The 115343-nt window shown below is 58.0% G+C and carries 107 protein-coding genes, 3 tRNA genes, 1 rRNA gene and 1 pseudogene (1 of these 112 running past the window's edge); 57 read left to right on the top strand and 55 right to left on the bottom strand.

Annotated features, from left to right (window positions below):
* From lptB to GHN92_RS00530, 6 genes are all read left to right on the top strand, one after another.
* A protein-coding gene (lptB, locus tag GHN92_RS00555) for an LPS export ABC transporter ATP-binding protein (protein WP_095001140.1) crosses the window boundary here: on the top strand, window positions 1–541 show its 3' portion. It extends 185 nt beyond the left edge of the window; only the last 541 of its 726 coding nucleotides appear in the window; its start codon lies off the left edge, out of view; the stop codon is at window positions 539–541.
* Between the two features lie 235 nt (window positions 542–776).
* Window positions 777–2270: an RNA polymerase factor sigma-54 gene (locus GHN92_RS00550; RefSeq protein ID WP_095001139.1), complete on the top strand. Its 1494-nt coding sequence runs from the start codon at window positions 777–779 to the stop codon at window positions 2268–2270.
* Between the two features lie 75 nt (window positions 2271–2345).
* On the top strand, window positions 2346–2654 hold the full coding sequence (hpf, locus tag GHN92_RS00545; RefSeq protein WP_016781796.1) for a ribosome hibernation-promoting factor, HPF/YfiA family: 309 nt from the start codon (window positions 2346–2348) through the stop codon (window positions 2652–2654).
* Window positions 2655–2666: 12 nt separating this feature from the next.
* Complete coding sequence (gene ptsN, locus GHN92_RS00540; protein ID WP_095001138.1) at window positions 2667–3131, top strand: PTS IIA-like nitrogen regulatory protein PtsN; 465 nt, start codon at window positions 2667–2669, stop codon at window positions 3129–3131.
* Window positions 3132–3133: 2 nt separating this feature from the next.
* Entirely contained in the window at window positions 3134–3991 is an 858-nt protein-coding gene (rapZ, locus tag GHN92_RS00535) for an RNase adapter RapZ (protein WP_019825031.1), read from the top strand.
* Window positions 3992–4006: 15 nt separating this feature from the next.
* A complete protein-coding gene (locus GHN92_RS00530) occupies window positions 4007–4279 on the top strand; it encodes an HPr family phosphocarrier protein (RefSeq protein WP_095001137.1) in 273 nt (90 codons plus the stop codon).
* Between the two features lie 133 nt (window positions 4280–4412).
* Here the strand turns inward: GHN92_RS00530 and GHN92_RS00525 are convergent, their stop codons facing one another.
* The 6 genes from GHN92_RS00525 to pmbA all read right to left on the bottom strand — a co-directional run bounded on the left by GHN92_RS00525 (window position 4413) and on the right by pmbA (window position 9674).
* Entirely contained in the window at window positions 4413–5306 is an 894-nt protein-coding gene (locus tag GHN92_RS00525) for a ZIP family metal transporter (protein ID WP_095001136.1), read from the bottom strand.
* A gap of 26 nt (window positions 5307–5332) precedes the next feature.
* The gene (locus GHN92_RS00520) at window positions 5333–5944 is read right to left on the bottom strand and encodes a superoxide dismutase (RefSeq protein WP_095001135.1); all 612 of its coding nucleotides are present in this window, start codon (window positions 5942–5944) and stop codon (window positions 5333–5335) included.
* Entirely contained in the window at window positions 5945–6394 is a 450-nt protein-coding gene (locus GHN92_RS00515; RefSeq protein WP_095001134.1) for a hypothetical protein, read from the bottom strand.
* 27 nt (window positions 6395–6421) lie between these two features.
* The gene (locus tag GHN92_RS00510; protein WP_095018241.1) at window positions 6422–7798 is read right to left on the bottom strand and encodes an aspartate ammonia-lyase; all 1377 of its coding nucleotides are present in this window, start codon (window positions 7796–7798) and stop codon (window positions 6422–6424) included.
* Window positions 7791–8186, bottom strand: a complete 396-nt coding sequence (locus GHN92_RS00505) for a FagA protein (protein ID WP_095001132.1) — start codon at window positions 8184–8186, stop codon at window positions 7791–7793. Before GHN92_RS00505 ends, GHN92_RS00510 begins: the two co-directional genes overlap by 8 nt.
* Window positions 8187–8327: 141 nt before the next feature.
* A complete protein-coding gene (pmbA, locus tag GHN92_RS00500; RefSeq protein ID WP_095018242.1) occupies window positions 8328–9674 on the bottom strand; it encodes a metalloprotease PmbA in 1347 nt (448 codons plus the stop codon).
* 107 nt (window positions 9675–9781) lie between these two features.
* Here pmbA and yjgA point away from each other — a divergent pair, with 107 nt between their 5' ends.
* Complete coding sequence (gene yjgA, locus GHN92_RS00495) at window positions 9782–10303, top strand: ribosome biogenesis factor YjgA (RefSeq protein ID WP_016781786.1); 522 nt, start codon at window positions 9782–9784, stop codon at window positions 10301–10303.
* Window positions 10304–10350: 47 nt separating this feature from the next.
* Here the strand turns inward: yjgA and tldD are convergent, their stop codons facing one another.
* The 8 genes from tldD to mreB form a co-directional block, all read right to left on the bottom strand.
* The gene (tldD, locus tag GHN92_RS00490) at window positions 10351–11793 is read right to left on the bottom strand and encodes a metalloprotease TldD (RefSeq protein WP_016781785.1); all 1443 of its coding nucleotides are present in this window, start codon (window positions 11791–11793) and stop codon (window positions 10351–10353) included.
* A 155-nt stretch (window positions 11794–11948) separates the two neighbouring features.
* Window positions 11949–12776 carry a carbon-nitrogen hydrolase family protein gene (locus GHN92_RS00485; protein ID WP_095001129.1) on the bottom strand — a complete coding sequence of 276 codons (828 nt, stop codon included), beginning with the start codon at window positions 12774–12776 and terminating at the stop codon, window positions 11949–11951.
* A gap of 9 nt (window positions 12777–12785) precedes the next feature.
* Complete coding sequence (locus GHN92_RS00480) at window positions 12786–16598, bottom strand: YhdP family protein (protein WP_133144313.1); 3813 nt, start codon at window positions 16596–16598, stop codon at window positions 12786–12788.
* Between the two features lie 75 nt (window positions 16599–16673).
* On the bottom strand, window positions 16674–18131 hold the full coding sequence (gene rng / locus GHN92_RS00475) for a ribonuclease G (protein WP_095001127.1): 1458 nt from the start codon (window positions 18129–18131) through the stop codon (window positions 16674–16676).
* A gap of 56 nt (window positions 18132–18187) precedes the next feature.
* On the bottom strand, window positions 18188–18793 hold the full coding sequence (locus GHN92_RS00470; protein ID WP_153379143.1) for a nucleoside triphosphate pyrophosphatase: 606 nt from the start codon (window positions 18791–18793) through the stop codon (window positions 18188–18190).
* Window positions 18794–18844: 51 nt separating this feature from the next.
* On the bottom strand, window positions 18845–19333 hold the full coding sequence (gene mreD / locus GHN92_RS00465) for a rod shape-determining protein MreD (protein WP_095001125.1): 489 nt from the start codon (window positions 19331–19333) through the stop codon (window positions 18845–18847).
* Window positions 19334–20404 carry a rod shape-determining protein MreC gene (mreC, locus tag GHN92_RS00460; protein WP_095001124.1) on the bottom strand — a complete coding sequence of 357 codons (1071 nt, stop codon included), beginning with the start codon at window positions 20402–20404 and terminating at the stop codon, window positions 19334–19336.
* Window positions 20405–20547: 143 nt separating this feature from the next.
* Window positions 20548–21585: a rod shape-determining protein MreB gene (gene mreB, locus GHN92_RS00455; protein ID WP_002555108.1), complete on the bottom strand. Its 1038-nt coding sequence runs from the start codon at window positions 21583–21585 to the stop codon at window positions 20548–20550.
* A 210-nt stretch (window positions 21586–21795) separates the two neighbouring features.
* Between mreB and gatC the strand changes: the two genes are divergently transcribed.
* From gatC to GHN92_RS00425, 6 genes are all read left to right on the top strand, one after another.
* Entirely contained in the window at window positions 21796–22083 is a 288-nt protein-coding gene (gene gatC / locus GHN92_RS00450; protein WP_016781778.1) for an Asp-tRNA(Asn)/Glu-tRNA(Gln) amidotransferase subunit GatC, read from the top strand.
* Window positions 22084–22098: 15 nt separating this feature from the next.
* Window positions 22099–23550 carry an Asp-tRNA(Asn)/Glu-tRNA(Gln) amidotransferase subunit GatA gene (gene gatA / locus GHN92_RS00445; RefSeq protein ID WP_095001123.1) on the top strand — a complete coding sequence of 484 codons (1452 nt, stop codon included), beginning with the start codon at window positions 22099–22101 and terminating at the stop codon, window positions 23548–23550.
* 10 nt (window positions 23551–23560) lie between these two features.
* The gene (gene gatB, locus GHN92_RS00440; protein ID WP_095018246.1) at window positions 23561–25006 is read left to right on the top strand and encodes an Asp-tRNA(Asn)/Glu-tRNA(Gln) amidotransferase subunit GatB; all 1446 of its coding nucleotides are present in this window, start codon (window positions 23561–23563) and stop codon (window positions 25004–25006) included.
* Window positions 25007–25083: 77 nt separating this feature from the next.
* Window positions 25084–25455, top strand: coding sequence for a septal ring lytic transglycosylase RlpA family protein (locus tag GHN92_RS00435; RefSeq protein WP_095018247.1), 372 nt, complete (start codon window positions 25084–25086; stop codon window positions 25453–25455).
* A gap of 47 nt (window positions 25456–25502) precedes the next feature.
* A complete protein-coding gene (locus tag GHN92_RS00430; protein WP_095018248.1) occupies window positions 25503–26543 on the top strand; it encodes a calcium/sodium antiporter in 1041 nt (346 codons plus the stop codon).
* A gap of 137 nt (window positions 26544–26680) precedes the next feature.
* Window positions 26681–28153 (top strand): PhoPQ-activated pathogenicity-related family protein, encoded by a 1473-nt coding sequence (locus GHN92_RS00425; protein WP_133144315.1) that lies wholly within the window; start codon window positions 26681–26683, stop codon window positions 28151–28153.
* 2 nt (window positions 28154–28155) lie between these two features.
* On the opposite strand, the gene GHN92_RS00420 is transcribed toward GHN92_RS00425, so the two are convergent.
* Both GHN92_RS00420 and GHN92_RS00415 read right to left on the bottom strand, forming a co-directional pair.
* A complete protein-coding gene (locus GHN92_RS00420; protein ID WP_095023081.1) occupies window positions 28156–29097 on the bottom strand; it encodes an AEC family transporter in 942 nt (313 codons plus the stop codon).
* A gap of 64 nt (window positions 29098–29161) precedes the next feature.
* A complete protein-coding gene (locus GHN92_RS00415; protein WP_095018249.1) occupies window positions 29162–29719 on the bottom strand; it encodes a hypoxanthine-guanine phosphoribosyltransferase in 558 nt (185 codons plus the stop codon).
* A 164-nt stretch (window positions 29720–29883) separates the two neighbouring features.
* On the opposite strand from GHN92_RS00415, the gene upp reads away from it, so the two are divergent.
* A complete protein-coding gene (upp, locus tag GHN92_RS00410) occupies window positions 29884–30522 on the top strand; it encodes a uracil phosphoribosyltransferase (RefSeq protein ID WP_095001117.1) in 639 nt (212 codons plus the stop codon).
* Window position 30523: 1 nt separating this feature from the next.
* Window positions 30524–31801, top strand: a complete 1278-nt coding sequence (locus GHN92_RS00405; protein WP_095001116.1) for a uracil-xanthine permease family protein — start codon at window positions 30524–30526, stop codon at window positions 31799–31801.
* 106 nt (window positions 31802–31907) lie between these two features.
* On the opposite strand, the gene hemH is transcribed toward GHN92_RS00405, so the two are convergent.
* Window positions 31908–32933, bottom strand: coding sequence for a ferrochelatase (gene hemH / locus GHN92_RS00400; protein WP_095001115.1), 1026 nt, complete (start codon window positions 32931–32933; stop codon window positions 31908–31910).
* Window positions 32934–32946: 13 nt separating this feature from the next.
* Complete coding sequence (locus GHN92_RS00395) at window positions 32947–33849, bottom strand: TIGR01777 family oxidoreductase (RefSeq protein ID WP_095001114.1); 903 nt, start codon at window positions 33847–33849, stop codon at window positions 32947–32949.
* A gap of 192 nt (window positions 33850–34041) precedes the next feature.
* Between GHN92_RS00395 and GHN92_RS00390 the strand changes: the two genes are divergently transcribed.
* The 10 genes from GHN92_RS00390 to GHN92_RS00345 all read left to right on the top strand — a co-directional run bounded on the left by GHN92_RS00390 (window position 34042) and on the right by GHN92_RS00345 (window position 43671).
* Entirely contained in the window at window positions 34042–35028 is a 987-nt protein-coding gene (locus GHN92_RS00390) for an NAD(P)/FAD-dependent oxidoreductase (protein ID WP_095001113.1), read from the top strand.
* A gap of 172 nt (window positions 35029–35200) precedes the next feature.
* Complete coding sequence (locus tag GHN92_RS00385) at window positions 35201–36169, top strand: DUF523 and DUF1722 domain-containing protein (RefSeq protein WP_095001112.1); 969 nt, start codon at window positions 35201–35203, stop codon at window positions 36167–36169.
* A gap of 2 nt (window positions 36170–36171) precedes the next feature.
* Entirely contained in the window at window positions 36172–37110 is a 939-nt protein-coding gene (locus tag GHN92_RS00380; RefSeq protein WP_095001111.1) for a MerR family transcriptional regulator, read from the top strand.
* A gap of 8 nt (window positions 37111–37118) precedes the next feature.
* The gene (gene phrB / locus GHN92_RS00375; protein WP_095018250.1) at window positions 37119–38564 is read left to right on the top strand and encodes a deoxyribodipyrimidine photo-lyase; all 1446 of its coding nucleotides are present in this window, start codon (window positions 37119–37121) and stop codon (window positions 38562–38564) included.
* The gene (locus GHN92_RS00370) at window positions 38557–39327 is read left to right on the top strand and encodes an SDR family oxidoreductase (protein ID WP_095018251.1); all 771 of its coding nucleotides are present in this window, start codon (window positions 38557–38559) and stop codon (window positions 39325–39327) included. The genes phrB and GHN92_RS00370 overlap by 8 nt, the downstream gene beginning before the upstream one ends.
* Window positions 39324–40571 carry an NAD(P)/FAD-dependent oxidoreductase gene (locus tag GHN92_RS00365; protein ID WP_095001108.1) on the top strand — a complete coding sequence of 416 codons (1248 nt, stop codon included), beginning with the start codon at window positions 39324–39326 and terminating at the stop codon, window positions 40569–40571. The genes GHN92_RS00370 and GHN92_RS00365 overlap by 4 nt, the downstream gene beginning before the upstream one ends.
* On the top strand, window positions 40568–41368 hold the full coding sequence (locus GHN92_RS00360; RefSeq protein WP_095020519.1) for a DUF1365 domain-containing protein: 801 nt from the start codon (window positions 40568–40570) through the stop codon (window positions 41366–41368). The genes GHN92_RS00365 and GHN92_RS00360 overlap by 4 nt, the downstream gene beginning before the upstream one ends.
* Window positions 41355–42626: a cyclopropane-fatty-acyl-phospholipid synthase family protein gene (locus GHN92_RS00355; protein ID WP_133144316.1), complete on the top strand. Its 1272-nt coding sequence runs from the start codon at window positions 41355–41357 to the stop codon at window positions 42624–42626. Before GHN92_RS00360 ends, GHN92_RS00355 begins: the two co-directional genes overlap by 14 nt.
* Window positions 42619–43125: a DUF2878 domain-containing protein gene (locus GHN92_RS00350; protein ID WP_133144317.1), complete on the top strand. Its 507-nt coding sequence runs from the start codon at window positions 42619–42621 to the stop codon at window positions 43123–43125. The genes GHN92_RS00355 and GHN92_RS00350 overlap by 8 nt, the downstream gene beginning before the upstream one ends.
* A 240-nt stretch (window positions 43126–43365) precedes the next feature.
* Window positions 43366–43671 (top strand): YkgJ family cysteine cluster protein, encoded by a 306-nt coding sequence (locus GHN92_RS00345; protein WP_095001104.1) that lies wholly within the window; start codon window positions 43366–43368, stop codon window positions 43669–43671.
* Window positions 43672–43681: 10 nt separating this feature from the next.
* On the opposite strand, the gene GHN92_RS00340 is transcribed toward GHN92_RS00345, so the two are convergent.
* The 6 genes from GHN92_RS00340 to hemA form a co-directional block, all read right to left on the bottom strand.
* The gene (locus tag GHN92_RS00340; RefSeq protein WP_095001103.1) at window positions 43682–44200 is read right to left on the bottom strand and encodes an acyloxyacyl hydrolase; all 519 of its coding nucleotides are present in this window, start codon (window positions 44198–44200) and stop codon (window positions 43682–43684) included.
* Between the two features lie 82 nt (window positions 44201–44282).
* A complete protein-coding gene (murI, locus tag GHN92_RS00335; protein ID WP_095018255.1) occupies window positions 44283–45074 on the bottom strand; it encodes a glutamate racemase in 792 nt (263 codons plus the stop codon).
* The gene (locus GHN92_RS00330; protein ID WP_133144318.1) at window positions 45067–45822 is read right to left on the bottom strand and encodes a molybdopterin-synthase adenylyltransferase MoeB; all 756 of its coding nucleotides are present in this window, start codon (window positions 45820–45822) and stop codon (window positions 45067–45069) included. Before GHN92_RS00330 ends, murI begins: the two co-directional genes overlap by 8 nt.
* Entirely contained in the window at window positions 45816–46646 is an 831-nt protein-coding gene (gene prmC / locus GHN92_RS00325; protein WP_095003172.1) for a peptide chain release factor N(5)-glutamine methyltransferase, read from the bottom strand. The genes GHN92_RS00330 and prmC overlap by 7 nt, the downstream gene beginning before the upstream one ends.
* Window positions 46647–47729 carry a peptide chain release factor 1 gene (prfA, locus tag GHN92_RS00320; protein ID WP_095003173.1) on the bottom strand — a complete coding sequence of 361 codons (1083 nt, stop codon included), beginning with the start codon at window positions 47727–47729 and terminating at the stop codon, window positions 46647–46649.
* A gap of 2 nt (window positions 47730–47731) precedes the next feature.
* Window positions 47732–49015 (bottom strand): glutamyl-tRNA reductase, encoded by a 1284-nt coding sequence (hemA, locus tag GHN92_RS00315; protein WP_095003174.1) that lies wholly within the window; start codon window positions 49013–49015, stop codon window positions 47732–47734.
* 201 nt (window positions 49016–49216) lie between these two features.
* On the opposite strand from hemA, the gene GHN92_RS00310 reads away from it, so the two are divergent.
* From GHN92_RS00310 to hrpT, 18 genes are all read left to right on the top strand, one after another.
* A complete protein-coding gene (locus GHN92_RS00310; RefSeq protein ID WP_153379140.1) occupies window positions 49217–50941 on the top strand; it encodes a tetratricopeptide repeat protein in 1725 nt (574 codons plus the stop codon).
* A 3-nt stretch (window positions 50942–50944) separates the two neighbouring features.
* Window positions 50945–51571, top strand: a complete 627-nt coding sequence (gene lolB, locus GHN92_RS00305) for a lipoprotein insertase outer membrane protein LolB (protein WP_095023089.1) — start codon at window positions 50945–50947, stop codon at window positions 51569–51571.
* 1 nt (window position 51572) lies between these two features.
* Window positions 51573–52433 carry a 4-(cytidine 5'-diphospho)-2-C-methyl-D-erythritol kinase gene (gene ispE / locus GHN92_RS00300; protein ID WP_371926134.1) on the top strand — a complete coding sequence of 287 codons (861 nt, stop codon included), beginning with the start codon at window positions 51573–51575 and terminating at the stop codon, window positions 52431–52433.
* A 37-nt stretch (window positions 52434–52470) separates the two neighbouring features.
* Window positions 52471–52545, top strand: a tRNA-Gln gene (locus tag GHN92_RS00295).
* 45 nt (window positions 52546–52590) lie between these two features.
* Window positions 52591–53532 carry a ribose-phosphate pyrophosphokinase gene (locus tag GHN92_RS00290; RefSeq protein WP_019825119.1) on the top strand — a complete coding sequence of 314 codons (942 nt, stop codon included), beginning with the start codon at window positions 52591–52593 and terminating at the stop codon, window positions 53530–53532.
* A gap of 139 nt (window positions 53533–53671) precedes the next feature.
* A complete protein-coding gene (locus tag GHN92_RS00285) occupies window positions 53672–54259 on the top strand; it encodes a 50S ribosomal protein L25/general stress protein Ctc (RefSeq protein WP_095003177.1) in 588 nt (195 codons plus the stop codon).
* Between the two features lie 166 nt (window positions 54260–54425).
* Window positions 54426–55010, top strand: a complete 585-nt coding sequence (pth, locus tag GHN92_RS00280; protein WP_016781749.1) for an aminoacyl-tRNA hydrolase — start codon at window positions 54426–54428, stop codon at window positions 55008–55010.
* 23 nt (window positions 55011–55033) lie between these two features.
* On the top strand, window positions 55034–56134 hold the full coding sequence (ychF, locus tag GHN92_RS00275) for a redox-regulated ATPase YchF (RefSeq protein WP_086798695.1): 1101 nt from the start codon (window positions 55034–55036) through the stop codon (window positions 56132–56134).
* Window positions 56135–56258: 124 nt separating this feature from the next.
* Window positions 56259–57323, top strand: a complete 1065-nt coding sequence (locus GHN92_RS00270; protein WP_095024936.1) for an aromatic acid exporter family protein — start codon at window positions 56259–56261, stop codon at window positions 57321–57323.
* Between the two features lie 250 nt (window positions 57324–57573).
* Window positions 57574–58491, top strand: a complete 918-nt coding sequence (locus tag GHN92_RS00265) for a sigma 54-interacting transcriptional regulator (RefSeq protein WP_133144320.1) — start codon at window positions 57574–57576, stop codon at window positions 58489–58491.
* A 296-nt stretch (window positions 58492–58787) separates the two neighbouring features.
* Window positions 58788–59015, top strand: a complete 228-nt coding sequence (locus tag GHN92_RS00260) for a hypothetical protein (protein ID WP_095023092.1) — start codon at window positions 58788–58790, stop codon at window positions 59013–59015.
* 97 nt (window positions 59016–59112) lie between these two features.
* Entirely contained in the window at window positions 59113–59481 is a 369-nt protein-coding gene (locus GHN92_RS00255) for an EscI/YscI/HrpB family type III secretion system inner rod protein (protein ID WP_133144321.1), read from the top strand.
* Between the two features lie 8 nt (window positions 59482–59489).
* Window positions 59490–60245 (top strand): type III secretion system inner membrane ring lipoprotein SctJ, encoded by a 756-nt coding sequence (sctJ, locus tag GHN92_RS00250; RefSeq protein WP_095019656.1) that lies wholly within the window; start codon window positions 59490–59492, stop codon window positions 60243–60245.
* Window positions 60242–60787, top strand: a complete 546-nt coding sequence (locus GHN92_RS00245) for a type III secretion protein (RefSeq protein WP_133144322.1) — start codon at window positions 60242–60244, stop codon at window positions 60785–60787. The genes sctJ and GHN92_RS00245 overlap by 4 nt, the downstream gene beginning before the upstream one ends.
* On the top strand, window positions 60765–61379 hold the full coding sequence (sctL, locus tag GHN92_RS00240) for a type III secretion system stator protein SctL (protein ID WP_153379138.1): 615 nt from the start codon (window positions 60765–60767) through the stop codon (window positions 61377–61379). Before GHN92_RS00245 ends, sctL begins: the two co-directional genes overlap by 23 nt.
* 21 nt (window positions 61380–61400) lie before the next feature.
* Entirely contained in the window at window positions 61401–61619 is a 219-nt protein-coding gene (locus GHN92_RS00235; RefSeq protein WP_095019658.1) for a type III secretion protein HrpF, read from the top strand.
* A 35-nt stretch (window positions 61620–61654) separates the two neighbouring features.
* A complete protein-coding gene (sctC, locus tag GHN92_RS00230; RefSeq protein ID WP_256666361.1) occupies window positions 61655–63640 on the top strand; it encodes a type III secretion system outer membrane ring subunit SctC in 1986 nt (661 codons plus the stop codon).
* Entirely contained in the window at window positions 63637–63840 is a 204-nt protein-coding gene (gene hrpT, locus GHN92_RS24095) for an HrpT family type III secretion system protein (protein WP_133144324.1), read from the top strand. Before sctC ends, hrpT begins: the two co-directional genes overlap by 4 nt.
* A 132-nt stretch (window positions 63841–63972) precedes the next feature.
* Here the strand turns inward: hrpT and GHN92_RS00225 are convergent, their stop codons facing one another.
* The 12 genes and pseudogenes from GHN92_RS00225 to sctW all read right to left on the bottom strand — a co-directional run bounded on the left by GHN92_RS00225 (window position 63973) and on the right by sctW (window position 78398).
* Window positions 63973–68292, bottom strand: coding sequence for an AvrE-family type 3 secretion system effector (locus tag GHN92_RS00225; RefSeq protein ID WP_240043173.1), 4320 nt, complete (start codon window positions 68290–68292; stop codon window positions 63973–63975).
* Window positions 68293–68360: 68 nt separating this feature from the next.
* A complete protein-coding gene (gene sctU, locus GHN92_RS00220) occupies window positions 68361–69458 on the bottom strand; it encodes a type III secretion system export apparatus subunit SctU (protein WP_095039419.1) in 1098 nt (365 codons plus the stop codon).
* On the bottom strand, window positions 69455–70252 hold the full coding sequence (sctT, locus tag GHN92_RS00215; RefSeq protein WP_095021228.1) for a type III secretion system export apparatus subunit SctT: 798 nt from the start codon (window positions 70250–70252) through the stop codon (window positions 69455–69457). Before sctT ends, sctU begins: the two co-directional genes overlap by 4 nt.
* A 12-nt stretch (window positions 70253–70264) precedes the next feature.
* The gene (gene sctS, locus GHN92_RS00210) at window positions 70265–70525 is read right to left on the bottom strand and encodes a type III secretion system export apparatus subunit SctS (RefSeq protein ID WP_095003190.1); all 261 of its coding nucleotides are present in this window, start codon (window positions 70523–70525) and stop codon (window positions 70265–70267) included.
* A gap of 7 nt (window positions 70526–70532) precedes the next feature.
* Window positions 70533–71186 (bottom strand): type III secretion system export apparatus subunit SctR, encoded by a 654-nt coding sequence (gene sctR / locus GHN92_RS00205; RefSeq protein WP_095003191.1) that lies wholly within the window; start codon window positions 71184–71186, stop codon window positions 70533–70535.
* Complete coding sequence (locus tag GHN92_RS00200; RefSeq protein ID WP_133144325.1) at window positions 71183–72172, bottom strand: FliM/FliN family flagellar motor switch protein; 990 nt, start codon at window positions 72170–72172, stop codon at window positions 71183–71185. Before GHN92_RS00200 ends, sctR begins: the two co-directional genes overlap by 4 nt.
* A complete protein-coding gene (locus GHN92_RS00195) occupies window positions 72172–72558 on the bottom strand; it encodes a type III secretion system HrpP C-terminal domain-containing protein (protein ID WP_178102576.1) in 387 nt (128 codons plus the stop codon). The genes GHN92_RS00200 and GHN92_RS00195 overlap by 1 nt, the downstream gene beginning before the upstream one ends.
* Window positions 72537–72983: a YscO family type III secretion system apparatus protein gene (locus tag GHN92_RS00190; protein ID WP_095019664.1), complete on the bottom strand. Its 447-nt coding sequence runs from the start codon at window positions 72981–72983 to the stop codon at window positions 72537–72539. Before GHN92_RS00190 ends, GHN92_RS00195 begins: the two co-directional genes overlap by 22 nt.
* Window positions 72970–74327: pseudogene (locus GHN92_RS00185) on the bottom strand (FliI/YscN family ATPase). Before GHN92_RS00185 ends, GHN92_RS00190 begins: the two are co-directional and overlap by 14 nt.
* Window positions 74324–75241: an FHA domain-containing protein gene (locus GHN92_RS00180; protein WP_372239726.1), complete on the bottom strand. Its 918-nt coding sequence runs from the start codon at window positions 75239–75241 to the stop codon at window positions 74324–74326. Before GHN92_RS00180 ends, GHN92_RS00185 begins: the two are co-directional and overlap by 4 nt.
* A gap of 35 nt (window positions 75242–75276) precedes the next feature.
* Window positions 75277–77370: a type III secretion system export apparatus subunit SctV gene (sctV, locus tag GHN92_RS00175; RefSeq protein ID WP_095024943.1), complete on the bottom strand. Its 2094-nt coding sequence runs from the start codon at window positions 77368–77370 to the stop codon at window positions 75277–75279.
* A complete protein-coding gene (gene sctW, locus GHN92_RS00170) occupies window positions 77367–78398 on the bottom strand; it encodes a type III secretion system gatekeeper subunit SctW (RefSeq protein WP_095019667.1) in 1032 nt (343 codons plus the stop codon). Before sctW ends, sctV begins: the two co-directional genes overlap by 4 nt.
* Window positions 78399–78728: 330 nt before the next feature.
* Here sctW and GHN92_RS00165 point away from each other — a divergent pair, with 330 nt between their 5' ends.
* The gene (locus GHN92_RS00165) at window positions 78729–79253 is read left to right on the top strand and encodes an RNA polymerase sigma factor (RefSeq protein WP_095019668.1); all 525 of its coding nucleotides are present in this window, start codon (window positions 78729–78731) and stop codon (window positions 79251–79253) included.
* 80 nt (window positions 79254–79333) lie between these two features.
* Here GHN92_RS00165 and GHN92_RS00160 read toward each other — a convergent pair whose 3' ends face one another.
* Window positions 79334–80551 carry an MFS transporter gene (locus GHN92_RS00160; RefSeq protein WP_095003198.1) on the bottom strand — a complete coding sequence of 406 codons (1218 nt, stop codon included), beginning with the start codon at window positions 80549–80551 and terminating at the stop codon, window positions 79334–79336.
* 172 nt (window positions 80552–80723) lie between these two features.
* Between GHN92_RS00160 and GHN92_RS00155 the strand changes: the two genes are divergently transcribed.
* Both GHN92_RS00155 and GHN92_RS00150 read left to right on the top strand, forming a co-directional pair.
* Window positions 80724–80800: transfer RNA gene (locus GHN92_RS00155), tRNA-Met, on the top strand.
* Between the two features lie 351 nt (window positions 80801–81151).
* Window positions 81152–82516 (top strand): glycosyltransferase family 39 protein, encoded by a 1365-nt coding sequence (locus tag GHN92_RS00150; RefSeq protein ID WP_133144326.1) that lies wholly within the window; start codon window positions 81152–81154, stop codon window positions 82514–82516.
* 75 nt (window positions 82517–82591) lie between these two features.
* Here the strand turns inward: GHN92_RS00150 and GHN92_RS00145 are convergent, their stop codons facing one another.
* From GHN92_RS00145 to GHN92_RS00130, 4 genes are all read right to left on the bottom strand, one after another.
* Window positions 82592–82936, bottom strand: a complete 345-nt coding sequence (locus GHN92_RS00145; protein WP_095019690.1) for a cupin — start codon at window positions 82934–82936, stop codon at window positions 82592–82594.
* Between the two features lie 156 nt (window positions 82937–83092).
* Window positions 83093–83168, bottom strand: a tRNA-Phe gene (locus GHN92_RS00140).
* Between the two features lie 99 nt (window positions 83169–83267).
* Window positions 83268–84668, bottom strand: a complete 1401-nt coding sequence (locus GHN92_RS00135) for an FAD-binding oxidoreductase (RefSeq protein WP_095019670.1) — start codon at window positions 84666–84668, stop codon at window positions 83268–83270.
* Between the two features lie 102 nt (window positions 84669–84770).
* On the bottom strand, window positions 84771–88025 hold the full coding sequence (locus GHN92_RS00130; protein ID WP_153379134.1) for a hybrid sensor histidine kinase/response regulator: 3255 nt from the start codon (window positions 88023–88025) through the stop codon (window positions 84771–84773).
* A 281-nt stretch (window positions 88026–88306) separates the two neighbouring features.
* Here GHN92_RS00130 and GHN92_RS00125 point away from each other — a divergent pair, with 281 nt between their 5' ends.
* The 6 genes from GHN92_RS00125 to GHN92_RS00100 all read left to right on the top strand — a co-directional run bounded on the left by GHN92_RS00125 (window position 88307) and on the right by GHN92_RS00100 (window position 94275).
* The gene (locus GHN92_RS00125) at window positions 88307–88888 is read left to right on the top strand and encodes a fimbrial protein (protein WP_095019672.1); all 582 of its coding nucleotides are present in this window, start codon (window positions 88307–88309) and stop codon (window positions 88886–88888) included.
* Between the two features lie 75 nt (window positions 88889–88963).
* Window positions 88964–89662 (top strand): molecular chaperone, encoded by a 699-nt coding sequence (locus GHN92_RS00120; RefSeq protein WP_095019673.1) that lies wholly within the window; start codon window positions 88964–88966, stop codon window positions 89660–89662.
* A 35-nt stretch (window positions 89663–89697) separates the two neighbouring features.
* On the top strand, window positions 89698–92319 hold the full coding sequence (locus GHN92_RS00115) for a fimbria/pilus outer membrane usher protein (protein ID WP_133144328.1): 2622 nt from the start codon (window positions 89698–89700) through the stop codon (window positions 92317–92319).
* Window positions 92312–93238 (top strand): fimbrial protein, encoded by a 927-nt coding sequence (locus GHN92_RS00110; protein ID WP_095021237.1) that lies wholly within the window; start codon window positions 92312–92314, stop codon window positions 93236–93238. Before GHN92_RS00115 ends, GHN92_RS00110 begins: the two co-directional genes overlap by 8 nt.
* Window positions 93239–93257: 19 nt before the next feature.
* Entirely contained in the window at window positions 93258–93749 is a 492-nt protein-coding gene (locus GHN92_RS00105; protein ID WP_095019676.1) for a fimbrial protein, read from the top strand.
* 7 nt (window positions 93750–93756) lie between these two features.
* Window positions 93757–94275, top strand: a complete 519-nt coding sequence (locus tag GHN92_RS00100) for a fimbrial protein (RefSeq protein WP_232527630.1) — start codon at window positions 93757–93759, stop codon at window positions 94273–94275.
* A gap of 9 nt (window positions 94276–94284) precedes the next feature.
* On the opposite strand, the gene GHN92_RS00095 is transcribed toward GHN92_RS00100, so the two are convergent.
* The 7 genes from GHN92_RS00095 to GHN92_RS24320 all read right to left on the bottom strand — a co-directional run bounded on the left by GHN92_RS00095 (window position 94285) and on the right by GHN92_RS24320 (window position 102038).
* Complete coding sequence (locus tag GHN92_RS00095; RefSeq protein WP_095023120.1) at window positions 94285–94929, bottom strand: response regulator; 645 nt, start codon at window positions 94927–94929, stop codon at window positions 94285–94287.
* A gap of 36 nt (window positions 94930–94965) precedes the next feature.
* A complete protein-coding gene (locus GHN92_RS00090) occupies window positions 94966–95613 on the bottom strand; it encodes a response regulator (RefSeq protein WP_095003207.1) in 648 nt (215 codons plus the stop codon).
* A gap of 90 nt (window positions 95614–95703) precedes the next feature.
* Window positions 95704–96900 (bottom strand): EAL domain-containing protein, encoded by a 1197-nt coding sequence (locus GHN92_RS00085; protein WP_095021239.1) that lies wholly within the window; start codon window positions 96898–96900, stop codon window positions 95704–95706.
* Window positions 96901–96911: 11 nt separating this feature from the next.
* On the bottom strand, window positions 96912–99680 hold the full coding sequence (locus tag GHN92_RS00080) for an ATP-binding protein (protein WP_133144332.1): 2769 nt from the start codon (window positions 99678–99680) through the stop codon (window positions 96912–96914).
* 96 nt (window positions 99681–99776) lie between these two features.
* The gene (locus tag GHN92_RS00075) at window positions 99777–100658 is read right to left on the bottom strand and encodes a Dyp-type peroxidase (protein ID WP_095003209.1); all 882 of its coding nucleotides are present in this window, start codon (window positions 100656–100658) and stop codon (window positions 99777–99779) included.
* Window positions 100659–100755: 97 nt separating this feature from the next.
* Window positions 100756–101187 carry a methyl-accepting chemotaxis protein gene (locus tag GHN92_RS24370; RefSeq protein WP_370824571.1) on the bottom strand — a complete coding sequence of 144 codons (432 nt, stop codon included), beginning with the start codon at window positions 101185–101187 and terminating at the stop codon, window positions 100756–100758.
* 17 nt (window positions 101188–101204) lie between these two features.
* Window positions 101205–102038 carry a PAS domain S-box protein gene (locus GHN92_RS24320; protein ID WP_240043175.1) on the bottom strand — a complete coding sequence of 278 codons (834 nt, stop codon included), beginning with the start codon at window positions 102036–102038 and terminating at the stop codon, window positions 101205–101207.
* Window positions 102039–102249: 211 nt separating this feature from the next.
* Between GHN92_RS24320 and GHN92_RS00065 the strand changes: the two genes are divergently transcribed.
* Complete coding sequence (locus GHN92_RS00065; RefSeq protein ID WP_133144333.1) at window positions 102250–103668, top strand: short-chain fatty acid transporter; 1419 nt, start codon at window positions 102250–102252, stop codon at window positions 103666–103668.
* 120 nt (window positions 103669–103788) lie between these two features.
* On the opposite strand, the gene can is transcribed toward GHN92_RS00065, so the two are convergent.
* Window positions 103789–104433, bottom strand: a complete 645-nt coding sequence (gene can / locus GHN92_RS00060; RefSeq protein WP_095003211.1) for a carbonate dehydratase — start codon at window positions 104431–104433, stop codon at window positions 103789–103791.
* A gap of 151 nt (window positions 104434–104584) precedes the next feature.
* Here can and GHN92_RS00055 point away from each other — a divergent pair, with 151 nt between their 5' ends.
* Window positions 104585–104968: a serine kinase/phosphatase gene (locus GHN92_RS00055; RefSeq protein ID WP_169916771.1), complete on the top strand. Its 384-nt coding sequence runs from the start codon at window positions 104585–104587 to the stop codon at window positions 104966–104968.
* Window positions 104969–105082: 114 nt separating this feature from the next.
* On the opposite strand, the gene rimI is transcribed toward GHN92_RS00055, so the two are convergent.
* Complete coding sequence (gene rimI, locus GHN92_RS00050) at window positions 105083–105535, bottom strand: ribosomal protein S18-alanine N-acetyltransferase (protein ID WP_016781701.1); 453 nt, start codon at window positions 105533–105535, stop codon at window positions 105083–105085.
* Window positions 105528–106301 carry an energy transducer TonB gene (locus GHN92_RS00045; RefSeq protein WP_153379132.1) on the bottom strand — a complete coding sequence of 258 codons (774 nt, stop codon included), beginning with the start codon at window positions 106299–106301 and terminating at the stop codon, window positions 105528–105530. The genes rimI and GHN92_RS00045 overlap by 8 nt, the downstream gene beginning before the upstream one ends.
* A 144-nt stretch (window positions 106302–106445) precedes the next feature.
* Here GHN92_RS00045 and mksB point away from each other — a divergent pair, with 144 nt between their 5' ends.
* Genes mksB through mksF form a run of 3 tightly spaced genes read left to right on the top strand, consistent with a single transcriptional unit; the run spans window position 106446 to window position 111197 of the window.
* Window positions 106446–107723 carry an Mks condensin complex protein MksB gene (gene mksB, locus GHN92_RS00040; RefSeq protein WP_095019681.1) on the top strand — a complete coding sequence of 426 codons (1278 nt, stop codon included), beginning with the start codon at window positions 106446–106448 and terminating at the stop codon, window positions 107721–107723.
* A complete protein-coding gene (gene mksE, locus GHN92_RS00035; protein WP_153379130.1) occupies window positions 107713–108360 on the top strand; it encodes an Mks condensin complex protein MksE in 648 nt (215 codons plus the stop codon). Before mksB ends, mksE begins: the two co-directional genes overlap by 11 nt.
* On the top strand, window positions 108357–111197 hold the full coding sequence (mksF, locus tag GHN92_RS00030) for an Mks condensin complex protein MksF (protein WP_095003215.1): 2841 nt from the start codon (window positions 108357–108359) through the stop codon (window positions 111195–111197). Before mksE ends, mksF begins: the two co-directional genes overlap by 4 nt.
* Before the next feature lie 56 nt (window positions 111198–111253).
* Here mksF and GHN92_RS00025 read toward each other — a convergent pair whose 3' ends face one another.
* The 4 genes from GHN92_RS00025 to rrf all read right to left on the bottom strand — a co-directional run bounded on the left by GHN92_RS00025 (window position 111254) and on the right by rrf (window position 115124).
* Complete coding sequence (locus tag GHN92_RS00025; RefSeq protein WP_095003216.1) at window positions 111254–113557, bottom strand: PqiB family protein; 2304 nt, start codon at window positions 113555–113557, stop codon at window positions 111254–111256.
* The gene (locus GHN92_RS00020) at window positions 113550–114173 is read right to left on the bottom strand and encodes a paraquat-inducible protein A (RefSeq protein ID WP_095003217.1); all 624 of its coding nucleotides are present in this window, start codon (window positions 114171–114173) and stop codon (window positions 113550–113552) included. Before GHN92_RS00020 ends, GHN92_RS00025 begins: the two co-directional genes overlap by 8 nt.
* Window positions 114160–114819 (bottom strand): paraquat-inducible protein A, encoded by a 660-nt coding sequence (locus GHN92_RS00015; protein ID WP_095021242.1) that lies wholly within the window; start codon window positions 114817–114819, stop codon window positions 114160–114162. The genes GHN92_RS00020 and GHN92_RS00015 overlap by 14 nt, the downstream gene beginning before the upstream one ends.
* A gap of 189 nt (window positions 114820–115008) precedes the next feature.
* Window positions 115009–115124 (bottom strand): 5S ribosomal RNA (gene rrf / locus GHN92_RS00010).
* Window positions 115125–115343: the final 219 nt, after the last annotated feature.

Genomic DNA, 115343 nt, shown 5'->3' with positions numbered 1-115343 from the left:
CGATGACCTGGACGTCAGCCACGAGCCCATGCATGGTCGCGCACGCGCCGGTATCGGTTACTTGCCACAGGAAGCCTCGATCTTTCGCAAGCTGTCGGTGGCCGACAACATCATGGCAATCCTCGAAACCCGCAAGGAGCTCGACAAGACCGGTCGTCGCAAGGAGCTGGAAAGCCTGCTGCAGGAATTCCATATCAACCATATTCGCGACAACCTGGGCATGAGCCTGTCGGGCGGTGAGCGCCGTCGGGTAGAAATTGCCCGCGCACTGGCCACGGCACCCAAGTTCATCCTGCTCGACGAACCCTTTGCCGGTGTCGATCCGATCTCGGTGGGCGACATCAAACAAATCATCTACCACCTCAAAGCCAAGGGCATTGGCGTGCTGATCACCGACCACAATGTCCGTGAAACCCTCGATATCTGCGAAACGGCCTATATCGTCAATGACGGGCAATTGATCGCTGAAGGCGATGCTGAAACGATTCTGGCCAACAAGTTGGTGCGGGAAGTTTACCTGGGTCACGAGTTCCGCCTGTAAGCCCGGACACATCATGGGCAGCCAGGGCATCCGGGCAGTAAAAATGCGCCAGCATTTTATTGCCCGAATATTCAACGGGGTGCTCTCGATCAGTTCACCACCCGCAAACTAATTTAGACCGCCCCCTAGGCAAACGCACCGGTTTCAGGCATATAATTTGCTTATGTTTGGCGCTCACGCGCCCTGTAGTGGATGGCGCCATGTGCGCCGGCGAATAAGGTGTTAAGCCCCTGCCATGAAACCATCGCTAGTCCTGAGAATGGGCCAGCAGCTGACAATGACACCTCAGCTGCAACAGGCCATCCGCCTGCTCCAATTGTCGACCCTCGATCTGCAACAGGAAATCCAGGAAGCCCTGGAGTCCAACCCCATGCTCGAGCGCCAGGAAGAAGGCGACGACTTCGACAATGCAGACCCCCTTGCCGACAACATTGAGCAAAAGCCCAATCCCGACGTTCAAGAGCCCACCTACCAGGAAACTGCCCAGACCGTAGACAATCTGGAAGACGGTGACTGGGGTGAGCGCATTCCCAACGAACTGCCCGTGGACACTGCCTGGGAAGACATCTACCAGACCAGCGCCAGCAGCCTGCCAAGCAACGACGATGACGAGTGGGACTTCACCACCCGCACCTCGACCGGTGAAAGCCTGCAAAGCCACCTGCTGTGGCAATTGAACCTGGCTCCGATGTCCGACACCGACCGTCTGATCGGCGTAACCCTGATCGACTGCATCAACAACCAGGGCTACCTGGACGAAACCCTCGAAGAAATCCTCGAAGCCTTTGATCCGGAACTGGACATTGAACTCGATGAAATCGAAGCCGTCCTGCACCGCATCCAGCAATTCGAACCGGCTGGCATTGGCGCGCGCAACCTGGGTGAATGCCTGCTCCTGCAATTGCGCCAACTGCCTGCCAAGACCCCCTGGCTGAGCGAGGCCAAGCGCCTGGTCACCGACTACATCGACCTGCTGGGCGCACGCGACTACAGCCAGCTGATGCGCCGCATGAAGCTCAAAGAGGACGAACTGCGCCAGGTCATTGAACTGGTACAAAGCCTCAACCCGCGCCCGGGTTCGCAAATCGAATCCAGCGAAGCCGAATACGTCGTACCTGACGTGATCGTGCGCAAGGACAACGAGCGCTGGCTGGTCGAGCTTAACCAGGAGTCCGTACCGCGCCTGCGCGTGAACGCGCAATACGCCGGTTTCGTACGCCGAGCCGATACCAGCGCCGACAACACCTTTATGCGCAACCAGCTGCAGGAAGCACGCTGGTTTATCAAAAGCCTGCAAAGCCGCAACGAAACCCTGATGAAAGTGGCGACCCAGATCGTCGAGCACCAACGCGGCTTTCTCGAGCATGGCGATGAAGCCATGAAACCCCTGGTACTGCACGATATCGCCGAAGCGGTGGGCATGCACGAATCCACCATTTCCCGGGTTACCACACAAAAATTCATGCATACCCCACGGGGCATTTATGAACTTAAATACTTTTTCTCCAGCCACGTCAGCACCTCTGAAGGCGGCGAATGCTCCTCCACCGCGATCCGTGCCATCATCAAAAAACTGGTTGCAGCGGAAAATCAGAAAAAGCCGTTGAGTGACAGCAAGATCGCTGGTTTACTGGAGGCACAAGGTATTCAGGTAGCCCGTCGCACCGTCGCCAAGTACCGCGAATCCCTCGGGATAGCGCCTTCGAGCGAACGCAAGCGTTTGATGTAAGCCACGGACCCCGGCGTTTCAGTGGCAGGCTGCTCGGCCTGCCGCTTTATGCAATGGCATCAAAGGAGAAACTGTATGCAAGTCAACATCAGTGGACACCAACTGGAAGTCACCGAACCGCTACGCGCATACATCGGCGAAAAACTCGACCGACTGGAGCGTCACTTCGACAAGATTACCAACGTACAGGTAACGATGGCGGTCGAAAAACTGAAACAGAAAATCGAGGCCACCTTGCACATCCATGGAGGAGAAGTCGTTGCCAACGCCGAGCATGACGATATGTATGCCGCCATCGATCTGCTCACTGACAAGCTTGATCGCCAACTGAAAAAGCATAAGGAAAAGACCCAAAGCCTGCTCCAGGGCGCGACCGGTCGTTAATACTCCCTACCCATGATCCGACTTGAAAGTATCCTGACCCCCGGCCGTTCCCTGGTGAACGCGCCGGGCGGCAGTAAAAAGCGTGCACTCGAACATATTGCCAACCTGATCAGCCGCGAAGTGCCTGGTCTCGAAATGCAGGATGTTTTCGAGAGCCTTATTGCCCGTGAAAAACTGGGTTCCACCGGTTTTGGCAACGGCATCGCCATACCCCATTGCCGCCTCAAGGGCTGCGAGTCGCCTGTAAGCGCCTTGCTGCACCTCGACGCCCCCATAGATTTCGACGCCATCGATGGCGCGCCGGTCGACCTGCTTTTCGTTTTGCTGGTGCCAGAAGCGGCAACCGATGCACACCTGGAACTGCTCCGGCAGATTGCCAGCATGCTCGATCGCAAAGACGTGCGCGAAAGACTGCGCAACGCACCTAGCAACGAAGCGTTGTATCAGGTTGTTCTGGACGTACAGAACGGTCATTAATCATGCGCTTAGTCATAGTCAGCGGACGCTCCGGCTCCGGTAAAAGCACTGCCCTCGCCGTCCTTGAAGACAACGGTTTCTATTGCATCGACAACCTGCCAGCCGGCTTGCTGCCGGAACTGGCCGAACGCGCGTTGATTCACACTGAACTGGCCCAGCCACTGGTGGCCGTTTCGATCGATGCGCGCAACCTGCCGAGTCATTTGTCACGTTTTCCGCAGTTGCTTGAAGAGGTGCGTAACCGGCATATCCAGTGCGACGTGCTGTACCTGGATGCCGACGAAGAAACCTTGCTCAAGCGCTTCTCGGAAACCCGCAGGCGCCACCCGCTCAGCAGCGCGAGCCGCTCCCTTGCCGAAGCCATTCGCGATGAAACCCAGCTTTTGGGCCCCATTGCCGACCTCGCTGACCTGACCATCAACACCACCAATCTGAATCTGTATCAGTTACGTGACACCATCAAGCTGCGTCTGCTGAACAAGCCAGAGCCAGGCACCGCCTTTTTGGTGGAGTCGTTCGGTTTCAAGCGCGGTATGCCGGTGGATGCCGACCTGGTGTTTGACGTGCGCTGCCTGCCCAACCCGTACTGGAAACCCGAGCTGCGCGAGCAGTCAGGGCTGGACCAGCCGGTAGCCGATTATCTGGCGGCGCAACCTGATGTCGAAGAGATGTTCCAGGACATCTCCAGCTACCTGCTTAAATGGCTACCGCGCTTTGCAGCCAGCAACCGCGCCTATGTGACAATCGGAATCGGCTGCACGGGCGGGCATCACCGCTCCGTGTACCTGACCGAACGCCTGGGCAAATGCCTGCAAGAAACTCTGAAGAACGTCCAGGTTCGCCACCGCGACCTTACTTGAAGGATCTACCCCGCGATGCCTGCAGTGGAAATTGAAATCATCAACAAACTGGGCTTGCACGCCCGTGCATCGGCAAAGTTTGTCGGCATCGCAGGGCAGTTTCCATGTCAGATCCAGGCGGGTCGCACCCCTGAGTCGATGGTCGACGGCAAAAGCATCATGGCCATGATGATGCTGGCCGCCGGCAAGGGCACAACCATCCACATCAAGACCGAAGGTGAGAAGGATCAGGAAGCGCTGGACGCACTGGTTGCCCTGATCAACAACTACTTTGATGAAGGCGAATAAGCCTGAAGCTTTTTCGACGCAGCGGCAGGAAAACTGCCACCGTGGGAGCGAGCCTGCTCGCGAAGGTTGTTCGCGAGCAGGCTCGCTCCCACGGCAGGAATTGATCGACTAAAGAGTATCTGCAGAGATCGATTCAACCAAGCGCCGTATCCATCACCATCATCAAACAAAAGCCGACACACAGCCCCAGGCTCGCCAGCTTTTCGTGGCCATTGCGCCGCGACTCGGGGATGACTTCCTGGGTGACCACCAGCAGCATCGCCCCGGCCGCTAATGCCAGACCCAACGGCAACAGCACCTCGGCCAAGTTGACCAGCCAGGCACAGAGCACCGCAAAGACCGGCTCAACCAAACCTGATGCCGCACCAATCAGGAACGCCTTGACCCGCGACATGCCCGCCCCTGCCAATACAAGGGCAATCACCAGGCCTTCCGGCACATCCTGCAACGCAATGCCCATCGCCAGGCTATCGGCATCCGGCATGCCGCCACCCGCCGACACCCCGACCGCCATGCCTTCAGGAATGTTGTGCGCCACAATGGCAATCACAAACAACCAGATGCGCGGCGCGATGACCGGCTCGCCGGGGCGACTGACAAATACCTCCGGCCCGGCGCCCGAGACCTTGCGATCCACCAGAAACAGGCAGAATGCGCCCAGCAGGATCCCTGCACTTATAAGCCCGCTGGCGGGCCAGGGTGACAACCCCAGGCTTTGCGCTGCCGCAATGCCCGGCACAATCAGCGAAAAGGCCGTGGCCGCCAGCATCACACCGGCCCCAAAGCCCAGCAGAGTGTCACTGACCGCCACCGGCATTTTTCGAATAACCAGGACAGGCACGGCGCCTAACGCCGTGCCCAGTGCACACAACGCACCGCCCTGCAGCGCCCGCAGCAGCCGGGGCTCCAGATCCAGCCAGACCAGCCCCTTGGCAACCAACAGGGCCGTACCCGCCAACAGCAAAAGCGTACCGAAGGCATAGCGAAACATTCGAACGCCACCGACCGCTAAAATTTGCGTGCCCATAATCCGCCTGAATCCTTTCGTTGCGCTTAGCCAATCGCCGCTTGATAGCGTCGCGCCACTTCCGGCCAGTTGATCACGTTGTAAAACGCGTTGATATACTCCGGGCGGCGGTTTTGATAGCGCAGGTAATACGCGTGCTCCCACACATCAAGCCCCAGGATTGGCGTATTGCCGTTCATCAGCGGGCTGTCCTGGTTGCCGCTGCTTTCGATTACCAGCGTTTTTTGCGGGGTCACGCTCAACCATGCCCAGCCACTGCCAAAACGCGTCAGCGCGGCTTTGGTAAAGTTTTCCTTGAACGCCTCCAGACCACCCAACTGCTCGTCAATCGCCTTGGCCAGCGCACCTTCGGGCTTACCCCCGCCTTTAGGGCTCATGACTTCCCAGAACAACGAGTGGTTGGCATGCCCGCCACCCTGGTTGATCACTGCAGCGCGCAGCTTTTCGGGCAACTGATGAACACTGGCCACCAGTTTTTCCACCGGCCACTTGGCCCATTCGGTGCCCTCTACGGCCGCATTGAGGTTGTTGATGTAGGTCTGGTGATGCTTGGTGTAGTGAATTTCCATGGTTTGCGCATCAATATGCGGCTCAAGCGCGTCATAGGCATAAGGCAATGCAGGCAAGGTGTAAGTCATTCAATGTGCTCCTAAGTGATGGCCGCTAACTGTCGAGAACTCATGGCTGCTCTGAGCCACATTGCTTTTGAGCAACAGGTTGGAGCGCGGGTACTCGCCGTACTCACTGATAAAATTCAAAAGCTCTACGTAGGTCTTGCTGCTCTGACGCAGCGCCGCTTCACGCAATGCTGTCGGCAGGCGCGCGTTCTGCATGGTTTGCAACAATCGCTGATGAATCGCACAGAGGTACTCCACGCTCTCCTCCGGTTGATTGAGGCGCAAATGCAGATCCGCCAGGTTGTGGTGTGAAATGACGCAGGCGGCCACTGCTTCGTCGGCATCACTCCAGCGCTCGAACAGCACCTGGGCCAGGGCCAGCGCCTGCAGATAATGCTCGCGGGCATCGACCAGTTCGCCTTCGGCGAAACAGCGGTTGGCTCTTTCGATCGTGCGTTTCCAGTGATCCATGTGAACCTCCAAAGCAGTGTCGATGGATTAAACGCCGCCGGCGGTGAGTTTCTCGGGGTCGAGAAGGACCTCAAGCTGGCTGCGTGACAAATCCGTGTATTCAAGTGCCACATCGATTACCGGGCGCCCTTGCTGGTAAGCGGTCTTGGCAATTTCGGCGGCTTTTTGATAACCGATGATCGGGTTCAGTGCCGTTACCAGGATCGGGTTGCGCGACAGCGCTTCCTTGAGCTTGGCTTCATTGACCTTGAAGCTGGCGATGGCCTTGTCAGCCAACAGGCGGCTTGAGTTGGCCATGAGTTCGATGCTGCTCAACAGGTTGTGCGCAATCACCGGCAGCATGACGTTCAGTTCGAAATTGCCGGACTGACCTGCCACGGTGATCGCCGCGTCGTTGCCGATGACCTGGGCCGCGACCATCGCCGTGGCTTCCGGAATCACCGGATTGACCTTGCCCGGCATGATCGACGAGCCCGGCTGTAACGCCTCAAGTTCGATTTCGCCCAGACCGGCCAGGGGGCCGGAGTTCATCCAGCGCAGGTCGTTGGCGATTTTCATCAGTGACACTGCCGTGGCCTTCAACTGACCAGAAACAGCCACTGCGGTGTCTTGCGAACCAATCAAGGCAAACAGGTCCTTGCCCGGCGTGAAGGCCACCCCGGTCAGCTCGCTGAGTTGCTGACTGAATAACGCAGCAAACTGCGGGTGGGCGTTAATCCCGGTGCCCACCGCGGTACCGCCCTGGGCCAGGGCTTGCAGAGCTGGCTGCAGGTTGTGCAAATGCTCGATGTTAGCCTTGAGCTGCTGCGCCCAACCATTGAGCACCTGGCTCATGCGTACCGGCATCGCGTCCATCAAGTGGGTGCGCCCGGTTTTGACGTAGGCGTGAACCTCGATCGCCTTGCGCTCGATCACCTGCACCAGATGGCTCAGCGCCGGCAGTAACTGCTCGTGCAGGCCCAGTGCAGCGCTGACATGGATGGTGGTCGGGATAATGTCGTTGCTGCTTTGCCCGCAGTTGACGTGATCGTTGGGGTTCACCGGCTCGCCCAGCAGCCGCGTGGCCAGGGTTGCAATCACTTCGTTGGCATTCATGTTGGAGCTGGTGCCCGAACCGGTCTGGAAAATATCCACCGGGAAGTGCTCCATGAAATCACCGGTCAACAGGATCTGGGTGGCCTCGACAATCGCCTCGCCCTGGGCCGCGCTGATCTGCTTGAGTTCAACGTTGGCCAGGGCCGCTGCGCCCTTGGCCAGGATCAGGGCGCGAATGAATTGCGCAGGCATGCGTTGATGGCTGATGGGGAAGTTGTCGACTGCACGCTGGGTTTGCGCACCGTACAACGCGGATTCAGGCACACGCAACTCACCCATGCTGTCACGTTCGATACGAGTGTTACTCATCGGGAAATCCTTGCACCAGTTCTGTTAAAGAAATTGAAGGTTCGAGCTCGCAGGTTGCCAACTGCCAGGCAAAGCTTTGCCAGCGCTTGAGTCGGCAATTGCACAGGGCTTGGGTTTCGAGGTCGCGCAGCGGACGCCACGCGTTGTCCAGGCACAGATTGCGCCAGTGCCAAGGCAGCGCGGTGTCAGTGGCTGTGTCTAGCATCAGGCGGAAGGTGGTGACCGCAATCAACCACGGGGAAGTGGCTGTACAGCCGGCAAGATAGCGGCCTTCAGCCAGGTAATGCTCGATCAGGCGCGGCTCGTCCGGCGCCAGCCCGCAGCGGATCTGGCGGCTCATCCAGCGCCAGCTTTCTAGATACGGCCCTTCACGCAACGCAGAACTCATGACCCAGGCTCACTCGATAATGAGATTCATTATTAAGCGATATTGATTATCAAAACAAGTCTGCTAAAGGACAGGATGCACAAACACAAAAAAGGCGTATCACCGTTGCAGTGATACGCCTTGGCATGGAACAGGCCAGTCTTAGCTGCCCGCCACCATCATGCGTTCAATCAGCACCGAACCGGTGCGGATGTTGCTGCGCAGTTCCAGATCGTTGCCCACGGCCACGATCTGTTTAAACATGTCGCGCATATTGCCGGCGATGGTCACTTCCTGCACCGGGAACTGGATTTCGCCATTCTCGACCCAGAAACCCGCTGCGCCACGGGAATAGTCACCGGTGACCATGTTCAGGCCGCTGCCCATTAACTCGGTGACAAACAGACCACGCCCCATTTTGCGAATCAAGGCTGCCTGGTCTTCATCACCGTGTGTCACAAAGAGGTTATGCACGCCGCCGGCGTTGGCAGTGCTCGGCATGCCCAGCTTGCGCCCCGAGTAAGTGCTCAGGATGTACGAAACCAACTCGCCGTCCTTGATAAACGGTTTGGCGTAAGTGGCCAGGCCATCATTGTCGAACGACGAGCTGCCCATGGCGCGCATCAGGTGCGGGCGCTCATCCAGGGTCAACCATTCAGGGAAAATCTGCTGCCCCATTGCATCGAGCAGGAACGACGATTTACGGTACAGGTTGCCACCCGAGATTGCCCCCAGGAAGCTGCCGAACAGGCCGCCAGCCAGTTCGGCCGAGAACAGCACCGGCACCTCGCACGTCGGTACCGGGCGCGAGCCCAGTCGCCGGGCAGCGCGCTCGGCGGCGCGCTGGCCAATGCTCACGGCGTCCATCAACAACTCGCCCTGGCAATTGACGTCATACCAGTAGTCACGCTGCATCTGGCCATCGCCTTCGGCAATCATTACGCAGCTGAGGCTGTGACGGGTCGAAGCCGAGCCGCCGATAAAACCATGGCTATTGCCGTACACGCGGCAGCCCTGATGGGTGCTGAGGGTGGTGCCATCGGCATTTTTGATCCGGCTGTCGGCCTCAAATGCAGCGGCTTCGCAGGCCAGGGCCTTTTCAATGGCCTGCTCGGGGGTGATGTCCCAGGTGTGGAACACATCAAAGTCTTTCAGTTCACGCGCCATCAGGCTGGCATCGGCCAAACCCGAGCTTTCGTCTTCCGAGGTGTGTTTGGCAATCGCCAGGGCGGCGGCGACGGTTTCGCGGATGGCATCCGGACCGGTGGCCGAGGTGCTGGCCGAGCCTTTGCGCTGGCCTACATAGAGGGTGATGCCAAAACCCTGGTCACGGTTGAACTCTACGGTTTCAACTTCGCGCTGACGTACCGAGGTCGACAACCCCTGCTCCAGCGACACGGCGACTTCACAGGCGCTGGCACCCTGGCGCCTGGCTTCGGCGATGATTTGCTCGACCTGTTCCTGCAGTGCCGGCAAGGCCTGCGGGCCGACGCTTTGAACTGCACTCATGGTTTTCTCCACTCAAATTCTGTTTTCGGCAGGGCCGCCGAGCGACCGGGCCGGACAAGCGGCCCCCGACTGGTTATCATGGCGGCGTTTCTTTGCGGACTGCCACCATGGTTGATTCTTACGACGACGCCTTCGACGGCGAAAAAAGCAAATCGCAGGTCAAACGCGAGCTTCATGCTCTGGTTGATCTGGGCGAGCGTCTCACGACACTCAAGCCTGACTTGCTGAACAAAATGCCCCTGACTGACGCTATGCGTAAGGCTTTGGCAGATGCTCCAAAACACACGGCTCATATTGCGCGCAAGCGCCATATGATGTTCATCGGCAAACTGATGCGCGATCAACCGCTTGACGAAATTCTTGCCTTGATCGATCAAGTCGATGCCTCTTCTCGCCAGTACAACGAACGTTTTCACAACCTCGAGCGCTGGCGTGATCGCCTGATCGAGGGTGATGACGCTGTACTGGAAAAGTTTGTTGCCGAGTTCCCTGAAGCCGACCGCCAGCAAATGCGTTCGGTGATACGTCAGGCCAAACACGAGCTGGCTCATAACAAGGCACCGGCTTCAAGCCGCAAATTGTTCAAGTACATCCGTGGGTTGGACGAGACTCAACGCGGTCTGCGTTAAGCCTCGTACCCGTGAAGGTTGCCTGGCAACCTTCACGGGACCTCCCCTCAACCGCCCGTACCGCCTACAGTGATCGCGTCAATCTTCAGGGTTGGCTGGCCGACACCTACCGGCACCGACTGCCCATCCTTGCCACACGTGCCTACGCCGCTGTCCAGCGACAGATCGTTACCGACCATCGACACCTTGCTCATTGCTTCCGGCCCGTTGCCAATCAGTGTCGCGCCTTTGACTGGGCGAGTGATTTTGCCGTCTTCAATCAGATAGGCTTCGCTGGTGGAGAACACAAACTTGCCGCTGGTGATATCGACCTGACCACCACCCAGATTGGCGCAGTAGATGCCCTTTTTCACCGAAGCGATGATTTCGGCAGGATCGCTTTCGCCGCCCAGCATGTAGGTGTTGGTCATGCGCGGCATCGGCAAGTGCGCATAGGATTCGCGACGGCCGTTGCCGGTGCGCGCCACGCCCATCAGACGGGCATTGAGCTTGTCCTGCATATAGCCCTTGAGCACGCCGTTTTCAATCAGGGTGGTGCACTCGGTCGGGGTGCCTTCGTCATCCACGCTCAGCGAGCCACGGCGGCCCGCCAGGGTACCGTCATCGACGATGGTGCACAGTTTGGAAGCAACCATTTCGCCCATGCGTCCGCTGTAGGCAGAACTGCCCTTGCGGTTGAAGTCCCCTTCCAGACCGTGACCCACCGCTTCATGCAACAGTACGCCGGACCAACCCGAGCCCAGAACCACCGGCATGGTGCCTGCCGGAGCCGGTACCGCTTCGAGGTTGACCAGGGCCTGGCGCAACGCTTCACGGGCGTAACCCATGGCACGATCGTCAGTGAGGAAATAGCGGTAGTCGGTACGCCCGCCACCACCATGACCGCCGCGCTCGCGACGGCCATTCTGCTCAACGATGACGCTGACGTTGAAACGCACCAGCGGCCGGATATCTGCCGCCAGCCCGCCATCGGTGGAGGCCACCAGAATCCGCTCCCAGACCCCGGCCATGCTCACGGTGACTTGCTGGATACGCGGATCGAGGGCGCGGGTGGCGGCATCGACACGCTTGAGCAGCTCGACCTTTTCTGCGCGGCTGATGACTTCCAGCGGGTTGTCCGGGCCATACAGCTGAGCCACGTCCTGAGTGGTGAACGCCTGCACCGTGCCGTTTTGCCCGGCACGGGAGATCGAACGGGCGGCGCGGGCGGCCTGACCCAATGCGTCCAGGGTAATGGCATTGCTGTAGGCAAAGCCGGTCTTCTCGCCAGACTGGGCGCGAACACCTACACCCTGGTCGAGGTTAAAGCTGCCTTCTTTGACGATGCCGTCTTCCAGCGCCCAGGATTCGGAAATCTGGCCCTGGAAATACAGGTCTGCCGCGTCGATACCCGGCCCGGCCAGGTCGCCCAATACGCTTTGCAGGCTTTCGATGGTGACACCTCCGGGTGCCAACAGGTGTTCGCTGACTGAGGTCAACAACTCGCTCATAATCACTCCGTCTTGGCCCCTGCTTCAGCATCTTTGAGTGCTGAACCCTCGGGCCTGAAAAATCTGTTCTGTGGGAGCGGGCTTGCTCGCGATGGCATCGATGCGGGGCAACGGTTACACCCTGTCGCCTGCATCGCGAGCAAGCCCGCTCCCACTTAAATTAGATGGGCGTTGAACCGCCGATGGCTCACCACCGGCATGCGCGCCCTGATATCCGCCTGCTCAAGCGCATCGCGGCGGGCCAGCAACACCCCCTCGCCCTGCGCCTGCTCGGCCAGCACCCGCCCCCAGGGATCGATAATGGCTGCATGCCCCCAGGTTTCTCGCGGGCCCGGATGCACGCCGCCCTGGGCCGCTGCAAGGATATAGCACTGGGTTTCAATGGCGCGGGCGCGTATCAGTATCTCCCAATGGGCCGCACCCGTGACAGCGGTAAAGGCCGAGGGCGCGGTAATCAGTTCAGCGCCCGCAGTGCGCAGCTCACTGTACAGCTCCGGGAAGCGCAGGTCATAACATACGCTCAGGCCCAGCTTGCCCACCGGGGTATCAACCACCACCACACGCTTGCCCCGGGCATAGTCATCAGACTCGCGATAGCGGCCACGGTTGTCAGACACATCCACATCAAACAAGTGCAATTTGTCGTAACGGGCCGCTTGCTCGCCCTCGGCGTTGATCAGCAATGAACAAGCATTGACCTTGGCTTCAGGCTGCCCCTCTGGCGGCAGAGGCAAAGTACCAGCCACTACCCATAACTTGAGGTCGCGGGCGGTCTGTTTCAACCAGGGCAGAATCGGGCCCTCGCCCAAGGCCTCGGCGCGGCCGATGGCGGCAGTATCGCGACGGCCCATCGCGGCAAAGTTCTCGGGCAACACGGCCAGTTGCGCACCGCCTTGGGCAGCCTCCTCCAGCAGGCGACGGGCCTGGGCCAGATTGGCCAGGACATCGCTCTGGCTGACCATTTGAATCACTGCCAGGGTCATGCTGCGCTCCTAGTGTTTCTCGAAAGGCTTGTCGAAGGTGATTTTCGGATCGTTCCACGGGCCCTGGATGCTGTATTGCACGCTGGCGAAGCGCGACACCTGGTCACCGATCAGCTTGTTGAGCAGGAACATCGCCCCGCCCGCTGCCGGCCCGCCCACCAACAGCGCTGCAAGGGGCAGGTTATTGGTCACGGGCAAGGTCACCAGCAGCTTGGCGTCGACCCGGTCGGTGACCATGTTCAATGTACCGTTAAGTTCCAGATTGGTGGACGGCCCGGTCATCAGGATCGGCTTGCCTGTGCTGTACACGCCGCTGCGGGCATTGAGCACGCCCTTGACCCGGTCATAGCTCAGGCCCTTGCCGAACAGGTCGGAGAAGTCCAGACGCAGACGACGGCCAATGGCGTTGAAGTTGAGCAAGCCAAAAATGCGCAGCACCTGGGCGCTGCCGTCGACTTCCACAAACTGCCCCTTGTTGAGCGAGGCGTCCAGTGTGCCGGAGAAACGCTTGAGGCCAATCCACGCTGGCGAACCGGGCCAGTTGCCATCGATGTCCACATGAAAGTTGTCGCTGGTGACGCTGGGGGCAAAGCCCCAGTTCTTCAGCACCGTGGCCAGGTTGCCGCCACCCAGGCGCCCCTGATACCAGCTTTTGCTGTTACCCACGACGCCTTCCCAGCCGCCCGAACCTTCAAGCAGCATGCCCTTGAGCCCCAGATTGAGACTGGTAAGGCTGATGCCCCGGCTGTTGGGTCGAATGTTGAGTGACCAGGCACCAAGCAGGTCCGCCCCCTGGTAGAGCTGGCGAATAATGATGTCCAGGGCCGGTATTTTGCGCGGGTCGACCGCAGCCAGCGGGTCGGGGGCATTCTCGTCTGCCACCGTCTTGGGATCAGGCGCAGGCAGGCGAATGGTCTGCATGTTGACCACAATCGGTGCGTTGTTCGCATCCGGCAGGGTCACGGCGCCGATGGCCTGCTTGCTGTCGATTTGCAGCGCCCAGGAGGCGGCGACGCGCTTCATGACCAGGCGCACCTGATCCAATTGGGTGCCGAAGGCAATCAACTTGCCGACTTTAAAGTCCGCACTGCTGAGCAGTTGCTTGGCGCTGCCGCCGGGGTCATTGCCGGCATATCGTTCGACCAGCGCCTGCCAGGGGGCGACGTCCAGCTCCGACAGCACGCCGCGAATGCGCAGGCCCTTGGTCGTGGGCAAAACGGGTTTGCCATCGCCCAGGAACAACTCGCCACGCCCGTCTTCAAACTTGCCATTGGGGGCAGCAAAGGTCAGGTTGACCAGGTCGCCGTAGTCAAACCAGTACCGCCGCTCGGCCCCTTGCAGAGTCATGCGAAACACGCTGTTGCGGCTTTCATTGGCCGCCAGCCCGAAGGGTGCCGGCAAATCCACCACCGCGCCCTTGAGGCTGGAGCTGACGCGTAACTGGCTGTCGGCACCGTCCAGGGTCAGTTGCAACTGATAGGGCAAGTCACCGCTTACCGGGATCGGTTGATTGAACTTGAGCCAGTCCGTGAGTTTTTTCACCCCCACCTGACCGCTGGCCACCACCCGGGTGCTGATGCGGCCAGGCTTGCCGTCGGCAAAGATCTGCGCGGTGATCGGGCGATCGAACGCCCGGGCGCTGATGCCCTTGCCGCTCAGGCCCTTGGCACTGTCAAAGCGCAGGTCACCCTTGAGCTGGGTCAGTTCAAGCTCGGGTTCGCTGATTTTCAGGCGCGCCTTGTCGACGTTGAAGTCCACCAGGATTTTTGGCTCCACACCCTTTTCCAGCGGGATGTCCAGATCAACACGGCCCTTCAGCGAACCTTCACCCTGCCAGCCAGCGAACGTTTCTGCGGTACCTATCGGTGCTTCCTGAAGAATTTTCAGACCGTCCCCCAGCCCGCCCTCAAAGTCGCCATCCAGAAACAGATGGCTGACCTTGCCGGCAGGCACATGCGGGATGCTGACAGCCACGTTACGCACACGGGTGTCGAGTAGCTGACCTTTGCTGGCCATGATCCGCACACCGCTATCTTCAATAAACACATCGCCCGACACGTTACGCACATGGGGCCAGCCAGGCTGGAACGCCAGTTCTGCGCCATGCACCTTGAAAAACAGGCTGATATTGCGCGCCGCCGCAACGGCGTCATGGCTCAGCGAACCTTGATACTGGAAGAAGCCCTCTTCGACTGCGCCTTTGATAATCGCCGTGCTCAGCCACTCCGAAAGCGCCGGACTCAGTACTTCAGGCAGGTACTTGGGGGTAAAACGGCCGTCGCCATCTGTCAGGCCCACCCGCAGGTCCATGTAATCTTCCTGGGAATGGTCAAGGTGAATGCGGATCAAAAAGTCGGCCGCGATATTGCCCTCTTCCCCCAGCACTTTGATGTAGGGCGCAATCAGGGTGAAGCTGTCCTTGTTCAGGGTCCAGGTCAGCAGGGCATTGGCTTGCAGGTATTGCCAGGGCTTGGCGAAGATCGGGTCGAGGTGCAGCATGAAGTCTTTGCTGTCCAGGCGCAGTTCGCCCTTGCCCAGGTCGCCGCTGATCAGGCCACTGACATTGCGCGCCGCCGGAGCGCCGTGGGTGGCATTGAAGCCGACCTGCTCCAGATTGGCCGCAAAGCTGATTTTTTGATCGTCCGTGGCTGCTGGTCGATAATCAGCCAGCACATTGCGCAAGGTGCCGGTAACGCTCAATTGATCGATGACTTTGGCGACGGCTTCCGGCACGGGGGCCAGTGAGTCCATCAGCGGCGTGATCGGGGTCAGGTCCAGGCGGTCGGCCTGCAGGTGCCAACGCTCCTGCTCCTTGTCGGTGGCCGCGAACTGCTGCAGTTGCAGACGGGTTTCCCAACGGGTCTTGCCCAGGTTCATGGCCAGTGAGTCGAGCACCACCCTGAAACCCTGTTTGCCGCGCTCAGCCCAGGCATGCAGCGCCAGGTTCTCGATGGTCTCGGGTTTGCGATCGGCATAGGCACCACTGAACCGGGTCGCATTCAGGCGCGCCACCGCGCTCTGTACCGAGCCCTGGCTCCAGTTGAACCAGAACTCGCCTCCAGCCTTGAGCTCGGAGACTTTCCACGGTGCGATCAGCGTGGCCGGCAGCCACTTGGCCCAATCACTTTGCGGCAGGCTCACATAGGCCTGGGCCGCACCGTCACGCCAGTGGCTGGCCTGAACCTGTGTGCTGAGGCTCAGCGCCACGGGCTGGCCATCGGGCAAGGTCAGCCGCGCATCAAGACGCTGGTCCGACGCGCCGACGTCCAGCGTCAGCCCGACATAAGTCAGGGTCAGCGGGGATTGTTTGTAGGGTTCCAGGGTCACCTGGCTGTCGAGCACCGACAACCGCGCCACACGTTGCAGCTGGTTGAGCAACTGCTCAGGGTCAAGCGGCTGGTCATCCTGCACCGGCAGCCCTTCGAGTGCCCAGTGGCCGTGTTCATCCTGGCGCAAGCTCAGTTGCAGACCATTGAGTTGCACGTGACCAATACGGATATCACGGTTCAACAGGCTGGCCCACACATCGGGCACCACCTGCACTTCATCCAGACGCAGGGCGCTGTTGCCCTCACCGACCATGACGTCGTGGGCCTTCAATACCGGCGCCATGCCGCTCCAGCTTCCTTCCAGGCTGCCAATGGTCAATGGCATGCCCAGCGCTTCGCGGGCTTTGCTCTGCACTTCAACGCGGTATTCGGCGATCAGGGGGGTCAATTCACGGCCGATACTGACGTACAACGCCGTTAGGACCAAAACCAGAGCGCACGCGCCCAGCCCCCAACGGGTCAGCGCGGCAAAAAAGCGTGTCAGACGCTCCATGTCAGGTGGCCCCTTAAATATTGATCGTAGGGGCCGGTTTCAGCCCCTTTTCGACGCTATGTGACGCTAGATACTTCAGAGCAGCACCACGTCGTATTGTTCCTGGGAGTACATGGTTTCGACCTGAAAACGAATCGTGCGACCGATAAACCCTTCCAGCTCCGCGACATTGCCTGACTCTTCGTCCAGCAAACGATCCACCACTTTCTGGTTGGCCAGCACACGATAGCCGGTCGCTTGATAAGCCCGGGCCTCTCGCAGGATCTCACGGAAGATTTCATAGCAGATGGTTTCGGGGGTTTTCAACTTTCCCCGGCCCTGGCAGCACACGCACGGCTCGCACAACACTTGCTCCAGGCTCTCGCGCGTACGTTTGCGGGTCATCTGCACCAGACCCAACTCGGTAATGCCGATGATGTTGGTCTTGGCGTGATCACGCTCCAGCTGTTTTTCCAGGGTGCGTATCACCTGGCGCTGGTGCTCTTCATCTTCCATGTCGATAAAGTCGATGATGATGATCCCGCCCAGGTTGCGCAGGCGCAGTTGCCGGGCAATCGCGGTAGCCGCTTCGAGGTTGGTCTTGAAGATGGTTTCCTCAAGGTTGCGATGCCCCACAAACGCGCCGGTGTTGACGTCGATGGTGGTCATAGCCTCAGCCGGGTCGACCACCAGATAACCGCCGGACTTGAGCGGTACCTTGCGGTCCAGGGCCTTCTGGATTTCGTCTTCAACGCCGTACAAATCGAAAATCGGCCGTTCGCCCGGGTAGTGCTCAAGGCGGTCGGCGATTTCCGGCATCAGTTCGGCAACAAATTGCGTGGTCCTCTGAAAGGTTTCCCGCGAATCGATGCGAATTTTCTCGATCTTAGGGCTGACCAGATCACGCAATGTACGCAGCGCCAGGCCCAGGTCTTCGTAGATCACCGTCGGCGCGCCCACCGTCTTGATCTGGGCACCGATCTGGTCCCACAAACGACGCAGGTAGCGAATATCCATCAGGATCTCATCCGCCCCGGCACCTTCGGCCGCCGTACGCAGGATAAACCCGCCGGCTTCCTTGATGCCTTCCTGGGCCACGCAATCACTGACCACCTGTTTAAGGCGTTCGCGCTCGGCTTCGTCTTCGATCTTCAGCGAAATGCCGACATGGGCGGTGCGCGGCATATACACCAGGTAGCGCGAGGGTATCGACAGTTGAGTCGTCAGGCGCGCACCTTTTGAACCTATCGGGTCTTTGGTGACTTGCACCACCAGGCTCTGGCCTTCATGCACCAGCGTACCGATGCTTTCAACGGCCTGGCCTTCACGCAGGGAAATTTCGGAGGCATGAATAAAAGCAGCACGATCCAGACCGATATCCACAAAGGCAGCCTGCATGCCGGGCAAAACCCTGACAATCTTGCCTTTGTAGATATTACCGACAATGCCCCGGCGCTGGGTACGTTCGACATGCACCTCTTGCAGAACACCGTTCTCTACCACTGCCACGCGCGATTCCATCGGCGTGATGTTGATCAGGATCTCTTCACTCATGGCTGGGTCTCGTTCAGGCGTCATCACAGTAGTGCCACGTCTCGTAGGTGCCGTTTTCAGCGCACGGTAAGGTTTTGCCAACAGGGTATGCCGAAATGCCCGAGCAGTTCTGCGGTTTCGCACACAGGCAGGCCCACGACGGCGGAATAACTGCCATTCAGGCCCGCCACAAACACCGCAGCCAAGCCCTGAATGGCGTAGCCACCGGCTTTGTCCAGGGGTTCACCGCTGGCCCAATACAGGCTGGCTTCTTGTTTGCTGATGTTTCTAAAGCGTACCTGACTGCGTACCACTCGGGTTTCACAGCGCCCGGCGTCAATAATCGCGATCGCGGTCAACACCTCATGCTCCCGGCCAGACAGCGCCATGAGCATAGCCAAGGCGTCGGCCTCGTCGACCGGTTTACCGAGAATGTGTTCATCGAGCACCACGGCCGTGTCAGCCCCCAGTACGTAAAACGCACCGTCCGGCATGGTCGTCAGCAATTGTTGGCGCCCGGCCTGGGCCTTTTCGCGCGCCAGGCGCTCGACATAGGCCACAGGGGATTCATTCGGGAAGGGAGTTTCGTCAATGGCTGCGCTGACCGTTTCAAACGGCACGCCGATCTGAGTCAACAACTCGCGTCGGCGCGGTGAGCCAGAGGCCAGATAAAGCGAGGTCATCAAGACATCTCCCTGTCGAGGTGCACAAACCAGGAAATGGCTCGTATCCGGTTAATTGATTTTGAAGCGTCTGCACAGCCCGCGCAGCCCGTAACTGACCCAGGGCCACAGCAGGGCACTGACCACACCCGGCAACACCAGCGCCAGCGTTGGCTGGCGATTGCCGGTCAACGCACTGAGCCACAGTTGGGCAAGCTGCGCCAGGCCGAACACAACCAGAAGCACCAGGCATTGCTGCCACATCGGGAACACCCGCAAGCGCTGCTGAAGGGACAGCACCAGAAAGGTAATCAGGGTCAGGGTCAGGGCGTTCTGCCCCAGCAACGTGCCATACAGCACATCCTCCGCCAACCCCAGGCAAAACGCGGTGACCATGCCCACTTTGTGCGGCATGTACAAGGCCCAGAAAGCCAGTAGCAATGCCAGCCAGAGCGGGCGCAGGATTTCCATGAACTGGGGCATGGGTGAAATACTGAGCAACAGGCCAATGGCAAATGTCAGCCAGATGATCCAGCCGTTACGCGAACGGGTACTCGCCATTTATTGCCTCTCCCGGGTAGTGGCCGGCACGGCGGCTGGCGGCTTGGCGGCAGGGGTTGCAGCGGGCGCAGGTTTTTTCACGGTCTTGGGCTCGGCAACAGCCGCCGGAGCTGGAGCCACAGCCGCCGGGATAACGGCCGCTGCAGGCGCAACCGGCTTGGGCACCGTCGCCGGAATGATCGGCGGCGGTTCACCGTTTTGTTCAGCCTGCTGAGCCTTGGCCGCATCGTTGGCCCGCTCTTCAGGGGTACGGCTGTCACTGAACACCAGCAGCAGGTAACGGCTGCGATTCAGGGCTGCCGTCGGCACGGCCCGCACAATGGCAAAGGGCTGACCCGAATCGTGAATCACCTCCTTTACCGTTGCCACCGGATAACCGGCCGGGAAGCGCTGCCCCAGGCCCGAGCTGACCAACAGGTCACCCACCTTGATATCCGCCGTATCGGCAACATGACGCAGTTCAAGGCTCTCGGGGTTGCCCGTACCGCTGGCAATCGCCCGCAACCCGTTACGGTTGACCTGCACTGGAATGCTATGGGTGGTATCGGTCAGCAACAGGACACGCGAGGTGTAGGGCATCAACTCAACCACCTGCCCCATCAGACCGCGGGCATCGAGTACCGGCTGGCCCAGCACAACGCCGTCACGTTCACCCTTGTTGATGATGATGCGATGAGTGAAGGGGTTGGGATCCATGCCGATCAGTTCGGCCACTTCGACCTTTTCGTTGACCAGCGCCGAAGAGTTGAGCAACTCGCGCAGGCGAACGTTCTGCTCGGTCAAGGCCGCCAGCTTTTGCATGCGCCCCTGAAGCAGAAGGTTTTCGGTTTTGAGTTTCTCGTTTTCAGCCACCAGCTCAGTGCGGCTGCCGAACTGACTGGCCACGCCCTGCCACAAACGCTGCGGCAGATCGGTGATCCAGTAGGACTGCATCAGTACCAGAGACATCTGGCTGCGCACAGGCTTGAGTAACGTAAAGCGAGCGTCCACTACCATTAGCGCGACCGATAGCACGACCAGCACCAGAAAGCGCACGCCCAATGAGGGGCCTTTGGAAAAGAGCGGTTTAATAAGCCGCTCCTCCCGGGCAGGTGTTCAATTTATTCATACGGCTTCAAGCGGCCTGGATGAAGATTGACAGAAGATAAACGCCAAAAGGCAGCACTGCAAAGTGCTACCTTCTGATGATAACGAAAGGGCTGCACCACGCGATCTTATTCGCTGGAGAGCAGATCCATCGTGTGTTTATCCATCATTTCCAGCGCACGGCCACCGCCACGCGCAACACAGGTCAACGGGTCTTCGGCAACAATCACCGGCAGACCGGTTTCCTGAGCCAGCAACTTGTCGAGGTCACGCAGCAAGGCGCCACCACCGGTCAGTACCAGGCCACGCTCGGCGATGTCCGAAGCCAGCTCTGGCGGAGACTGTTCCAGCGCGCTTTTCACGGCCTGAACGATGGTTGCCAGCGACTCTTGCAGAGCCTCGAGCACTTCATTGGAGTTCAGGGTGAAGGCACGTGGTACGCCCTCTGCCAGGTTACGGCCGCGTACGTCGACTTCACGTACTTCACCACCCGGGTAGGCAGTGCCGATTTCCTGCTTGATGCGCTCGGCAGTCGATTCACCGATCAGGCTGCCGTAGTTACGGCGCACATAGGTGATGATTGCTTCGTCGAAACGGTCGCCACCTACCCGTACGGATTCGGCGTAAACCACACCGTTCAGGGAGATCAGCGCGATTTCAGTGGTACCGCCACCGATATCGACAACCATCGAGCCACGAGCTTCTTCAACCGGCAGGCCTGCACCGATGGCCGCAGCCATTGGTTCTTCGATCAGGAACACTTCACGGGCACCGGCACCGAGTGCCGATTCACGAATGGCGCGACGCTCTACCTGAGTCGATTTGCAAGGCACGCAAATCAAGACTCGCGGGCTAGGTTGCAGGAAACTGTTTTCATGCACCTTGTTGATGAAGTACTGCAGCATTTTTTCGCAAACGCTGAAATCGGCGATAACGCCGTCCTTCATCGGACGAATGGCAGCAATGTTGCCCGGTGTACGGCCAAGCATGCGCTTGGCCTCGGTGCCGACAGCAACGACACTTTTCTGGTTACCGTGTGTCCGAATAGCCACAACTGATGGCTCATTCAGGACAATACCGCGCTCGCGCACGTAAATAAGGGTGTTGGCAGTGCCCAGGTCGATGGAAAGATCGCTGGAAAACATGCCACGCAGTTTCTTGAACATGGGAAAGGGACCCTAGGCAACGCGTGGGTAAAAAAGTGCGGCAAACTCTAACAACGACAGGGATTTTGGGCAAGGCGCCAATATGTTAAATTGGGCGCTTTTCTGAGCACCAACACCCACAATCGCGGCCATATGACCGTAGAAATGCGGTAGTGTTCCGACAATCTAACACACGGATAGCATCCGTCCTGTTTTCCACTGGAGAATCCCATGGCGCTAGACCGCTCCGACGTGGAAAAAATCGCACATTTGGCCCGTCTTGGCCTCAATGATGCCGATATTCCACGCACCACCGAAGCCCTTAACAGCATTTTGGGGCTGATTGATCAGATGCAGGCCGTCGACACGACCGGTATCGAGCCTCTGGCCCACCCACTGGAAGCCAGCCAGCGCCTGCGTGCAGACGTCGTGACTGAGAGCAATCATCGCGAGGCGTATCAGTCCATCGCACCTGCGGTCGAAAACGGCCTCTATCTGGTTCCGAAAGTCATCGAGTAAAGGGAAAGCGCCTGCATGCATCAATTGACTCTGGCCGAGATCGCCCGCGGACTCGCCGATAAAAAGTTTTCTTCCGAAGAGCTGACCAAGACCCTGCTGGCGCGTATCGCCCAGCTCGATCCTCAGCTCAACAGTTTTATCACCCTCACCGAAGACCTTGCCCTGGAGCAGGCCAAGGCCGCTGACGCACGCCGCGCCAACGGTGAAAGCGGTGCCCTGCTGGGCGCCCCGATCGCTCACAAGGACCTGTTCTGCACCCTGGGCGTACGCACCAGCTGCGCCTCGAAGATGCTCGACAACTTCAAGGCACCGTACGACGCCACAGTGGTAGCCAAGCTGGCCGCTGCCGGCGCCGTAAGCCTGGGCAAGACCAACATGGACGAGTTCGCCATGGGTTCGGCCAACGAATCGAGCTACTACGGCGCGGTCAAAAACCCGTGGAACCTTGACCACGTACCCGGCGGTTCGTCGGGTGGTTCGGCCGCCGCCGTTGCCGCCCGCCTGTTGCCTGCCGCGACGGGGACCGACACTGGCGGATCTATCCGACAGCCGGCAGCCCTGACCAACCTCACAGGCCTGAAACCGACGTACGGTCGCGTTTCGCGCTGGGGCATGATCGCCTACGCCTCCAGCCTCGACCAGGCCGGCCCGCTGGCTCGCACGGCCGAAGACTGCGCCATCCTGCTGCAAGGCATGGCCGGTTTCGACCCGCAAGACTCCACCAGCATTGACGAACCCGTACCGGACTTCAGCGCCAACCTCAATGGTTCGCTGAAAGGCCTGCGTATCGGCGTGCCTAAAGAGTTCTTCAGCGAAGGCCTCGACACGCGTATCGCCGAGCTGATCCACAACAGCATCAAGGAACTGGAAAAACTCGGCGCCGTGATCAAGCCGATCAGCCTGCCGAACATGCAGCACGCGATTCCTGCGTACTACGTCATCGCACCTGCCGAGGCCTCGTCCAACCTGTCGCGTTTTGACGGTGTGCGCTTCGGCCATCGCTGCGAAAACCCCAAGGACCTCACTGACCTGTACAAGCGCTCGCGCGCCGAGGGCTTTGGCCCGGAAGTACAGCGCCGGATCCTGGTGGGGGCCTACGCCCTGTCGGCGGGCTACTACGACGCTTACTACCTGCAGGCGCAAAAAATCCGTCGCCTGATCAAAAACGACTTCATGGCGGCATTCAACGAAGTCGACATCATCCTCGGCCCGACCACGCCTAACCCGGCCTGGAAAATCGGCGCTAAAAACAGCGACCCGGTTTCCGCCTACCTGGAAGACGTCTACACCATCACCGCCAACCTCGCGGGCCTGCCGGGCCTGTCGATGCCAGCCGGTTTTGTCGATGGCTTGCCAGTGGGCGTGCAGTTGCTTGCACCTTATTTCCAGGAAGGTCGCCTGCTCAACGTCGCCCACCAGTATCAGTTGAACACTGACTGGCACACGCGCTCACCTGCCGGCTTCTGAGGAGAAACATATGCAATGGGAAGTTGTGATCGGGCTGGAAATTCACTCCCAGCTCGCCACCCAATCGAAGATTTTCTCCGGTAGTGCCACCACCTTTGGTGCAGAACCGAACACCCAGGCCAGCCTGGTAGACCTGGGCATGCCCGGCGTATTGCCGGTACTGAACCAGGAGGCCGTGCGCATGGCCGTCATGTTCGGCGTGGCAGTAGATGCCGAGATCGGTCAGCACAACGTGTTTGCCCGCAAGAACTATTTCTACCCCGACCTGCCCAAGGGCTACCAGATCAGCCAGATGGAGTTGCCGATCGTCGGCAAGGGTCACCTGGACATCACTCTGGAAGACGGCACCGTCAAGCGGGTCGGCATTACCCGCGCGCACCTTGAAGAAGACGCCGGCAAAAGCCTGCACGAAGACTTCAGCGGCTCCACCGGCATCGACCTGAACCGCGCGGGCACACCGCTGCTGGAAATCGTTTCCGAACCGGACATGCGCAGCGCCAAAGAGGCCGTGGCCTACGTCAAAGCCATGCACGCCCTGGTACGTTACCTGGGTATCTGCGACGGCAACATGGCCGAAGGCTCGCTGCGTTGCGACTGCAACGTATCGGTACGCCCGGTGGGTCAGGCCGAGTTCGGCACCCGCTGCGAGATCAAGAACGTCAACTCGTTCCGTTTTATCGAGAAGGCGATCAACAGCGAAATCCAGCGCCAGATCGAGCTGATCGAAGACGGCGGCAAGGTTATCCAGCAAACCCGCCTGTATGACCCGAACAAGGACGAAACCCGCGCCATGCGCAGCAAGGAGGAAGCCAACGACTACCGTTACTTCCCCGATCCGGACCTGCTGCCGGTGGTGATCGAAGATGCGTTTATCGAACAGGTTCGCGCCACCCTGCCAGAACTGCCACCGCAAAAGCGCGAGCGCTTCCAGTCGCAGTTCGGCCTGTCGGCTTACGACGCCAGCGTTTTGGCCTCCAGCCGCGAACAGGCGGACTACTTCGAAAAAGTCGTGAGCATCAGCGGCGACGCCAAGCTGGCGGCCAACTGGGTCATGGTTGAGCTGGGCAGCCTGCTTAACAAGCAAGGCCTGGACATCGACCAGTCACCGGTAAGCGCCGAACAGCTGGGCGGCATGCTGCAGCGCATCAAGGACAACACCATCTCCGGCAAGATTGCCAAAGTGGTGCTTGAAGCAATGGCCAATGGCGAGGGCAGCGCTGACGAGGTCATCGAAAAGCGCGGTCTCAAGCAAGTCACCGACAGCGGCGCCATTGAAAAGGTGCTGGACGAAATGCTGGCGGCCAACGCAGAGCAGGTCGAGCAATACCGTGCGGCAGACGAAGCCAAGCGCGGCAAGATGTTCGGTTTCTTTGTCGGCCAGGCGATGAAAGCGTCCAAAGGCAAAGCTAACCCGCAACAGGTCAACGAGCTGCTGAAAAGCAAACTCGAAGGCTAAGCCACTCAACTGTGGGAGCGGGCTTGCCCGCTCCCACAGATTTTTGTGGTTATTTCCCGCAACAGAAGGATTCCCCCATGAAGCAGCTACTCGGCGCCTGCGCCCTGCTCAGCTTGCTCGCCGGCTGTGCCAGCCATGACATAGACCCCCGCGGCTATGACAAAACCGGCATTGCCTCCTATTACGGCGCTCGCCACCACGGCAAGCGAACCGCCAGCGGTGAACCTTTCGACCAAAATGCCCTTACCGCTGCCCATCCCGCCCTGCCTTTCGGGACGCGGGTACTGGTCACCAACTTGAGCAACGACAAATCCGTCGTGGTACGCATCAATGACCGCGGCCCGCATACCCGCAGCCGCTTGATCGATCTTTCACGCCAGGCCGCCAGGCAGTTGGATATGCTGCGCAGTGGCACGGCTAAAGTCCGGGTCCAGGGCTTGAGCGACTAAGCGAGGGGGTCACTATTTTCGGCTTGAACGCATTATCTGCGTGGAGCGTGCTGCAACTGTTCGGCGGCCTGGTGCTGTTGATTGCAGGTGCGCAGCTGTTGGTGCGCTGCGCAGAGCACATTGCGAGCAAATTGAAGGTACGGCCACTTCTGGTCGGCTTGACCGTGGTAGCAATGGGCAGCAGCGCCCCCCAGATGACGGTCAGCCTGCAGGCCGCGCTCAATGACACCGCGGACATTGCCGTGGGCAGTGTTATTGGCAGCAATATTTTTAACATCCTCGTCACCCTCGGGCTTTCGGCGCTGATTATTCCACTGCGGGTGTCGCGACAGCTGGTGCGCCTGGACATCCCGTTGATGATTCTCGCCAGCATCATGGTGTTTGCACTGGCCCTGAACCATCAACTCGACCGCCTGGACGGCGCACTGTTGCTGGTCGGCTTGCTGGTGTACCTGTTCTTGCTGCTGCACCAATCCCGCCACAGCGGTCACCACCACCCCGGCCGCGACACCCCTCACGCTTCATGGCTACGCACACTCACGCAGATGGGCTGCGCCTTGCTCCTCCTCGGCTTTGCCGGCCACCTGCTGCTGGGCGCTGCCGTCGAGGTGGCGTCAGAGCTGGGCCTGTCCGAACGCATCATCGGCCTGACCATCATCGCTGTGAGTACCTCACTGCCCGAGCTGGCCACTTCCCTGATTGCTGCATTTCGCGGCCAGCGTGAAATTGCGGTGGGCAACGTCATTGGCAGCAACGTGTTTAACCTGCTGGGCGTATTGGGGCTCACCGCCCTGCTGGCGCCCGCGCCACTGTCGGTGTCGCCCAATGCACTGGCCTTCGACCTGCCGGTAATGCTGGGCGTGGCAGCACTGTGCCTGCCGGTGTTCTATAGCGGCTATCGGGTGACACGGGCAGAAGGCTTGCTGTTTCTCGGCTTGTATCTGGCGTATGGCCTGCACGTAGTGTCATTCACCACCGGCATGCCGCTGGCAGGCAAGCTCGAGCATCTGATGCTGTTTTACATTCTGCCGGCTTTGTCGCTGTTTCTGCTGTTCAGCACTTTGCGTGCATGGCGCCGACAACATTGAGGCGTGGTGACTACCACTTAATGCAGGAACAAAACTTACAACAAAGACAGGTACATCCTGCTGAAGTATTTAGATAACTCCCGTAAACATGGAGGATGCCGCGCGATACATGCGCCTCTGGTATTTACGGGCCTGCCATGAACTCACTTCGCTCCCTCGTTTTACTCGCCCTCACCCTGCTGACAAGCGGTTGCAGTTACGCATCGGATGCCGCGATGACCTGCTTTATCAACAACGGTCAAGATTTCAGTAAAGTATTGGGCTGCTACAAACAGGCTCGAGCTGATCAGGCGCTGACGCACAAGTTCATCGGCTCAACATTGTTTCCCGGGGTGGAAAGACGTCGCTTCGAGCTTCAGTCCCAGCGCTGGACAGGGCATGACTTCGCTCGCCCGACCGACTGGGTTCACACTGTCGATATCTATATTCCGCAAGCTGCATTGAATAGCCAGGCACTATTGATCGCCAATAACGGGATCAATATCCCTGCAACCGACAAACCCCTGCAACCTTCAACAGACTTTACCGAAGAAATGGCACTCGGCATTGCCCGGCAAACGCAAACCATTGTGGTCTCTGTCAGCAATATCCCGAATCAGTACCTGACCTATGCCGATGATGACCTGGCGCGTCGCGAAGATGACAGCGTGGCCCATAGCTGGTCTCTGTTTCTAAAAAACCCTGAGACCCGGCCATTTCTTTCGCTGCACATTCCCATGATGCTCACACTGGTCAAAGCCATGGACCTTGCCCAGCAGGAGCTCAAGCCATGGCAAATAGATCGTTTTATTGCTAGCGGCGCGTCCAAACGGGGGTGGGCGGTATGGATGACGGCGCTGACAGACTCGCGGGTGAGCGCAATAGCTCCCTTTGTTATCGATATTCTCAACACCAAAGCGGTTCTGAAACACACCTATGGTGCTTATGGTAAAAGCTGGCCGATTGCTTTCAATGCCTATCACCACGAAGGCATTACGCAACAGTTAGAAACGGCTGATTTCGACAAACTGATGCAGATAGAAGACCCTCTGCTCTATGTCAAATCATCAACCGACAGGATGACAATCCCCAAGTACATCGTGAATGCCAGCAGCGATGACTTTTTTCTCCCGGACAACGCACGGTTTTATTTTGACGCGTTGCCTGGAACAAAAATGCTCCGTGTCGCACCCAACGCAAGCCATTACGGGATCAAGGCATTTATCGAGAGTTCGTTGATTGCTTTTACCAACCGACTGCAACAGAAACGTCCATTACCGACCCTGACAACCATCGAAAAAACCGAATCCGGAAGTTCAAAAATGCAACTTGGGTTTTCTGAACGCCCCACCAAACTGGTTCAATGGCGCGCGTTCAATCTCAATGATCGTGATTTCCGACTGGCCTGCGGTATCAGGTACGAAGCCACCCCGATTGTCATGACCGAAAACAACACGCTTACCGTTGAGTTGAACTCACCCGAAGAGGGCTGGAGCGCCAACTACATAGAGGCCACGATGGCCGACGGCCTGGTCATCAGTACGCCTGTACTGGTTTTGCCGCACACCTATCCGACCTGGACACCCAAACAAATCGGGTCTGCATGCAGAAACCTGAACGATCCAGCCTGAGATTAAATCCAGCCGCCCCACTGCAACACAAAAATCCCGATATTGGTGGTGATAGCCGCCATCAAGGTGGTGATCACGATAATCGCTGCTGCCAGCTCGTGATTACCATTGGCTGCCCGCGCCATGACATAACTGGCAGCCGCCGTAGGGCTGGCGAAGTACAGGAACAAAATCCCCAGTTCCGGCCCGCGAAAACCGCAGATCCAGGCGCCGAGGGTTGCCAGCAGCGGCATGCTGACCATTTTCACCAGGCTGGCGCTCAGCGCCATGTCGCCACTTTTGCGCAGGCTCGCCAATGACAGCGTGCCACCGATGCAAATCAGCGCCAGCGGCAAGGTCATCGCCGCCAGATACTCACCCGATGCCTGCAACCAGCCAGGCAAGCTGATCTTGAACAGCGCAAAGGGCACTGCAGCCAGAACACTGATGATCAGCGGGTTCTTGACCACACTTTTGCAGATACTCCACGGATCGGACTTGATGACCGGGCTGTAAACCGCCAATACGATGGTCGACAGGGTGTTGTAGAGCAGGATCACTAGGCCGGCGAGCACTGCCCCCAGTGAAATCCCGTAGTCGCCGTACATGCTGGCCGCCAGAGCCAGGCCGATAACCCCGTTATTACCGCGAAAAGCGCCTTGGGTGTAGATGCCGCGATCTTCCCGCGGGCAGCGCCAGATTGACCAGCCCCACGCCAGGGCAAAGCTGAGCAGGGTCGCCGCGACAAAATACGCCAGCACCTTGGGCTGCAAGGCAGCCCTGAGGTCGGCGTGCAAAATACCCAAAAACAACAACGCCGGCATGGTGACGTTAAACACCAATGCCGACGCCGTATGGATAAAGTTGTCATTGATCCAGCCCACGCGCTTGAGCACCACGCCTAAAAACAGCATGGCAAACACGGGAGCCGTAATGGAGAGCGTCTGAAGGAATATAGCCAGCATGTCGGCGCTCTCGTGAAGACAGGACAGGTTGAAGCCTTCCAGGGGTCAGCTTCAACGACCTTTATTACATACCTTTGACGGCATAAATGCCGGCAGCATTACGCCAGTAGCCTTTGTAGTCCATACCATAGCCAAACACGTAACGGTCAATGCAAGGCAAGCCCGTGTAGTCGGCCTTCAGGTCAGGACGCGCCTTGCGGTCATGTTCCTTGTCGATCAATACCGCGGTATGCACCTGACGGGCACCGGCGTGTTTGCAGAAATCAACGATCGCGCTCAGGGTGTGACCTTCATCGAGGATGTCATCGATGATCAGTACATGACGGTCTATAAACGAGACTTCAGGCTTGGCTTTCCAGAACAGGTCACCACCCGTGGTTTCATTGCGATAGCGTGTCGCATGCAAATACGACGCTTCAAGCGGAAATTGCAGATGGGTAAGCAGCTTGCCGGAAAAAATCAGGCCGCCGTTCATCACACAAAATACCACTGGATTGGTCTCGGCCATTTCAGCCGTGATTTGCGCGCCAACGCGGGCAATGGCTGCCTCGACTTCAGCTTCGGTGTACAGGCAGTCAGCCTCTCGCATGATTTGACGGATATGCTCGAGATCAGCAGACATGACGCTCTCCAGGGGGTGTTGTGCAAGAAAAGCGGGCAAAGGTACGCATCCGCTTGGCTCAGATCAAGCATTTATGGACTAACGTGCAGTAATGTCTGTAGGACATCACCCCGGATTAGATTAATCTAGGCCGGTTTTTTTGCCTGCCCCCGGAGTTTTTCCCTATGCCTATCCGTGAGATACGCCATCCGCTAATCCGTCACAAACTCGGCCTGATGCGTCGTGCTGACATTAGCACGAAGAATTTCCGCGAGCTCGCTCAGGAAGTCGGCGCGTTGCTGACCTATGAAGCCACCAGTGACCTGACCCTCGAAACCTACGATATCGACGGCTGGTGTGGCACTGTTCAAGTTGAAAAAATCGCCGGTAAGAAAATTACCGTCGTCCCGATCCTGCGTGCAGGTATCGGCATGCTTGAAGGCGTCCTTAGCCTGATCCCGGGCGCCAAGGTCAGTGCTGTCGGCATTGCCCGCAATGAAGAAACCCTCCAGGCCCACACTTACCTGGAAAAACTGGTCCCGGAAATCAACGAGCGTCTGGCGATGATTATCGACCCGATGCTGGCCACCGGTTCCTCGATGGTTGCCACCATTGATCTGCTGAAAAAAGCAGGCTGCAAGGAAATCCGCGCCATGGTGCTGGTTGCTGCGCCTGAAGGGATTGCAGCTGTTGAAGCCGCTCACCCGGACGTAACCATCTACACCGCCTCCATTGATGAGCGTTTGAACGAGCACGGCTACATCATTCCGGGCTTGGGTGATGCCGGCGACAAGATCTTCGGCACCAAGCAAAAGGACATTTAACATGCAGGACGAGTTCAACGACCCGCTCTGGCGCCAGATCATATCTGGCGCGCAGATGCTCTTCGTGGCCTTTGGCGCGTTGGTGTTGATGCCTTTGATTACAGGCCTGGACCCTAACGTTGCGCTGTTCACGGCGGGTCTCGGGACTCTGCTGTTCCAGATCGTGACCCGGCGCCAGGTGCCGGTCTTTCTGGCTTCGAGTTTCGCTTTCATTACTCCGATCATTCTCGCCAAGGGTCAGTTCGGCCTGGCCGCGACCATGGGCGGCGTGATGGCAGCCGGTTTCGTGTACACCTTTCTCGGTTTCGCGGTAAAGCTCAAGGGCACCGGTTTTATTGACCGCCTGCTGCCACCTGTGGTGATTGGCCCGGTGATTATCTCGATCGGCCTCGCGATGGCACCCATTGCTGCACACATGGCCATGGGTCGCGCTGAAGATGGCACCGAGCTGATTCACTATCAGACGGCAATGCTGATCTCGATGCCAGCACTGCTGACCACCTTGATCGTGGCCGTATTCGGCAAAGGGATTTTCCGTCTGGTGCCGATCATTGCCGGCGTGCTGGTAGGTTTTGGCATGGCGTTCTACTTCGGTGTTGTCGACACCGCCAAGATCGCCGCCGCCCCCTGGTTTGCGCTACCGCACTTCACCGCGCCCGAGTTCAACTGGCAGGCGATTCTGTTTATCGTCCCCGTGGCACTTGCCCCGGCCATTGAACATATCGGCGGTGTCATTGCCGTAGGCAGCGTAACCGGTCGCGACTACCTGAAAAAACCGGGCCTGCACCGCACACTGTTCGGTGACGGCATTGCCACCACTGCAGCCGGCTTGCTGGGTGGCCCACCCAACACCACGTACGCCGAAGTGACAGGCGCGGTGATGCTGACCAAGAACTACAACCCGAAAATCATGACCTGGGCGGCGATCTTCGCCATCAGCCTGGCATTTATCGGCAAGTTCGGCGCACTGCTGCAAAGCATTCCAGTGCCGGTGATGGGCGGGATTCTGTGCCTGCTGTTCGGTTCGATTGCGGCGGTGGGCATGAACACCCTGATCCGCCATCAAGTCGACCTGAGCGAAGCACGCAACCTGGTAATCGTCTCGGTGACCCTGGTATTCGGGATTGGCGGCGTACTGATCGGTACGGGGATGGGGCCTGAGGACTTCGGTCTCAAAGGCATCGCGCTGTGCGCCATTGTGGCGATTGCGCTGAACCTGATCCTGCCGGGCAATGACAGCTGGAAGCACAAGAAAAAAGGTGACGGCCCCGTCATCTGACCTGTAATCCTTGTGGGAGCGGGCTTGCTCGCGATGGCATCACCTCTATCCAACAGATAGACCGCGTTGACTGCATCGCGAGCAAGCCCGCTCCCACAGGGGTTTTCTACAGGGCCAGCGGCGCCCTCTCACACAACGTGTTCAACGCCTGCGCCCACTGCGGGTGGTCATTGAGACACGGCACCAGCACCAACTCCTCGCCCCCTGCCTCGATAAACTGCTCGCGTCCGCGATCGCCAATCTCTTCCAGGGTTTCAATGCAATCGGCCACAAACGCCGGGCACATCACCAGAATTTTCTTTACCCCTTGCTTGGCCAACGCATCCAGACGCGCCTCAGTGTAGGGTTCAATCCACTTGGCCCGGCCCAGACGGGACTGGAACGCCACCGACCACTTCCCTTCAGGCAAGCCCATGCGCTCGGCAAAGGCCTGTGCGGTGCGCAGACACTGCGCCCGATAACAGGTGGCAAGTACCGCAGGCGATGCATTCTTGCAGCAGTCATCATTTTTGAAGCAGTGGTTGCCGGTCGGATCCAGCTTGTGTAAATGCCGCTCGGGCAAGCCGTGAAAGCTCAGCAGCAAGTGATCGTAATCCTGCTCCAGATGCGGTTGGGCACTTGCCACGAGAGCATCGAGGTATTCGGGCTGATCATAGAACGGTTGCAGGATGGAGAACTGGACAGGCAGCTTTTTGGCCTTTACCACCCGCTTGGCCTCTTCAATCACCGTGGTCACGGTGCTGTCGGCGAACTGCGGGTAAAGCGGCGCCAGAGTGACCTTTTTGATGCCCTGCGCAGCGATACGGGTCAACACGGTTTCAATCGATGGCTCGCCGTAACGCATTGCCAGCTCGACCGGGCCCTGGCTCCACTCTTTGGTCATGGCCTGTTGCAAACGGCGGCTCAGTTCCACCAGCGGCGAACCTTCCTTCCACCAGATCGAGGCATAGGCATGGGCCGATTGCTCGGGCCGCTTGATCAGAATCAGCGACACCAGCAAGCGTCGCACCGGCCACGGCAGATCGATGACGTACGGATCCATTAAAAACTGATTCAAGTAGCTGCGTACATCCGCTACCGAAGTAGACGCCGGCGAACCCAGGTTAACCAGCAACAGCGCGTGATCGGTCATGCAACTTCCTATTTCAGGGGCGGGCGGCGACATCTTCGAGCGCCGCACGCAAATCGGTGAACTGAAAAGTAAAACCCGCTGCCAGCAGTTTTGCCGGTTGAGCCCGCTGACCACCCAGCAACAAACCGGCCATCTCGCCGAGCAGCACACGTAACACAAAGGCAGGCATGGGCATAAAGGCCGGGCGGTGCAACACGCGACCCAGCACCTGAGCAAATTCGCCATTGCGTACCGGATGCGGCGCGCAGGCATTATAAGGACCGCTTGCGGCATTCTCATGCACAAGAAAATCAATCAGGGCGATTTGGTCATTGATATGAATCCACGGCATCCATTGCCGACCATTGCCTATCGGCCCGCCCAGCGCCAGCTTGAACGGCAACAACAGGCGCGACAAAAAGCCGCCTTCGGCCGCCAGCACCAGCCCCGTGCGCACCAGTACCACGCGCACCCCCAAAACCTGTGCCCGCTGAGCGGTCTCTTCCCAGGCAATACACAAGTGGCTGGCGAAATCCTCACTCACCGTCGGCGACTCTTCTGTCAGCTCGCGCTCACCACCGTCGCCATACCAGCCCACCGCCGAACCCGATACCAGCACTGAAGGCTTTTGCGCACGACTTTGCAACCAACCCACAAGGGTCTCGGTCAAGGTGATGCGGCTGCTCCACAACAAAGCCTTGCGCTTGCGGGTCCAGGGCCGATCGGCAATCGGCGCGCCGGCCAGGTTGATCACCGCATCAATCGGCTCCTCACCAAGCTCTTCAAGCAGGGCAATCCCTTTGACCTGGGCACCGCATAATTGAGCCACCTGTTCGGGGCGACGGCTCCACACACTGAGGCGATGGCCTTGCGCCAGCCAGTGACGACAGAGCTGACGCCCTATCAAGCCTGTACCGCCGGTCAGCAAAATGTGCATGAGTTGATCCTCACAAGGAGTTTTATCGGGAGCACTGGTCTATTTTTATATAAAGACCTTTTATCGGTCGTTGAGCTGATTTAAGAATAGGCCACATGGATCTGGAACAAACACTAAAACCTATACTAAAAAACATAATTGTACAGGTATTGCCGACGGCGTAGTCTGTGCAAACAGAGATCGGGGGCCACAATGACTGTACCCATCGCAATTATCGGTGCCGGCATAGCCGGGCTGTCAGCCGCAAATGCCCTGCACAAGGCGGGGCACGCAATTCAACTGTTCGATAAAAGCCGGGGCAGCGGTGGACGCATGTCGAGCAAGCGCAGTGATGTCGGGGTACTGGACCTGGGGGCTCAGTATTTCACCGCACGCGACCGCCGTTTTGTCGATGAAGTCCAGCAATGGCAAGCCGAAGGCTGGGCCGCCGAGTGGGAACCGCACCTGTACCACTATAAAAATGGCCTGTTAAGCCCCTCACCCGACGAGCAAACCCGCTGGGTGGGCACGCCGCGAATGAGCGCCATTACCCGAGGCCTGCTGGGCCATTTGCCCGTGAGTTTCTCCTGCCAGATCACCGACCTTATACGCGGCGAAAAACGCTGGCACTTGCTGGATGCCGAAGGTGAGGAACACGGCCCGTTCAGCCACGTCATCATCGCCACTCCGGCACCACAAGCCACGTCCCTGCTGGCCAGCGCACCCAAGCTCGCAAGCGCTGCTGCCGGTGTGAAAATGGAACCGGCCTGGGCCGTGGCACTGGCGTTCGAATCCCCCCTCGACACGCCCATGGAAGGCTGCTTCGTGCAAGGCAGCCCGCTGGACTGGCTGGCCCGTAACCGCAGCAAACCCGGGCGCGACAGCCAGCCTGACACCTGGGTCCTGCACGCCACCAGTGCCTGGAGCAAACAGAACCTCGACCTGCCCAAAGAGTCAGTGATCGAACATCTGCACGGCGCATTTGCCGAGTTGATGCACTTCCCTACTCCCGCACCGATTTTCAGCCTGGCCCACCGCTGGCTCTACGCCCGCCCTGCTGCGGCGCATGAATGGGGCGCGCTGGCCGACTCCGATCTGGGCCTGTATGCCTGTGGTGACTGGTGCTTGTCAGGTCGCGTGGAAGGCGCCTGGCTCAGCGGCCAGGAAGCAGCGCGACGGCTGATCGAGCATCTGGATTGAAGCCACAACACGCGCCGCAGCAGCTGCCGCAGGAACGAGCAGCTGCTACGCGGGATTAACAACGCTCCAAATACCTGTACAAGAAATTTGACTTGTACAACATCTGGCATATGATGAACTCAAGTTGTACATCACCAAAAAGATGTACAAGTAATTCTTGGAGGTTCGTCACATGCCCAGCCCCGCATCTGCCCGGCACAAACCCAAAATAGCCATCAGCGCCTGCTTGTTGGGGGCTGAAGTGCGGTTCAACGGCGGGCATAAAGAGTCACGCCTGTGCAGCCAGGCCCTGACCCAACACTTCGAATTTGTCCCGCTTTGCCCCGAGGTCGCCATCGGTCTGGGTATTCCGCGCCAGCCGGTGCGATTGGTGGGCAACCCCTTACAACCCCAGGCTGTCGGCACGGTCGACAGCACGCTGGACGTGACCCGGCCCCTGCACGACTACGGCGTGGAAATGGCCGCGGCGCACACCGATATCTGCGGCTACATCTTCATGCAGAAGTCACCTTCCTGTGGCCTGGAGCGGGTCAAGGTGTATCAGGACGGCGGACGCCCTGCCGAACTGAGCGGGCGCGGCATCTACGCCCGGGCATTCTGTGACGCTCAACCCGATTTACCCGTGGAAGAAGACGGCCGTTTGAACGACCCGGTGCTGCGGGAAAACTTCATGACCCGGGTGTACGCCTACAGCGCCTGGCAGGCACTGCTCAAACAGGGCGTTACCCGCCGCTCACTGACCGAGTTTCATGCCCGCTACAAATATCTGCTGATGGCCCATCATCCGGTGCAGTACAAAACCCTCGGCAACCTGCTCGGCAGCCTTGGCAAGCAAGACCCTATGGGCATTGCACCGCAGTACTTCAGCGAACTGATGAAAGCCCTGAAAAAATGCGCCACCCGCCGCACCCACACCAATGTGCTGCAACATATCAGCGGCTACCTCAAGCAAGCCATCAGCGCCGAAGACAAGCAGGAAGTCCAGCAACTGATTGGCCAGTACCTGCACGGCATCGTGCCACTGGTGGTCCCGCTGACCCTGCTCAAACATCACTTTCGCCTGCACCCCCACCCGTACATCTCGCGCCAGGTTTACCTGCAGCCGCACCCGGAAGACCTCAGCCTGCGTAATGCCATCTGACCATGAATGATGACCTGATCATGTCCAACACCCCTGGTACGGACTACAGCCAGGCACTGGCCGAAGGCTGGTTGCCCATCCGCGAAGTGTCGCGCATCACCGGTGTGAATGCCGTGACCCTGCGTGCCTGGGAACGCCGCTACGGCTTGATCGTGCCGCACCGCACGGCCAAGGGCCATCGCCTGTTCTCGACCGAGCATATCCAGCGCATCCAGCAGATTTTGTTGTGGCTCAACCGTGGCGTGTCGGTCAGCCAGATCAAGCCGCTACTCAACGCGCCGCCGACTCTCGCCCCGGCACCTGACAGCGACTGGCAGGCGTGGCGGCAAACCATGATTGAAGCCATCAGTGAGCTGGCCGAACGCCGCCTCGACGACTGCTTTAACCAGGCAATGTCGCTCTACCCCGCCCGCCCGCTCTGTGAACAACTGCTGCTGCCTCTTTTGAGCGAGCTGGAACAACGCTGGCAAGGGCAGTTCGGTGCGCAATTGGAGCGGGTGTTTTTCCACTCCTGGCTGCGCAGCAAGCTGGGGGCACGGATTTATCACAACAACCGTTCGCTCAAGGGCGCGCCGGTACTGCTGATCAATCATTCCGACCTGCCCTTCGAGCCGCAACTGTGGCTGACCGCCTTGCTGGTCAGCAGCAGCCACTGCCCGGTCGAAGTCTTCGACGCACCTGTGCCCGGCGGCGAACTGGGCCTGGCTGTCGAGCATTTGAAGCCCCGCGCCGTGGTGCTGTACTCCAGCAAAACCCTCAATACCCATCAACTGCCCCGACTGCTGCAGGGTATCGACTGCCCGATCCTGATCGCCGGACCGACGGTATGCATCCACTTCGACCAGTTGTCCGTAAGTACAACCGAGATCGCAGGATTGTATCTGGCCCACAACCCGGTAGAGGCCCATCAACGCCTCAGCCAACTCGGCCTTTATCGCTAGGAAATGATATGCAACTGATCTGGCTGCGCACCGACTTGCGCCACGACGACAACACCGCCCTGAGCGCCGCTGCCAAACGCGGCCCCACCCTGGCCGTATACCTGATCAGCCCCGAGCAATGGCTGGCCCATGACGATGCGCCAAGCAAGGTAGACTTCTGGCTGCGCAATCTGCGCACGCTGAGCAACAGCCTGCAACAGCTCAATATTCCTTTGCTTATTCGTACTGCGCCCAGCTGGGACCAGGCGCCTGCGGTGCTCCTTGAGCTGTGCCAGCAGCACGGAGTTGAGGCGGTACACACCAACCAGGAATATGGCATCCATGAAACCCGCCGCGACCAGGCAGTTGCCCGGGCCCTTGAAGCCCAGGGCATCGAGTTTCACGGTTACCTCGACCAACTGTTGTTCCAGCCGGGCAGCATCCTCACGCAGTCGGGCTCGTACTTTCAGGTCTTCAGCCAGTTTCGCCGCATCTGCTACAACCGCCTGCACATGGCCTTGCCCAAGCTGGTTGCCAGGCCTGAAAAACAATCACCGCTGAATATCCAGAGCGACGTCATACCCAAGTCTGTCAGCGGTTTCGCCGTACCCAGCGATTCGCTGCGCGCATTGTGGCCAGCAGGCGAGGATCAGGCTCGCCAACGCCTGGCACAGTTTGCCGATGAGCAGATCCACTACTATCAGGACGAACGCGACCTGCCCGCCAAACCCGGTACCAGCCAGCTGTCGGCCTACCTCGCGGCAGGCGTGATCTCACCCCGCCAATGCCTGCACGCCGCATTGCAAAGCAACAACGGCGAGTTTGAAAGCGGCAGCCCGGGGGTATTTACCTGGATCACCGAGCTGCTGTGGCGCGAGTTCTACAAACATATCCTGGTGGGCTACCCACGGGTCTCACGTCACCGCGCCTTTCGTCCGGAAACCGAATACCTGCCCTGGCGCCACGCGCCGGATGAACTGGCCGCCTGGAAACAGGGCCGCACTGGCTTCCCGATTATCGACGCGGCCATCAGGCAACTGCTGGAAACCGGCTGGATGCACAACCGCCTGCGCATGGTAGTGGCTATGTTCCTGACCAAAAATCTGCTGATCGACTGGCGCGAGGGCGAGCGCTTTTTTATGCAGCATCTGATCGACGGTGATCTGGCCGCCAACAATGGCGGCTGGCAGTGGAGTTCATCCACGGGAACCGACTCGGTGCCGTATTTCCGTATTTTCAACCCGATCACCCAGTCCGAACGCTTCGACCCCGAGGGTAAATTTATCAAGCACTGGCTGCCCGAACTGGCCGAGCTGAACAAAAAACAGGTGCACAACCCCGCATCGGTGGGCGGGTTGTTTGGCGTGGCCAATTACCCGGCGCCCATCGTCAACTTGAGCCAAAGCCGCGACCGCGCCTTGAGCGCCTTCAAAAATCTGCCCTCCCGGCAAATGCTGGAAGCCAGCCATGGCTGATCGGCGGCGGATCTGGCTCACGGGCGCGAGCAGCGGCATTGGTGCGCAAATGGCCGAAGAGTTGCTCAGTAGCGGCGCCCGGCTGGCATTGACAGCCCGCACGCTGGCGCCTTTGAAAGCCTTGTCCGACCGTTACCCCGGACAGGTCTTGCTGGTGCCCGGCGACCTGACCGACAGCCTGCAGGTACGCGAAATTGGCAAGCGCATCATCCAGGCCTGGGGCGCGCTGGACACCGTAATCCTCAATGCAGGCACCTGTGAGTATGTTGATGCCCGCCACTTCGACGCCGCACTGGTCGAGCGCGTGGTGCGCACCAACCTGCTGGCCAACAGCTATTGCCTGGAAAGCGCACTGCCACTGCTGCGCGCAGGCTCGCGCCCGCATCTGGTGGGAGTGGTCAGCTCGGTCACCTTATGGCCATTGCCACGGGCCGGGGCCTACGGTGCGTCAAAAGCCGGCCTGCGCTACTTGCTCGAATCGTTGCGCATCGATCTGGCCCAGGAACAGATCGATGTCACTTTGGTCAGCCCCGGCTTTGTCGATACCCCGCTCACTGAACACAATGACTTCCCGATGCCCATGCGCTGGCCTGCACACAAGGCGGCACGGCATATTTGCCAGCGCCTGGAAAAACGCCCGCTGGAGATCGCCTTCCCGACGCTGTTCATTGCCTCCTTGCGGCTGCTGGCAAACCTGCCAAAGCGCCTGCAAGTGGCGTTAGGCAAGCGTCTGGCACGTACATCCGACGGTAAGCCATCATGAAAATAGCGATCATTGGCAGCGGGATTTCAGGGCTGACCTGCGGCTACCTGCTGCATAAAGAACATGATGTCAGCGTGTTCGAGGCCAGCGACTGGATCGGCGGGCACACCCATACCGTCAATGTGAGCGTCAAAGGCCAAACCTATGCCGTGGACACCGGCTTTATTGTGTTCAACGATTGGACTTACCCTAATTTCATCAAATTGATGGAGCAATTGGGTGTTGGCTCCAAAGCCACTGAAATGAGTTTTTCAGTCCACGACACCGACAGCAACCTCGAATACAACGGCAATACCCTCAACAGCCTGTTCGCCCAGCGCAGCAACCTGTTGTCGCCCAGGTTCTGGGGCATGTTGCGCGATATTTTGCGTTTCAATCGCGAGGCCATTCGCGACCTGGACGAACAACGTATTGCCAGCAACACCCGGTTGGGCGACTACTTGCGACTGCGGGGTTATGGCTCGCGCTTTATCGAACACTATATCGTGCCGATGGGGGCTGCGATCTGGTCGATGTCCCTGGTCGAGATGCAAGCCTTTCCATTGCAGTTCTTTGTGCGCTTTTTCAAGAATCACGGCCTGCTCAGCGTCAGCAATCGCCCGCAATGGCGTGTGATTGAAGGCGGTTCCAGTAGCTACCTAAAACCCTTGAGCGCAGGATTTGCCGACAGGATTCGCCGCAACTGCCCGGTTATCCAGGTTGAACGCAATGCCGAAAGCGTTCTGGTGCACAGCGTTGGCGGTACTGAATCTTTCGACAAGGTGATCTTTGCCTGTCACAGCGACCAGGCCCTGAAGCTGCTGGCGAAGCCCTCGGTTGCCGAACAACAGATTCTGGGAGCCATGCCATACGCCGACAACGAGGTCGTGCTGCACACCGATACCCGATTACTACCCGACCGAAAGCTGGCTTGGGCTAGCTGGAATTATCGCCTGGGCGGTGCAGGGCAAAAACGTGCAGCCGTAACCTACGATATGAACATCCTGCAAGGAATTCAGAGCGAGACCACTTTTTGCGTCAGTCTCAACCAAACCGCAGCAATTGACCCGCTCAAAGTGCTGGCCAGCTACACCTATGCCCACCCGCAATACAGCCTGGACGCCGTCGCCGCGCAAGCGCGCTGGCAAGAACTGCTGGGCGCACAGCACAGCTACTTTTGTGGCGCTTATTGGGCCAACGGCTTCCATGAAGACGGCGTGGTCAGCGCCTTGCGCGTGGCCCAGGCCTTTGGTCAGCAATTATGAACAGCGCCCTGTACAGCGGCTGGATCGGCCATCGGCGCTTTGCTCCAAAGCCCCATGCCTTTCGCTATCAGATCGGCCTGTTGTATCTGGATCTGGATGAGCAAGACGCTGTACTGGGGCTTTCACCACTGGCAGGCAAAAGTCGCTTTGCGCCCTTCTCGTTTCGTGAAACCGATTACCTGAAAACCTTCACCGCAACCGGCATGCGCCTGATTGATGCGGTACGCCAGCAAGTTTCCAGCGCTTTGGGTTATACGCCGCAAGGCCCGATATGCGTGCTCACACAAGCCCGCAGTTGGGGGCTGTCCTTCAACCCGGTGAGCTTCTTCTATTGTTACGAAGCTGACGGAAAACTGGCCGCCCTCCTGTGTGAAGTCACCAATACGCCTTGGCGCGAACGTTATCACTATGTGCTTCCCGCCAATGGAGACGGTTTTTCCCACGTTGCCGTGGCCAAAGCCTTCCACGTATCACCTTTTCTGCCACGGGATCTGGAATACCACATGAGCTTCAGCCCGCCCCAGGCCCGGCTCGGGGTGCATATGGCCGACTGGCAAGGTGATCTGAAACTGTTTGATGCCACCCTCAACCTGCAACGCACTCCCCTGGACCGCCCGGGCCTGCACCGCTATCTGCGGCAGTTCCCGTGGATGACCGCCAAAACCTGCCTGGCCATTTACTGGCAAGCGTTGCGCCTGTTTCTTAAACGCACACCGATTTTTTCCCACCAGGCCGCCGACGGCGCCTTTCGCATTGCCGCCCTGCAACCCAAGGATCAACGCCATGAAGAGCCCTAGCCTGGTGAGCAAAACCTCACTGTCGACTACCCATAACCTGACCAGCGCACTACTGCGACGCGGGGTGCTGCGCCAGCTCAGTCAATTGAAAAGCGGGCATCTGGTGGTCACCGAAAACGGTGAACGCCTGATCTTCGGTGACAGCGGCGCGGGCCTGGTCGGCGAGGTGCAGATTCACGATACAAGTGTCTGGGGCATGATCGCCAGCAACGGCTCGATTGGCGCCGGCGAAGCCTTTATTCATGGCTACTGGAGTTCACCTGACCTGACCAAAGTGATCCGCGTACTGGTCAGCAACCTGGACGTGCTTGATGCCATGGAAGGTGGCCTGGCCCGCCTGGGTCGCCCGCTGATTCGCGGCTTGCACTGGATCAATCGCAACACCCGCAAGGGCTCGCAAAAAAACATTGCTGCGCATTACGACCTGGGTAATGACATGTTCGAGCAATTCCTCGACCCGACCATGATGTATTCCGCCGCGCAGTTCTTAACGGCTGACGACACCCTGGAGCAAGCCCAGCTTAACAAGCTGCAGCGCATCTGCCAGAAGCTCGACCTCAAGCCCGCAGACCATTTGCTGGAAATCGGTACCGGCTGGGGCAGCATGGCGTTGTATGCGGCGCAACATTACGGCTGCAAGGTGACGACGACTACATTGTCCAAAGAGCAATTCGACTACACCCAAGCCCGCATCGAGGCGCTGGGCTTACAAGAGCAAGTAACGTTACTGCTGGAGGATTACCGCGACCTGACCGGGCAATACGACAAGCTGGTGTCGATCGAGATGATCGAAGCAGTCGGCCATCACTTCTTGCCCAGTTACTTCAAGCAATGCGCCCGCTTGCTCAAGCCCCACGGCCTGATGCTGCTGCAAGCCATCACCATTCGCGAGCAGCGTTACGAGCAGGCAAGAAGTAGCGTGGACTTTATCCAGCGCTACATCTTTCCCGGTGGTGCACTGCCCAGCGTGCAAAAAATGCTCGAAATTGTCGGCAAGGACACCGATATGAATCTGATGCATATGGAGGATTTTGGCCTGCACTACGCCAAAACCCTGCGCTTGTGGCATGAGAACTTTCGCCGCGCCCACGGTCGCCTTACGGAGCTGGGTTACGACGAATACTTTCTGCGCCTGTGGGAGTTTTACCTGTGCTACTGCGAGGGCGGCTTTCTCGAGCGCAGCATCGGCACCGCACAATTGTTGCTGGCCAAGCCGGCGGCCATGCCCGAACCATTGCTTGGTCGCTTCAATGCCTAAAAACCTGGTAAATGCCGGGCTGTTCCAGCTCGGCTGGTTTGCCTGTGTACTGGGCGGCAACAGCCTGTGGTTGCTGCTGGCCGCGGGCGCCCTGCTGGTGCATCTGCTGTTTATCAGCCGCTCATTGGCAGAAGTGCGCCTGGTAGTGGTCGTGTGCGTGCTCGGCAGTACGGTGGACAGCCTGTTGCTCAATGCCGATGTTTTCGCCTTCAAGCAGCCCGGCATAGTGATTCCGTTCTGGCTGATGTTGCTTTGGGCCCTGCTGGCCATCACCTTGAACCACTGCCTGGCGTGGACTGCCAAGCCCTGGTGGCGTGCTGTTTTGCTGGGAGCCATCGGTGGACCGCTGTCGTATTACGCCGGGCAACGTCTGGGCGCGGTGCAATTCCCGCTGGGCCTGTGGCCGACGCTGGCCGGGTTGAGCCTGTTGTGGGCTGGGTTGTTTGCGGTCCTTGTAGCGATTGCCGACAGGCTACGTCCGGTTGCGCAGCAAGCGTAAATCCTGAGAGCGAGTTTCATCTGGCAAACCGCAATGGCTGACTTTACGACGGCTGCGGCAGCTGCAAGGTCTGAAGGAAATTTTAACTGTGGGAGCGAGCCAGCTCGCGAAAGTCGTTCGCGAGCTGGCTCGCTCCCACAGGGAGGGTTGACCGGCAACAGAGTATCTACGGGGGGTTATACATCTGCGTTCATCAGCACATTCACACCTGATGCCAGCACTGCCTTACACTGCACGCCTATGACCAACATCCCCCTGACCGAAATTACCGAACCCGCAGTTACCTGTTCAACGTGCGCGGCATGCTGCTGCCAGCTGGAAGTGATGCTGATCACCGACACCGGTGTGCCCGAGCGTTTTATTGCAGAGGATGACTGGGGCGGCGAAGTGATGCTGCGCCTGGATGATGGTTGGTGTGCGGCTTTGGACCGCAACACCATGATGTGCACCATCTATGAGCTTCGACCACTGATTTGCCGCGAGTTCGAAATGGGCGAAGTCGAATGCCTCAATGAACGCCAGGGCATTGCCACGGCGTATCGCTAAATACCTGCCCCTACAGCGGCATGGTGTAGTGCAGCGCATAGCTTTCTACGCCGTCATTGGTGCTGGAGATCCCGGCATTGGAATAGTGGGTCGCACGAATCCCGACCTCATGACCACCGGCAAAGCGCAGGCCAAACCCCAAACGGTCTTCAAACTGGAAAGCTGTTCCCAGACGGTTGCCCTCCACTTCAGTGTGCGAGAACAACGCCACCCCGATCCCGGCTTCGAGATAGGGCTTTACGCTTCCACCGGCAAATTCGTACACCAGCACGGGCGAGAACGACAGGCTATTACTCGCGGATGACTTGTCACCTTCCCAGTAGGTATAAGCCCCATCCCAATAGCCGGTCAGACGCCCCACATCACTTTGTAGCCAGCTTTTGTCCCAATCAGATTTCAAGCCCAGACGGTAGGTCATGGTCGATTCGCTGGTGTGCCCCACCGCAAATTCAAGCCCGGCAGCCTGTGCAGTAAAACTTTGCCCCAGTGCAGCGGCTGCGAGCGCAGCCAAACAAAAAAGTCGCTTCATAAGAAAATCCTATTTTCATATGCCCATGTCAGTGGTTATGCGCTTCATCAGGCAGGTGTCATGAAGCATAAGTTCTGTTTTTTTACAGACCGAAGCTTCGCACAACGCCAGATTTATTCCACAACACAGGCAGGATATTTCCTAAGTGTTCAGGAGAAGCGCTGGTCCAGAACTGCGTTTCAGCAGGCGGGCCAGCTGCCAGCAAGCCGCGCTCAGCCAACAATCGCTTGAGCTGGCGCGCCACGGCGGCACCGGTGTCGATCAGGGTAATCGAACCAGGAAGCATCTGGCTTAGCAGAGGCTTGAGGAAGGGGTAATGCGTACAGCCAAGAATAATGGTGTCACAGCCCGCGGCCAGCAACGGTTCGACATAACCGCGCAACAAAGTTCGCAAGGTATCGCTGTGCAGGTCGCCGGTTTCGATCAGTTCCACCAGGCCCGGGCATGGCTGAGTGATAACCCGCACATCGCTGGCAAAACGATCGAGCAAGGCGGCAAATTTGGCGCTCTGCAATGTACCGGTCGTGGCGAGTACGCCTACCACACCACTGCGGGTGGCCGCTGCCGCCGGTTTGACCGCTGGCTCCATACCGACCATGGGCCAGGTCGGGTAGCGCTGACGCAAATCCGCCACCGCAGCCACCGTTGCAGTATTACAGGCCAGCACCAGCGCCTTGGCGCCTTGCTGCTGGAAAAATTCAGCCATTACCGCGCAGCGCTGACGAATGAATTCGGGGCTTTTTTCGCCATAGGGGATATGCCCGCAGTCCGCCACATAAAGCAGCGATTCGTTGGGCAATAGCGCGTGGATCTCCTTGAGTACCGACAAGCCACCGACGCCGGAGTCGAAAACGCCAATCGGCGCCTCACTCATGGCCAGTACCGCATACGCTGCAGGCCGGGTCGCGCTTGACCCGCAATTCGCGAAAACGCGTGCTCGAGGCATCGACCAGCAACAGCCGGCCCACCAGTGGCTCACCAAACCCGGCCAACACCTTGAGCGCTTCAAGGGCCTGCAAGCTGCCGATCACCCCCACCAGGGGACCAATGACGCCGGCTTCGCTGCAGGTCAGCTCCTCTTCGCTGCCATGCCCGTACAGGCAGTGATAGCAAGGACTGGCGCTCTGGCGCGAGTCAAACACCGACAGCTGCCCCTCAAGGCGAATCGCCGCGCCACTGACCAACGGCTTGCGCGCCGCAACACAGGCCTTGTTCACCGCTTCACGGGTGGCAAAGTTGTCGCAGCAGTCGAGCACCAGATCCACCGCGGCAACGGCCTCGGCCAGCGAATCGGCATCCAGCGCCGAGCGGTGGGCAACCAGCTTGAGATGCGGATTGATCAGGCGCAGTCGGCGCAACGCCGAGTCCACCTTGCTCTCGCCAACATTGGCAGTGTCATGAATGATCTGACGCTGCAGATTGGTCAGGTCAACGCTGTCAAAGTCAGCCAGATGCAGCTCGCCGACACCGGCGGCGGCCAGGTACAGCGCGACGGGCGAGCCCAGCCCACCCAGCCCGACAATCAGCACACGGCTGTTTTTCAGCTTCAGCTGGCCATCGATATCAACCTGTTGCAACAGGATCTGTCGGCTATAGCGCAACAGCTCCTCGTCGGTCAGCACGGCAGGCGGCCCAATGTAATGCGTTCGTGGCCGCCCAGGTCCGTGCGGCTTTCAACCTCGGCAAAACCTGCGTCCTGCAACAGTTGGCGCACAGCTGCAGCCTGATCGTAACCGTGCTCCAGCATCAACCAGCCACCTGCATTCAAGTGCTGCGCAGAAGCGGTAATGATCTGGCGGATATCGTCCAGGCCATCGGCACCGGCAACCAGAGCGCTTTCAGGTTCGAAACGCACATCGCCTTGCGCCAGGTGAACATCACCGGCAGCAATATAGGGCGGGTTGCTGATAATCAGGTCAAAACGCTGGTCGTCCAGCGCGCTGAACCAATGGCTGGTAAACACATTGACGTTGTCGAGCTGCAAACGCTGGCGATTGCGCTCGGCCAGAGCCACGGCCTCAAGCACGCGGTCAACTGCCGTAACGTGCCAGGCGGCACGTTCACTGGCCAAAGCCAGGGCGATTGCACCGCTGCCAGTGCCCAGGTCCAGCACTTTGGCCGGGGTTGCGGGCAGCAGGGCCAGCGCGGTTTCCACCAGCAGTTCGGTGTCCGGGCGCGGAATCAGCGTATGCGGCGCCACTTCCAGATCAAGGTTCCAGAAACCCTGCTGCCCCAGAATATAGGCCACCGGCTCACCGGCACGGCGGCGCAGCAAGTACTCGGCGAAGGTCAAGGCGGCTTCGCTGCTGACGATTTTTTCGGGCCATGTGTGCAGATAGCTGCGCGACTTGCCCAGGGCAGCAGCCAGCAGCAGCTCCGCATCAAGACGGGCCGTAGGTGAATCAGGCAGTTCAGCAGCACGCAACAAGCTGGCAATAATAGTCATTTATTCACCCAGGGCTGTCAGTTGATCAGCCTGAAACTCCGCCAATAAAGGCTCGATAACGGCATCAACGCCGCCAGCCAGTACGTCATCCAGGGAATACAGGGTCAGGTTGACACGGTGGTCAGTCACTCGCCCCTGCGCGAAATTGTAAGTGCGGATGCGCTCGGAACGATCCCCCGAGCCCACCAGCGACTTGCGCTCGCTGGCAATGGCATTGGCCGCGGCGCTGGTTTGCTGGTCATTCAATTTGGCCGAGAGCCAGGACATCGCCCGCGCCCGGTTTTTATGCTGGGAACGCTCTTCCTGACACTCCACCACAATGCCCGAGGGCAAGTGAGTAATGCGGATGGCCGAGTCGGTCTTGTTGACGTGCTGGCCACCGGCTCCGGAGGAACGGTAGGTATCCACACGCAAATCGGCCGGGTTGATCTCGATGGCTTCCTGCTCATCGGGCTCTGGCAGCACCGCCACGGTACAGGCCGAGGTATGGATACGACCCTGGGATTCGGTTGCAGGTACACGCTGCACGCGGTGTACACCGGACTCGAACTTCAGCTTGGCGTAAACATTCTCACCTTCGACACGGGCAATGACTTCTTTATAGCCACCATGCTCGCCGATGCTTTCGGACAGGATTTCAACCCGCCAGCCACGGCGCTCGGCGTAGCGCGAGTACATGCGAAACAGGTCACCGGCAAAAATCGCCGCTTCATCGCCACCGGTGCCGGCGCGAATTTCCAGAAACACGTTGCGCCCGTCATTCGGATCCTTGGGCAGCAGCATGCGTTGCAGGTCTTTTTCCAGTTCGATCAATCGCTCTTTGGCTTCACGAACTTCCTCGACCGCCATTTCGCGCATGTCCGGGTCGTTGTCCTTGAGCAACGCCTGGGCGCCTTCAAGGTCGGCCTGCACTTTGAGCCACTGCGCGTAAGCGGCAACAATGGGTTCAACTTCCGAGTATTCCTTGGAATAGGCGCGGAATTTGGTTTGATCGGAAATGACTTCGCCATCGCCAAGCAATGCGGTCAGTTCTTCAAAACGGTCCTGGAGGATGTCCAGTTTATTAAGCAGTGACGCTTTCATTACTATTTTTTATCCGCAGAGCTATGCGATGAGCCCTCACCGAGGGCAAAAAGTTCTTGGGCCATGGCCAGCGCATCGAGGCGGCCTTCGGCGGAAAGTTTTTTCAGTTGTACGCTGGGGGCATGAAGCAATTTGTTGGTCAGCCCGCGCGCCAGTTGTACCAGCACATCTTCCGGATTGCTGCCGTTGGCGAGCATGCGCTGGGCCTTTTGCAGCTCTTCGTCACGCAGGCGTTCGCTTTGCTGGCGGTAGGCCTTGAGCACATCCACAGCCGCCAGTTCACGCAGGCGCACCATAAAATCGTCAGCGCCGATGCTCACCAGCTCTTCTGCCGCCTGGGCCGCGCCCTGACGGCTCTTGAGGTTTTCGGCAACCACTTCGTGCAAGTCGTCGACGGTATAGAGGTACACGTCGTCCAGCTCACCGACTTCAGGCTCGATATCCCGGGGAACGGCAATATCGACCATAAAGATCGGTTTGTGCTTGCGCAGTTTCAGGGCGCTTTCGACCGCGCCCTTGCCCAAAATCGGCAATTGGCTGGCCGTGGAGCTGATCACGATGTCGCTGTGTACCAGCTCCTGGGGAATATCCGACAGCAGTACCGCGTGGGCGCCAAATTGCTCAGCCAGGGTACTGGCGCGTTCCAGGGTACGGTTGGCCACCACGATACGCTTTACTCCCAGGTCATGCAGGTGGCGGGCGACCAGGGTAATCGTCTCGCCCGCACCGATCAGCAAGGCCTGGCTGCGCTGCAGATCGCTGAAGATCTGCTTGGCCAGGCTCACCGCGGCAAAGGCCACCGAAACCGGGTTTTCACCGATGGCGGTGTCGGTGCGCACCTGTTTGGCCGAGTTGAACGTGGCCTGGAACAAGCGCCCCAACAACGGCCCGACCGTGCCCGCCTCACGCGCCACGGCATAGGCCGACTTCATCTGGCCGAGAATCTGCGGTTCGCCCAACACCAGCGAATCCAGGCCTGAAGCCACGCGCATCATGTGACGAACGGCTGCGTCGTCTTCATGGATATAGGCGCAGGCACGCAGTTCATCGAGGCTCAGGTCATGATAGTCCGCCAGCCATTGCAGCACACGGTCTGCCGAAAGGTGGTCCTGCTCTATATAGAGCTCGCTGCGATTGCAGGTGGAGAGGATCGCAGCTTCGCGACTGTCGGTTAGGCGGCAGAGCTGCTGCAAGGCCTCAACCAACTGCTCCGGAGTAAAAGCCACGCGCTCGCGGACGTCTACTGAAGCAGTCTTGTGGTTAATACCGAGTGCGAGGAAGGCCATTCAAGATCGCTGATGATGACAAGAAGCCGACAATTGTCCTACTTCGCCAGATTCAGAACAACCATTGCTGACTATTGTCTCTATAGTTAACGTCTGTTGAACACATCATCAGCCCCGGATATCGATAGTCGCACCTGTTATGGTTTGCACCATTGCATGTGTCATGATGCCCAGACCGCAGGTAAGTCGCCCATCTCTTATATGAATAGATCCTCCGCGTTGCTCCTCGCTCTCGTCCTTCTCAGTGGCTGCCAGGCTCTGGCCCCCACGTCCCCGGATGACTCATCCGCGGCAGAAGACGTTTCCTCCACCCCGGAAAAACCCACGGTCTACAGTTCGTTCAGCGAAGACACGCTGTACAGCCTGTTGAGCGCCGAGCTGGCCGGCCAGCGCAATCGTCTGGATATCGCCCTCGATAACTACGTGACGCAAGCGATCAACACGCAGGATCCGGGAGTTTCCGAACGCGCTTTCCGTATCGCCGAGTATCTGGGCGCCGACCAGGCCGCACTGGATACCTCGCTGATCTGGGTGAAAAACGCCCCGGACGATATCGAGGCGCAACGTGCTGCAGCCATTCAGCTGGCGCGCAACGGCCGTTATGACGAATCCCTGGTCTACATGGAAAAAGTCCTGCAGGCCAAGGGTGATACTCACTTCGATTTCCTGGCCCTGGCGGCCATAGAAACCGATGCGGATACCCGGGCAGGTCTGCAAAAAAGTTTTGACAGCCTGCTGGCCAAGCACCCGGACAACGGTCAGCTGATTTTCGGCAAGGCCTTGTTGATGCAACAGGACGGTGATGCCGAAGGCGCGCTGAAGCTACTGGAAAAGAACCCGCCGCAAAACGGCGAAGTCGCCCCGATTCTGTTGCGCGCCCGTTTGTTGCAAAGCCTCAACCGCGGTGATGAAGCGTTGCCCCTGCTGAAAAAAAGCGTCAGCCAGTACCCCGATGACAAGCGCCTGGGCCTGACCTATGCGCGCACCCTGGTCGAGCAGAACCGCATGGCCGAGGCAAAAGTGCAGTTTGCCAGCCTGGTGGAGCAATACCCCGAAGACGATGAGCTGCGATTCTCGCTGGCACTGGTTTGCCTGGAAGGCAAATCCTGGGACGAAGCCGAAGGCTATCTGCAAGAGCTGATCGAGCGCGACAGCCACATCGACTCGGCGCATCTGAACCTGGGCCGCATCGCCGAAGAACGCAATGATCCCGAGGGCGCACTGGTTGAGTACGCATTGGTAGGTCCCGGCAGCGAATACCTGCCCGCACAACTGCGCCAGGCGGACATCCTGATCAGCCATGGTCGCGGCGCCGAAGCCTCGAAAAAACTGGCCTCGGCCCGTGGTGCACAGCCCGACTACGCCATCCAGCTGTACTTGATAGAAGCCGAAACCCTGGCGGCGAACAACCAGACCGATCGCGCCTGGAGCACGTTGCAACAAGCACTCAAGCAATACCCGGACGATCTCAACCTGCTGTATTCACGCGCCATGCTGGCCGAAAAACGCAACGATCTTGATCAGATGGAGCGGGATTTACGCGCCATCATCAAGCGTGAACCTGACAACGCCATGGCATTGAACGCCCTGGGCTATACGCTTTCGGATCGAACCACTCGCTACACGGAAGCCAAGGCGCTGATCCAGCAAGCCTATGATCTGAACCCGGACGACCCTGCTGTGCTCGACAGCCTAGGCTGGGTAAATTATCGCCTTGGCAATCTGGATGAGGCCGAACGCTTGCTGCGCCAGGCGCTGGAGCGTTTTCCTGATCAGGAAGTAGCCGCTCATCTGGGCGAAGTGCTGTGGGCCAATGGCAAGCAGCGTGAAGCGAAAAAAATCTGGGGCACTTTTCTTAAAGAAAATCCTGACAGCCCTATTCTGCGCAAAACCATTTTGCGCCTGACCGGATCAGAGACTCTTTAACTCATGTTTTATCGTCACTTGCGCCATCTCGTGGTTTTCAGCCTGATTGCCGTGCTCGCCGGTTGCGCGGGCTTCGGCGCCCGCGAATCCGTAGAAGGCCACGGCAGCCCTGCCCTGTGGTCAGCCCACAAACAGCAATTGACCCGGCTCGACGGCTGGCAAATCAGCGGCAAAGTCGGCATTCGCGCCCCTAAAGAATCGGGCAGCGCCACGCTGTTCTGGCTGCAGCGCCAGGACTATTACGACATACGCCTTTCCGGTCCGCTGGGCCGCGGAGCCGCTCGCCTGACCGGGCGCCCGGGCAACGTGCTTCTGGAAGTGGCCAATCAGGGCCGCTATGAAGCACCGACCCCTGAAGCGCTTTTGGGCGAACAATTGGGCTGGAGCCTGCCAGTGTCACATCTGGTCTGGTGGGTACGCGGCTTGCCTGCGCCCGGCAGCAAAAGCCGGGTAACATTGAATGCTGACAGCCGCCTGGCCAACCTGGAACAGGACGGCTGGAAAATCGAATATTTGAGCTATGTCGAGCAAAACGGCTTCTGGCTGCCTGAGCGGGTCAAGCTGCACGGCCCGGATCTGGATGTCACGCTCGTGGTTAAAGATTGGCAACCTCGCTTGTTGGGTCAATAAGATGCAAGACCGTCTGAATCGAAACACTCTGGTTTTGCCCTCCCCGGCAAAGCTTAATCTGATGCTGCACATTCTCGGTCGTCGCGAAGATGGCTATCACGAACTGCAAACGCTGTTTCAGTTTCTCGACTACGGCGATGAAATGACCTTTGCCGTGCGTGACGACGGAGTCATTTGCCTGCACACCGAATTCCCCGGTGTTGCTCATGACGACAATTTGATCGTCAAGGCCGCAAAAAAGCTTCAGGCACAATCCGCTTGCCCTCTGGGGATTGATATCTGGATCAAAAAAGTATTGCCCATGGGCGGCGGCATCGGTGGCGGCAGTTCCAATGCCGCCACCACACTGCTCGCGCTCAACCATCTTTGGCAACTGGCCTGGGATGAAGACCGGCTGGCAGCGCTGGGCCTGACTCTTGGGGCCGACGTCCCGGTTTTCGTTCGTGGCCACGCCGCATTTGCTGAAGGTGTCGGCGAAATTCTTACGCCTGCCGAGCCAGAAGAACCCTGGTATCTGGTGCTTGTCCCGCAAGTATCTGTAAGTACTGCAGAAATATTTTCAGATCCGTTGTTGACACGTGACTCTTTGCCCATTAAAGTGCGCCCCGTTCCCAAGGGAAACAGCCGAAACGACTGCGAAGCAGTAGTGAAGGAGCGTTATCCAGAAGTACGTAACGCTTTGAATTTGTTAGGTAAATATACCGAAGCAAAATTAACTGGAACTGGAAGTTGTATATTTGGGGCCTTCCCAAACGAAGCAGATGCTGATAAAGTGCTGCACCTTCTTACAGAGACCCTTACAGGGTTTGTAGCAAAAGGAAGCAACGTTTCGATGTTGCATCGCAAGCTGCAAAATTTGTAAAAGGAAACGGGTACACGGTACTCGTAGCAACAGATACAGGGGCGTCGCCAAGCGGTAAGGCAGCAGGTTTTGATCCTGCCATGCGTTGGTTCGAATCCAGCCGCCCCTGCCATTTCTTATACTCATCCAGGTTACCCTCAGCCTTCAGGTACTGCGCGTGTCCAAGATGATGGTCTTTACGGGGAACGCTAACCCCGATCTGGCTCGGCGTGTCGTACGTCAGCTGCATATCCCACTCGGTGACATCTCTGTCGGCAAGTTTTCCGACGGCGAAATTACCGCTGAGATTAATGAAAATGTCCGCGGTAAAGACGTTTTCATCATTCAGCCGACTTGTGCTCCGACCAACGATAACCTGATGGAACTCGTCGTGATGGCTGATGCCTTCCGCCGCTCCTCAGCGACTCGTATTACTGCTGTTATTCCTTACTTTGGTTATGCCCGTCAGGATCGCCGTCCGCGTTCCGCACGTGTGGCTATCAGCGCAAAAGTTGTTGCTGACATGCTTACCGTAGTCGGCATCGATCGTGTTCTCACGGTTGATTTGCATGCTGACCAAATCCAGGGTTTCTTCGATATTCCTGTAGATAACATCTATGGCTCCCCAGTTTTGGTGGATGACATCGAAGATCAGCGCTTTGAGAACCTTATGATTGTGTCCCCGGATATCGGCGGCGTCGTGCGTGCACGTGCTGTTGCCAAATCCCTGGGCGTCGATCTGGGTATCATCGACAAACGCCGTGAGAAAGCCAATCACTCTGAAGTGATGCATATCATCGGTGATGTCGAAGGGCGTACCTGTATTCTGGTTGATGACATGGTCGATACCGCCGGCACGTTGTGCCACGCGGCTAAAGCCTTGAAAGAGCATGGTGCTTCCAAAGTGTTCGCCTACTGCACACACCCTGTGCTGTCGGGTCGGGCAATCGAGAATATCGAAAATTCCATGCTGGATGAGCTGGTGGTGACTAACACCATCCCGCTGTCCGCTGCCGCACAAGCCTGCTCGCGTATCCGCCAACTGGATATCGCACCGGTTGTGGCTGAAGCGGTTCGCCGCATCAGCAACGAAGAATCGATCAGCGCGATGTTCCGATAAGGGCCCTGCCCTTTCAGGACTTCTGCTGACGAAAAGCGCCCCGCCCCAGCAATCCGTTGGGGCGGGGCTTTTTTGCCCATACCGTCCATGGCGCTGGTCGCAAACGCCAGGGCGGATGTGGTTATTTTGGAGATACAACATGAACGATTTTACTCTGAATGCTGAAGTGCGTTCCGACCTGGGGAAAGGTGCGAGCCGCCGCCTGCGTCGTCTCGCAAGCCTGGTTCCAGCTGTAGTTTACGGTGGCGAAAAAGCCCCTGAATCCATCAGCATGCTGGCTAAAGAAGTTGCCAAACTGCTCGAAAACGAAGCTGCTTACAGCCACGTTATCGAACTGACCGTTGGCGGCGTTAAGCAAAACGTGATCATCAAAGCTCTGCAACGTCACCCGGCTAAAGGCCACGTGATGCACGCTGACTTCGTACGCGTTGTTGCTGGTCAAAAACTGACTGCAATCGTACCGGTTCACTTCGTTGGTGAAGCGGCTCCGATCAAGAAAGGCGGCGAGATCTCCCACGTTGTTGCGGAAATCGAAGTTTCCTGCCTGCCAAAAGACCTGCCTGAATTCATCGAAGTTGACCTGGCTAACGCTGAAGTCGGCTCGATCATTCACCTGTCGGACATCACCGCTCCTAAAGGCGTTGAGTTCGTAGCTCTGGCACACGGTAACGACCTGGCAGTAGCCAACGTTCACGCTCCACGTGTTGCACCAGAAGCAGCAGAGTAATTCATTACTCTGTCGTTGGAGTCTTGAGAAACATCGCGAGCTAACACGCAGCGAGTAAAGCGGACAAGATCGCGAAGTTTACTCACGTAAACCCGCTTTCTTGTCCGTTTTCGCCGCTAACCGTTAGCGGCGATGTTATCCACAACTCCATAGAAGGGCCCTTGTCGTGACCGCCATAAAACTGATCGTTGGCCTGGGAAATCCAGGCACCGAATACGAACAGACCCGGCATAACGCAGGGGCCCTTTTTGTTGAGCGTCTCGCGGCAGCCAATGGGGTAAACCTCGTTGCAGATCGCAAATATTTTGGCCTGACCGGGCGCTTCAGCCACCAGGGTCAGGATGTTCGTCTGTTGATTCCCACCACCTATATGAACCGAAGCGGCCAGGCCGTTGCGGCGCTTGCCGGTTTCTACCGCATTGCGCCGGAATCCATATTGGTGGCCCACGACGAACTCGATCTCCCGCCAGGCGTTGCCAAGCTCAAGCTGGGCGGCGGCCACGGAGGTCACAACGGATTGCGCGACATCATCGCGCAACTGGGGAACAACAAAGATTTCTACCGTCTGCGGCTTGGCATTGGCCACCCGGGCGTCGCCAGCATGGTGTCCAACTTTGTCCTCGGTCGTGCGCCACGCGCCGAACAGGAAAAACTGGATGCCAGCATCGATTTTGCCCTCGGCGTGCTGCCGGATATCCTCGCCGGGGAATGGAACCGTGCGATGAAAAACCTGCACAGCCAGAAGGCCTGACTCTTTTTCCGAGGGGAAACACCATGGGATTCAACTGCGGCATCGTCGGCCTGCCTAACGTCGGCAAGTCCACCCTGTTCAACGCCCTTACCAAGTCCGGTATCGCGGCCGAGAACTTCCCCTTCTGCACGATCGAACCGAACACCGGTATCGTGCCGATGCCCGACCCACGCCTGGACGCGCTGGCTGCCATCGTCAAGCCACAGCGTATCCTGCCGACCACCATGGAGTTCGTTGATATCGCGGGCCTGGTGGCTGGCGCATCGAAAGGTGAAGGCCTGGGTAACAAGTTCCTGGCCAACATCCGTGAGACCGATGCCATCGCTCACGTGGTCCGCTGCTTTGAAGACGAAAACGTTATTCACGTTTCCAACAGCGTTGACCCGAAACGCGACATCGAAATCATCGACCTTGAGCTGATCTTCGCCGACCTCGACAGCTGCGAAAAGCAACTGCAGAAAGTCGCGCGCAATGCCAAAGGCGGTGACAAGGAAGCCGTAGCCCAAAAAGCCCTGCTGGAACAGCTGATCGCCCACTTCACCCTGGGCAAGCCGGCACGCAGCCTGATCAAGAACATGGACGCAGATGAGAAAGCCATCATCAAAGGCTTCCACCTGCTGACCACCAAGCCGGTGATGTACATCGCCAACGTGGCTGAAGACGGTTTTGAGAACAACCCGTTGCTGGACGTTGTGCTGGCTATCGCTGAAGAAGAAGGCGCGATAGTTGTTCCGGTCTGCAACAAGATCGAAGCAGAAATCGCCGAGCTGGATGACGGCGAAGAGAAAGACATGTTCCTGGAGGCCCTGGGCCTTGAAGAGCCTGGTCTTAACCGTGTGATTCGCGCCGGTTACGAAATGCTGGACCTGCAAACCTACTTCACCGCCGGCGTGCAGGAAGTTCGCGCCTGGACAGTAAAAGTAGGTGCGACCGCCCCTCAAGCAGCCGGTGTGATCCACACCGACTTCGAAAAAGGCTTTATCCGCGCTGAAGTTATCGCCTACGACGATTTCATCAAGTTCAACGGGGAAGCGGGCGCGAAAGAAGCCGGTAAGTGGCGTCTGGAAGGCAAGGAATACATCGTTAAAGACGGTGACGTCCTGCACTTCCGTTTCAACGTGTAATACAGCACACGTATAAAAAACCGCGCCCAGGCGCGGTTTTTTTTGGCCTGGCGTTTGTGGCGCACTCCGGGGCGCAACAACGGTCTATGGTTAACGCCATCTCACCTCATGATCGGGAGCCTCAATGATTCCCCGCGCCAAATTCCTCAGCCGCTATACCGACCCCATAATCGAAAAAATCAAGGCCCGCTGGTCCCTGGGCTGGCGAGACGCCCTGGCCTCAGCCATTGCCGCCGCACTGGCGTGGATTATCGCCCGGCATTTTTTCGGTCACATACACCCCGTGTTTGCCGCAATCAGTGCCGTGGTGTGCCTGGCTCCAGGCCTGCCCAGTCATGGCAAGCAAGCGGTGGGCCTGATGGTGGGTGTCGCCACCGGGATCATCGTAGGCGAAGCCGCCTTGTGGTTGCCGGATGCTTACCCGTTGGTGCGTATTGGCTTTGCCACCTTCTCTGCCATCGCCATCGCGGCACTCTATGGCCTGGGGGCCGTGGTGCCCATCCAGGCCGGTGTATCGGCGGTGCTGATGCTGGCCGTAGGCCCGGAAAGTGCTGGCGTGGTACGGATGCTTGATGTGGTCGTGGGCTCATGCGTCGGGCTGGTTTTCAGCCAGATACTGCTGACCCCCAACCCGATCGGCATTATCGACAGCTCCGCCAAGGAGTTGCTCGAAAAGTTGGCGTCGGGATTCGGTAAAAGCCTGCAAGCTCTCGAAGGACAAGATGCGGCCAAGGCTCAAAATGCCGTGCAGATATTTTCCAGGGCCCACGACAGCCTTATTGCCCTGGAGAACGGCATCAGCATGGCCCGCAATACCGCCCGCTGGACCTTGCGCGGGCGCTTTGTATCACGGGAAGTCAAAGACATTGCCAGCCGTTACGAGCGCCACGCCGTGCGTTTATACGCCAGCTCCCTGTTGTTTGCAGAAGCCTTTGCCGATGCCTTGCGCAAGGAACAGGGCCCGGCACCGTCCTCCCTCCACGAACGGCTGGCAAACGTTGCTTCAGGGTGCGCCTCGATCGCCAGCGACGATGAACACCCGGTACTCATCCCCGTAGCCGGCGATGAATCGGCCGATGTTGTGTCAGCACCGTGGCAGCTGTGCATGCAGCACTTGAGCACCGTTGAAAGCGCCCTTCTGACCTTCGGATTTACGACTCAGGGCGATAGCAGAAAAAACCCTGAATAAAAATACGAATAAATACCCGTTTACCCTTACCTCCACGAAGTTCGATCCATGGAGGTAAGGCACGCTATCCCTACGCCAATAAATACTAATCCTTACCGTGTCTATGTGTTTTAGCTCTCGACAGGCGGCCAGTTCAGGCCTTGGTTTAAACCGTCAACACCTTCAAACTATAAAATAAAAAGCGTTGTTTATACCTGTTTAACATTGCGAATTTCCCCTCACAAAAAAACATGGCGCCGGAGTATATTCAATGGGATCCTTTCGCCCGGACAAAGAGCCTTCAAGCCTATATTTTTTCGATGACACACAACTTCACGCTACTGTCAGAAATGCGGCAGCACAAAATATCGACATAATGCTTCATGGTGAAACAGGCACAGGCAAAGATACATTGGCCGAGCATCTGCATACCTTATCCGGGCGCCGTGGTCGTTATATCGCACTCAATTGCGCGGCCATCCCCGAGAGTCTGGCGGAAAGTCAGTTATTTGGTGTCACCCAGGGCGCATTCACCGGCGCCCTGCAATCACGAGCAGGATTTATAGAAGCTTCAGATAAAGGCACTCTGTACCTGGATGAAATAGACAGCATGCCGCTGACTTTGCAGGCCAAATTGTTGCGCGTTCTGGAAACCCGTGGTGTTGAGCGATTGGGCTCGACAACATTCATCCCCGTGGACATGCGTGTGATTGCCTCGGCCCAAACCTCCCTTGCGAAGTTGGTGGCACAAGGTCATTTCAGGTGCGACCTGTACTATCGCCTGAATGTCGTGAATCTGCACTTGCCGCCTTTGCGAGAACGACGCGAATACATTACCCCCTTGTTTATGGAGTTTATTCAGCGCGAGGCCCGGCATTTCAACTCATCCATACCGGTACCGAACACTTCGCTGCTACAACAGATCATCTGTCACGACTGGCCGGGCAATGTCAGGGAGTTGCGCTCCGCAGCAAAGCGCTTTGTGCTCGGGCTACCCCCGCTGGATACGTCTCCCTGTGAACATGAATCCACAATTCTAAATTTAAAAATGCGCCTGCAACAAATAGAAAAGCAGTTGATCGCAGACTGCATGCGACGCCACTTTAATTGTATCGATTCTGTGGTAATCGAACTTGGGATTGCCAAACGCACGCTGTACCACCGAATGAAACAATTAGACATTTACTGAGCAACCCCCACTGGAACTGCCCACATGGATATCGACACTTAAATAGCGAACAGACGTTCTGTTGCACTCCCGACACCGAACCAAAGAGGTACATACATGCTCCCTTTACTGTCACTTGTAATGCCCTTTGCGAGCCAGGTCCTCAACGCACTTGGCGGATTTGGAAACACAAGAATGCCCCCTGCAAACCCGGCAAATGCTCACACCAAAAACATCGACCCTGCTCCAACGAACATATATATAAATAATAAAATTTCGTTCTGACCTTCCTAAAAAAAACCAAGAGGATACAGACCATGCTTGGAGCACTATTTGGACTCTTTGCAGGAATGGCGCGCGGTGCTGGCGACGACCCACTCCAAGCGCAAAAGAATTTTGCGCGCGAACAGGAATGGAAAGCCGCAAGGGCCGCCATGCACAAAACAGGAGTTGACACGAGAAACGGCATAGCCGCCGGGGTAATGGACTCAAGTAGCAAGTCAATGAATGCAACCTTTGCAGCTGCCAAGGCCATCTCGTACTGATTTTATTCATACCGCCCCATCTCGAATGGGGCATCCGGCCAATCGAGGCGTGCAGCCACACAAGCATGCAACTACAACTCACAGCTTGAGGTTTCAAATGAAAACCCACTTTCCTTCGAAGCTCCCCCAGGCCGTCTTGAGTGCCTCTGAACTGCCCTCGCACACCCCCGAACTGGCCGATATCAATTGGTTCAACGCCTCCTTGCTTGCCACGGCAACTAAAACAACCAATACCGAGATATCCGATAAATTGACCAGCCACCCACTCAAACAGCGCTCTGCACTTTTAGCGGGTCTGTCGAGTACCGCCGCAAGGGCCCTGCAAAAAGCCAGTACCAGCACCGACCCCCTCGACATGCTCAAATCCACCCGGGCCCTGTCGGCGCTCCACCTTGAGACCGTGCTGAGCGCCAAGATGATCAGCAAGACGTCACAAGCCATCGAAAAACTCACCAATCTGTCTTAGGTAACCGCATAGCAGCGCGCCTGATCAAGAGCGTGTGTTTCCTGCTCGTGCTGGCCGTCACCGGTTGTGGTGAAAGCGTGGTGCTTCACAGCCAGCTCTCCGAACAGGAGGCCAATGCAGTCATTGCAGAACTGGCAGACAAACAGGTCCACGCTCAAAAAGTCCCCGATAAAAATGGCATTTCCATTCGTGTCAGAACAGAAGCTATCAGCCGGGCGATTAACTCGCTGTCAGCGGCTGGCCTGCCCAGGACAAAGCGCTCCACACTGGGTGATATTTTTCGCAAGGAAGGTGTCATTTCTACGCCACTTGAAGAGCGCGCCCGTTACATCTATGCGCTGTCACAAGAGCTTGAAGCCACACTGTCGAGCATTGACGGGGTGATCGTCGCGCGCGTGCATGTGGTACTGCCCGAGCGTGTGGCGCCAGGTGAGGCCGTGCAGCCCGCATCCGCTTCGGTGTTTATCAAACACGATGCCAGACTGGACCCCGACGGCATCCAGTCGCGGGTACGGCGGATGGTTGCCAGCAGCATTCCGGGCATGGCAATGGCAATCGACAACCCGCACAAAATAACCACGGTTTTTGTTCTTGCCGCCGCGTTTCAGGACAACCAGCAACTGCTGTTCTTCGGACCTTTTCTGGTGCCGCAGCAAGACCTGGGGTTCTGGAAAAGCCTGTTCGCTGCACTGGTGACAGGGTGCCTGCTGGCAATCATTACGCCAGTTGTATGGTTAAAGCTGCGCAAAAAGGGCTCTGCATGAATGACATTGATGCCTGGGTACAGTGGTGGGCCTTGCCATGGCGCTACGCTCATCCGCACTGGCAGATCCTTGACGCATCGCCCGCCTTGCTGCGCAACCAGCATGCAGGCGCCAGCAAGAGCTTGGGTATCGCCCCCTGCCTGCCCTGTGCGCCCACAACCAGCCTGATGCAGCTGGCACTGGCGCAACCGGCGCACTATGACGCGTTGCTGCAAAGGATCGAGCGTATCTGCCGCACTACACCTTCCGCTGCACGGGATGACACGCAGCGTTTGTGGTGCCAGCGCCTTGCCAGGGCTTTGCACCCGCAGGACTGGCTCGAGCCCGCCGACGATCCCTTGCAACTGCTCAGAGCATGGCTCGAACCACCGGTCTGGCAGAGGTTGCGACTGCGCTTTGCCCCTGCACGGATCGAAACGCTGGAGCAAAAACCGGTGCAGGCCATTTCACCGGCCAAACTCCGAACGCTCTGGCAAACAGTGTTGTGGCACACACGAGCCAGCGACGAGGGGCACAACCATGCTGACACGCCGCACGATTGAGCTGCAGCCAGGCGCAACCGGGCTGCCCCAGGTACTGATCAGCAGCCAGACCCTGATCGATTGCGGCCTGGCCAATGAGGTGCTGGCCCAGGCACGTGCCCAGGCAGACGAACTGCTGAGTAACGCTGAAAACGCTGCCGAAAAGCTGCTGCAAAAGGCCCACAGCGAATTCTGGCAACAGGCCAATGCCCATCTGGCGCGTTGGCAACAGGAACATGGCGCCTTGTGCCAAGCGATTGAAACCAGCGCCTCGCAAGTGGTCAATCAGGCTCTGGAGCGATTGCTCGGTGAGGTGCCACCACAGATGCGAATCAATGCCTTGCTGGCGCAACTGCTGCCAGCCCAATGCCCGCCATTGAATGCAACCCTGCGCTGCCACCCGCAGATGCTTGCACCTGTACGGCAGTGGCTAAGCACCCGCCCGGATACCGCATGGCAACTGCAAGCAGATGAACGCCTCGACCCCTTCGCTCTGGTGCTGGTCACTGCGCAACACGACCTGCGCATTGACTGGGCCACAACGCTCAAGGCGCTGCTGATCCCCATGACCACTGATGGAACTGATCCGGCAGGAGCTACCACTGAGTGGTGAGTATTGACTGATGGAGGTTCTATGGCTTCTTTCGAAAGCATCCAGCGTCGCATTGACACCCGCTTTATCCAGGCCCAAAAAAAACTGGAGGAGATCGCCCTGAACAATCAAGCAAGCCCCGAAGACATGCAGCGCTTCCTCGACGCTTCACAAAAAATGGCCATTGCCAGTTTCTCGATCAACGAGCAAACCCGATTCAAGCACAGCCTGACCAAAAGCATTATTGATGCCGTGCAGTGATGCTCGGGTTCAAGCACTCCCTCCAATGGGCCCTGTTGCCAGCTCTTTTTTTGCTAGCCAACGGGGCGATGGCCGCCATTCCACAGGAGTGGCAAAAAACGCCTTATGCCCATGAAGCCAATAACCTGTCAGTGCCTGATTTTCTAGGGGCCTTTGCCCATACCGTGGGCCTGCAACTACAGATTGATGGCGCGCTTCAAGGCGTCGTAAACGGCAAGCTGCGCGCCGACACGCTCACCGGTTTAATGGAGCGGCTTGCACTGGAACACCGTTTCCAGTGGTTTGTGCATAACAACACGCTCTACATCAGTTCGCTTGACCAGCAGACCACGAGCCGCCTTGAAGTTGCGGACGATACCATTGCCGATCTGAAGCAGGCCCTGACCCGTATAGGCCTGCTGGATGAGCGTTTCGGCTGGGGCGAGTTGCCGGATATCGGGGTGGTACTGGTGTCCGGGCCCAAACGCTATATCGAGCAGATCAGGCAGTTCAGTCGCAAACGGGCAGAACCCGCCAATAAACAGGATGTGCTGACTTTCACACTGCAGTTCGCCAATGCGGCAGACCGGCAGATCGATTATCGGGGCGAAAAACTGAGTGTTCCCGGTATCGCCAGCCTGTTGCGCGGGTTGCTCGATACCAAGTCATCGAGCCCGTTCGCTGCTCCCTCCCCCGGTCCCTCGCCGGTATCCGGCATGGCCTCCCGCATGCCTTATTCAAGCAATCCACCAGCGCCCGCGCTCACCGCCGATTTGAAATCATCAGGCCTGAACGCCATCCGCGTGGAGGCCGATGTACGTAACAACAGCGTGTTGATCTACGACGCCAGCGAACGCCGGACGCTCTATCAGGCACTGATCGCCAAGCTCGATGTCCCGCGCAAACTCGTGGAAATAGACGCCGTGATTCTCGATATCAACCGCACCCAACTCAACGAACTGGGGACGAACTGGGGCTTTCAGAGCGGCCGTTTCGGGATGGCTACTGGGTTGTCGGGCACTTCCCCGACAACCGTGTCCATGATCCAGGCTGACCGTTTTGCAGCCGAGATCAAGGCGCTTGAAGCCCGCGGGCTGGCAACGGTGGTATCCAACCCCTCGATCATGACCCTGGAAAACCAGCCCGCTGTTATCGATTTCAATCGCACGCAATATATCCAGGCCGTCGGTGAGGGCGTGGCCAACATCATGCCGGTCACCACCGGCACCAGTTTCCAGGTCATACCCCGGGTAATCGAAGCCAGTGGCGCCAATCAGATTCACCTGATCATCGATATCGAAGACGGCACCTTTGCCGACAACACAGGGCAGCATTCCACACCGGATGTTCGCAAAGGCAACATCAGTACCCAGGCAGTGATCCACGAAAAACAATCCCTGGTCATCGGCGGTTTTCATGTCGCTGAAGAGGTCGACAGCCGCAATCAAGTCCCTGTATTGGGAAATATCCCCTGGCTGGGCAAGCTGCTGTTTTCGTCCACGCAGAACACTAAAAATCGCCGTGAGCGGCTGTTTATCCTGACACCCCGCCTGATTGGCGACCAGACCAACCCTGCCCGCTACCTGCCACAATCGGATCAGGCGCAACTGGAGGCAGCGCTGACCCCATTGAGACGGCGTGATGGGAAGCAGCCAGTGATTCAGCGCTCCGATATTACCCGGGTGTTCCGTCAACTGGTCACGGGCCACGTACCTGGCCGGTTCACAGCGATGCCGATGCCGCCCCGGACGGGCAGCCTGTGCAAAGCGTTCACGTCTCTGAAGGTCGATACCGAGCGTCATCAGTGGTACGAAAGTGAGGACTACAACGTGGCCGTACTGGTATTGCACAACCAGAGCCAGAGCCGGGTGCGCGTCGATGAACGTGATTGCAGCACTGCCGGCACCCTGGCGGTGAGTGTCTGGCCGACTCCGTGGCTGGCGCCCGGCGAACATGCGGAGGTGTTTATCGCGACACGAGCACCCGACCCCGACGAACAATCAAGCGTGTCTCGGCCATCATTGCTGGAGGCCACGCCATGACTCGGTTGATCGCAGTTGCCATGGCGGCGGCCCTGGCTGGACTGTTGCAAGGCTGCACCTCGGATTGCCGTACAGACCTGTGCGCGCGCCCGGCCTCCAGCGCCAGGACGCTGGTGATCTGGTGGCCACCACACATGCGCACAGAAACAGGCCCGAATGCTGAACGTTCAGACCATCACGTTGTGCCTCTGGGACCCTAGATCAACCGTGCAACGACCCATTGCCCCGGTGATCTGAAGACATTCAAACCCACGCATCCAATCCTGCGCAGAGTCTTAGCCCCCACCCCCATGTACCGGCCTGTCTGATTATCAGCCAGGCCGGTATTGTCATTACATCAAAGGGCTGCGGCCATGCCGGATCTTTTGGTCAAGCTGCTCGGGATTCAGCTCCCGAATACGAGCCGAGGGCAACGTATCCTTGAACTCAACGCGCAAGGGAGTGTTCTGATCCATACCGTATTTCAACTCAATGTTGAGGAGTTTGCAGGAATTGCTCAAGGCTGCCCTGCTGGAGTAGGCCACAAGAGGAATGGGGGTCTTCATAGCGTCGGTTCTAGTTGCCGTATAGCTTACAGCCAAGGTTTTAATCCGCAGGTTGTCCGGGTTTTCCAGGGCCTTTTGCACATCATTTATGGCGTTAGGCCCATCCCCGATCTGATTGTCAATCATGCGCAGCACCTTCGGCTTGACCTCCAGCCCGATCACTACCGACGTGCCCTGGTTGCTCTCCAGATCGTTAAGGATCCGCTCGAATTGTGGCTGCTGGGCAAACAGCCGGAGAATTGCCGCCTTGTTAGCAGGCGCAGCGTCATTCAGCCACTCATGCTCAGGGCCACCTTTTACCGCCACATAGGAAACCGTTCTTTCAACTGATTTGAGTGCTCGCCGACCTTGTGCGGCCAGCGCCTGCTGGTGAAGGCAGGTTTGCAGCTGTTCATTGAGGGCATGGTGCTCTTCAGAACGGGTAGCGGGTGACGGTAGCTGAATAAATAGACGATGCAGATGTTGCAGTTGCTCCACCAGTGGGCCCTCTGCTGCAAACGAGGTCAGGTGTTGCTTGAGTGGCGCAGAATGCAGGGACAAGGCATCGCGTAACCCATTGACTTGCGCCTGATCGATCACAGCAGGCTGCTTGAAGGTAAAACGCATGCTGCGGGCAACACTGCGATCAAACCCCAGGGTGAACGAAGAATCACTCGTGATATACGGCACCCACGTAGGTCCATCGGCACCGAGCTGAGTCCACAAGGCGCCATTGGCCGGCGCCACGCCTAAAGACGCACTGCCTCTGGCTAACCATTGGGTATTCACGCTTTGGGCCCGGGTTGTCTCATCCTGCCCCAAGGCGACAGCCTTGCGCTGGTCCGCATGAAACAGCTGAAGATTCCCACCCGCATTTACCATGGTACGTAGCAAGGCACCGGGGGCATTCGAGGTTTCCGGGATTATATGAAAGCGCGCCTGCACATGAGCTGACACACTCCAGTCCAACGCATTTTTCGAGCTCGTGCCGCTCTTGTGATTGCTGCCAAGATCCAGCAAGTCGAAAACGTTCCCTTTCTCCCCGGTGAGGATGACCATCATTGCGGGAAAATCTGCCTCCCTGATGTCAAAGCTGACGCTTTGCTCGTTTTCATGCGTCAACGCCAATGTAGTCTCGGCCCCTACCCTGAGCCGGCCTTCGAGTGGCACCTCGGAGGGAAGCAACATGTTACCGACGCCTACAGAACCAGTGACGGTATGGCCAGTGCCCATATTGATGTCAACGCTGACCCCCTGATCGGTTCGAGTCAGCGTTATACCGTTGGTTTTGTCTCTTGAAACACCCCCTATGATTTCAAGCAACGGGACTGGAAGTAAGAACAGGGATGCCGATAAGGTTTTGCTCCGGCTCGATGCAACTGACTGGCCGCTTTCAGACTTTTGAATGCATTGCAGCAGAGCCTGCTTGACCGTCTCTTGTGGATTGAGCCCCAAGGTAGTGGTTATATGAAAATTGAGCGCTGATCCCGGGGTACCCAAGTCCCTGGCCAACAACTTGAAGTTGTTATAGAGCGTTTCTGCCTGCTTCAATCCATTGATGTTCTGCGATGTTTTCTTGTGTACCGGGCTGCTTTGATAGTCCTCTATCGCACTCTCCAGGCGGGCTGTTATTTCGGCCTGATCAGGCGCTTTACCCTCCAGCCGGTCGACCAGTTTGACCAGCCTGAAAAGTGTGCGGGCGTGCTGAATCAAATCGCTCTCGATCAGCCCGGTCGAATTGCTCAAATCACGTTTCAGGCCAGCGTCGTGCAACGACAAACAAACACCCTGTTTTTCGTAACTGCGCAGCAAGGCCGCTGTGATATCAGACTTTGAAGAGCCCATATTCTCGAAGGACTGGCGAATTCGAGACAGGTTGCTCGCTGAGCCTTCAGTGGGTTTGCCACTCGTTGTGGGCAGATAATCAGGGATCACACGGGCTCCCTTGATGTCGCCCAATCGCCTGGCCAATTGCACGCTGTACTCTTCTACCTGACTCAGAAAACGCTTGAGTTTTGTGGCCAGGGCCTGGGTTGGCTTGCCCTCGCCCAGGCGGTCAAGGCGACTTGAAATATCCATCGTACGGGGTGTCACGCTCGCCAGCGTACGCAATAGCCCCTGCAGTTCCCGCACATCCGCGTAGAGGTCTGCCAGCCCGCGTCGCCCTTTAACATCATGCTGGATACCAAGGCCGATATTCTTGATCCCCTGAACAGGATGAAAATGGGCTAATGCACTTTTAATTACCCCACGATCAACCGACAGGGCTTCAGTCTTGTGGCCAAAACAATCGGAGGTCACGGCCCAGGAGGTGCCGTTGTCCTGACTCTTCAACTCAGCGTTGCCCAGCACCGTACCCAGTGATCTCGCGGGGGTGTTTGAGTGTGCCGTTAGAGGTTTCCATTGCGGGTCGCCATCCGCTGAAACAATCAACTGCCGATAGTGTTCACCCCATCTTTTTTGTGGCGCATTGTTTTCACCCCAGCTGACGATCAATTGCTGACCTGCTCCCATACGCAACGACTTGACCGGCGCATTGTCCGGCACCGGCACGGGAGTCCAGGTGAGCGCTGAGGTGCAAGGGGTTTGCCAGTGAGCCTTGTCGAGCTTGAGCAGTTCGCCGGCGCCGGTCTGTGCATAGAGATCTCCCTGACGGTCAAGTGCCAGCGCCACAAGCTCTTTAGGCCGGGTAAAGGTCAAGACCCTGGCCTTTCCGTTGACGTGGGCAATCAGCTTGTTTTCAGCATCAAGCGTTACAAATTGCCTAGCGTTATCGATAGCAAAACCGGTGATCTTTTGCTCGTTATTCTCAACCATGGCGACACCAAGGCTGATATGGGCATGAGCATCATTAACAGGGGTCAGGTCATAACTGGCCCCGCTGTACGCAGCATCCCGCGTTTTATGGATTGCCAGCGCTTTCAGCTCTGCACCTTGCAATACATAAGCGCGACCATCCAGGCCACGCTCCAGTCGCTCCACATTGTGGTGAGCGCTTTTATCCCATTGCTGTGAGCGCTCGTTCCAGCACAGCAATGTGTTGCCCTCAAGCGCAACCTTGCCCCGCGGCCCAAGGTCCACACGACCGGCGAGTGTCTGCAGCCCTGGCTCGGGCAAACCTGTGTCGTTCACTCTGAGGATCACATCACTGAGGTTCCAGCCCGATGCCTGATCAGGGCCATGGCTCAAAGGGGTGCTGTGTAACTGGCGGCGGGAGTCGAGGACAAGGGCGTTGAGCCGGCCTTGATCATCATGCATAAAGCCCTTGATGCTGACTGCGCCCTGATGCAGCTGCTCAAGATTATCGAGTGGTTCAGGGCGCATGACCAATTGCCCGTCTTCGGCATTGCGCAGGTTCGCGCACAAAAACTCACCCTGAGGTGTCGAGGCGTACAGCACATCACCCGCCAGCCCCAGATGCGCCAGTTGCACCGGTTTACCCGACTCGTTGACGGGAACAAGACAAAGAGCAGCATCGGCTGTGTCGCGGCTGATTTTTAGCGTGAAACCCTCAAGGCTCGCCTGCGTTTTACCATCAATGCTCATGTCTGCGACCCCCTGCGGCACTTTCATCAGTTGCCCTTGAGCACTCAAGCCAATACGGCTGTATCGGGCCTCGTCCTTGTCGGGCAACCAACGAAGCGTCTGTGCTTCTAACCGGTACAGGCGTTGCTCGACCACACGAAACTGGCCGCCTTCGGCGGTTGTTTGCACACCGCTTATCTGCCCCAGATGGGCACGCCCGGGATTGATCGGGGGCGACGGGTAAAAACTCAGGGGAAGACTGCTTTTAAGTACTGCAGCGGCCGCAGGGGTGGACTGGATATGAAATACATTAAATTTGTCGTCCCTGATTCGCAGGTTCCGGGCAGGGCCTGCGTAAGTGGCATCTTGCTTGAACGGCCTGGACAACTGATTCAGTTGGGCGGCAATGTCCTGGCCCACATACGAGCCTTGGGTCACGACTTTTCCTTCAACCAGGCTGGCGCTGAATGCCAGAGAGGGCTGCTGATAATGACGAAAACCGGTCATTTGCACCGATTCGGTGGGGCCAGAAGTGTTCGGGGAGGCTGTGCCGCGCATTTCTGACGGCGCTGGCTTTGCGGGTTCAAAAAAATTGACGTCCATGACTGCTCAACTCTGACTGGCTGATGAAGAGTGAGTGACCATGTAATAGCGCCCGGTTCCTGCCCCGATCAGCGTTGCTCAAGTTCCGCCAACTCGATGACTTCACGGCGCTCGTCATCATCCAGTTCTCGCAGAGTGCGGTAGACCAGCGCAACCGCCTGCAGGGTCTCGCGGCTGATGCAATGCCCGGTCTCGATGCCATACAGCGTGCGAGCCAGCCACACACACTGAATCACCGGAACATCTGCTGCCCGTGCCCTGTCGATCATTCGCCGTGCCCGGGCATCAGCCCCCTTGGCAATCACGGTCGGCAAAGGCGTCTGTGGCGGCCGGTAGTACAGCGCCACGGCAAAATGCGTAGGGTTGATCAGCAGCATGTCGGCCTCTTCCAACGGCGGAGTCGGGGCCACAGGCTCTTCATGGGCCAGCTCCTGGGCCAGTGCCCGACGCAGCATCTTGGTATGAGGATCACCTTCCATGCCCTTGTACTCCTTGACCACTTCGACATGGGTCATGCGCATGCGCCGGGCAAAAAAATACCGCTGCAACGCCAGGTCAACCACTGCTAGCACCAGCAGCAGGCCAAGGCACACATGCAGCAAATGCCGGAACAAGGCGATCAGCGCGACGATATAGCCCGGCAAGTCAGCGTTGACCAACCCGATCAACGCCCCCAGGGAAGGCCCGATCACTCGGTAAAGCACCGCACAGATCAGCAGTGCCTTGATCAGGCCGGTGAGCAGGGTCAACAGTGACTGGGCCGAAAACATCTGCCGGGCCTGATTGACCGGGTTGAGCCGGTTGAAGTCCGGGATCAGGACTTCAGGGGCAAACAGAAAGCCGAATTGCAGCCAGCTGCTGATTAATTTCATCAAGACTGCAACGCCGGTCATCAGTAAGGCGAAGTCAAAAAACAGGTAACCCGCCTCGACGAACACGGCCTGCAGCGAATGACCAAAGGGTTGCCCGACCAGTGAAACGGGCAGCATCAGCAATTGGCCAAAACGCTGCAGGCTGTTCTGAGCCGTGATCAAGGCGACCTCACTGATAACCGCCAGCGTCAGCAGTTTGGCGATGTCCTGACTTTGCGCAACCTGGCCTTTTTTGCGCTGGTCCTGCAGTTTTTTCTGGCTGGCGTCATATTTCTTCTCACCCGAATCGCTCATGACTCACCTACTTTGAAGAGCTGGCCCAGTGCGTGCCCAAGATCCCCCAGCAGACTCATCCGTCCCACGATCAGCTCCTCCAGTTGTGGCAGGTAGAGCAGCAGAAAGCCCAGGCCGGCCAGGCTTTTGGCCGGCATCGACAGCACAAATACCTGCAACTGCGGGCTGTAGAGGCTCAACAGGGCAACAGCGAATTCGATCAACAACAACAGCGCAATAAAGGGCGCGGCGTAGAGCAGCAGATGCGTGAAGGTATCGCCGAGCAAAGAAAGAAACACGGCAAAACCATCCGCAGCAATGGTCGGTAACCAGAGCGTGGGGGGCCAGATCAGGTAGCTGTCCCAGATCACCCGGGTCAAGCTGCCCAGCCCGAGGGTGACCATCAGCAAAAAAATGCTCAGTTGCTTGAACAGGTGCCCGACAGGTGTGGCATCCGCCCCCAGCGAAGGGTTGAGCTGCCCGCCGATCAGGGCACCACGCTGGTTATCGAGCAAAGCCCCTACCGACTCGAACAGCCAGAACGGCATGGACAGCAGCATGCCCAGCAAAAAGCCCAGCATGGCCTCTTTGAGCATCAGACCGCCGAGCGCCAGCAGGGTGTAATTCACGCCCGACAAGGCGTGATAAATACCCGGGGCAGGTATCAGGGCCAGCGCAAAAACGATGACATGCCGGGGCATGCCGCGCACATGTTCGAAGCAGAATGCCGGGATCAGAAAAAAACAGGGATACAGGCGCGCCATCGCAATGGCGAGGCTGGGCAGGTATTCGAGAAACGCAATCTGTGGGGCCATCGGGTGTTCCGTCTACAGCGCCGAGCGGGCGACCATGTCAAAGGTGAGGTTGATCAATTGAATCAGCTCAACCCCGATCCAGCGCCCCGTCAGCGCCAACGTGACGCCCACTGCAACCAGTTTGATGCCGAAGGGCAGCGTCTGGTCCTGTACCTGCATCAGCGCCTGCACCAGCGAGGTCAGCACACCCACCGCTACAGCCACGATCAGCGGTGGCGCAGACAGCACCACCACCAGCAGCATGCCCTGCTTGAACAGCAAAATCGGCTCCATGGACGCCTCACAGATAGGACAGGAACAGACTGTCGAGCAGACGTGTCCAACCCGAAACCAGCACAAACAGCAACAGCTTGAGCGGCAATGAAAGGGTCATGGGCGAGACCATCTGCATGCCCAGCGCCAACAACAGGTTCGAGACGATCAGGTCGATCACGATAAAGGGGATGTAAATCAGAAAACCGATTTCAAACCCTGCCTGTAGCTGCGACAGCACAAATGCCGGTACCAGCAGGATAAGGTCGTCACGCTTGACCTCTTGCGCCAGTTGCGCAGGCCATAGACGCGCAGTGTTATCCAGCAGATGGGTCAGCACATCGGGAGCAGTGTTGCGTGCCATAAAGGCCCGCAAGGGCTTTACCGCCTCCTCCCCGCTCTCCTGCAAGGCTTGCACACTGCTCATATCCAGCGGCGTCTGCTTGAGGGCCTGGGCGGTTTCATACCCCACCGGTGCCATGACAAACATCGTTGCAGCCAGGGCAACTCCATAAAGGGCCATGCTCGGCGGCACCTGCTGCACACCAATGGCGTTGCGGGTAATCATCAACACAATGCAGATTTTCAGGAAGGCGGTGCACACCATCAGCAGCATGGGCATCAGTGACAGGCCGCCGAGAAACAGCGCCAGCAGAAAGGGATCGATCCCTTGAACGGTCATTGCGAAAAACTGATGCGCGACAGTTGCAGGCCAAGGCGCCCCTCAACCTCCACCAACTGCCCGTGACCGATCGGCCGGTCGCCGTAATACAACCCGGCCATGCCCGTGTCATAGCCCTCGATGCTCAACACCATGCCGGGGGCCAACTGGCGCAGCTCACCCAGGCTCAACTTGAGTGCGCCACAGCGCACGCTCAGCTCTACCTGCAAGGTTTCAAACGGCTCATTGCCTTTATGCCGTTCAACGTCCGTACCCGCAAACATCACCTCTTCCACAGCCGACTCCTCGAGAGCACACACGATCAGGCAGCGACGCCCGCCTTCATCATCAATTTGCGATGTGATCCGCCACCGCCCAATCCTCAACTGCCCCACGCCATCACCGCTGAACAACAGGCGCTCCGGCATCAGCACGTCGCCTGGTCGTACCCTGCGCAACTGCTCAACCGTCAACGGCAGATAGCCAAGCACCACGGGCACAGGCACGGCAAAGCAATCGGGCAACGGCGCCTTGACTGCCTGCCATTGCCCCGCCTCGCAAAGCGCCAACAGGCTGTGGGCCGCCAGCATCAATCGGCCGACACTTCGCGATGGGCCCAGCACTACACTGAGGCAGCACTCGAATGCGCCCACCTGCCTGTCGGCAAGGGGCCGCAGATAGCCAAAAAGCGCCTTCAACTGCGCACTCATGCGCTGCTCAAAGTGCGCCCAAAACCATGACTGGGGATCGTTGCCGGTCTCGGCCAGCACCACCGGGCACTCGCCGAACAGGCTAAGCAAGGGCCCTGCATCACTGAGCGTAAAGACCCCGCAGCGGCTCTCGAACGAGACACACGCACCACCCCCTGGCGCCCGCCCCGGTTCCAGCAAAAGCTCACCGGGCTCGCCTGCGACCTGAAATGAATAGCGCAGGCCACGACCCAACCGCCAACAGGCCTGGACCGTGGTTGCGTCCAGCCGTGGCAAGGTGATCGGCGCTACCGTCATCACTGGCACTCCTGCAGTAACCGGATCCTGACGACCTGCCCCAAGGCACGGGCCAGACGCCGTTGACAGGGTTGCTGCTGACGGGCGAGCCATTGTCGGGTGGCGGATTGCTGCGCCTTTAAAATGATCAGCCAGCCATGATGTTCATAACGGGCGCTGACACTGACCCGCCCGCGATGTGCCAGATGCAGCACAAATTGCACTGGCCATGGCCCTGCCCCCGGTGCACGGGGCATCAGTGCCTCGGACAACACCTGTGCCAAGCCCCTATCCGCGCCTGCCAGGCTGTCTGCAAACAGTTTGCAGTCGGCTGCGCGCGCCGGGGCGGCAGGCAGATACCGGGCCAATGGCAACGGCACCGGGTTTACTCCTGATGACTCGGCCATCCCGCCTCCTCTGCCAGCAACATCGACAATTCCAGAAGTTTTTCGACCTTTCTCTGGCATTCACCCGCGTACTGGCGGGCACTCTCGACATGGATCGCAACCACGCGCTGCTGCTCGAGCAGCGCTTGCAAGGCACTTGCCTGCTGCGCTGTTTGAGCCGCCCACTGGCGCTGTGACTCGTCCCAGCCCGACAGGGTCCTGGGCGACACCACCTGCCCCTGATAGCGGCCGGTCAGTTCGGCTTGCTGCCGGTTTTCGTTTTGCCTGGCCTGCTCAACCGCCGAACGGGCCTGCTCAATGTTCAGGCCAAGGGCTCGCAGCTCCATACGTTTGATGTGCAACAAACGCTCAGCCCGATCGGCCCGATGTTGGCGCAGGCGCCGCAAGGGCTCGGTGGCAGGCGGGCGGTTTTCAGAAGGGCACATGGGCAGTCAACTCGCTCAAGTGCTCCAGGGTTTCCTGAAACGTTGCAGGCTCGCGCAAGTCCTGACGCAAAAAGGCCTCCACACGCTGGCGGCTCTCGACGGCCAGGTCGGTCAGGGCATCGTTGCCCGCCTGGTACTCACCCAGCCTGAGCAGCAGTTCGATCTGCTGATGCGCGCTCAGCAATCGCCTGAACGCGGCCATGTTTTGCATATGTTCTGGCGCAGCCACATTGCTCAGGATCCGTGACAGGCTGCCCAGCACATCTATCGCCGGATAGTGACCGCGCTCTGCCAGTTTGCGGGACAACACAATGTGCCCGTCCAGCAAGGATCGAACCTCATCGGCTACCGGATCGCCCATGGAGTCCTGCTCAATGAGTACGGTATAGATCGCGGTGATAGACCCCTCGCGAGTCAGGCCTGCGCGCTCTACCAGACGTGGCAACAGGCTGTAAACCGAGGGCGGCAACCCGCCTCTGCCCAAGGGTTCGCCAGCGGCCAGACCGATTTCCCGCTGAGCGCGGGCAAAGCGCGTCAATGAGTCGATCAACAATAAAACCCGCCGGCCTTTGCGTCGGAAACCTTCGGCCAGAGCAGTTGCGGTAAAGGCTGCCCGCGCACGCTCCATGCTTGTGCGATCAGAGGTTGCGCACACCAGCACGGCTTTGCCCCGCAGCCCCTCATCCAGCTCATGGTCAAGAAACTCACGCAGCTCGCGACCGCGCTCGCCAACCAGGCCAAACACGATCACATCGCACTCGACGTTGCGGGCGATTTCGGCCAGCAGGGTGGTCTTGCCACAACCGGCACCGGCAAACAGCCCGACCCGCTGGCCCTCACCCAGGGTCAACAACCCGTCGATGGCCCGTACCCCTGTTGGCAAAGCGCGACCGATGCGCGGCCTCTGAGTGGGCAAGGGGGCTTCGCATACAACTGCATTGGCCTCCTCACAAGGCCTCCAGGAAAAGCCCCCCCGTCGCCCCCGGCAAGCGGTCGGCCAAACCCGTCGAGCACTTGCCCCAGCAGATCATTGCCGACGCGAACCTGATGCACAGCCCCCAAGCGTTCAACGGCCGCTCCTGCGCTTATACCTTCGAGGCTCGCCAAAGCACTGAGGGTGGCGTCCTGCTGATCACAGGCGATGACCTCTGCCAGTATCCATGCGTTGCTCCCTGCCTGAACCCGGCACAGCTCGCCAATGCGGGCCTGGGGCAGGCAGCATTGCAGCAGCATGCCATTGATCCGCAGGAGCCGACCGCTCAGGGTCACCGGTGAAAAACCCGCCAGGTGCGTGAACTGGCGTTGCCGCCAGCGCTCAAGGCGCTCAGCAATCGTGCCGTTCACCAGCTCACCTCATAGCGCTGCGCGCCTTCAAACAGTACTCGGCGGTTGTCGATCGCAGTCAGGCGCACACCCTGCGCTTCGTCACCAAAAAACAGCCTACGCCCGTCGGCCAATACAACATGGGCCTTTTGGCCACCGATTATCTGGACGATCCTGAAGGGCAGTGCCGTGCTGATTTCCTGGACCTGATTAATGATCGCAACCGGCGTTTCAAACTGCGCCTCGAAGCGATCGAGCATCCGCGAGACCAGTGCCAGCGAGTCTTTGCCGACATCACCGTCCAGGATGATTTGCTCATCAACCATCTGCAGCCGGATGGCGTTGTCCAGATCACGCTCGATCAACATCTTGAGTAATTGCTGATGGACCTGATACGTTGTTGCAAGCTGACGCCTGTCACTGACAGGCAATGGCTTCGGAGAAAGTGCCTGTGCCGTGTTTGAAGGCTGACAGACTTGTGCCGCCAATATCAGCACCGACACGCTCAGGGCCAGCGCCAGCCACTTGCCAGGGCGGCGCGCAGGCACCATGCCCGAGCGCGCGGCGGCCGTTTCGCTCTGCACCCTGGTTACTTCTGCCAGCTCATCCACCCAGGCACTTTGCGTATTGGCGATGCACAAGCGTATCCCGCCAATGGCGAACGCCTTACCCGCAGCCAGATCGGCAATCTGTGCCCGGGCAGTGCCGGTTTCATCCTGCAAGAGACCTTCCTGCGCCTGCACTGTCCAGCGCCCGTCCACACAGTGCAACCGGGCATGCCTGGCTTCAACGCCAGGGTCGTACAACTCCAGGTCGGCATCTTGATGGGCACCGATGCTCCAGCATTCACCGAACAAAGGCAGTGCAGCCCCCTCATGCAAACCGCTCAGCACTCGCAACTCGAACAGCAGGCCAGGCTGCTGCGAATCGAACACCACGGTTGCGCCATCAGGTAAGCCATGCCCCGGACTCAAGACACGGCCTCGCGCAGCACACCGTCGAATTGCAGATCAAGACGCCCGAGCACCTTGACCTTGGCCGAGCCGGTCAACTCGGCGAAAGACATGACCGGCACATGGTTGAATTCATCGAACAACAGCGTGCGCAACGGGCTGCGCAGATCCTGCGCCACCAGCAATACGCTTGCGTCGCACTTGCGCGGTGCAAAAGCCTCCTTGAGCAGCGCCACAAGTTGCGTACTGTGCTCATTGTCCAGGGCAAAGAACACGCCCGATTGGGTTTGGCGCAATGCCTCGCGAAAAAGGTTTTCGCTATGGGCAGACAACAGCCAGGCATGCAGACCGTCAGCCTGACTGTACAGATGATAGATCTGCGACTTCAGGGCAATCCGCGCATAGTCCGCCAGCGCTGACACTTCGCGCTCGTGCTGGCCATGTTCGGTCAGCACTTCGACAATCAGGCGTACCGCCCGCAGGGGTACGCCTTCACTGGCCAGGCGCTGCAGAACGGCAGAGAACCGGGACAGCGGCATGATCCGCTGCAACTCTTGAACCAGCTCAGGCTGGCTTTGCTCAAGCCAGCCGAGAATCGACTTGCTCTCCTGCAACCCCAAAAATTGCGGCCCGCTGATCATCATGGCTTGACGCATGCGCTCAACAATCAAGGCATGGGCACTGAACGACTCGACGCCCTCCCGGGCCAGCAGCGGATCACCGGGGTTCAGCCATAGCCAGTCCCGTTCATCTCTTTGCTCGCTGCCTCTGAGAGCACTCTGAGGAGCATCCGTGACACTGTCCCGTGCCACGGCCCGTCGTTCATCAAAAGTCGCCTTGAGCGTGGGCACTTCGTGAACACAAAAGCGAAACTCATCCTCGGGCAGCATGTCGCTGTATTCGATTTCAAAACTGGGAAGTGTCACCCCGATACGGGTGACGATACTGTTGCGCACCTGACGAATCCCGTGAATCAGCCGCTCAGTAAGCTCCAGGCTTTGATGGGCACTGGCGAACTGCAGCAGATACGGGCGTGTCGGATCAAACACTCTCAGATCTTCGTCGCCGTTGTGTTCAGGGGCCACCTGCACTGCTTGCGCCGGCTCCAACGCCTCAGCCTTGCGGCTTCGCGACCACCAGTAAAAACCCGGCGCAAACGTACACAGGGCAATCAAGCCAAACACCGGGGCGGGCATTCCCGGCAGGGCGGCGAAGGCCAGCATGGCCGCCGATGCGATCATCCAGCTCTTGGGTTCACGGGTTATCTGCTGGCCGATTTGTGCCCCGACATGGCCGCCTGGCGATTGGTCGTCGGGGGCAACACGGGTGATGATCATCCCCGCGGTCAAGGCAATCAACAGCGCCGGAATTTGCGCGATCAGACCATCACCGATGGTCAATACCGAATACAGCGTGATGGCCTCGCCAGCACTCATCCCGTGTTGCACTACCCCCGTGGAAAACCCGCCGAGGATATTGATCAGCACAATCACCAGGCCTGCGATGGCGTCTCCTTTGACAAACTTCATGGCGCCGTCCATGGCACCGAACATCTGGCTTTCCCGGGACAACTGGTCACGCTTGTATCGGGCCTGTGCACCATCGATCAACCCGCCACGCAGGTCACTGTCGATGGACATCTGCTTGCCCGGCAGCGCATCCAGGCTAAAGCGCGCCGCCACTTCAGCGACACGTTCCGAACCCTTGGTAATCACCAGGAAATTGACGATGGTGATGATCAGAAAAATCACCAGCCCCACCGCCAGATTCCCCCCCACCACAAAGTTGCCAAAGGCCTCGACGATCTCGCCCGCATCCTGCTCCAGCAGGATCAGGCGGGTCGTGGCAATCGACAACGCCAGACGAAACATCGTGGTCAGCAGCAAAAGTGCAGGAAATGTGGAAAATGCCAAAGGGTTGGGCAGATAAAGCGCCAGCACGATCAACAGGCTGGCCAGGCACATATTGAGCGCGATCAGCACATCCACCAGCCAGGTCGGCAAGGGCACGATAAAGATAAAAACAATGCCCAGCACCGCCACGGCCCCGAGCACTTCGCCCGGGCTTGCCACATTGCCAGGGCCTTTACTGAGCCATTTGACGAGCCTCATCGAATCGGTCTCGTCAGCCCTGCCGACAGCTGGACGATACCTTCGCTCTGAGTGTGTTCACCCATCAGGCTCAAAAAAGACTGCAATGCGTCCTGACGGCTTGCAGGGTCACTCCAAACGGCCAACGGGAGACGCTGAATCAACGGATAAACTTGATTGAGCAAGACCAGTTGACTGGAAAGGTTTTCGCCACCCAACTCACGACTCAGGCTTTGCACCTCATCGCTATCGATGCCCGTGCCCGCATACCCCAGCAGACGTTGCAACAGGGAGACTGGCGACAGTTCGGCCTGCCGTTCGCGGGATGACAATCGCTCAATAAACCACCGGCAACTGTGCAAAAGGCTGCTCAACTGGGTGCAGCCTTGAAGCCCGCTCAACAGAGTACGCAGCCTGATGCTCGGCACCGAGGGCCGGTGGGCGGCGATATCATCCGCCAGCGCGCGCGCCATCACGCGCAACCCGTCGTTGACCCTCTCTTCATCGAATAAAGCCAGCAAGGCCTGGATAATGCTCGGCAGTGATTGTTTGCGCACCACACTGGAGTAATACAGCGTGCGAACAGCCTGGCGCAGCGCGGCATCGCCTTCGGCTGCTGCCAGCGCCAGCGCAATATTCAGGCCCGCCTGAATTTGCCGGTCATAGCGGGTATGCAACTGTGCCTGAACCTTCTGCACCCGCTCGATATCACCTTCACGCCCTTGTGCCCGGGCCTGAGCAACCATGTACTGCAAGACAACACTGGTGCGGGCCGGGTCGTCGCCGGTCAACGCCAGCAAGGCTTCGACCCCTGAGTCTGACGCCAGTGCCAGACGAACGTGCCGGGTCAGCAGCCCCAGGCTGAGCTGAGCGGGATGCCCCAGTTGCTCATAGAGCTCGTTTAACTGCTGGATACCCTCAACCTTCTGCACCCGGTTATCTACCGTGCGCAGCACGCGCTGAGCCAATGCCTTGCTGCTGCTTTCGGCTTTCTGGCTGAACAACATGCCAACCTCTTCAGCGGCACTTTGCGCAGAAGACTGGGGCATCTGCCCCCCAACGCTCCGAGAAGAGAGCAGGATCTGCGCGGTGTCGTTTCGCCCTTCAACTTTCATAGCGCTGCCAAGTCAGGAGGTTTCATTGACCTGTGTGGTTGATCACAGGCAAGCGGTTCCCTGGCAGTAGCATTGGCATGTTTTTGAAAAAACTGGCGCACGCACAAGGTCCGCTACGCAAGATCCGGCACAACCGCGCCTGTTAAAAACCTGTAAAGCTCATATAAATCAGATGGCTATATTCGATCCGCAAATTGGCACAGGCGATGCTTGGGAGGTCCTTGTCGAAACCATTTTCGATAGCACTCACCCTGAGGATAAAAAATGGATCACCTTGATAAGGCTTCCCCCCCTGCCCCTGACTTTCTGGATCTGTCGACTGAACTTCAAAAAAAACTTAAAGCGTTTATCCACAAGCGCGTACTGAACCCCGAAGATGCAGAGGATATTTTTCAGTTGACCTGCCTGGAGGCGTGGCGCAGCAAAGCACGCTTCAACGGCCAGGCAACGCTCAGCACATGGATGTGCGGCATTGCCCAGAACCTCATTCGCAATCATTTTCGTCGGTTGCACGCAAGGCCGGTGCATTGCGAGTTCGACGAGACGCAGTGCCATGAGCAGGACCACAGCCCCGACCTGTATGGTCAATTTGAGACTCACCGCAGGCTTGAGCTCACGCTGATTGCCTTCAACCGGCTGCCCATCGAAATGCGCGACACGTTGTATGCATCGGTGCAAAGCGGCAGCAGTTATCGCGACACCGCCAGCGCTCTGGAAATCCCTATAGGGACAGTTCGCTCACGCATCTCGCGAGCTCGCGAACAACTCAAGATGGCCACCCACTGCTAGTGCCCGCCACGGATGCTCAGAGGGGTCCATGATTGAGGGCACGCCCGGAGCAAGGCCAGGGAATGGCCCCCACTACCGACTCAGACTTTTTTCGTTCGCGGCAGCAAAATCGCCAGCACGCCGAACAACGGCAGGTAAGAGCACAGGGTGTACACATACTCGATGCCATGAATGTCCGCCAAATGCCCGAGCAAGGCCGCACCAATCCCGCCAAAACCAAACATCAGGCCGAAGAAGATACCGGCAATCATCCCCACATTGCCCGGCACCAGCTCCTGGGCATACACCACAATGGCCGAGAATGCCGAGGCCAGGATAAAGCCGATGATCACGCTGAGCACACTGGTCCAGAACAGGTCGGCATAGGGCAGCAGCAAGGTAAACGGCGCCACCCCGAGAATTGAAAACCAGATCACCGCCTTGCGGCCAATACGGTCACCGATGGGGCCGCCAAAGAACGTGCCCGCCGCAACTGCGCCCAGGAACAGGAACAGGTACAACTGCGAGGTGGACACGGACACGTCGAACTTTTCGATCAGAAAGAAGGTGTAGTAGCTGGTCAGACTCGCCATGTAGAAGTACTTGGAGAACACCAGCAAGCCGAGCACCGCCAGGGCACCGAGTACCCGCTGCTTCGACAACCCATGAGTCGCCTGCTGCCCGGCCTTGAGCTTGAACAGATTCAAATGGTTGCGGTACCAGCGACTGATGACATACAGCAGCCCGACGGCGAACAGGGCAAACAGGCCGAACCAGGCCACGTTACCCTGACCGAAGGGAATGATGATGGCCGCAGCCAACAACGGGCCAAAGGCCGAGCCGGCATTGCCACCTACCTGGAAGGTCGATTGCGCAAGCCCGTAGCGCCCGCCCGAAGCAAGCCTCGCTACACGGGAAGCTTCGGGGTGAAACGTAGAAGAGCCAATACCCACCAGGGCGGCGGCCAGCAAAATCAGCGGAAAACTGCCGACCTGAGACAACATCAAAATCCCGATCAGGGTGCAAACCATCCCGGCAGGCAACAAAAGCGGATTGGGATGACGGTCGGTGTAGTAACCCACCCACGGCTGCAATAGCGAAGCGGTCATCTGAAACGTCAGGGTTATCAGTCCGATCTGAGTAAAGGTCAGGTCATATTTGGCCTTGAGCATCGGATAGATCGACGGCAGTACGGCCTGGATCAGGTCATTGATCAGATGCGCCAGGGCCACGGCGCCGATAATGCGCATGACCAATGGGCTTGACTGAGGGGCTGGAGGGGACGCGATTGTAGTTGTTTGAGCGTTGCTAAGAGCCATTTGGGTTTCCGTACGACAGGTGAATGCGCGCTTGCAGATCCGTCAATGTGCCATTCTTTTACAAGATCTTTCCATGCAAACGCCGTAAAACCTTAAGCAATTGATAGAACGAAGATTTTTTTTAGATATTTGCTTGACACACCCCCCGTACGAGGGAATAATGCGCGCCATCGGCTACATAGCTCAGTTGGTTAGAGCATAGCATTCATAATGCTGGGGTCCGGGGTTCAAGTCCCTGTGTAGCCACCAAACGCTTGTTTACAGAAGTCTCCATGAGTCTGCAGACAGTACAAGAAGCCCGCCTAGTGCGGGCTTTCTTGTGTCTGGGGGTTTCTTATTGTCTCCTCCCAAATCTCCCCGTCGCATCCTGCGAGCCCTCGGCCAATAACCTGGCAACTGCGTCCAGAAATCGCCTCCCCCCCCTTACGTCATGACCGATCCGGATCAGTCTGCTTCACACCTGTTCGCAGCCCATGATCTGAAATGGACAGGTAGCCCCACTATTCCCTGACACTTTTAATATAATAAATATTTACTTTTTAAATCTGGGTTACCTAAAAAAAACAATGCTAGCCTGCGCGTTTTTGGAGAGCCGCTTATATGAAGGCACTTAAAGACGTCACTTTTAAATACCCCTGCTCCGTTATTTTTATAATGTCTTTTTTCCTATTTGCCGCCCTGCAATACAGGCCCGCAGTGCTCAACTACACAACACGCTTCGTCGACTTCGCCCACTATATGTTCCAGAACGGATTGACGCTTTTTCCAATCTCTGATGACCTGCAGCCCTATCCCGACTACACAGTGACCCATACGCTCCTCGTTTATCTGATTTCACTGCCATTTGGCCAAGTATCCCTTCTCTCACTGGCGACGCCTTTTTGTATTGCTGCCGCCTTGACACTGGTATTCATATACAAGCTGGGTGAACGGCAGGAAAAGAAATGGGGCGCATATGGTGTTGTGTTCGCGCTATTCACCTGGTCATTTCTGGACGGCGTAAACTCCTTATCAATGGATATATACCCTGCACTTTTTACCGTGATATGTTTTTATCTGGCCTGTGCAGGAGACGAGCATAAACAAACATCCCGATTGCTGCTTATACTCGCAGCCCTGGCGCTGGGCTTTGCATTCCGTGGTCCTGTTGGCCTGATCGTCCCAGCCAGTGTAGTCGCCTCTTATTACCTGCTGAGCCGGCAATGGCGCAGGCTCGTTGTGTTCTGCCTGCTCGCCGGCCTGGTCCTGGGCGCTGCCCTTTTGCTGCTGATAGCGGCTGCCTACGCACAAGGTGGACATGCTTTCTTGCAGGAGGTATTGGTCAAGCAAGGGCTGGGGCGATTTGACAGTAACCAGGCACCTCGTTATTACTTCTACTTCTCTGCCGGCTTGCTGACCTACGGTGTAACCGTTTTTATTGCCTTGAACGTCATCATCAGAAAGGGCAAAGATTTTTTTGCACCGTCGCCTCTACCGTCGACAAGCATGCTCTTGTATCTCTCGGCCTGGTTTCTTGTCGTGGTCGTACTGCTGACAATTCCAAGTGCCAAGAAAGCGCGTTACATACTTTCAATCACACCCGCGATTTCCTTGTTAGCGGCCTATATCTTTGTAGATCGAAGCCAACGATTCGCCAACACCAGAGACAAACTGCTGAAGTTCTGCTTGAGACTACCCGTTATTGGCCTCGGGATGCTTCTGTTTGCATTTATTTATAGTCACTTTGCGGCGTCCCCTGTTCAACCGAACTACCTTGGTGCAATGACGGGCTTGATTATTCTTGCCGCGGCTCGCCCTTGGATGGAGTCACGCCTTTATTCACATCCACATCGCGAGTTTTTGACATTCTCTTTTGGGGCGGCGACTTTTCTCGTACTGGACATGTTTTTCTTTAACGCCATTACCTACCATCTGGAATTGGCCAATGAACCGACCCCCAAGTTCTTGCCTTATTGGTTTTGGTGACGCGCGCGCTCACAACGTCACCCATTACGGATTCCGCTCGAGTGAGCGACTATCAAGCAGCCGCCTGATGCGGGCTTAGTCTTGCCTGACGATATCGACTGAAATCTCCACCGCCTCAATCACTCCCCGGTTTTCAAGCCAGTGCGTGGTGTGCCTGTCTTCAGGCCAGCCCACACCCGGGCCATACTCCGTGGCGATACCATTTCTATGGTCAGTGATAACCCCGTGAAGGATATAGACGGTGCCAGGCCTGTCTGTATGGTTGTGAACCGGCCCGAAAACGCCCCCCGGCTCAATCGTCACCTTACGCATGCGAAGCTGGCGCCCTGCCATTCCCTCGATCTCGGGGCCAAGGTCGATGGTGGCCAGCAACGTGACCGTAACGCCTTTAGTCTCGGGTACTGCCTGTTCATTGCTCATCGCACCCACCTCTTCAAAAGACAAAGCCTTATTGAAAGTAAACACCCTGAAAGGCGTAACGAGTGACGAGGCGACAAAGGGATAGGCAGAACAGATTTGCTCCACCCGAAAACAAAAAACCCCCGAAGCCATAAGGCATCAGGGGTTTTGCTGTTGTGGTGCCCAGAGACGGAATCGAACCGCCGACACGGGGATTTTCAATCCCCTGCTCTACCGACTGAGCTATCTGGGCAAGGCGGCAATTAAACGTGTTTTACCGTCGGGGCGTCAAGCACGAAATAAAAAAAAGACCAATGATTACCTGCGCTTACATCACCGCCCAGGCCTGATATCACCCCTGGGGCAGGATTTTCCCCGGGTTCATCAGCCCAAGAGGGTCGAGAGCCTGCTTGACCAGGTGCATGACACCCAGTGCGGCGCCATGCTCCAGGGGCATGAACTTTATCTTTCCCGAACCAATGCCATGCTCTCCGGTGCAAGTGCCCTCAAGGGCAATGGCGCGCTCGACAACCCGCTCATTGAGCGCTTCGGCTTCAACCAGTTCTGCGGCATTGCCCGGGTCGACCACCATCCCCAGGTGAAAGTTGCCATCCCCGACATGCCCGACCATGCCTACGAAAAATGAAACCCTGGCCACATCTTCAGCCGTTTCGGCAATGCACCGGGTCAGCGCCGAAATCGGTACGCAGACATCCGTACTCCAGATCCGACCATTCGGCCGCATGGACTGCATTGCATAGTGGACACTGTGCCGGGCACGCCACAGGGCATTGCGCGCATCAGCATCGCCAGCCGCCTGAAAACCCAATGCACCATTGCTTTCAACAATCTCCCGGGTCAGTTCCACCTGCTCCGCCACACTGGCCGGGGAACCGGCGAACTCGAAAAACAGCGTCGGCGTTTCAACCAGGCCCATGTGCGAGAAACGGTTGACCGCCTGCACCGTGCGCGCATCGAGCAATTCGACCCGTGACACTGGAATGCCATATTGAATGATCGACACCACCGAACTGACCGCCGCCGCTATCGTCGGGAAGGTACACACCGCCGCGCAGGTGGTTTCCGGAATACCGTAAAGGCGCAGGGTGACTTCGGTGATGATCCCCAGCGTGCCTTCCGAGCCGACAAACAAGCGCGTGAGGTCGTAGCCAGCGGATGATTTTCGCGCCCGCCCACCGGTCTTGATCACCTGGCCGTCAGCCAGCACCACGGTCAGGTTCAACACGTTTTCGCGCATGGTCCCGTAACGCACCGCATTGGTCCCTGAAGCGCGGGTCGCTGCCATGCCCCCCAGGGTACTTTCACCGCCCGGGTCGACCGGAAAGAACAGCCCGGTGGTACGCAGTTCGGCATTCAGCTGCATGCGGGTTACCCCGGCCTCCACAGTGACATCCAGATCATCCGGGCGCACGGCGATGATTCGCTGCATGCGGCTCAGGTCGATACAGACCCCGCCCCGGGTAGCGCCTACATGGCCTTCCAGTGAAGTGCCACCACCAAAGGCAATGATCGGCACTCGCTGCGCTGCGCAGAGTTTGACGATGGCCGCCACCTCGGCCGTGGACTCGGCGTAACACACCGCGTCCGGCGGCAAGGTCGGGTGGTATGACTCACCTCGGCCGTGTTGCTCGCACTCGGCTCGGCCAGTGCTCAGGCGCTCACCGAGCAGCTCGCGCAGGGCATCGAGCAGGGTGGGCATGGGAGAAGCGTGAAATGCAGGGTTAGAGGCCATGGAAACGTCCATATTATTGTTGGGAGGGACGATTCCAAGGTACAACAAACGGCCACTGTGATCACCGGCAGATCCGCAAGCCCGCTGAACGTGGCCGTAACGTTACTGGCTGCCGGGATATAACGCCCCGTCAACCAGCCTCGCGACCACCCTGCGCAAACGTTCGAGCAACACCTCATTGGCCGCGACCGAGACCGGGTTCAAGGGCTCACGCAACAAGGCAATTTCGCACTGATTGCAGGCCTCAGCCAAATTGACAGCGCCCACCGTGGCAAAAGAACCGTGCATCCGGTGCACATAACTGATCAGTTTCGAGGTATTGCCCTGCTGCAACGCCAGCTGAGCCTGCGCCAGATCCTCCTGCATGGTGGCGATAAACAGCCGATGCATGGCTGGCGACAGGCTGATCCAGTCTTGCAGATCATCCGTCTGCAGGGGTGCATCGGGGGCATCATGGACGCCAACAGGCAGCTCGGCAGGCGCTGCGCACAAGGCGGACAAGGTCTGGCGTAATGTGGTCAGGCTCAGGGGCTTGACCAGCCATACATTCATTCCCGCTTCCAGGCAGCGCTCCCCTTCTTCACGCAGGGCATTGGCGGTCACACCAATAATCGGCACCCGCGGGTCAAGCTCACGCAAGCGGCGCGTCAGCTGATAGCCATCGAGTCTGGGCATATTGACGTCGGTGATCAGCAGATCAAATGACGCTTCCTTCCAGCGCGACAGGGCCTGCTGCCCGTCGTCTGCCAACGTAACCCGGGCCCCCAGGGCCTCCAGCTGCTCCCTGAGGATCTCCTGGTTGACGGGATTGTCCTCGGCGACCAGGACATTCAACTCCAGCTTTGCGGCATAGGGCACCACACTGGCGGACGCCTGGGGGACAGCCCCATGGGCGATCTGCATCAGCGTTCTGCCAATGGCGCGAATATCATAGGCATTGACCTCCCAGCCACGGGCAGTTCTTTGCGGCTGGCTGCCCCCCGACTCGGTCGCCAGCAGCCGCTCACCTTGCCAGGGCACTGTCAGCGGCTGGTCAGGGTCCAGATCCAGCAGGATTGCAGGGTAGTCGGGAGGAAGCGCTGCCGGCATAACCTGGGCGCGAGCGCCCCAATGGTTTAACCAGTCTGCCAGGATCTGCCCTATATCATTGCGCGCAGCGCGCACGTAAACACGGCCCCCCTCAAGGTCGATATCGGCACAACTACCCAGTGAACCGGCGATAACCGGTAAGCTCATATGCAACGAAAAGCTGCTGCCAAGCCCCGGTTCACTGACCACTCGCAAATTCGCGCCCATCATCTCGCTCAAGCTCGCACAAATGGACAGGCCCAGCCCCGCACCGCCTGCACGTTCGCTGCCACCCACCTGGGAGAACGGCTTGAACAGACGCGTCAGTTGCTCTTCGCTGATCCCCACGCCGGTATCGGAAACCTGCCACTGCAACGCGGCCTGCCCTTGTTCGATGCCAATCACCTTGAGCCTGAAGACAACCCAGCCGGTGTCGGTGAACTTGATTGCGTTACTCAGCAAATTATTGATGATTTGCCGAATACGTACCGCATCGCCACTCAACAATGGCGGCAACTGCGCGTCGGCACAGGCAAAAATCTTCAAGCCCTTATTGCTCGCCGCGGCTGAATAACTGCGCACACAGTCTTCAAACAAGTCCAGCGGACAGAAGGACTTGGCCTCGACAGCCATTTGCCCGGACTCGATCTTGGAGACGTCCAGCACATCACTGATCAACTGAAACAACACCGTAGACGACCGCTGAATGGTCTGCAGGTATTCACGCTGGCGCTCATTCAGAGACGTAAGGCCCAGCAGTTCAAGATTGCCCAGTACCCCGTATAGAGGCGTACGAATTTCATGGCTCATGGTTGCCAGAAACAGAGTCTTGGCTTTGCTCGCTTCGTCAGCCGAACGCCGCTCCTGCTCCATCAGGTTGGCGTCATCCACATGCCGGGTGACGTCGTTGAAACCACAGAGCACCACGTTCTTGCCCTTGTAACGGGTAAAGACAAAACAGGCCTGCAGATAGCGCCCCGCGACTTCCAACTGGACCTCTCCCAGTTCGTGCTCACCATAATCGCGCTTCAGCAGGGCAATCAGTTCAGGGGTACCCTGCCACTCATGCGCCCTCTGGTTTTCCAGCAGGATCTCTCCCGTGCTGCGCTCGACCACGCACAATCCCACGGGTGCGCTGTCGAGCATGGCCCGATTGAATTCTTCGCTCTCGGCCAGGGACTGGCTGGCACGCTGGGCAGGTTCGATGATTTGCTTGCGGTACCAGCGGTTGAAGCGCCAGCCGATCAGCCCAAACAACACCAGCAGGCCCGCCGCGCCGGCCAAAGGCCATTTGGCATAGCCAAAGAAGTTCTGATAACTGATCGCGTACAACCCGACCCAGGGCGTGGCCCCGCCCGAACTCAGCTTGAAGCGCAGACCATCGCGGGTAATGCTCAAGCCCAGGGGCAGATCCTCGACATCCCCGGCGTCCCCCAGCAATACATCGCCGGCAGGCGAGATCAAGGTCAAACGGCTGTTGGTGGGGTGCATCAGCAAGCGCTCCAGATCACCGATATCGCTGACGTCCAGTAACGCGTTCAGGATCACCAGGTCATTGGCTTCAGCCCCCGGTGGCATGAAGTTGCGCGACAGATTCAGCCCGACGGCGCCGACAATGTACTTGCGCTTTTGAATCAGGTCCTGCGGAGCTTTTATCCAGATCAGCTCATCACTGCCAAGGGCATGGCGATGCACCATAAGTTCATCGTACAAACGTTTGGTCACATCGAAAAAGTTGCTTTTGAGCAACAGGGGGGACTGCCGCGTGCCCTCAATACCGGGCACCGCAATAGTGAATTGATCGCTGGGGGAAAAAACAAATACCTGCGGCGCCACATAGTGGGAATCGGACCAGTAAGCCGTGAAAAGGTCGGTCAACTGCACACCGAGCGAGTAGACGCCCTGCATTTCGGCATGGGTGAACTTGTCTCGCTGGCTCACCGTAAAGGGCAATGACTTGGCCGTGTCACGGTTCTGGAACAAGCGCTCATCGCCCTGACGGATCAGTACCTCGTGCGAGTGCGGTTGGCTATCTATCAGCAGGTTTTCATTGGCCTGACTGTAGCTTTGAACGGCAATACGCAAAAAGGTCTCATGCTCATGAATGCTTTCCATCAGCCGCGCGAAATGAAAATCCGTCTTCTCGCCCTCCTCCTTCAGCACTCGATTAACCGCCCAATAGCTCATGCTCACCAGCAGCAGGGCAAACCCGGTGAGCAGGAGCAATAGTTTGTTAAGTCTGAGTGAGCTCAGTGCCAGCGCACCGAGACGTACCTTAGCTTGCTTCATGATTTAGCGCCGTCGATGACCTGGGAGGAAATAGGCAAGCCTGTTGCTAGCCAAAGGGTTACACATTGCACTATCCGCCAGCCCCCACTGCGCTCGCCACGAGCCTTGCGCCGCCACTTCTGCGCCCTCGAAATGGCCTGAGCAAGCCGAACAGGAATTGTCTGATGGGGATTCTCCTCTGGCAATTGCATCCTTTGCATCACCTGCCGCGGCGAGCCGTTGGCAGGGGGGGCATTAAATAATGGAAATCACACATCATTGGTTTGTAGAGGGCTTCTCTCATGTTTCATAAATTTGGCAAATACACCGCGCTTTGTGGCTCTTCGCTGCTGATCGTAATGGCTGCTGCTACCGCTCAAGCGGCTGATGGTCAGGTTGAATTCACCGGCACTATCAACGACAACGCATGTACCATCAACAGCGAAAGCGTTAAAAAAGCGGTTGATATGGGCCAGGTCCGTATTGCCGACTTCCCTAACACTGTAGGGGCTGTCGCCACTGCTGGCGCCACACCATTTTCGATCTCGCTGGAAAACTGCAGCGGCTCGACCCTGAAAAACGCCTCCATCAAATTCAGCGGCCAACAAGCTGGCACTGATGCAACCGTGTTGGGCATGACCGGTGACAACCAGGTACCCGGCGTTGGTATCCAGATCAACGACGCGCGCACCGGTAACAAGTTGCCACTTAACACGGCCAGCAACGATTACGTTCTGCGTCCGCAGTCCAACACCTTCGACTTCACCGCATCCTATGTTCGCCTGGTTGCCGACACCGCAGCTTCGGGTGAGACCCCGGGTGTGCGTGGCATCGGCACCGGTAAAGTCAATGCATTGGCCAGTTTCGACGTTACCTACAAGTAATTTATGCATTTAACGAAGAGCTCGCGGTTGATCGCGATTGATCGCGAGCTCTGGCGTTAACCAGAGGACATCTTAATGCGTTTAAAAGTTGCAGCCTTTTTGGCACTGGCAGCAAGCTTCTGGCTGCCCCAGGTTCATGCAGGCGTCAACGTGGGTTCTACGCGCGTTGTGTATCAAAGCAAGGAGAAAGAAGCCAACCTTGCACTCTCAAACTCGGGTGATGACGGTGTGCCGTATCTCGTGCAGTCGTGGGTCAGCCCGTTCGATGACCGCGACGCCAGCGCCGATGAGTTTATTGTCACACCGCCGTTGTTTCGCCTGGATGCCAAGGGCCAGAACCTTCTGCGCATCATTGCCACCAACGCTCAGAACCTGCCCGACGACAAAGAAAGCCTGTTTTTGCTCAACGTCAAAGCCATCCCGGCCAAGAGTGAGGAACAGCGCAACCAGAACGTGCTGCAAATAGCACTCAAGACCACGATCAAACTGTTTTATCGCCCTGCCAACCTCAAGGGCACATTGCCCGAAGCTGTTGAAAAACTTCAGTGGCGGACCGAAGGCGGGAAATTGGCGGTGCATAACCCGTCAGGCTACAACGTAGTGGTCAGTGAGTTGCTGGTCAACAACAGCGCCAGCAAAGGCATGCCCGAGGTTATCAAGCCCGGCAGCACCGTCACCACTCCGATAGCGCTGAAAAACAGCGACAGCCTAGAACTTAGCTACATCAACGAGTACGGCAGCACAGTCAAGGCCGCACCCGTTACCCCACATTGATCACTGAATAATCCGCTGAATGGAAGGACCCCCTCATGCTGCGATTGCGCATGTGCGCCTTCGCGCGCCGAGTAAAGTGCTGGAGCACGATGACCGTTGCGGCTACAGGTCTTGCAACAACCGCAGTGCATGCAGACTACAGTTTTGACTCTTCTTTTCTGGAAATTGGCGGCGGCAACGCTTCGAGCGAAGTGGCCGAGCAAGTAAAAGCCATGAGCCAGGGTCAACTTCCGGGGATCTACCGGGTAGACCTGTCAGTGGATGAACGGCTTGTGGAGCAGCGCGACCTGCACTTTGTGCGAGAAACCGCGAGCCAGATATCGACTCCCAACGGCCTGTTCCCCTGCTTCAGCCTTCAGGCCCTGATGGATTTGGGAATTGACCCCACACGCCTGAAAAATGCGGACATCAGCGCCGACAATTGCGTGTACTTCAACCGTGACCTTACCGGCGTCACCTACGATTACGACTTCAACAAGCAGCATTTGAGCCTGCAGGTTCCCCAGGCGTATATCGGCAGCGTGCCGTTTGAAACCCGGCGCAAGACCTGGAGCGATGGCGAGCAGGTGGCCTTCGCCAACTACAGTTTTTCCGGGAGCGACTACGAGAACCAGTTCGGCAGCCGCCAATCCCAGTTCGGCAGTGTTCATAGCGGGTTCAACAGCGGCGCCTGGCGCTTTCGCAATTTCTCGACCTGGCAAAAAGGCACTAACGTCGACGGCAGCTGGAAATCGGTGGACACCTATGTCCAGCGCGACCTGGGCAACCTTATGGCCATTGCCACGGTGGGTGAAAGCGCCACCGACAGCGATCTGTTCGACACCATCTCTTACCGCGGCGTGGGGATCGCTTCTGATCTGGACATGCTGCCCGATGATGCGCGTAATTTTGCCCCCGTAGTGCGTGGGGTTGCCAACGGCCGCTCGCTGGTGACATTGCGCCAGCGCGGTTATGTCATCAGTGAACAGTGGGTGCCGTCAGGCCCGTTCGCCCTCAAGAACCTGTACTCGACCGCGGGCAACGGCGATATCGAAGTCACCATCGAAGGCCCCAATGGCGAGCGCCAGGTCTACATCCAGTCATTTGCCTCTGTGCCTTACATGTTGCGTGAAGGCCAGCAAAGCTACGCTGTGACCGCAGGCCAGTATCGCCCGGCAGAAGGCGCGCAGAATTCGCCCAAGCCCAGTTTTGTACAAGGCACCTATCGCCGCGGCCTGACCGAGGGCACCACGCTGTTCGGTGGCAGCATCGTCAGCGAACAATACAAATCGGCGCTGTTTGGCTTTGCCCACGACTTTGCCGGCTTTGGTGCGATTTCCCTGGACGTGACCCATGCCATCAGCGAAGACATGGGCGCAGACGCCAAAACGCTGTCGGGCCAGTCATATCGCTTCCGGTACTCCAAATCCATCGATCTGACCGATACCAGCTTCAGCCTGATTGGCTATCGCTACTCCACCAGCGGCTATTACAGCTTCAACGAGGCAATCAACGCACGCTCCAACAACTCGCTAGAGCCCTATGTCGATGAAACCCTGAATAACAGTGCGGCGTTTTCCCCCTATTTGACCGGCCATATGAAAAGCAGCTTTACCGCCAACGTATCGCAACAATTCGGTACCTGGGGCGGCATGTACGCCAACCTGACCAAAACCGATTACTGGAACCGGGCCAAGAGCAATACCTCCATTCAGTTGGGCTACAGCTTCAGTGTTGCCAGCGCCTCCTACAACCTGGGGCTGTCACAGAACAGCGGCATGGGCGACGACATCCGTAGCGTGTCGCTGAGCGTCAGCCTGCCGCTGGGCAGCCCGGGCAGCAGCAGCCGCATCGGCCTGAGCACCAACCAGGACTCCGCCGGCAATGCCAGCCGCAATGCCACCTTCAGCGGCTCGCAACTGCAGGACGATGCCCTGTCGTACAACCTGGGCATCAATCAGCAGATCAGTGACGATGACCGCGTGCTCGGCGGCTCGGTGGCGGCCCGCTACAACGCGGCCAATGCCATTTGGCACGGCTCCTATAACAAGGATCAGAACACCCGTCAGATGGACTATGGCGTGGAAGGCGGCGTGGTTGCCATCCGCAATACCGTGATGTTCACCCAGCCATTGGGCGAGACCAACATCATTGTCGCCACCCCCGGCGCCGCCGATGTGGGCGTGCTGACCAAGAGCGGGATCAAGACCAACGGCAGTGGCTACACGATTATTCCCTCGGCGCAGCCGTACCGCAAAAACAAGGTATCGCTCAACACTGACTCACTGTCGGACAACACCGACATTGCCAACCTGGTACAGGAAGTCACCCCCAATCGTGGTGCCTTTGTCCTGGCCAACTTCGAAACCCATAACGGCCGCCGCCTGCTGGTCAGCGTCAGCTCAAGCACTGGCAAGCCCGCCCCTTTCGCCGCCGAAGCGCAGCTGTATGACCCCAAGGGCACTCTGCTGAGCAGCGCGATGGTAGCCGACAAGGGCCGGGTATTTATGACTGGCGTGCCGGACAAGGCGCGGCTGCTGATCAACGTCAACGGCCAGCCTTGGTGCGCCAAGGACCTGGACCTGAACACCTACAACCTGTCAGAGACTGGCATCGGGCAACTGACCATCCGTTGCGATGCCAAATCGCCAGACACTCAAGGTACTCCCGATGCATGAATCAAACGTCAAATCATCTCGTCCGGGGCTGGTCAAAGTCTGCTTGTTGCTGCTCTGCCTGTTGCTGGGACTTGTCAGTCAGCAAGCGTTTGCACTGATTGAAAACAACCTCGCATGCACCCCTACGGGCACCACCGGCATCATTCAGCTGGGCGACCTTGCGCCATCCACCAGCTATACCGCCAACATGACAGCCAACTGCCGGGTTACCCGTTGGTTTCCCTTTGGCGCGTCATTGCAGCACAGCCAGTTCTACAACCAGGGCAGAGGCAGCAAGGTCCAGGTGTTTCATACCAACTCTGGACTGATGGTTCCCGAGCTGCCCATCGGGACTGCGACCACTACATGCATGCCGTGGAGCTGTGTGCAGCTGTACGTGGGCAACACCTTTTCCTACAACGTTCTGCTTTATGGAACGGCGCCCGTCACGCCTGGCAACTACATGGTCAGTGTCACGCTCACAGACACCTCTATCCAAGGTTATGAGGCTTACGGCGACTACTTGCAGACCGTCATTCTCAGCTTCCGGGTCATCCAGCCCGCCTGTTCGATGGGCTCGGCAAAAACCCTCAACCTGCCCTTTGGCACACTCAGCAGCAATGACTTCGCCAGTTCGCAGCAAATTGCCAATATCACCATGAATTGCACTCGCGGTACGCAAGCGACCGCCACGCTGGTACCCACCCAGGCGGCCATCAGCGGCAGCCCGGGCGTTTCAGCCACAACTCTGGCCGGTCTGTCGATGGCTGCCACCTGGGCTGACACCAACACGGCAGTGAGCTTCAACAGCCCACGCACGCTGGCGCTGACCAATGGCAGCAACAACATCAGCCTTGGTTTTCGCCCGCGCCTGAATACCAGTGTTTCGCCTACCGGAAATTTTTACAGTCAGTACACCCTCAACATCACCTATCTCTGATCAAGTAAGGAGCTCAACCATGAAATTATCCCTGACATTGGCTGCGACACTGTTCGCAGGCCTGCTCAGCTCGACCGCCAACGCCGTAACAGACACTGTGACCATCAACCTGAGCGGCACCCTGACGCGTCCGCCCTGCAACCTGACCAGCAGCAAGACGCTGACCGCCAACTTCGGCAGCCTGCGTTATGACCAGGTGGCCGATGCCGCGCTGATCGACATCCCCCTCACCATGACCTGCCCGGCCAACTCGGTACTGGCGGTGAGCATTCTGGCAGCCCGCACGATTCAAGGCTCAACCACACAGGCCTCAACGGGCAAAACCAATCTGGCTTATTCATTGCTCTGGAACAGCGACAGCACGGCGGCCAACATTACCGGGACCAAACGCAACCTGACCAACCAGAGCGGCACGGTCGACCTGAGTATGAAAGCAAAGTTGATTGCCCTTGGTGCGTTGACCGAGGGTGCATTCAGCACTTCGGCTGTTATCAGTATCGAGTACCTGTGAGATGTCCATGCTCGCCAGAGTGAGCCTGTGGGTGGCGATGCTGTCCACCGCAGCGCTGTTGCTCAGCCCGGCCATCTGTGCAGAGGATGCCGCCCTGATAGAGGTGGGCGGCACTCTGATAAAACCACCCTGCACAGCCAACTTCCCGGCCTCGCAAAGCGTGGATATCCCCAAGACAAACCTCAACTCGCTGAACTCGGACATCACCGGCTGGACCGATGTCAGCCTGGACTTTCAATGCATCAAAGGCAGCCAGGTACACCTGCGTTTCAGCGCCGGCAATGGTGCTTTTGACAGCAGCACACTGCGCACCACGCTCGACAGACTGGGGCTGAAAACCCGCCTGAGCGACATGACCAGTACGTTGAAAGTGATTGACCTGAAGCTGGGCGAGCAATTGATCTTCCCGGTTGAAGAAACGCGGCTCAAGCTCCAGCTCTCAGTGCGGCCGGTCAAGACCGGGGAGGAACTGCCCGCAATCGGCAGTTACAGCTCAACGCTATTGATGGAAATGATCTATCTGTAAACCGCTGCGTCAGGCAAACAGATTGGCCTTGACGCACAAGATCAGCAGCGCTTGATCATTGTCGACATTGAGTTTGCGCATCGCCGAAATCTTCAGGGTACTGATGGTTTTAATGCTGCGGTTCAGGCTATGCGCGACATCGCTCACACTCACCCCCGTAGAGAACAGACGCAGGACCTCGAACTCCTTGACCGTCAGTTGGCTGAGCCTTTGCGAAAGGTCATCGGCGTCCTCACTCAAGGCCCCTTGCGGCTGGTCCTGCTGGTAGTGCCCTTGGCGATAGAACGCGTCCAGCGCCACCAGGATCTGCTCAAGCCCAGCGCTCTTTGAAATGACACCGCTGATACCCAGCTCATACAGCCAGGTCAGTACTTGTGCATTGGTTATAACGGTCAGGATCAATACCTTGGGTTCGGGAAAATGCCGGCGCAGGTACTCCACCAGGCGAGTGCCGTCACCATATTGATCGTCACCCGGCATGTTGTAGTCGGTAATAATCACATCAGGCTTGAGTAACGAAATTTTGTCGATCAACTCCGAGGAACTCATTGCTTCGCCCACAACCTTGAAACGCGGGTCACGCTCAATGATTTCACGCACGCCCATCAACACAATCGGATGGTCGTCGGCCAATAAGACTTTCATTTGCGGCATGGCAAACATGACTCCTGCACTGGAAGAGCACTACAGCTATTCGAAGGGGTCCGCTTTGATGCAATAGGTCAGCAAGGCATGATCGTTAAGCACTTCCAGCTTCTGCATCGCAGCCACCTTTTGGGTGCTCACGGTTTTAACGCTGCGGTTCAATTGGCGGGCGATATCACCCACGCTATTGCCCGCAACAAACAGCCTCAGCACCTCAACTTCACGGGGTGAAAGTGTGGAGAAACGTTCATCAATGACTTTGGGGTTAGTCACCACAGAGATGGCTGGAGCAGCCGGGGCCGTATAGTCCCGATCGTTGGCCAACGCACTTAGGGCCTTGCCTATTTCTTCGCGGATATGGCTTTTAGCAATCACGCCTGCCACACCCAGCTCCAGCAAGCGCGAGATAATCAGATGATTGCTCATGACTGTCAGCACCAGGATCTTGACCCCGGGAAAATGCTCAATGATGTACTCGATCAGTTGCAGACCGTCGCCATAGGTTTCATCCCCTGGCATGTTGAAATCAGTAATCAGCAGTTCGGGTTGATGCAACTGCAACTGCTCGACCAACTGCGACGAGCTCAGCGCCTCGCCTACCAGGGAGAAATACTCATCACGTTGAATCATTTCCCGAAGCCCCAGTACCACCACTGGATGATCGTCGGCAATCACTACCTTTAATTCGCGCATTGCCTGGCTCCACATTGATGACATGGCAAGTCCGGCGCCCCCGGTTTCTACAGATCGAGCGCAGAACAAGACCCGTGGCGCCGCACTCAGCTACCCCGGTGATGGCTTAGAGCTATCGTCCAGTAAAAGAGTTTCAAAGTCGGCGCACGATATAGCGCCGCAAATAAGGAAACCTTGCACTTGATCACACTGGATGCTGCGCAGAAACTCGAGTTCGGCCTGTGTCTCGACGCCCTCGGCGACAACTGTCAGGCCCAGCTTGCGGCTCAGTTCAACAAGGCTGCGCAGTGCTGACGCCAGATTCTCGTTTTCGACACAGCCATGTACCAGCGACCGGTCAATCTTGAGCTCACTGAATGGAGTGGAAACCAGATTGAAGTAAGAGCTGAATCCCTTGCCAAAATCATCCTGGGCCAAGCCAAAGCCCATCATGCGCAAACGACAAGCTCCCGCATAGTAATTACTGAGCTCTTCTGTGGTTGAACTCTCCATCAGTTCAAAAACGATACTGCGTGGCTCGCCACCATCAGCAATCACAGCGTCGCGCAGACGGTCGGCGAGCGCATGGTTATCCAGCAAATGCGTGGGCAAGTTGATTGAAACCGGAATATCCCAGCCCTGCTCTCGCCATTGTCTTTGGGCTTGAAGTGTTTGCTCCAGCATCAGCCACAACAGCCGCTCTTCAAGACCGTGGCTGATCAACAAGGTCAGAAAGTCCTTGGGCAATAACAAGCCGGCCTCGGGATGCACCCAACGCACCAGGGCTTCTGCACTGAGAATATTGCCGTTGCGCAGGGATTTCTTGGGCTGGAACCATGCTTGAATCTGCCCGTTGGCCATGGCCAATTCGATACTCTGCGGGTCGACTTCAATGGCCAGTGAGGGGTCCGTATCACCGTTAAGGCGGAAAAGCTCCATTCGCTCTTTCAAGCGCTGTACCGCATTGAACTCGACCGGTTTGGAGATCAGGCCAATCACTGAAATACCCAGGTTTTTTGCTGCCAGCCCCGCACTAATCAGCATGCGCCGGGACGAGGCGCTCATCAGTGCCAACGCCGGTTTATTTTTCAGGGCGGCAACTCTCTGGATCAGTTGCACACCATCCATCACAGGCATCAGCAAGTCACTGAGCAGCAAGTCATAGTCATGACGCGCCAGACACTCCAGCGCGCCATCGCCATCCCAAACGGTGTCAACTGTAAAGCCACCCACCTCATTGAAAACGTTCAGCAAATACTCATGCTGAAAAGGGTGATCCTCAACGACCAGTACACGATAGGGCTTCACTGGATCCTCCTTTAGAAGTGCTGAAGACAGTTGTATAGGGTGTGCAGCGTAAAAGGCTTGATCAGGCAGTGATTCATCCCCGCATTCAGACAGCGCTCGCTCTCCTCACGCATGGCATTGGCCGTTGCACCAATGATCGGCAGCGTTATGTTCATGGCCCGCAACCGGGCCGCCAGCTCATAACCGTTCATTTTCGGCATGTTGACGTCGGTCAGCAGCAGATCAAAATCGTCGTCGCGCCAACGCTCGAGTGCTTCCAGTCCATCGCTGACCAATGTCACTGTGCAACCCAACTCTTCAAGTTGATCACGCAGAATCAGTTGATTGATCACATTGTCTTCGGCAACCAGAATGCGCAAACCGAGCTTGAGTTCCGTCTTCACCGTACCCGGTTCAAGATCGCTGCCAATACCCATGCCCTGGGCCTTGCACAGGGCACGATAGACGTCCTGCAAGCTGCTCAGGTCCGCTTGCCAGCAAGGGTTTTCAACGGCGGGAGCTACCGACATGTCACTGGCGGCTACCACCAGCGGTCCTGTCCAGCCAGGTTCAAGCAATTGCCGGGCAGCGCCGGGATGCAGCTCCAATAAAACAGCAGCATCGGATGCATCCCCTGGTTTCGGCGCCCCAAGATGAGCCCGCGCACCCCAACGGCGTAACCAGGCGCAATAACACTCGGCCAGTTCGCGCACGGGGGAAACCACATAAACAACGCGGGCAGCCAACTCGCCAAAAGGGCTAAAACGCGCCGGTTCGCTAACCTGCACCAAGGGCAGATGCAGGGTAAAACTGCTACCCAATCCCGGCTCACTGACCAGACGCATGGTGCCGTTCATCAAGTGCATAAGGCGCTTGCAGATGGACAGGCCCAGCCCGGTGCCGGCGACCACGTTTTTCGCAGACTCCACTTGATAAAAAGGCTCGAACAGATGAGCCTGCTCTTCATGGGCAATACCTTTGCCAGTATCGGAAACCTGCCAGTGCAACATCACGCGCTCATCATCACGGCTGTCCATTTTCAGACGCAGGACAATTTTTCCGTAGTCCGTGAACTTCAGGGCGTTGTTGAGCAGGTTATTCAAGATCTGGCGGATGCGGGTGACATCACCGCTGAGCCACTCGGGCACCGTTGAATCAATCAATGCAAACAACTGCAGGCCCTTGGCCTGGGCTGCGCCACTGTAGCCCAGGACCACCTCTTCTATCAGCTCAAGAGGGCTGAAGGTGTTGAGTTCCAGTTGCAGCTGACCCGCCTCGATACGCGACACATCCAGCACGTCGCAAATCAGCTGCAACAAGTTGCCGGATGAGCGTTCGATAGCCTTGAGATAGTTGTTCTGCTGATCATTAAGTTCGGTACGCGCCAGCAGTTCCAGCGTGCCCAAAACACCGTACAGGGGTGTACGGATTTCGTGGCTCATGGTTGCCAGAAACAGAGTCTTGGCCTCATTGGCCCGGTCCGCCAGTTGCCGGGCACGTTCGAGGGTTACTTCAATCTGTTTACGTGCGCTGATGTCGCTGAACGCGCAAATCAGCACGTCCTGACTTTTGTAGCGCGTAGGGGCAAAGGCCAGGTACAGAAGACGGCCATCCTCCATTTCGATCTCATCACTGTTGCGCAAGTCACATTCATCGAACGCGCGTGAAATCCAGCCATGGCATAGCTTGCTGCGCTCAGTGCCGTTACCCAGCCACTGTTGTGACAAGGAGTTTTCCAGTACCACGGTGCCGTCTGTGCGCCGGATTACACACAGGGCCATCGGTGCAACTTGCAATACGGCACGACTGAACGCCTCACTTTCAACCAGCGCCTGAATGCGTTTCTCACCCGGGGTGATCAGGCGCCGATCAATGCGCACAATCAGTAATCGCAAGCCGATGCAGACGGCAATAAACAACAAAACACAGCCCAACAAAGGCCCGCCCAAAACTGGCAATAGAGATTTGATATCTAAGGCATAAACGATTTGCCAGCCCGAATAGCCCAGCTTCTTCGTGATTGCCAGGCTATCGGGCAACCAGCCACTACCGATAAAGCCAAACGAATTCTTGGGTTCCAGCGTCTGCAATGAATTGACGAGAGTGGATTGTGCGGCGTTGGTGAACAGAATCTGGCCTTGACCGTTGAGCAGCATGAAGTCACCGGCACTTTCACTGCGCAAGGCCTCTACCAGATCCGGAACCTCGACCTCAATGCCCAGCCAGCCGGAAGACAGGTTACGGTTATCGAGTCGGGAAAATAAATAAAAGGGGGCATTCAGGACCTTGCTGTCGGTCAGCCACAGATCATCACCAAATGAAAAGGCCTTGGCCCCTTCATCAAGCAGCCGCTGCAACACCACTTTGGGCAGCGGTTCAAGGTTGCCTGAAGAGTCGAACAAACACACCACTTTGGGCTTATCCGTCTGCGGCACATACAACAGATTGACTTTGCTTTCGTGCAAATAATCCATCATCCGCCGGGTCAGCCAAAGGTTCCAGTGGCCAGCCTCACTGCCCAGGCTGATGTTGACCTCTTCTTGTGGATCAATACCGGCGACCGTTTGGCCTGCCTGATGATCAGGCACAGTGGCCAGCACCAGGCTCTTGAGAAGCGTCTGGCGGCTGACGAAAAAATCCTGGGCATTGAACACCGCCTCGTTCATAAAACTGCGGCGCTGCGAGACCTCTTCGTTGAACACGGCACGCAAGTATACGAACGACCCCGCAAGGAGTCCGACGATCAGGCCACAGGCAAATAAGTGCAGGAGTTTTCGAGCGGCTTGGGGGGTCGATTTCATGCCGCAAGCCTGAGGCTGCGGCATGCAAAAAATAATCAGACAATTCCTGAAACCAGTCGTCGCTGACTCCGTTCTGCTACGGGGGAGTGACGCTTATTACGGACGCACCGCACGCAAATCCATCCGCCCGTCTTTCATCGGCGGGCACCAGTAGTAGCCACCGTTAAGTGGACGGCTGTAACGATACAAGCCATCGATGATGCCGTCTTCCAGACCGCTCATGCGCCGCAGTTGCACTTCAAAGGCATTCAAGGTGCGACCGAAGGCAACAAACATCAGCCCGGACTTGCCGTTTTCTGTCCACGGCATGGAGCGACGCACAATAAAGGCTTCCGGGGTGAAGCTTTCCTGGGCAGTACGTTTGACGTGGGCAGACTCCGGCGCATCGTCCAGCTCTTCGTTGTCGCTCTTGCGACGACCCATGATGTTGTCCTGCTCTTCGGACGGCAGTGCGGCAAAACCGTTCAGGTCATGCTGCCACTGCTGAATGGCAACAAAGCTGCCACCGTCCAGCCCGGCGCCAGCATTGGCAACGATGGCCGCGTCCACAGCCGCTTCGTCCACCGGGTTTTCAGTGCCGTCTTCGTAGCCGGTCAGGTCACGATCAGTGCCGTAACGGAAGCCTTCGGTCACTTGCAGCAGGTTGAACGCAGGCGCCAGGGCAGTCTCGATGGCCTGGCTGCGGTGCAGCAACTCGCCACGGTCTTCGCCCAGCAACCACAGCCACAGGGCGTGCTGGGTCGACGGGTTTTCAACCATGGCATTGATCGCAGGAAACACCCGCAACCCCGGGACTTTCGCGCCAAGGGCCAATACCAGCGGCGAACCAAAACCGGCCACCACGCTTTTGCCATCCACCCACTGCGACAAGGTGTCGAGTGCAGCCGGCAAAGCTTCTACTGACTTGAGGGCGAAAAACATGTAACGCGCTTGCGAAGGTATCGGTTTGGCAAGAATGCTCGACTGGTAGAGACTCATAGAAACTCCTTTGGAAAGCCTGGAGTTTACTCCTACCAGTACTTTTTCCGTCACCTCAGAGGGATTTTTCTTAAGTTCAACCCCTGCATATCAAGGCTCATGACGACAGCTGGTTGGCAAACTGACCCACGGCATCGACCACTTTCTGCGCGCCATCCTGGATTTCAACAATCACCGTGCCCGCTTCGGCGGCCAACGCCAATCCTGCTTCGGCCTGAAGCTTGCCATCGGCCATCAGGGCCACGGCGTTACGGGCCATGTCCTGGTTTTGCCGCACCACACCGATGATTTCTTCAGTGGCCTTGCTGGTGCGCGACGCCAATTGGCGCACTTCGTCAGCCACGACGGCAAAGCCACGACCTTGTTCACCGGCACGCGCGGCTTCAATAGCGGCGTTAAGCGCCAGCAAGTTGGTCTGGTCGGCAATCGAGCTGATGGTCTTGACGATGCTGCCAATCACTTGCGACTGATCGCTCAAGGCTTCAATGCCGTCACCCGCCTGCTGCATGTGACGGGCCAGATCACGCATCACTTGCACCGCTTCGGTCACCACTTTGGTGCCGCGCTGGGCGCTGCTGCCGCTTCGCAGACGGCCTGTTCCTGATGAACCTGATCGGTGATCACCGTGGCGAACTTCACCACTTTGTACAGGTTGTCATTGGCGTCGCGCACCGGGTTGTAGGTGGCCTCAAGCCATACATCACGGCCGTGACTGTCGATGCGCTGAAAGCGTGCCGCGACAAACTCACCCGCATTTAAACGCTGCCAGAAGGCCTGGTATTCGGCACTGTTCTGTTCTTGCGGGGTGCAGAACATGCGGTGATGTTTGCCCTGGATCTGCCCCAGGGTATACCCCATGCCGGAGAGAAAACGCTCATTGGCGGTCAGCACTTCGCCCTTGAGGTTGAACTCGATCACGGCGGTAGAACGCATCAGCGCACTCATCAGGTTTTCATGGTCGCGGGAAGTTTCGATGGTGCGCGTCAGGTCACTGGAGAAAATCGAAATGCGCAGCACCCGCCCGCTGGAGTCCAGAATCGGCTGCATGATCGAGCGCAGCCACGCTTCCTGGCCATTGCCGCGCAGCAAGCGCACGGTGCCACTGTAATGTTCATTGCGCTTCATGGCGCTCTTGAAACGAAGGCTGTGTTCGTCGTTTTTCAGGTGCGCGGGCACCAGTTCATCAATATGCAGACCCAGCAACGCAGTACCGGTGTAGTGCATCTGTTGGGTGAAGTTATGGTTGGCTGTCTCGATGCGCCCATCCGCGCCCAGAGACAGCACCAGCATTTCGCTGTCCAGGCTCTCCCGAACCTGCTGCAGGCTGGATATTTCTTCGCGAAGAGCCGACAGCTCTTGCTTCAAGCGTGTGTTGAACATGGGGTACCCGGAGCAATGAAAGAATGCGTGCAACAGAATCGGCTTTAGGCGAATTTTCTGGAGCGCCGAAAACGACCGTTCATCCAAAACCGAGGCCACTGAATAACCCTGCACATTCATGGCCACACGCAGCGGGCCATCGGAATTGCTCCCGCTTTGATTTACTGTGCTCGGGCCATCCCATAACCATAAGAAAACCGAGGTACATTTCATGGCCGCCGAGATTACAGACAGCCGCTCTGCCCGCTTTGCCCTGCGCTGCTCGAACTTTGCCGAGCGCTGGTTTCCCGATTCGTGGGTGTTCGCAGCTGTTGCGGTAATAACCGTGGCACTGGCCACGATGCTGATGGGCGCCAAACCCACCGATGCCGCCATGGCATTTGGTGACGGCTTCTGGAGCCTGATCCCGTTCACCATGCAAATGGCCTTCGTGGTGATTGGCGGCTATGTGGTGGCCAGCTCGCCGCCCGCCGTCAAACTGATCGACAAACTGGCCCGGGTACCGAAAAACGGCCGCCAGGCGGTGTGCTGGGTAGCGTTGATTTCAATGGTCGCGTCATTGCTCAACTGGGGGCTGTCGCTGGTGTTTGGCGGCTTACTGGTACGGGCACTGGCCCGGCGCACCAACCTGCGCATGGACTATCGCGCCGCCGGCGCTGCGGCCTACCTGGGGCTGGGCGCGGTGTGGGCACTGGGGTTGTCGTCTTCGGCTGCACAGTTGCAAGCCAACCCCGCCAGCCTGCCGCCGTCGATTCTGGCGATTACCGGGGTTATCCCCTTCACTGAAACCATCTTTCTCTGGCAGTCCGGGGTGTTGCTGGCGGCGCTGGTAGTGGTGTCGTTGATTGTCGCCTACGACACCGCACCCGGCGCTGAATCGGCCCGCGACGCAGCTGCCTGCGGTATCGACCCGAGCTTCAGCTCACCGAAGCTCCCCCCGCGCACTCGCCCCGGTGAGTGGCTGGAATACAGCCCGCTGCTGACCATTTTGCTGGTGCTGCTGGCTGCTGGCTGGTTGTTCCATGAGTTTTCGACCAAACCGGCGATCAGCGCCATCTCCGGGCTCAACACTTACAATTTTCTGTTCCTGATGCTCGGTGCCCTGCTGCACTGGCGCCCGCGCAGTTTTCTCAATGCCGTGACCAGCGCCGTGCCAACCACCACCGGGGTGATGATCCAGTTTCCGCTGTATGGTTCGATTGCCGCATTGATGACGGTGGTCAAGGGCACCGACGGGCAAACACTGGCCCACCATATCTCGACGTTTTTCGTGCAGATCGCGTCCCATGACACTTATGCATTATTGATGGGCGTGTATTCGGCGATTCTGGGCTTTTTTATCCCGTCGGGTGGCGGCAAGTGGATTATCGAAGCGCCGTACGTGATGCAGGTGGCCAATGATCTGGGCTATCACCTGGGTTGGGCTGTGCAGATCTACAACGCCGCCGAGGCGCTGCCCAATCTGATCAATCCGTTTTACATGCTGCCGCTGCTGGGCGTACTGGGTTTGAAGGCGCGGGACTTGATCGGCTTCTCGTTTGTGCAACTGTTGGTGCACACGCCGCTGGTGCTGTTTTTGCTGTGGGCATTGGGGACGACGCTGGTGTATACCGCGCCGGTGATGCCGTAAGCGTACTCGTAACTAAATGTGGGAGCGGGCTTGCTCGCGATTCAGGCGGCGCGGTAAAGCAGGAAAACCGCGTCGATACCATCGCGAGCAAGCCCGCTCCCACAGGTTATGCATGCAACTTTATACTGCGCCCACCGGCCGCAAACGATACTGCGGCGGCAACTGGTCAAGGCCGCTGATGGTGGTGTTCAGGCTTTTCCAGCGACCGTCCTTGATCCCGTAGATGCAGCCATGCACCGACAGCTTCTGCCCGCGGTGCCAGGCATTTTGCACAATATTGGTATGCCCGACGTTCGCCACCTGCTGGATCACGTTCAATTCGCAGAGGCGGTCAACCCGCTCTTCCTCGGTGGGCAACAGCGCCAGCGCTTCACGATTCTCGTAATACAGGTCACGGATCGAACGCAGCCAGCCATCGATCAGCCCCATCTGCTGGTCCTTCATCGATGCGCGTACACCGCCACAGCCATAGTGGCCGGTCACCAGAATATGTTTGACCTTCAAAACGTCGACCGCGTACTGGATCACCGACAGGCAATTCAAGTCAGTGTGCAACACGACATTGGCCACGTTGCGGTGCACAAAAAGATCGCCGGGCAACATGCCGACAATTTCGTTGGCCGGCACCCGTGCATCCGAACAACCAATCCACAGGTATTCCGGTGTTTGCTGACGGGCCAGCTTGGCGAAGAAGTCGGGATCTTCCTGCTTGATCGCATCGGCCCAACGCTCATTGTTATCAATCAGATCTTGTAGTTCGTTCATGCTGTGGAGCCTCAAGAGTTGATGCGCTGTTCTGACAGCCGACCAGCGGTCGGGGTCACTTGCCCCATGACATTCCGGCGGTCAGTTGGGTGGAATCTTCAGCAATGGCTACAGTCATCGTATTAAAGCACCCAGAGTATGAGGAATTACCATGACTGATTCACGTCGCCCCTACGGGGCACCACAACCCGCACCTATCGACGATATCGAGGACGCCATGGGTTCGGTGGAGCCGCTGGATTTTGATGATGACGATACCTATGAGCCCGTCAGCGACTTGTTTGTCGACGATACAGGCTCCAGGCACAGAGCCGCGCTGGATGACGAACTGGATCTGGGCCTCAACGACGACGACCTGGAGCAGGAGATGCTGATCCGCGAGGACGGCGCCCGCGATGCCAAGGAGGCTGCCCAGGGGCCGGACGGTGCCGCTGACTGGGATCTGAGCCTGGTTGATGAAGACGAAATCGGCGCCGGCAAAGGGCTGGATGAAGCCGAACTGGCGGAAATTGACCCGGTGGGACGCAAGCGTTGAAAAGTAAACCCTGTGGGAGCGGGCTTGCTCGCGATCGGATCAACACGGTTTACCTGATAAACCGCAGCGCCAGCATCGCCAGCAAGCCCGCTCCCACATAACGACTTTTCGCCGTCAGTCGACCAGCGTACAGGCCATCACCACCGCATCTTCACGCCCACCCACAGCCGGGTAGTAGTCACGGCGACGGCCGATTTCATTGAAGCCATAACGCTCATACAACTTGAACGCCGCGGTATTGCTGTCGCGCAGCTCAAGGAAGCATTCGCGCGCCTCATGCTGATAGGCAATCGACATCAAGTGCTCAAGCAGCTTGAGCCCCAGGCCACGGCCCTGGCTCTCGGGCTTGACGGTGATATTGAGCAGATGGGCCTCGTCGAGGATGATCTGCACCACGCCATGCCCTACCTGCTGCTCACCTTCAAACATCAGCCAGATATGGTACTTGCCCAGGCCGTCGAGAAATATGCCGCGGGTCCAGGGGTGACTGAAAGCGGCGTATTCAATTTTCAATACCGCATCAAGGTCCGCCTCGGTCATCGGGCGAAAAGTTACCGCATCACTCATCGTTCTGTTTCCAGCGCGCCATTAGCCGGCGCATGGCTTGCCACACATGCGCTTTGCGTTGTGGCTCATCCATTAAGAGTTCCAGGCCCGGCAACGCCCATGCGCTGCCCAGCCCTTCAATTTGCAGTTCAGTGTTGAACGCATCGGCATCGGCCTCACCGGCAAAACGCACCGCAGGCAGCCCGATCAGCCACAAACAGGCACATTCGGCCTCTTCCAGGCGGGCCATAAGAAAGCCCTGCACAAACTCACGCGCAGCCTCGGGCCCTTGATCGACATTGCCACGCCGCAGCAACGGCCAGCGCACCGGCTCGCCAATGATTTGCGGGCTGTCGGGCAAGCCGGCAGCGCGCAACATGTCTTTTAACAATAAATAGGCCGGGTCGCGGCTCTGGAATGCACCGCCTGTGGGTAACTCCACCAGCACCAGGCAACGTCCGGCCCGCAGTAACTGCAGGGCAAAACGCGGCGGTGGCAGTTGCACGACCTTGGCCGGTACAGGTGCCAACTCGGCTTCGACCACCGGTTTGCTGACCGGGCGACTGACCGAAGGCCGGGGCACTTCGATTTTTGGCCGCTCGACAGGTTTGCCCGGTGCAACCGCCGCCTTGACCGCAGGCCTTGTGATCACAGGCTCCGCGGGCGGCTCGGGGAGCACCAGCAGTTCTGGCCGCGAAGGGGCGGCAAACGGCAGTTCAGTGCGCGGCAACCAGCTGACCACTTGCATGGCAGTCAAGAAAGCGCGGCGGCGGGACTCATTCAACAAGGGTCGGCCATCTGTGGATTACTAAAGTGTGGGGATTCTACCGCCCTTCTGCCCTTCCCGCCCGCAGTTGATCTGCCAAGTGATGACTCGACAGCACGTTGCAGTACAATCGCGGCCTTTACTTGCCAATTGACCGGCCCTCCCATGATCGAACCCAAGCGCGTTTTACGTGCCCTCGCCGAGCACTGGGCACTCCTTGAGCCTTTGTGTGAACACTTCGACCAAGGCACCCTGAGCCTGAACGAATTACGCCTGCAACTGGCCGTTCATCAGATGGACAGCACGCCGCAAGACATCACCGCCGTGCTCGATGCCTGGATTCGTCTGGACATTCTGGTGCCGGTCGCCAAAAGCCCGAACCGTTTCGAGCTAAACGCCCAGATTCACGACTTTCTGGCTTATTTGCGCCACGAGCACCGACTTGGCCTGTGCCTGGAAATCGAAGCCTACCTGCGCCATCTGGAGCGGCTGGCAGGTTATATCCAGGATGCCTTCGACATTCGAGACGGCCATGACCTGGCACGCCAGCTGCGTTTGCTCGATATGCGGGTACGCGATGTATTGAAAAAACTCGCCAACGATGAACAGGCGCTGGTGGCCGTAGCCGAACGGGCCAAGACCAGCGACCGGCAAATTCCGTTGCGTCAGCGCTATGCCGAGGTGCTGGCAACCTGGGATGAATACGTCGAACCCATGATTCAGCTGGTCAACGCCGACGGCGCTTTCGAGCAAGGCGTACGCAAGGTCGAAGTGGTGCTGCTGCGCATGCTCAGCGAACAGCAACGCCTCGGCCACTTGGTAGACGACGACATGCTGCTGCGCACCCATGCGCGCATCCTTGAGATGCAAACCAGCGCCCAGATGACCCTGCGCCATGCCCGTGAGTTGCTACTGCCGCTGCGTGAAGAAGCCCGCCGGCACAATGCCGTGACCCGTGGTGCCGCGCTGGCACTGGCAGCCATCCGCCGCAAAGGCCTGGACGCTGTGCCGCAAGCAGCCATGCCGATGTTCACCCGCCCGCAAAGCACCTTTTTGGGTAGCGCCAGTCAGGTTGAGGCTTATGTCTATGCCCTGGCCCGCTTCGAAGCCAAACCGGCGAAATTTCCCAAGGCGCATAAGGTCCACCGCGGCGAAACGCCCAAGGCCCCGCGCACGGTCAAGGAAATGCTCGACCGCTGCAGCGATGCGCTACCGATGCCGGACTTGATGTGCTGGCTGCTGGCACAAGAGCCAGACGGCGACACCGATGAGCTGCTGTACTGGTTCTCACGCCTGTCCCGTGAAAAACGCTTCGTGCGCGAACGCCTGGAGCGCCGCGATTACCACACCCACGAACATTTGGTCAGCCTGCGCTCCTTCGCTCTGCTTTCTCACAGCGAAGATGCGACCCAGACTACTGCGAGCTCTCTGCATGCATCTTGATCTTTCTGAACTGTCCCAGCTGGCACCGATTTTTCGTGAGCTGTTCAAGGGTTATCACGTCAGCCGCCGCGACCCGGAGCTGTACGCGCAACTGTCGAACTTCCAGGATCAATACCGCGCCCTGTTTAAAGCCCTGGGCTTTGAACTGGTGTGTGATACCCGCGGCTTCTATTACTTTGTGCCCGACACTGCCACTGCGCAGGTCAACAAGACCGCACAGCGCCTGGCGCTATTCACGTTTATCATCGTCGAGCATCTGGCCGATCAGGGCCGCGACCCGATCGCAGTGCTCGACGGTGGCAGCCTGGGCCGCGACGAATTGCCCGCGCTGCTGGAAAAATACCGCGACCTGTTTGTACAGGCTGAAGTCACCAGCCAGGACGAACTGGAAGAAAAGATCATGCGCCGCATGACCCAGCTCGGTTTTGCCAGTGAAGAACCCGGCATCTATCGCTTTCTGCCACCGATGCACCGTTTTCTCGATGTGTGCCTGTCGGTGCAACAAGACCGCGACCTGACCGCCAGCCTGCACAGCATCCTGCCTTTGCCCACGCCGGTGCTGGCCGATGACGACAGTGATGACGAGGCCGCATTGGCCCGCGCCATTGCCGACGAACAACAGGAGATGGACGCATGAGCCAGGAACGCTACGGCATTCGCCGCTTTGCCCTGTTGAACACCGCCGGTTACAGCCTGGGGCTGTTCCCGCTGGAACACCCGCTGTCGGTCTACGGGGCGAACAACCTCGGCAAATCGGCATCAATCAACGCCCTGCAGTTCCCGATTCTGGCGCGCATGTCCGACATGAGCTTCGGCAAATACAGCCTTGAGCAGTCGCGACGCTTCTACTTTGCCTCGGACACCAGTTACATCCTGGTCGAAGTGTCCCTACCCCACGGCCCCCATGTGATCGGTGTTGTCGGTCGCGGCCCGGGGGGCGGCTTCGGTCACCAGTTTTTTGCCTACGCGGGCAAACTGGACCTGGCCCACTACCAGAAAGACGACACCTGCCTGCGCCAGAAGGAGCTGTTCAACAACCTGGAGCGTAATGGCCTCAAAGCCTACGAGCTCAAGCCTGATGAGCTTCGGCGTCTGCTAGTGGGCGGCCATACGTCGATCCCCCTGGACCTGACCCTGATCCCGCTGCGCTCCACCAGCGAGCAGAGCCTCAAGACCTTCCGCGCGCTATTTATCAACCTGCTGCATATGCGCGAAATCACTGCGGCCAAGCTCAAGCAACTGTTCCTCGATGCGTTCGAACACAGCCTGCGTTCGGGCAGCGTTGATTACATTGCCGCGTGCGAAGAAGCTTTCCGTGATGTACGACGCATGGAGCAGGACTACAACGCACTGGTCGGCGCCGGGCCGTTGGTCGAGGCATTGGCCGCAGGTGTGCGCCAGCGCGACCTGCTGCGTGGCAAGCTGCACCGCCTGTCACCGCTGCTCGATTCCTTGCTCGGTACCTGGCAGGACTACGCCGGGGCCCGCAAGGAAGAGCTGCTGATCCAGTCCGAGCACTACCGCAACGAACAGGACGCCCTGCAAAACAACCAGCGCAGCAGCACTCAGGAGTTGATGCGTCTTGAGCGGGAAATTTCCGGTATCCAGCGCTGGCTCGGCGAGTTGTCAGTGCTCAAACATCGTTTCGCCCTGGTCGACGACGTAAAGGTGCTTGAGCAGCAATTGCTGAGCGCCAAAGACGCCCACGACGAACTGGCGGGGGCGCTGGCGCAGTCGCGTCAGTTCAGTGCCGAGGATCTGGACGAGCGACTGCGCGATCTGGAAAAGCGCCTCAAGTCGGTCAAGCAGCAGCTCGATCACGCCGACAACAACAGCTATGCCCGCTTGCGCGAAGAGTTTTCGCAGCAGGATGTGGAACGCCTGATGCGCCTGTTCAACAGTGCCCTGTTCAGCCTGCCCCTGGGTGAGCACGGGATTGCGCTGGATGACAGCGATGCCTGGGTCAAATCGCTGGAGCTGATCCTCGATGGCTTTAAAGGCGAGCGTTTTGAAGCCCCGGGCCTGTCCATCGACTTGAGCCATATCGAGCCCCCTGCCCTGCAGGCACTGGCGGACCGCGCGGCTTTGCGCGAGCAGAAAGAGCGTCTGGAAAAAGAGCTCAAGCAACTCAAGACCCAGCAGGCCGTGACCTCTGACCGCGCCGCAAGCAAGAGCGAAGCCGAGTCCCTGTATCAGCAGGTGCTGGATGCGCAAAAGGCGCTGGAAGATTTCCGCCGCAGCCAGACGCTCAGTGCAGAAGAAGGCGAAAAACTCGAGCAACTGGCTCAGGCCGAAGCTGCGCAGGACGAGTTGAAACGCTCCAGCGATGCCTTCACCGAGCGCGTCCAGCAGTTGTCGGCCAAGTTGCAACTGGTCGGTCGCCAGATCGGTGACATGGAAGCCAAACAGCGCACCCTGGATGACAGCTTGCGTCGACGCCAACTGCTGCCCGCCGACTTGCCGTTCGGTACGCCATTTATGGATCCGGTCGACGATTCGATGGACAACCTGCTGCCGTTGCTCAACGACTATCAGGACAGCTGGCAGGGCTTGTTGCGTTGCGACGGCCAGATCGAGGCGCTGTACGCTCAGGTACGCCTCAAGGGTGTGGCCAAGTTCGACAGTGAAGACGATATGGAGCGGCGCCTGCAGTTACTGATCAACGCCTACGCCCACCGCACCGAAGAAGCCCTGACCCTGGGCAAGGCGCGCCGGGCCGCAGTCACCGATATCGCCCGCACGCTGCGCAATATCCGCAGCGACTACGACAGCCTCGAGCACCAACTGGCATTGTTCAACCGCGAAATCAACAAGCGTCAGGTGTCCAACCTCAAAAGCTTCCGTATCGTGCTGGCCCCCAACAAGGAGGCGCTCAAGCATATCGATCAGATTATCCACAGCGCCGGCCAGTACGAAGAAGGCGAGACACTGTCGGTGTTTGACCTCAGCCAGAGCACCGAACAGGACAACAAGAACGAAGAGGCCAAGGAGTATCTGGCGCGCCTGGTGGCAGCCAACCATAACCAGTTGGGGCTCAAGGACTTGTTCGAGCTGGCGTTCGAGATCACCAAGCTCAATGGCCAGCCGGTGATCCACACGGATATCGATGGCGCGGCGTCCAACGGTACGACCATGACGATCAAGGCGCTGACCAACATGTATTTGTTGCTGCACTTGATGGACCGCGATCAGGCCGGGCGTATTCGCTTGCCGTACTACCTGGACGAAGCTGCCGACATTGACGAGAAAAACCAGACAGCTCTGCTGGAGACCAGTTTGCAGCTGGGCTTTGTACCGATTCTGGCCAGTGTGAAGCCGCAGGTCTGCGCCCATGTGGCCATCGACCTGGAAGGCGGCAGCGGCCCTAACGGGATCTATATCGATGAAGACGACTGGAAGTACATTCGTCGCCATGACGAGGTGAAACCTGATGCGTTGACGGCGGTGGAAGAACGCGAACTGGATGAAGTCTGAGACTGAACCCCGTACATAAAAAAACCGCGATCATTGATCGCGGTTTTTTTTGCAGCTTATTTGCCTAACGGGATCTTCGGTGCCCACTGCAGCCATTCGTCTTCGAACTTGTCAAAGAGCGGGAAGGTTTGCTCAGGGCGAGCCTGGGTGCCCAGCTTGTCGCCGTCCGGTGTGGCGAAGGCAATGCCACCCTGCACCAGGGTTTCCAGGGATTCAGTACGAATCGTTGCTCCTTTGAACAAACCGAAGTCGACACCAAAACCGCTCGTATTCCAGAAGCGGCTACCGCTACGCACCAACGGCGCGTAACGCGGCTCGATCAGGATATGTACCAGCACCCGGTCGGCACTGTTGCCCAACTCATACCCCGTGACTTTACCCACGGTGACTTCACGGTAGGTGACAGGCACGCCCTCCTTGAGCGAACCACGACGGGCAGCGCTCAATACCAGGCTCAATCCGGCCTGGGAAACGGCGGCATCCGGCGCTTGCTCCAGGGCTACAAAACTGGTCTGGCGCCCCAGTTGTTTGCTCGCCGGTTGCACCTCGAGGTACTGGCCGGTGACCAGGGTTTCGAGGTTGGCCGTTTTCATCAAACCAAGCTCCGGCTTGACCACCCAGAATTGGCTGCCAACCCGCGCAATCCGCTCAGGCACTTCGGTGATGCGGGCCTTGAGCAGAACCGATTGCAGGTCCTCGCTCAGGTCAATGCTTTCGATCTTGCCAACATCCAGCCCCTTGAAGCGAATCGGCGTACCCTCGCGCAGGCCATCGGCACGCGGCACCTTGATCGTAACGGCGACTCCCTGCTGCATGGCTGCGTCACGGTCAGTAAACAGACGGAAACGCGGGATACGTTTTTGCAGCGGAGCCTTGGCTTCCGGCGTTTCAAAAGCAATACCGCCTGCCATCAGACTTTGCAGGGATTCGCTTTTAACCTGGATACCGCCGGTCAAACCGCCGGTCAACGTGATGCCGCTGGCATTCCAGAAACGGGTCGAAGCATTGACCAGATTCTCGTATTCCTTCTCGATATGGACACCGATCACCAACTGCTTTTTGGTGCGGGAGAACTGATAGCTCTGCACCGAACCGACCTTGACCTGCTTGTAGAGGATCGGGCTGCCGACATCCAGCGAGCCCAGGTTCTCGGTAAAGAGCACCATATGCAGGCCCGGTGAGCGCAGATCCAGCGGCGGAGCCTTTGGCCGGGCGACGAATTCGCGTTCGGGGGTGCTGCCCTTGTCACCCGGGCGAATGGCAATGTAGTTGCCTTTGACCAGCGCCTCCAGCCCGGTAATGCCGGCCAGGGAGATGGACGGCTTGACCACCCAGAACTGGGTGCCCTGCACCAGGTAATCTTCTGCCAACGGGTCCAGAGTCAGCTCGGCACTGGCGCTGGTCAGATCAGGGTCCACCTTGAGACCCTTGAGGCTACCGACCTGGATGCCTTTGTACATGACCGGCGTACGACCGGCCTGCAGGCCCTCGAAGTCGCTGAGTTTGACTTTGACCTTGATCCCCGCCTGCGCGGCATCGAAGTCTTCATAAAGACGGAACGGCAGGCTCGAATCGGTGGGCGGGCTGTCTTTGCGGTTCTCTGGAGTGGCGAAGGCAATACCACCGGCCACAATACTGGCCAGAGATTCGCTGCGCAGTTTCACACCCGACAGGTTGGCGTCGATGCTGATACCGCTGGCATTCCAGAAGCGCGTATGTTTGCGCACCAGATTGGCGTAGGTCGGCTCGATAAAGACTTTGATTTCAACAGTGCTTTGGTCTTCGGAAAGCACATAGCTTTTGATCTGCCCTACCTGGATCTGCTTGTAGAACACCGGGCTGCCACGGTTCAACGAACCGAGACGCTCAGCTTTAAGCGTCAGGTGCAGACCTGGTTTGGCATCAGACAAGGGCGGTTCTTGGGACAGCGCCTTGAACTTGCGTGCAGGCTCGCCATCGGCGGGACTGACCGCAATATAGTTGCCGGACACCAGCGTTTCGAGCCCGGTGATACCGGCCAGAGTGACACTGGGTTTGACCAGCCAGAAACGGGTATTGGTTTTCAGGTATTGCTCAACGTCCTTGTCCATTTCGACGGTAGCAATCACCCCTTTGCTGGGGCCAGACTCGTCGAGGGCGAGGGTTTTCACCTTGCCCACGGGCATGCCTTTGTAGACCACCTCGGTCTTGTTGGCGACGATGCCTTCGCCGCTCTCGAAACGCACCTGAATATCGATGCCGGTTTCGCTGTAGGCACGCCACCCCAGCCAGCCACCGATGACCAGGGCAATAAGCGGAAGGATCCAGATCGCCGACCAGTTGGAAGCCGGGCGGGTTTTAGCGGTAGGCAAGTCACTCATGGTCGTCGTCCGACTCCGTGTTGTCCCAAATCAGTCGGGGATCAAAAGTTACAGCTGCAAGCATCGTTAGCACCACCACACTGGCAAATGCCACTGCGCCAAGATTGGCTTCGATGCTGGCTATGCGTCCAAAATTCACCACGGCCACCAAAATGGCAATGACGAAAATATCCAGCATTGACCAACGGCCAATGAACTCGATAAATCGGTACATAATGATACGTTGCCGGGCAGAAAGAGGCTGATGGCGTTGTACCGAAAACAACAGCAAGGCGATGCCGACCAGCTTGAAGGTGGGCACCAGAATACTTGCCACAAACACCACGGCAGCAATCGGGATCATGCCGTGCTGTACCAGCTCGATGACACCCGCCATGATCGTACTCGGCGAGCCCTGGCCCAATGAGTTGACTGTCATGATCGGCAGCAGGTTGGCCGGGATATAGAGAATGGCCGACGTCAGCAGCAATGCCCAGGTGCGCATCAAACTGTCGGGGCGACGCGCGTGAACCAGAGCACCGCAGCGAGTACAGGTTTGCTCGTCGGTTTCGGGGTCTTGCCTGTTCAGTTCGTGGCATTCGCCACAGATCAAGATACCCGCATCAATCGCCCGCATGAGCATCCTCCCCGGATAACGCCTGCCAGATCTGGTGAGGTGACATCACCACTTCCAGCCAGACCTGTACCAGCAACAGGCTGACAAAACAGACCAGGCCCAGGCCAAGACTCAGCTCAGCCAGATCGGACAGTTTTACGATGGCCACCAGCACGCCCATGAAGTACACCTCAAGCATGCCCCAATCACGCAGATGGTGATAAATGCGGTAAATCAGCAAACCGTAGCTGCGCCCGATATTCCAGCGAATGCTCAGCAACACAGCAAGCTGGCAGAGCAACTTGAGCAGCGGGATGCCCATGCTGCACAGGAACACCACCGCCGCGATGCCTTGCATGCCGGTGTTGTACAAACCGAGCACACCACTCCAGACCGTGTCTTGCGACGCCTGGCCCAGTAGATTGAGCTGCATGATGGGTAAAAAGTTCGCAGGTATGTAGAGCAGCAAAGCAGCAATCACAAGCGCAAGGCTGCGTTCAACCACCTTGTACCTATGAGCGTAGAGTTCATAGCCGCAGCGCGGGCATTGGGCTTTCTCACCGAGGGCGAGATGCGGCTTGCGCATCAGTAGATCGCACTCATGACAGGCCACCAACTCGTCCAGCGGTAATTCTGACACCCTGCGGGGGTCAACCGGATCTGGCATATAGGGAGTCTCAGGCTCAGAAAATGACTGGGCCTATTCTAGTGCGCGGGCTACAAAATAACTGTGCCTATTTGCAGGACTTTAGCTGCAGGCGATCTGAAGAACGATACGCTCAGGCGGGTCATAACTTTTTTCGCCACAAAAACAAACCCCCTGTCTGCGTGAGCAGACAGGGGGTTTGGAATTTAATCTTGACGATGACCTACTCTCACATGGGGAAACCCCACACTACCATCGGCGATGCATCGTTTCACTACTGAGTTCGGGATGGGATCAGGTGGTTCCAATGCTCTATGGTCGTCAAGAAATTCGGTAGCCAGGTCGTTTACCTTTCGGTTTACGCTCCAGCGAATGGGTATGTAATAGATGTGGTGTTTTGTGAACCGCAAACTTTCGGTTTGTATCGTCTTCACACACCGCAACTTGCATGCTCTTGTGTTCAAGGGCGCAAATTGCTTGGGTGTTATATGGTCAAGCCTCACGGGCAATTAGTATTGGTTAGCTCAACGCCTCACAGCGCTTAC

Source organism: Pseudomonas sp. FSL R10-2964 (assembly GCF_009600035.1).
In the GTDB taxonomy this organism is placed as follows: Bacteria; Pseudomonadota; Gammaproteobacteria; order Pseudomonadales; family Pseudomonadaceae; genus Aquipseudomonas; species Aquipseudomonas bubulae.
This window is presented reverse-complemented; position numbering and strand designations above follow the sequence as displayed.

What these genes read in the sequence shown, in the direction of transcription:
- GHN92_RS00075 (WP_095003209.1), bottom strand. Translation starts at nt 100,658, where the DNA reads ATGAGTCTCTACCAGTCGAGCATTCTTGCCAAACCGATACCTTCGCAA.
- sctV (WP_095024943.1), bottom strand. Translation starts at nt 77,370, where the DNA reads ATGAGGCTCGTCAAATGGCTCAGTAAAGGCCCTGGCAATGTGGCAAGC.
- GHN92_RS00360 (WP_095020519.1), top strand. Translation starts at nt 40,568, where the DNA reads ATGAACAGCGCCCTGTACAGCGGCTGGATCGGCCATCGGCGCTTTGCT.
- sctT (WP_095021228.1), bottom strand. Translation starts at nt 70,252, where the DNA reads ATGGCCCCACAGATTGCGTTTCTCGAATACCTGCCCAGCCTCGCCATT.
- mreD (WP_095001125.1), bottom strand. Translation starts at nt 19,333, where the DNA reads ATGGCGAGTACCCGTTCGCGTAACGGCTGGATCATCTGGCTGACATTT.
- mksB (WP_095019681.1), top strand. Translation starts at nt 106,446, where the DNA reads ATGATCGAACCCAAGCGCGTTTTACGTGCCCTCGCCGAGCACTGGGCA.
- GHN92_RS00405 (WP_095001116.1), top strand. Translation starts at nt 30,524, where the DNA reads ATGCAGGACGAGTTCAACGACCCGCTCTGGCGCCAGATCATATCTGGC.
- GHN92_RS00235 (WP_095019658.1), top strand. Translation starts at nt 61,401, where the DNA reads ATGGCTTCTTTCGAAAGCATCCAGCGTCGCATTGACACCCGCTTTATC.
- hemA (WP_095003174.1), bottom strand. Translation starts at nt 49,015, where the DNA reads ATGGCCTTCCTCGCACTCGGTATTAACCACAAGACTGCTTCAGTAGAC.
- yjgA (WP_016781786.1), top strand. Translation starts at nt 9,782, where the DNA reads ATGGTTGATTCTTACGACGACGCCTTCGACGGCGAAAAAAGCAAATCG.
- GHN92_RS00395 (WP_095001114.1), bottom strand. Translation starts at nt 33,849, where the DNA reads ATGCACATTTTGCTGACCGGCGGTACAGGCTTGATAGGGCGTCAGCTC.
- sctU (WP_095039419.1), bottom strand. Translation starts at nt 69,458, where the DNA reads ATGAGCGATTCGGGTGAGAAGAAATATGACGCCAGCCAGAAAAAACTG.
- prfA (WP_095003173.1), bottom strand. Translation starts at nt 47,729, where the DNA reads ATGAAAGCGTCACTGCTTAATAAACTGGACATCCTCCAGGACCGTTTT.
- GHN92_RS00025 (WP_095003216.1), bottom strand. Translation starts at nt 113,557, where the DNA reads ATGAGTGACTTGCCTACCGCTAAAACCCGCCCGGCTTCCAACTGGTCG.
- GHN92_RS24320 (WP_240043175.1), bottom strand. Translation starts at nt 102,038, where the DNA reads ATGTTCAACACACGCTTGAAGCAAGAGCTGTCGGCTCTTCGCGAAGAA.
- sctR (WP_095003191.1), bottom strand. Translation starts at nt 71,186, where the DNA reads ATGACCGTTCAAGGGATCGATCCCTTTCTGCTGGCGCTGTTTCTCGGC.
- GHN92_RS00260 (WP_095023092.1), top strand. Translation starts at nt 58,788, where the DNA reads ATGCTTGGAGCACTATTTGGACTCTTTGCAGGAATGGCGCGCGGTGCT.
- GHN92_RS00270 (WP_095024936.1), top strand. Translation starts at nt 56,259, where the DNA reads ATGATTCCCCGCGCCAAATTCCTCAGCCGCTATACCGACCCCATAATC.
- GHN92_RS00090 (WP_095003207.1), bottom strand. Translation starts at nt 95,613, where the DNA reads ATGCGCGAATTAAAGGTAGTGATTGCCGACGATCATCCAGTGGTGGTA.
- GHN92_RS00080 (WP_133144332.1), bottom strand. Translation starts at nt 99,680, where the DNA reads ATGAAATCGACCCCCCAAGCCGCTCGAAAACTCCTGCACTTATTTGCC.
- GHN92_RS00120 (WP_095019673.1), top strand. Translation starts at nt 88,964, where the DNA reads ATGCGTTTAAAAGTTGCAGCCTTTTTGGCACTGGCAGCAAGCTTCTGG.
- ychF (WP_086798695.1), top strand. Translation starts at nt 55,034, where the DNA reads ATGGGATTCAACTGCGGCATCGTCGGCCTGCCTAACGTCGGCAAGTCC.
- upp (WP_095001117.1), top strand. Translation starts at nt 29,884, where the DNA reads ATGCCTATCCGTGAGATACGCCATCCGCTAATCCGTCACAAACTCGGC.
- gatC (WP_016781778.1), top strand. Translation starts at nt 21,796, where the DNA reads ATGGCGCTAGACCGCTCCGACGTGGAAAAAATCGCACATTTGGCCCGT.
- rapZ (WP_019825031.1), top strand. Translation starts at nt 3,134, where the DNA reads ATGCGCTTAGTCATAGTCAGCGGACGCTCCGGCTCCGGTAAAAGCACT.
- sctW (WP_095019667.1), bottom strand. Translation starts at nt 78,398, where the DNA reads ATGCCCCAGTCTTCTGCGCAAAGTGCCGCTGAAGAGGTTGGCATGTTG.
- GHN92_RS00485 (WP_095001129.1), bottom strand. Translation starts at nt 12,776, where the DNA reads ATGACCCTGGCAGTGATTCAAATGGTCAGCCAGAGCGATGTCCTGGCC.
- GHN92_RS00130 (WP_153379134.1), bottom strand. Translation starts at nt 88,025, where the DNA reads ATGAAGCAAGCTAAGGTACGTCTCGGTGCGCTGGCACTGAGCTCACTC.
- GHN92_RS00255 (WP_133144321.1), top strand. Translation starts at nt 59,113, where the DNA reads ATGAAAACCCACTTTCCTTCGAAGCTCCCCCAGGCCGTCTTGAGTGCC.
- GHN92_RS00425 (WP_133144315.1), top strand. Translation starts at nt 26,681, where the DNA reads ATGAACTCACTTCGCTCCCTCGTTTTACTCGCCCTCACCCTGCTGACA.
- lolB (WP_095023089.1), top strand. Translation starts at nt 50,945, where the DNA reads ATGTTTTATCGTCACTTGCGCCATCTCGTGGTTTTCAGCCTGATTGCC.
- GHN92_RS00355 (WP_133144316.1), top strand. Translation starts at nt 41,355, where the DNA reads ATGAAGAGCCCTAGCCTGGTGAGCAAAACCTCACTGTCGACTACCCAT.
- can (WP_095003211.1), bottom strand. Translation starts at nt 104,433, where the DNA reads ATGAACGAACTACAAGATCTGATTGATAACAATGAGCGTTGGGCCGAT.
- GHN92_RS00110 (WP_095021237.1), top strand. Translation starts at nt 92,312, where the DNA reads ATGCATGAATCAAACGTCAAATCATCTCGTCCGGGGCTGGTCAAAGTC.
- GHN92_RS00390 (WP_095001113.1), top strand. Translation starts at nt 34,042, where the DNA reads ATGACTGTACCCATCGCAATTATCGGTGCCGGCATAGCCGGGCTGTCA.
- murI (WP_095018255.1), bottom strand. Translation starts at nt 45,074, where the DNA reads ATGAGTGAGGCGCCGATTGGCGTTTTCGACTCCGGCGTCGGTGGCTTG.
- GHN92_RS00340 (WP_095001103.1), bottom strand. Translation starts at nt 44,200, where the DNA reads ATGAAGCGACTTTTTTGTTTGGCTGCGCTCGCAGCCGCTGCACTGGGG.
- GHN92_RS00435 (WP_095018247.1), top strand. Translation starts at nt 25,084, where the DNA reads ATGAAGCAGCTACTCGGCGCCTGCGCCCTGCTCAGCTTGCTCGCCGGC.
- GHN92_RS00200 (WP_133144325.1), bottom strand. Translation starts at nt 72,172, where the DNA reads ATGACGGTAGCGCCGATCACCTTGCCACGGCTGGACGCAACCACGGTC.
- gatA (WP_095001123.1), top strand. Translation starts at nt 22,099, where the DNA reads ATGCATCAATTGACTCTGGCCGAGATCGCCCGCGGACTCGCCGATAAA.
- GHN92_RS00480 (WP_133144313.1), bottom strand. Translation starts at nt 16,598, where the DNA reads ATGGAGCGTCTGACACGCTTTTTTGCCGCGCTGACCCGTTGGGGGCTG.
- ispE (WP_371926134.1), top strand. Translation starts at nt 51,573, where the DNA reads ATGCAAGACCGTCTGAATCGAAACACTCTGGTTTTGCCCTCCCCGGCA.
- GHN92_RS00100 (WP_232527630.1), top strand. Translation starts at nt 93,757, where the DNA reads ATGCTCGCCAGAGTGAGCCTGTGGGTGGCGATGCTGTCCACCGCAGCG.
- GHN92_RS00350 (WP_133144317.1), top strand. Translation starts at nt 42,619, where the DNA reads ATGCCTAAAAACCTGGTAAATGCCGGGCTGTTCCAGCTCGGCTGGTTT.
- GHN92_RS00385 (WP_095001112.1), top strand. Translation starts at nt 35,201, where the DNA reads ATGCCCAGCCCCGCATCTGCCCGGCACAAACCCAAAATAGCCATCAGC.
- GHN92_RS00065 (WP_133144333.1), top strand. Translation starts at nt 102,250, where the DNA reads ATGGCCGCCGAGATTACAGACAGCCGCTCTGCCCGCTTTGCCCTGCGC.
- GHN92_RS00520 (WP_095001135.1), bottom strand. Translation starts at nt 5,944, where the DNA reads ATGACTTACACCTTGCCTGCATTGCCTTATGCCTATGACGCGCTTGAG.
- GHN92_RS00195 (WP_178102576.1), bottom strand. Translation starts at nt 72,558, where the DNA reads ATGGCCGAGTCATCAGGAGTAAACCCGGTGCCGTTGCCATTGGCCCGG.
- prmC (WP_095003172.1), bottom strand. Translation starts at nt 46,646, where the DNA reads ATGACTATTATTGCCAGCTTGTTGCGTGCTGCTGAACTGCCTGATTCA.
- mreB (WP_002555108.1), bottom strand. Translation starts at nt 21,585, where the DNA reads ATGTTCAAGAAACTGCGTGGCATGTTTTCCAGCGATCTTTCCATCGAC.
- rng (WP_095001127.1), bottom strand. Translation starts at nt 18,131, where the DNA reads ATGAGTGAAGAGATCCTGATCAACATCACGCCGATGGAATCGCGCGTG.
- GHN92_RS00125 (WP_095019672.1), top strand. Translation starts at nt 88,307, where the DNA reads ATGTTTCATAAATTTGGCAAATACACCGCGCTTTGTGGCTCTTCGCTG.
- GHN92_RS00415 (WP_095018249.1), bottom strand. Translation starts at nt 29,719, where the DNA reads ATGTCTGCTGATCTCGAGCATATCCGTCAAATCATGCGAGAGGCTGAC.
- GHN92_RS00525 (WP_095001136.1), bottom strand. Translation starts at nt 5,306, where the DNA reads ATGGGCACGCAAATTTTAGCGGTCGGTGGCGTTCGAATGTTTCGCTAT.
- GHN92_RS00245 (WP_133144322.1), top strand. Translation starts at nt 60,242, where the DNA reads ATGAATGACATTGATGCCTGGGTACAGTGGTGGGCCTTGCCATGGCGC.
- GHN92_RS00020 (WP_095003217.1), bottom strand. Translation starts at nt 114,173, where the DNA reads ATGCGGGCGATTGATGCGGGTATCTTGATCTGTGGCGAATGCCACGAA.
- GHN92_RS00145 (WP_095019690.1), bottom strand. Translation starts at nt 82,936, where the DNA reads ATGAGCAATGAACAGGCAGTACCCGAGACTAAAGGCGTTACGGTCACG.
- GHN92_RS00160 (WP_095003198.1), bottom strand. Translation starts at nt 80,551, where the DNA reads ATGGCTCTTAGCAACGCTCAAACAACTACAATCGCGTCCCCTCCAGCC.
- GHN92_RS00370 (WP_095018251.1), top strand. Translation starts at nt 38,557, where the DNA reads ATGGCTGATCGGCGGCGGATCTGGCTCACGGGCGCGAGCAGCGGCATT.
- GHN92_RS00310 (WP_153379140.1), top strand. Translation starts at nt 49,217, where the DNA reads ATGAATAGATCCTCCGCGTTGCTCCTCGCTCTCGTCCTTCTCAGTGGC.
- GHN92_RS00225 (WP_240043173.1), bottom strand. Translation starts at nt 68,292, where the DNA reads ATGGACGTCAATTTTTTTGAACCCGCAAAGCCAGCGCCGTCAGAAATG.
- GHN92_RS00470 (WP_153379143.1), bottom strand. Translation starts at nt 18,793, where the DNA reads ATGACCTCGCTTTATCTGGCCTCTGGCTCACCGCGCCGACGCGAGTTG.
- GHN92_RS00055 (WP_169916771.1), top strand. Translation starts at nt 104,585, where the DNA reads ATGACTGATTCACGTCGCCCCTACGGGGCACCACAACCCGCACCTATC.
- GHN92_RS00420 (WP_095023081.1), bottom strand. Translation starts at nt 29,097, where the DNA reads ATGCTGGCTATATTCCTTCAGACGCTCTCCATTACGGCTCCCGTGTTT.
- GHN92_RS00505 (WP_095001132.1), bottom strand. Translation starts at nt 8,186, where the DNA reads ATGAGTTCTGCGTTGCGTGAAGGGCCGTATCTAGAAAGCTGGCGCTGG.
- GHN92_RS00165 (WP_095019668.1), top strand. Translation starts at nt 78,729, where the DNA reads ATGGATCACCTTGATAAGGCTTCCCCCCCTGCCCCTGACTTTCTGGAT.
- GHN92_RS00015 (WP_095021242.1), bottom strand. Translation starts at nt 114,819, where the DNA reads ATGCCAGATCCGGTTGACCCCCGCAGGGTGTCAGAATTACCGCTGGAC.
- GHN92_RS00550 (WP_095001139.1), top strand. Translation starts at nt 777, where the DNA reads ATGAAACCATCGCTAGTCCTGAGAATGGGCCAGCAGCTGACAATGACA.
- GHN92_RS00135 (WP_095019670.1), bottom strand. Translation starts at nt 84,668, where the DNA reads ATGGCCTCTAACCCTGCATTTCACGCTTCTCCCATGCCCACCCTGCTC.
- GHN92_RS00190 (WP_095019664.1), bottom strand. Translation starts at nt 72,983, where the DNA reads ATGTGCCCTTCTGAAAACCGCCCGCCTGCCACCGAGCCCTTGCGGCGC.
- GHN92_RS00510 (WP_095018241.1), bottom strand. Translation starts at nt 7,798, where the DNA reads ATGAGTAACACTCGTATCGAACGTGACAGCATGGGTGAGTTGCGTGTG.
- GHN92_RS00265 (WP_133144320.1), top strand. Translation starts at nt 57,574, where the DNA reads ATGGGATCCTTTCGCCCGGACAAAGAGCCTTCAAGCCTATATTTTTTC.
- GHN92_RS00530 (WP_095001137.1), top strand. Translation starts at nt 4,007, where the DNA reads ATGCCTGCAGTGGAAATTGAAATCATCAACAAACTGGGCTTGCACGCC.
- GHN92_RS00105 (WP_095019676.1), top strand. Translation starts at nt 93,258, where the DNA reads ATGAAATTATCCCTGACATTGGCTGCGACACTGTTCGCAGGCCTGCTC.
- ptsN (WP_095001138.1), top strand. Translation starts at nt 2,667, where the DNA reads ATGATCCGACTTGAAAGTATCCTGACCCCCGGCCGTTCCCTGGTGAAC.
- mksF (WP_095003215.1), top strand. Translation starts at nt 108,357, where the DNA reads ATGAGCCAGGAACGCTACGGCATTCGCCGCTTTGCCCTGTTGAACACC.
- GHN92_RS24370 (WP_370824571.1), bottom strand. Translation starts at nt 101,187, where the DNA reads ATGCGTGATCTGGCCCGTCACATGCAGCAGGCGGGTGACGGCATTGAA.
- sctS (WP_095003190.1), bottom strand. Translation starts at nt 70,525, where the DNA reads ATGGAGCCGATTTTGCTGTTCAAGCAGGGCATGCTGCTGGTGGTGGTG.
- phrB (WP_095018250.1), top strand. Translation starts at nt 37,119, where the DNA reads ATGCAACTGATCTGGCTGCGCACCGACTTGCGCCACGACGACAACACC.
- sctL (WP_153379138.1), top strand. Translation starts at nt 60,765, where the DNA reads ATGCTGACACGCCGCACGATTGAGCTGCAGCCAGGCGCAACCGGGCTG.
- GHN92_RS00345 (WP_095001104.1), top strand. Translation starts at nt 43,366, where the DNA reads ATGACCAACATCCCCCTGACCGAAATTACCGAACCCGCAGTTACCTGT.
- GHN92_RS00150 (WP_133144326.1), top strand. Translation starts at nt 81,152, where the DNA reads ATGAAGGCACTTAAAGACGTCACTTTTAAATACCCCTGCTCCGTTATT.
- hpf (WP_016781796.1), top strand. Translation starts at nt 2,346, where the DNA reads ATGCAAGTCAACATCAGTGGACACCAACTGGAAGTCACCGAACCGCTA.
- GHN92_RS00095 (WP_095023120.1), bottom strand. Translation starts at nt 94,929, where the DNA reads ATGCCGCAAATGAAAGTCTTATTGGCCGACGACCATCCGATTGTGTTG.
- GHN92_RS00115 (WP_133144328.1), top strand. Translation starts at nt 89,698, where the DNA reads ATGCTGCGATTGCGCATGTGCGCCTTCGCGCGCCGAGTAAAGTGCTGG.
- hrpT (WP_133144324.1), top strand. Translation starts at nt 63,637, where the DNA reads ATGACTCGGTTGATCGCAGTTGCCATGGCGGCGGCCCTGGCTGGACTG.
- tldD (WP_016781785.1), bottom strand. Translation starts at nt 11,793, where the DNA reads ATGAGCGAGTTGTTGACCTCAGTCAGCGAACACCTGTTGGCACCCGGA.
- GHN92_RS00515 (WP_095001134.1), bottom strand. Translation starts at nt 6,394, where the DNA reads ATGGATCACTGGAAACGCACGATCGAAAGAGCCAACCGCTGTTTCGCC.
- mksE (WP_153379130.1), top strand. Translation starts at nt 107,713, where the DNA reads ATGCATCTTGATCTTTCTGAACTGTCCCAGCTGGCACCGATTTTTCGT.
- GHN92_RS00365 (WP_095001108.1), top strand. Translation starts at nt 39,324, where the DNA reads ATGAAAATAGCGATCATTGGCAGCGGGATTTCAGGGCTGACCTGCGGC.
- gatB (WP_095018246.1), top strand. Translation starts at nt 23,561, where the DNA reads ATGCAATGGGAAGTTGTGATCGGGCTGGAAATTCACTCCCAGCTCGCC.
- pmbA (WP_095018242.1), bottom strand. Translation starts at nt 9,674, where the DNA reads ATGAGTGCAGTTCAAAGCGTCGGCCCGCAGGCCTTGCCGGCACTGCAG.
- GHN92_RS00285 (WP_095003177.1), top strand. Translation starts at nt 53,672, where the DNA reads ATGAACGATTTTACTCTGAATGCTGAAGTGCGTTCCGACCTGGGGAAA.
- hemH (WP_095001115.1), bottom strand. Translation starts at nt 32,933, where the DNA reads ATGACCGATCACGCGCTGTTGCTGGTTAACCTGGGTTCGCCGGCGTCT.
- rimI (WP_016781701.1), bottom strand. Translation starts at nt 105,535, where the DNA reads ATGAGTGATGCGGTAACTTTTCGCCCGATGACCGAGGCGGACCTTGAT.
- GHN92_RS00380 (WP_095001111.1), top strand. Translation starts at nt 36,172, where the DNA reads ATGAATGATGACCTGATCATGTCCAACACCCCTGGTACGGACTACAGC.